Raw genomic sequence first — 115,343 nt, forward strand, 5'->3', positions numbered from 1 at the left:
CTACTGGGGTAATCCCCGTTGCCACGTGTCCCCCCGCTAAAACCTCACCTAATCGTTCAAATCCATTCTCATCATGCGAGATGCTTTCCAACTTCCCGTAAGGCTCGTTCCTCTTCGTAAAGGCTTGCATCACACTACATCCCTTTGCCACATCCACACCTACCACTGGCTCCATAACAACCTCCTACATATCAATTTCCGGCACTCCCACGATGGTTCCAAATCCATAGCTTCGCTTGTGATACGAGGTCGTTCCCTCAACCAGCTCAAACATGTTTATTTGGAGTAGTGGGAAAACAGTTTCTGGAACGGGGTAGAATCCCCCAAAGTCAGTTGCGTTTTCCCGGCTACCACCATCGTAAAACAACCATAAAGAAAGGCCAACCAGAAAACCCTGGTTAACCTAATAATACGAAAGTCAGTGAAAACTGACTACTGGCAGCCCCGTTTGTGTTGAATCCCAAAAACATGCACAAAAAAATCGTCTTTTCCTGTAAAATGAAAGTTACCACACCAACACCTACAGAAAGGACGATTTTTATGAGTAATCTTACGACTACTACTAAACATTATAACACGCAGCCAACACTTCCTCTAGGAGATATTGAAGAAAAGGCTACTTCTAAACGGAGCTTTGTTCCTACTTTCAAAACCTACGATAACCAGCAGATCCACATGATCTTTGATCTTCAAGAATTTATCCCCGTTGACCATGTCTCGCGTGTCATAGATGAAATGATCGAAGCGATTCCTGATGAGCAACTATTTGCGTATTATACGGGTGGTGGCCGTAGCTCTTATCATCCGAAAATGATGCTGAAAGTGATTCTTTATGGCTACTCACAAAAAGTGTATTCCTGCCGTGGTATCGAAAAACTACTCCAAGAAAACATCCCAGCGATGTGGTTAGCCGCAATGCAACAACCCGATTTCCGCACCATTAATGATTTCCGTGGCGTTCGAGAAGGCCTTCATGGATGAGCTTTTTGAAACGATGATTGTGAAACTCATCGAAGAAAACTACATTACGATGGAGAACTACTTTTTGGATGGTACCAAGATCGAAGCGAATGCCAATAAGTATTCATTTGTGTGGAAAAAATCGACGCTGCAATTTGAAGAAAAACTGAAAGACAAGATTCAAGAAACGCTTTGTCATATTCATAAGATGACAGAGCTTGAAGCAGGTGGGCATGGGGATAAAGCGTCAGAAGAACTGCCCGCTCAATTAGAAGAAGCTGCATCCGTACTCGATGAAAAGATCGAGTCCTTAACGGAACAAATAGCTGAGGAAAGTAACGTTGACAACCGAAAAGAAATGCGGATGCAGCGTAGTGCCTTGAAGAAGCCACTGAGGCTCATTCGTGAGGATTTTCTTCCACGGTTAGCCAAATATGACGCACAAAAAGCTTGTTTCGGAGATCGCAACAGCTACTCCAAAACCGATCCGGATGCTACGTTTATGCGGATGAAAGAAGACCACATGAAAAATGGTCAGCTTAAGCCTGGCTACAATGTGCAGATGGCCACCGAAAACCAATTTGTTTTATTTTATAGTCTTCATCAACGTCCGACGGATACGCGCTGTTTCATTCCACATCTGGAGAAGCTAGCAGCCTCTTCTTTACCTATGCCTAAAACCGTCACTGCCGATGCTGGGTATGGCAGTGAGGAAAATTATTTGTATGCGGTTGGCGAAGAAAAAGAGCCGAGGTTTGATTTTCTCATTCCGTACGGGAGCTACCTCAAGGAACAAAGCAAACGATACAAAAAGGACATCAAGCATGCGAAAAATTGGATCTACGAGGAACATGATGATCGATTCATTTGCCCCAATAGCAGATATGTCCCGTTCAAAAAGTACCAGACGAAAAAGAACCGATCTGGTCTGGAACAAAGTTTTAAAATCTATGAATGTGAAGATTGTAGCGACTGCCCCTTGAAGCAAGCATGCACCACAGCGAAAGGAAATCGCCAGGTTCACTGGAATACGATCTGGGAAGAATTAAAAGCAAAGGCCAAAACAGCCCTTGAATGTGAAGAGAAATCCGCGATCTATGCCCGGCGTAAAGTCGAGGTAGAGAGCGTATTTGGTCACATCAAGGGCAATCGATCGTTCCGCAGATTTTCTTTGCGGGGCTTGGACAAGGTTTATGTGGAATTTGGGATTGTAGCTTTAGCCCATAACCTCCTGAAAGTAGCAGGCATCCGTCTCGCTACTTTCCTCAAAAGTAGTGTCACAAAAAAAGTTGGAGCGGAAACATTAAGTTTTCCCTCCAACTTTTTTATTTTAGGGACTTATGGGACAGCTCCTATTTGTTTTTCTGCTAAAAAGTTCTCCTAATTACCACGCAGTCGGGTCGCACCGCCTTTTACCTCACGCCAGCCGCACCGGCAGCGTCGATTTTTTCTTGAGGAGCATGGAAACAGCGTTTGCACACTTTCAAAGCCTCCCCAGAGCGTACAGCAATTTGATGCGCGTGCTCCTGCATACCGAACAGGTACCGCGGCCACTGGAGGGAAGCGTCCACAACGCTTTTCCGTGTTTGGATTTGGACATCGCAAACTACCTTCATTTCAAATTAGAATGCCGCTAAAATACCTTCTTCTTCCCCCGGTCATCCTTTAAAATCTCTACCGCCTCGCGAAAGCGTAGCGAGTGGATAATCTCCCGCTCACGCAGGAACTTGAGGCTGTCCTGCAAGTCGCAGTCATCGGTCATATCGATGAGCCACTGGTATGTAGCCCGCGCCTTCTCTTCTGCCGCGATATCCTCATACAGATCAGCAATCGGATCGCCTTTGGCTTGAATATAGGCGGCCGTAAACGGTACCCCGGAAGCATTCTCATAAAACAGCGCACTGTCGTGCGCGACATAGTGAGGCGCCAATCCGGCAGCAGCAAGTTCCTCTACCGTCGCATCCTTGGTCAGCTTATACACCATGGTGGCAATCATTTCCAGATGGGCAAGTTCTTCCGTGCCAATATCATTCAACAGCCCTATGACTTTGTCTGGTATCGTATACCTCTGATTCAAATAACGCAGGGCAGCAGCAAGTTCGCCATCAGCTCCGCCATATTGTTCAAGCAACAGCTTTGCCATTCGTATATCACATTTCCCTACACGTACCGGATATTGGAGCTTCTTTTCATAGACCCACATTTTTTCGTATTCCCCTCCTTATTCATTTTCAGCAGAAGGCATAAAGGCAGGCATTATACCTGCCATGGCCACGGTACTTTTGACCATTCCCAAGGAAATTTAGAATAAGAATGCCCGAAATTCATCAGGGGACCATAGAGCTGCTGAAAATGGTTGGCAAGCTGAGTACGTTCTTGCACAAGCTGATTATATTGCTGTATGGAAGCTAAATCTTCGGGATGCGTATCAAGGAACAGGTTAAGTTCGACAAGGACGAAATCGAGGGCCTGCAGCTTTTCAAGCATTTCATAAAATTGTGGATCCAGGTTGTCTTTGTGTGACATTATCTCACCTTCCTTTTCCCCATCTGGACTCATAGGGGCTGTAAAGTGCAGGCCATAATGTTCCGTGTCTTAACGCATCTTCCGGGCAGAACTGGGGGAGATTCAGCGGTTGAAAGTTCATAAATAGTTGGGGGGGAGTACTATATGTCTTGCACAATATCGGCGGACAGGGGTCAAATGGGCCAATATAAGGGGCCCAGACTTGCTCTTGGGGATGACTCAACGAGTGACTCAACGATCGCTCCTCCTTCTGTCAATTTAAATGTTTCAAGCTTTCAAGGAGACACAGCTCCCTGATCCTCACCATTAACATATGACGTTCGCCTAGAATATGAACCTCCAACCGCAACAATTCTGCAAAAAAACAGCAAGAAAACAGAAAAACTCTTACCAAGGTGATTATCCTCACCCCGATAAGAGTTAACCTTAAACGCCAGGCTCGTACTCCTTCGATTCGTATTCTTGCACATTGTCATCCAATGATTCCCTGTCCGCCGACTCCATATTAGAGCCCCCGGCCTTCGCCTGTTCACTTGCCTTCTTAATGTTCACCCGCATGATGCGAAGCGGCTCAGCCTCGGCTACCTCAAAGATAACGTCCTCTATTCGTACCGCTCTCCCTACAGCCGGTGCGCCGTCCAGTTCTTTGAACAGCCATCCGCCAATAGAGTCTACTTTATCATGCTCAATGATGACACCCATCAGGTCGTTTACATCCTCGATCAGCATCCGACCATCCACGGAAAAGGTGCCGTCGCTCAGCTTCTCTACCTCTGCACGATCCTCATCGAATTCATCGTAAAGATCGCCGACAATCTCCTCCAATATTTTCTCGGCCGTAAGCAATCCTGCTGTCCCTCCATACTCATCTACGACAACAGTTAACTGGGAATGCTTCTTCTGCATGAGCCGAAGCACATGGCTGACCTCCATCGATTCGGGCACATTCAGGATCGGGCGCACTATACTTGCAAGATCATGGGAGCTTCCTCCGTCAGGAAGCAACAGATCGGCAAGATGCACAAATCCGATAATCTGATCTTTATCCTCTACGGCGACCGGATACCGGGAGTGCTTTGTTTCCTCCACGATCTTCATATTCTCTTCCCAAGGCAGATTGGTATATAAGCAATTCATGTCAGTTCTCGGCAGCATGACCTCCCTGGCCAGCAAGTCGGAAAAATCGAACAGATTATCCATCAGCTTCATCTCGTCTTGGTCGATGACGCCACTCTTCGCACTCTGATCCATCAGGATGCGAATTTCTTCCTCCGAATGGGCTGCTTCGCCTTCACCAGCCGGCTCTATGCCAATCAACCGCAATAACCCATTGGCCGCTGAATTCAGCAGCCAAATGACAGGAAGGAACAACCGATAGAAGAACAAGAGCGGAGCAGACAGCCATAAGGATACCGCCTCGGACTTCTGAATTGCCAGCGACTTCGGAGCAAGCTCTCCAATAACAATATGCAAAAACGTAATAATCGCAAATCCAACCGCTACAGAAACCGTAGATATGAGCGTAGCATCCGTTACGCCAAATTTATGCATCAACGGCTCGATTAACAGCTCCGAAATGGCAGGTTCACCTACCCACCCCAGCCCAAGCGAGGCCAACGTAATTCCTAATTGAGTGGCCGATAAATAGGCATCCAGTTTCTTATTTACTTTGAGCGCATATGCAGCACGCTTGTTGCCTTCGCTAACGAGCTGCGTCAACCTGGATTGACGTACCTTAACCAGCGAAAATTCAGCAGCCACAAAAAATCCATTCAAAAGTACTAAAATAATAACTAGAACCAAATTAAATACCAGCTTGCCAGCCTCAATTTCCGTATGTCCATCGGGCATAGGTGCAGCGCCTCTTTTCCTAAAGTGTGATTGCTTTGCGAGATTTAAAGTCGATATCCTTATAGTACATATCTGCAACGAGCAGGTTCGGACCGCAGCAGCTTGCCGCTTCGCAATAACAATTTACTTTCTGATTGAGCGGATGGTCGTTCAGCCATTTGGCAAAAATATCATCCAATCCCTCCTCATGCACGTTGCCAAAAGAAGGGATGTCTGCAAAATCCGTCACAAATACATCTCCCGTAAACATGTTCACGTTTACCCGGTTCCTGCCGTCAGGATCGTTGCGTACGGTGACCATCGGTTCCTGCCGGAGCCGCTTGAGCAGAGCGCGATCTGCTTCATTGTCGTTGCAGGAATAGAACGGCAGCGTCCCGAACAGCATCCATATCTCTTTATTACGCTCATCGAGCAGAGAATGAATCGCCTGACGCATCTCATTCAGAGATAATACCGGAAGTCCCTTGGCAAAATTGGACGCATACATCGGATGAACCTCATGCCGCTGACAGCCCATTTCCGTAATTAGCTTATGGATCATCGGCAGCTTGTCATGGGTGCGATAGTTGATCATCGACTCCGCTGAGATGTACATCCCAGCCTCGCTTAATTTTCGCGAATTCTCCATCATCGCATGATAGAGCTTAGAAGCGACTTCCTTCTTCACGGGATGTCCGCTATTCGCAAAGCCCACCTCATAAAAATCCTGCTCATTCGTATAGTTAAAAGAAATATGCATAACATCCAAGTATGGGAGCAGTTTCTCATACCGTTCATAATCGAGCGTCAAGTTGGAGTTGATTTGAGAACGGATTCCCCGCTCTTTCGCATACTTCAAAATAGGCACGATTTTCTCATCCACCATCTGCTTGCGGAAGGTTGGTTCGCCCCCCGTAATGCTAATCGTCCGCAGATGCTCCACTTCATCTAAACGCCGTAGGATCAAATCCAGCGGTATCTGCTCTGGCTCCTTCAGCACCAGGCTATCTCCCACGGCACAGTGCTCACAGCGCATATTACATAAATTTGTGACCGTCAACTCCACACTCGTCAGAACATGATGTCCGAACTCGCGCAAAGAGACAATCGGATCCCACGGATCATCCTTTGGACTCACCGGAGCTGCTGCAACAGATTTATGCTTAAGTATCTTCATTATTGGCCCACCTTATTTCTTTTATTAACCTAAAAAAGAAAAGAGTGCACTTCAGCGGCACTTCTTCTCTATTAAAACTATATACAGCCGAAGCATGTCCTTCATAATGTTAACCAATTTGGTTCGTTCCGTCCACTTCTGTAATAACGATAGATAATTGCTCCGACAAATCCAGATCATACGGCGCCTTTAATTCTACTCCGTTAGGATCGGTCAAAATCCGCACGACGGGACGCTGCGGAATAATGCCGTGGATTTTGGCAATAACGCCCTTCTCTCCCGTGCTAAGCTTGACAGTCATCCCCAATGGATAAATAGCCACCCGATCGCGAAACAGCTCCAGCTTGGATTTCTCATATAAATGGCCGCAGCCGGTATACAACACTTCAAGCGCTTGATGTGGCAGCATCGCCGAGCGGTACACCCGATGGGTCGTCATGGCATCATATGAGTCGGTGATCGCGATCCAGCGGGCAAATTCGCTGATTTCCTCTCCCTTGATTCCGCGGGGATAACCGCTGCCATTCAGCCGTTCATGATGCTGATAAGCACAGTGCGCTGAGACGAGTGGAATGCCAGGCTCATCCTTCAGTATTTTGAATCCGATCTCCGCATGCTGCTTGACTTGCTCATACTCCTCATCCGTAAGCTTGCCCGCTTTCGTCAGCAGCTCGATGGGAAGCTTTATTTTTCCGATATCATGCAATAATGCTCCAAGACCGAGCAGTGTCAGATCACTTTTGGAATAGCCATGAATTTGCCCAAGCAATATCGTATAAATACAAACATTGAGCGAGTGCCGATATAAATACTGATCCATACTGTTAATGTTCATCATCATGATCATGGCGTCCTCCCTAGCGCTAAGATCATCCATGATGTCCTCGACAAGACCAGAAAACATCTTGCCGAGGTAAGGATATACGAGACCTTTTACCGTCGGCTCGGTCATTTTTCGAAAATTTGTACGGATCTCCTTCAGTGCCCTGCGCCGCGTATCCTCTTCAATTAAATCGACAGGAACAACATCCTCTGTGCGGGGATCAGCTACATACACGAAATTCAAACCATGGCTGCGGAGCCGCCGGATAATGACATCCGTAAGCTCAGCATTTTCCGATAAAAGTACGATACCATCCTCGTTATATATTTTCTTACCCAGTTTCATTCCGGGCTGTAGTGAGTTGATAGGTATTAATCGCATAATAAATCCACTTCCGTCTCTATTGTTAAGTTATGATATGTAATTGCGAAAAGCGGCTTTATAATGTGATATGACTGGCTTGTTGCCCAATACTATCGCATGATGAAGATCCAAAATAAAGCAGCAAGAATGAAACGATAATAAGCAAAATGCCTGAGCTGGATTTTCTGAATTGATTTTAGGAAGGCCATAACCACGATATAAGCCACGATAAAAGACACAATGAAGCCAATAGCAAAGTATCCAATGGTCTCTAAAGTAAAATATCGGTATGAATCCAGCATTTCGTAACCGGAAACTGCACACATGATCGGAATCGCGATCAGAAAGGAAAAATCGGCCGAAGCCTTATAGCTTGCCCCGCTGAGCATTCCGCCTGCTATGGTCGAGCCGGAGCGGGAAAAGCCTGGCCACAACACGGAAATGCATTGATACAATCCGATCATGAGCGCCTGTTTATGGGTCAACTGATCGAGATCCTTGGCCGTAACCTGCGCCTTGTTCTTCGAGAACCATTCCGCCGCAATCATGAATATCCCGCCGACGAGCAGCGCCCACAGAACCGTAGAAGGACTGAACAAGCTTTTAATGAAATCCCGGAAGAAGAAGCCTACCGCAAGAGCAGGAGCAATGCCCAATACAACATGAAGCAGGTCAAGATGCTTGGGAGGAGTCTGGCTGCGGAATAAAGGAGCAACCTTCCTGTTCATGCCTAGCAAATGAATGATTCGTTCTCTATACACCCAGGAAATAGCTAGGATCGCACCTAACTGAATTACGATCATGAACGTCTTCATCTCAGGAGTCGAATCATCGTAGCCTAACAGCTTGGCCGTCAATATCATGTGGCCTGTTGAAGATACCGGAATAAATTCAGTGAGGCCCTCCACAATCCCCAGAATAACCGCAACAATAGAATTCATAGCATCCTCCTCTTAATGAAGCAGTTTCATATTAGCTATTCACAGTAGTTTTCCGTTTGGGATTTCCATCGGTGATAGAAACAGCTCTCAATCGCCCCTGCCGTCTGAAGCTCCATCCGCAGCAAATCCCGCAAAAATTCCGGAAGCAGAAATTCCTGCTCGCTGCCCTGCTTCAAACATTCGTAACCGATACCGAACGTAAACATGTCCAGAGTTCCCACAGAATAAATCCCATCTGGGACGATCGGAACGCCCTGATTGCTGGCCTGGATAATTTTATGGAATGGCAGGGCGGTCGGATCATAAATGATTTCCATGCCATCAACGCAAATGCCCCCTAGCTGTTTGCCGCGGAAGCCAAATCCAAAGATCGCCTTATCTGTAATGTCCGCCAACAGAGATTGCTCCAGGCTGTACAATATATGCTTGCCCAACAAATTCATGCGACAAGGATTAATCGGCGAGGGACAGCGTTCATGAAGCATGCCTTCGCTGATCTCTCCGGCAGGCAGTCCAGCGAGCAATTGCCCGCTGTTGACGATCGATAAATCGCTCCCCGTAAATCTTCTTACTGCTTGGGCCAGCAAATTGCCAAACGGCGATTCTACATCATAGCGAACCGGCAGCTCTTCCTCAATAACCGCTACCGTTCGCGCCATGCGCTCTCCCGCCCGAAGCCTATGAATATTCAGCGCTTCAGCCACGTTAACATCCTCCGGCCCGCTTTCAACGGGCAAGCAGATGCCTGACACAACCTTGGCTTTGCCAGTTATCATGTCTCTCTCAACCGTAATTTGCCCTAGATGCCTTCCGAATTTCCCTGCCGCTACAATCGCGGTTTGCCCTATCCACAGCGGCTCCTCCAGCAAATGATGCGTATGACCGCCAAGGATAAGATCAATTCCGGGTACCTGCTCTGCGAGCTCACGATCGAAGGGTAAGCCTACATGAGACATGACTACAATAAGATCCACCTTGCTGCGCAAATCGCTTACCGACGTCTCGATGCTTTTCAGCGGATCAAGCGCGGTTAAGCCTAATAGCTTGTAAAATTCAGCGTAAGCAGCCGTTGCTCCAATGATACCGATTTTGAAGCCTGCCTTATTTAGAATCGTATGCTTCTTCATCCATGCAGGCGGTTTGCCGGTCTCCATATCCAGCATATTCGCACAGACCACCTGGCAAACTAATCCTGTATAGGCTTGATCGAGCTGCTCAGGCGTAAAAGTCAGACCTTCATTGTTGCCTATCGTTATTGCATCGTACGCCGTCAAGTTCAGGACATCCACATTAGCTTGTCCCATTGTCCCTTCCGTCTCGGGTGCGGCGCGATCCATATGATCGCCAATATCCAGCAGCAGCACGGCTTCATGCTGCTCAGCACGAAGCTCATTCACCATAGAGGCGATGCGCACCATTGCACCGAAATGACTATGCAAATCGTTGGTATAGAGTATCGTTAATATATCCTGGTTCGTATTCGGCAGCATGATTTGTCCCCCCTTGGCATATGCCTACACAGCCGTCCTATTAAATGATTTAGATGTAGAATATTATATACCTCAAATTTGATCATTGTCTCCCTAAATATGATATATTATAGGGGCTTATTCCGTAGTACGAGGTGAAATAAATATGAAACTAACGATTTCTCTATTCGCGGGGCTGGCCGATCAAATCGGAGCTGCGCAAATTGATATAACATATCCCGAGGACACCGTGACTGCGGCTCGGTTAAAACAGGAAATTGCCGACCTTTATCCGGATGCGGCTGCGCTGGTCAACGTCTCTTTTCTAGCCGTCAATCAAGAATATGCGACAAATGCTCTCCTCATAACCGAGCAAGACGAGATCGCTCTGATTCCTCCTGTCTCTGGAGGCGAGCATGATTCAGCCCCGGACTCCTTCCATTCCGCTGATCAAATGTACGCAATTACTTCCGAGCCGCTATCGATCGATGCGGTGACCCAAAAGGTAAACACGGCCAATCATGGCGCAACGCTCGTCTTTGTCGGTACGACGCGAGAATTGACCGGAGAACAGAGAACGATCCATTTAGAGTATGAAGCTTACATCCCTATGGCTCTGTCCAAGATGGAGCAAATCGGCGAGGAGATCGCCGCGAACTGGCCTGGAACCAAATGCGCCATCAGCCATCGTATTGGGAAGGTCGATATCGCTGAGAGCAGTGTAATCATAGCCGTATCCACTCCTCATAGAGATAATTGCTATGCCGCTAGCCGTTATGCTATAGAAAGGTTAAAGCAGATCGTTCCCATTTGGAAGAAGGAGGTTTGGGAGGACGGCACGGAATGGGTAGGCCACGGACAGGGACCTTGGATTCCCACAGCGCCAGGACATATATCACATTAATAGCATCTAAAGACCCAAAATATCATTGCCAATCCAGTTATTCCCTGCTATCATTAAGTAAATACTGCGATTAATGGGGTGTCATTGTTCTTGAAATTACATGTGATCGAAATTAGCCCTGGCGACCGTCTTAAAAATGATATTTTCAATCAATTCGGTGTTTTAATCCTGCATAAAGGGACGGAATTGACCAGTGATGCAATTGTCAAGCTCATGCAGCACGGAATCGACTACATCGATATTGAACCTAGAACCATGGACATCGACCGCACTTCAAGCGTAAGTAGTAATCCGGTCAAGAAGGTAGCGCCGCTATTCGATGAAGCCGTCGACGGATTTGAAGACATCTTTCTGGAAGCGCTATCCAGTGGGACGTTCGATGAGTCCAGAGTCGATGATTTGCTGCAACCCCTAGTCAATGAATTAGTTGGCCAGAAGGATGTTGTCTCGCTTCTATTGCTGTTAGATAATGGTGATAATTATACATATAATCATTCCATGCAAGTCGGAATGCTCTCTTATTATATCGCAACTTGGCTAGGTTATCCTAAGGAAGAAGCCTATAGAATTGGTAAAGCCGGTTATCTTATTGATATTGGCAAGTGCATGATCTCTCAAGACATCCTTAGCAAACCCGGCAAGCTGACACCGGAAGAGTTCGAAGAGGTCAAACGCCATACCTCATATGGCTATGAAATCATATTCAACTCCACCGGGGACGAAATTTCCGCATTAGTGGCCCTGCAGCATCACGAACGGGAAGACGGAAGCGGCTATCCCAAGGGGCTGCGCAAGGAGGAAATTCATCCGTATGCTAAAATAGCCGCCGTAGCGGACGTGTATACGGCCATGACATCCAACCGCGTATATCAGTCTAAGCAAGAACTGTTAACTGTTCTACGGGAGCTGAACGCCCTTAGCTTCGGCAAGCTGAGCCCAGAACCGACACAGGCGCTGATCAGTCACCTGCTGCCGAACTTTATCGGCAAGAAAGTGCTGCTGAATTCCGGCGAGGTAGGCTCGATCATAATGACCAACCAGAGCGACTTCTTCCGTCCGCTCGTTCAAACGGATTCCAGATTCGTAGATTTATCCAAAGAACGCGAGATGGCGATTACCGAGGTTTATATATAAGCTAGGCTACTCTCTCTTAACCCTTCCGCATGATACGGAAGGGTTAAGAGATGTTAGAACTCATTCACCAGCTTAGTAATTATTATACAGACTATACGAAACTGCAAAAAAAGAATCGGCCTAGTTAGCTGCCCGTATAGAACATAAATAAAATGTACCTGAGTAGCTTGATTGCAGCTATTCAGGCACAAATGTAAAATTAAGGGTCAAGCCTGATGAACATATAATGTTTGGTAAAGCTTGGGGGAACTATTTATCAGCAAATGACGCACGCTTTTCAAGGTAGTTCTAGTACCTCATACGATTATGACAATGATTATCTCGGACAGTTATGCTAGGGACGGATCTGCAGCAAACCATGTATATATGTCCTCTGTATCAGCATCTTTCATTTCCAACCAGGCAATACCGAAAGTAAATTTAACTTTTTCAACTTCCATTATGTCTGGAAAACTAACCCTAATTCCGTGATCGAGATACTCTGGAGTGTTAATGATAATACAGTTATCAAAACGTTGCTCTTTAAAAAAAGACTTATACCTTCGCGGCATTTCCAATTCATAAGCTGCTCGGGTAAATAACATTTCCTGATCTTCGGTACCAATACTCAATTTCAAATTGCAACAATACCAACTTTTTATATCTATACATTCTCCGCTCTCAATAGAGCTTTCTGTTATTTTAATGACTGGTTCGAAATAACAATCTATATTTACTTCTTGATAAAAACTAGCGATTCCAGTTACGAAGGCATCCACCTTATACCTTCTATCAACCATAAAAAAGTTATGCATTTCTTTTTCGAGTTCTACAATCTCTATCTTCAAATTTATCTTTTCTGTTAGATCCTCATCTGAATATGTATGTAATTTTAAGATAATTTCACCAAAAGGGATAATAATCATATTTAGTCATTCCTTCTAAATAATTTGTTATCTATATGGCGCCAGTCTCCCCTCGTAATTAAGCTCTCTTTCAATCCCCAAATTTTAGATACACCTATCATTAGGTATCCCATTGAGATATATTGCTACTTTACAGGTATCATTACTACAAATAAACCTTGCATTCAGTAAATATGCAGTTGCTAAAGAGGTAATCTCACCAATACCGGCACTCCCTGCTTTTCCCCTTCGTGTGTCAACCACAATTAAAGTTGATTGAATTTTGGATTCCATTAATCTATAATCCTCATAAATATTTTGAAATGCCTGAACAGGTTTAAATAGTACCCACTTATTTGCGCGACATTTTTCATCTATTAATTGTTGTCCCGCACTACCTAGCTCTTTATAAACTTCCTCATGTATATAAACCAATTCATACACTTGCTCAATGATTGTATAAAAGTCATCTTTTTATTTCAATTTCTCAATATAGAAAATAAGATAGGCATCGATGAAGCAAATAGGGGGTAGCGGCAACTTTATATTTAGCAATGTTTACCCCTTCGTTACGCCTCGTCCAATTCTTCCCAAAGTTGATCGATATCTTTAATACCTGTAGATTTTTCAAAGTACTCTTCAGATAACTCTGGATTTAAACGCATGAGTTTTTTTGCTGCATCTAAGCTAGACAGTTCGCCTTCTGCTACCTTATCTTTAACAATTCGTTGATATTGTATGAACTTGATAGGTTTCGGAGGAGCATCCTGCGCCGACTCTCCCATAAGTTTGAGACGAAGTTCAGCTAATTCCTTCTCATTTAAGGATTCTAACGTCGAAGCTGGAGTTAGGTTGAGCTCTCTCAATCGCCTAACTACACTCACATAAGGGACTTTGAAAATGTCTGCAAGTTTAAATACTTTCTGTTCTAAGGATTGTTTACGGATAATCTCATAGTAGGTAACAAACGCCTCTTGATTCATCAGAATAGATGATGCAAAGTAATCACCAGCACGCTCCAACTCTTCACTCGATTGAATTTGAATCGCATATTTCTTCAAATCCTCAGATTCCAAAATGGCATGGAACCATTCATGTGCTAACGTAAAGTTCTGCGTACGATTAGTATCTAATTGATTAATTACGATTTTGGGCTGCACGGATTTGTCAACATGTTTAAAAAACATCCCATTTTAGAATGCGGTCTTCACCTTCTGTTTTGGGAATACTTATATAGATTACCTCAATTGCTTGTTGTGAAATAACATCTTCTAACACATCTGCTAACATAAGGGATGTTTTGTGTGACACATATTTTTTATAATAATCGTTTGCTAAACGTTCGACTTCTTGCATTAAAGCACTCATTTTGCAAAAACTCCTTACATCCTTTTATTATAAGCTTTCATACTCATTTAAAAGTAATGCAATCTGCTGAATTTGATGCTTATTTGCAATAGAAAGCCCCGAGCCACCTCTCGGAATGACGCAATATCCTGCAAATAACTCTTTATCTGATAATCCTAATAACGATGCACGTGCTGAAAGTGAATATTTTGTGCGGATTTTGTTTTCCATCCCAAAAAGATGCAAATGATCTAATCTCATTTGCATCTTTACTTTCACATTCAAAATTGGTTTGCTCGTTGATTATTATAGCTACTCAGCTTGCTCCCAGCGCCTTAAACACCGCATCAATCGGATCCGCATAAAATACGGGCTGCACCTTTACTAGCAAGTCAGGTGGAATGGTTTGCAAGTCCATGACCGATGATGCTGGAATCAACACCTTCTTTGCACCTGCATCCACACACACCTGCAGAACGTTTGCAAACTCTTCTACTTTAGCAATTGTACCACCAACGGTCATGTTACCAATGACTATGGTGCTTTCTTGTACAGGCTTGTCTAATGCTCCTGAACAAAGTCCAATCAACTCGGCGATAGCTAATTCATCTGTCAGCCCTATACCTTGTAAATCGCTAATATGCATGAGATAATCTTTCGTTTTTGTGCTAATGACATTGCTGATGGCTTTACTGTTGGCTGTGAAGTATCGAAATGCTGTATCTAAACTTTCTCTAGCTTCTCGAGAGGAACCAACCCCAGATTTGTCGAACTTTCCTGTACCGCTGACAACTTGATTTTCTAGCTTGTACACGCCGATCATGCCTGAATGTCCATGTCCTACAACATACACATGACCTGGTTTCCCCATCCCTTCTGGGATCAACTTCCCGCCCCCTTGTTCAGGTACAGAGACGTATTCCTCTTCCAAGGACTCCTTATCGATATAGGAAAACATGACATCGTAAAACTCCATGCCTCCAATTTTCTTGAGTTGTTCTTTTACACGGCGACGGCCTTCCAATGCATACTGCAATATCTCTTCAATGCCATCTTTCGTATATTCACCATTTGGATAAATAAGTTTTACCATGCCTGACACCGTTTTACGAACGGCAATCGTGTCCCGCTGGTTAAGGTTATTGCCAAGTTTAAAATAGCGATCTATTGAGTCCGAGAATGAACGTTTCCGCATCTCACGGAAAAATTCCGCCACATAGTCGACGATGAACCCATACTTATCGGTAAAGAAGTCGGGTCTCATCTTTGGAATTTCCCAGCCTGGCATATAGTAATGCATCCGATCGAAGAACGCTGTATCGTTCGCCATTTCTTCTGGGAATGGGGCGAACAAATGTGAAGTCTTCAACAACACATCAACACTTTGGTTGATATTCCCAACAAACACCATGGATGCAGATGCACTTTTCTCTTCTTTTCCCCTTGCAAACGATCCAGATGCCATATAATCTTTCATAATCTGTATGCCATCTTTATCTTTAAAGCGAATTCCGGCTACTTCATCAAAGGTAACGCAATCCCACATCCCAACCAAGCCAATTTTTCGGGTGGTCATATTATAAAACAGGTTCGCAACGGTAGATTGCCCCCCCGATACTAAGATTGAGTTTGGCGATATTTCCTTATACACATGGGATTTTCCTGTCCCCCGCGGACCTAATTCGCACATATTGTAATTATTTTCCACAAGCGGGACGAGACGCAAGAGAAGATGCCACTTGACACGCTCTTCCAATTGCGTTGGCTCCATACCCGTCGAACGAATAAGTGCATCAATCCATTCGTTCTTTGTAAATTGCTTACGTCCTTCGAACACCTCATTTATATCCATATTCGGCATTTGGATCGGCTGCAAGGAGTTCACGCTAAAGGGATTCACATGACGGTCATCTTCATCGTAATAATAATCAATTTTTACCATGCACCAGATACCGCCAACCAACAGCTTGTCAAACTCCTTGACGAAGTTGGAAGGAACAGGCACACCCTTTAACCCTAAATTGGAGAATTCTGCCTCATATTGATCCAGTTTTGGATTTAGGGCTACAGTCACTTTATCAATAATCGAATACTGACCTAACTCCCGAATTCTTGATTTAATCTTCTCCGATTCATCCGGCCGAACAAAGTTATCTGATAAAATTTTTTTAACACGCTCTACGCCTTGCTGAATGCTATCCTCATCATCCGTTGCTGCATACATGCCCAGCAAGTACTCAAGCACATAGACGGGCACATTCGCCCCTTCCTTGATGAGCTTGGTCAAATCTTTACGAACAACACGGCCGGCAAAGGTTTCATTCAATTTTTTATCGAGATCCAGCATTAATGTTTCTTCTAATTCTATTTTCTCCTCCACTTTGACACCCCCCTCATTTAAAAATCAAAATCACTCACAATCCCCAAATTGATAGAAAACGGCACTTTATCAATCACTACACCAGTTTCTGTATCTTTAATCACCAAGTAATAATGCTTATTACGATCATAATTCATGCTTCTTAGTACAAACTGCAGCTTGAATGTGCGATCCGCGGGATGATCGAATGAACGATCTCCAATCACCGTTTCCTCATTGGATAACACATTGCCGTTATCGTCCGCCATATAAATTACAACCGTGCGTGCTATCGTTTTATCAGCCACTTTTTCCGTTTGAAAGAAATCCAAATTGAATATGCTATTGGTCACTCTTCGTAATGTACTAGTTAGTCGAATGTCCACTTTTTGAATGGCTTGCGAACCTCTTTGTCCAGCACGTTTATTTTTGAAGGCTAGTAATGGAATGACAACTTCCTGCAAACTGGCCCCGCCATGCACAAAGTTCACGCCGGTCCCTTGCATCCGATTACGAATCGTACCATTCGGCACATAAGCCGTTAATTGTTGTTCATTTTTAATAACCGAGGATAAATCAATCGCCAATTGCCCCGCAATGTCATGCTTCTCTTTGGATAAAACATAGCGCCGTTTGACCTCAACCGTATCCCTAAGTTCATTGCTGATCTTATCGCTCTCTTCCAATGCATCACGCTGGTACAAAAATCCATGATCTGCCGTGATATATATATTCGTACCACTTAAATCATCGCGAATGATTTTCACCAAGTCGTACAATTGATTCAGCGCCGTTTCCACTGCATTGAATGTATAGATTTCTGTCGAAGCCTTATCCCCCATCGCATCGATCGTGTCATGATAAAGATAGACCAGCTTCTTACCTTTAAACGTTTCACGTCTACCTGTCTTATTCATGGCTAGCACATCTTGAAAATGTACAGCAATGCTCTCTTCTACCCGGGATTCAATCATTTTCTTACGGTTTTCAAGTCCTGCTGAATCCTTTCCATCAACGAACACCCGACCACTTTCATCAAAGTCAATACTCCGATGGGGAAGTAATGCGGCCATACCGAGTTTAGTAACAGATGGTACGACCCCCAGCATCGTCTGCACTTCACACACACCGATCGTTTCGCTATTTAATCGTTCGGCGAGTTCAACCGCAACTTCGTACCGCATCGCATCCGAAATGATAACAAAGACACGCTCACCTTCACGAATATGTGGGGTCACGATGGATGAATAAAATCGTTGTTGCTGCTGTACGCCAGGAAGAGACCAATCTGTGGTCATGCCCGATTTCACAGCTTGCGACCAATGTGAACTGAGCTCACCCATAAACCAATGCGTATACAGATGCTCAACGAGTTCTTTCAGTTTTTTCAATAATTCATGGTTGCTCTCTTGATCATAGGCAACATAAAACTTGCGGTAGTATGTGTCCATCGTATAATAGTGTTTACGATAAGCTTCATACACATCTATAGCTTGACCTTGCGGTATGCCCTCACGGTATTCTTTGTAAAACTCATGCATTTTCACCGTGTAATAAAGGGCTTCATAAACCGAAGCATAGTTGTTATAGAAATGCTTTGCTCGTCTTAACATAATCAGTTTCGTATAGTCCTCGTAATCCTCCAGCTTTTCCATTAGGCTATTTGAGATGTATATAATAATCGCGCGATCAATATATGGAAAGGTATCTGCTTGTTTGAATTCGTCCATTGGAACCGTCTGCAATAGACTTGAAAGCTGAATTTCCTGTTCCACCATTTCAGCGTAGTGATCAAATTTGGCGAAATCCGCTTTATGATGCATCCAGTGGTCAACAAACACCAACGCATTCGCTTTGCCCCGTTTTGCAATAAAGTCTTGAACAGATGTTAAATATGTCTCGCTCACTGAATGACTAAATGCCGTCACTGCCAAATGAATGAACAATGTCTTCAACGTCTTCGTTTCTCGCTCATAGCCGTAGTGATTGGCTACATACGACCAGAATACGGAAATATCGAAAAAACGCTCCATAAGCGACAAGTATTTGTTATCTGCGTCATCCAGCGTATCCATCAGCACTGCCCTTAATACCGCTTCAAAATCCAGTGTCCTCATGCCGCATAGCGCACTCATAATCGCTAGTTCAATCGTTTCCTCAGTATAGGATTCAATGGCGTAGGCTTGAAACTTGCGAAACCGTTCTTTATTATTGAAAAACCGCTCATGCTTTTTAACGGTTGCTCTTAACGATGGATCAATACGAAGCTCACTCAATATAAGCGACACCCGATCCGCATAAAATGTCTTTGAATATAACACCGTGTCCATCAACCAGTTATCTTCTGTGCCTAGCTCCAAATTTGTGTAAATCAAATAAGAAGAGACTAGATCTTCTTCTTCCAACAAGTGTTTCAAATAAAACTGATTGCGATCAGTTAATGTTTGAATTTTAACACCATCCATCGTCAACCGTTCAATTTCTTCGATAAACTCCTCATCCTTGTCCGCCCAAAAAACAATTTTCCGCTGCTCCCCGTCTTTCAGAGGTTCATTGAAAATGTCCTGCAAGGCAGTTTCGATTTGTGTCATGTTCATGCCAATCACCAACTTCCACTTCATCTATATAATTAAAGCTCATTAATAATACTGTATATTCATTCAGCTTTCCCATACAATCTAAGTAGTAGAACCCACCACGCCTCTTCACAATGCGGACCACGGTGGGTCGTTTCTTCAATGCATTTCCTAAATCGTTTCTATGTTTTCTTGCTGAAATGAATCAAATCTTCGCCACTAAGCCCTTGAATTTCTCGTAATTCACTACTACACCATCATCTAAGTCAATCTCAATCTGCATATCCGCCATATGATGTAGCAGCTCATCATACGCTTTTAATTCGTCAATTTTCTTATCAAGTGAATTCAATTCTTTTCTCGCATCGCTGATTTCCTTGGTCGAAGAATTCCCATTAATGATATTTAGCAGATCAGTCTTCTCTGCATCCAGACGCGTCTGGACTTCGTGTAAATAGTCTGTCCGAATCCGGGAAAGCGTCGATTTGTCATAACGGTGCATGTAAATAAGACAATTAAACGCCTTTTCTTTACCAGATGTAAAGAGCCAGTAAATAGGTCGCTTCTTATATACTTGCACATGATCCTTGTAAAAATCATTCAAGAAATAACGACGTAATGCCTCTCTTGCTGTTTCGTTCTTTTTCCGCCCAATCGCATCTGCTACGAAATTGAGATTTTCTTCAAGTGTTTCATTGCTGAATGTTGTGCTTACGAATTTCACGAATCTTGTGACGATGTCATCTTCGAAATATGCACCTGATAAGATTGGCAAGATGTTATCTTGATCCGCTGGGAATGTATTATAACGGGCGGGATCAAATTCACCGCCTGCATAGATCAGACCTTCTTCGTCGAGAGAATATCGTCCGAAAGAGCAGCCGATGGCGTAGGAGATAAAAAATTTAATATCTCGTGCTAGATCGGCTTTGCGGATTGTGATATCTTTATCTTCCACGTCGGGTGTTAGCTCGTCTTGCAAGCTATAGATTTGAATAAATAGACGATTTAGTTCTTCTTCGTTTGACTTAAGTTGGTTATATCGTGAATTAGATAACTCATTCCAATGTTCAAATGCGCTTTCAATGTCAGGAAATTCCTCCACAGAAGAGTTTATAGGACTCCTTTGGAAGTCCCAGGAGGTTTCATAGGCATCCCAATCTGCTTTTGAAATTGAAAGATTACTTTCAACTAAACTAGCAACTTGAGCATTATGTTGTTTTGAGTAAAGATAGGGTATCCTCTCCAAGTCTCCATTTGTAAAACTTAGGGTTGGATTTAACATTTTTAGAAACTTAACACTAACTTTCGAGCATAGTAAACCGATTAAGTAATACAAATCGCTTTCACGGTTAATAAATGCGGATCTGCTTGTATCATCAAATATAAAGCCTTCACGCTTTAATTTCACAGAAAAATTCGTTCCACTCAGTTTATTCCAGGTAATTCCCTTTTTAAAATAAAATTGGGTGTTCTGAGGTCTTCCAGCAAGTTTTCCATTCTCATTTTTGTATCTTTTTATTTCTTCACCATTATTCTTCCAATTTACGACATATTCATCATTTGTTGACCATTTTCTATATTCCCCTCCGCTATTACATGGAAACCATTTATGTAGGCCATTTTCTGTTTCAGTTACATCTTGATATTCAAAGCCTATGTCAATCAAGTTTACCTCATACCAATACCTTTGAAAGACATGATTGTTACCAGTAGCGAGTCCTGCCTTGGGTTTCGCAAAATCCTTTAGTAGTATTCCTTGACGAAAAACTAGGGTCTCCTTTTCAGTTATCCAATAAACAATTGGACATTCCGGTATATATTTATATCTCTCTTGATCAAAAAAATACCGATACTTAATTGAAGGGTTTTGAACTGCCTCTATCGTCCTTTCCCGTTTCCCACTCGCTGTTCCCTCATCAACCAATCTTAAATATACACCTTTCCCACCGGATATATTGGTATTTCGCAGAACAAACGCCGTCGATTGAACAACTTCCCCGCCAATCTCTTCAAATGCCCTAGAGCCCAAGTGCAACATGGTGTCAATGTATTTGATATTAATGACTTTTTCACGCAACTTTTCAAAGCTAGATAAAAACATCCACGAATGTTGATTAATCGCAGCATAAAAACTATATTGCTTTAAATAGTGATCCACTTCCATGAAAGACGCGAATAAGTCAGCCTTGGAATCCGGATAGTTTTTCCTTAGAAAATCGGATAGTTCTTTATTCATACTTCCTGAACCCATATAAGGAGGATTCATCACGACAACATCATACTGCCTACTCATAATCTTTGTTTGTTTAATGAGTTTTGGAAGTAAGGACAATGCCTGCTCTCTCTTTACAGTTAGGAAAATATCTGCGACTGGGGTTACTTTAATTTCTTGAAGACTTTTCTCTAAATAAGTTGTATCCGATTCCGTTACTTTAATTAATGATCCATATGTTTTGGCATTATTATACTGATCAAAAAAAGATTTTATTAAATCAAATCTATCACCTTTTTCTTCACCTGCGATGTACGAAATTTCCTCGTCCGCCCATCCGTTCGTTTCTTGTATGGCAGCCAAGTTCATCGTCAAACCATCACGTTCGATACTTCTTAGAAATCTCCGATTGTATTGTAAGGCTTTCATAATGACCGAAAAGCATGCCAACTGATAAGCACGATCATCGATGTCCAAGCCATACAAATTGTTTTCAATAATAAGACGCGGTATGTCCCGTTCCATATATCCACACTTCACATAAATTTCATAAAGAACATCAAATATATACACTAAGATATGGCCACTTCCCATTGCTGGATCAAAACAAGTAATCTCTTCGACGTTTAAATCTTTATTCACATAGGGGGCAATTTTATCTTGAAAACCTTCTTGTTCGTTTTCCAAGTAATATCCCCAACCTTTAGTCATCTCGTGATGCTCTGGATGAGCCTCGACCCAGTAACGACCAAGCGAGTTTTGCACCATATATTGGACAATCCAATCTGGTGTGAAAAGTTGGGTAGCAAAAGGGATTTCTTCCGCTTTATATTTCTTTTTCGCTTTGAATACCCGGTCTTTTTCATCAGCTATATAATACTGGTAAAGCCAGCCAACAATCTCGACTCGTCCCCAGTCTTCCTCTGATATTGCGTCCGTATCCGTCATCTGCCGCACGAATGAATCTTTCCCTAGCAGCCCCTCTGGGAAAAGAATCTCCATGTAGTCCTCAATGGTCTCGAACATGAATGGCATGTAACGATGCAAGTCGTTACAATGTGTTTTGATCAAGTATTTGAACAATTCGTCCGTATTATTGTTCATCTTCAGCTCATAGATATGCTCCTTGTCCAGTTGCAAATCCAGCGACAATGCTTCCTTCATCATGTCTGGTTCTGCACTACCTGAACTTGAGGAAAGCACACGCACCTTCGTAGGAAGATATTCATTCACTTCCATGAAGCGGAGGGCAATGAAACGGTTAAACCATGTGTAGGCTGTTTCCTCCATTACACGGTCAAAGCCAATTTCATGAATGCGTTCGATCAGCTTGTTTCGTTGTTTTCTTTCCGTATCTGAAAGCTGTTTACCATTGATAAAAATGGCGTTCGAGCTTTCGACATTCGCTTTTTGAATGGATTCGGCTGTAATGCCGAGTTTTCGCGCTTGCAGCTTTATCTTTTCGAGTAATTCAATCCGTGCTTCCATTGCTAATTTCTTTAATGCTGATTTATTCAAAGTTATTCCACTCCGTTCAATCGATCAATTCAATTTGTTTGTTCGATTTAATGATTTGTTTTAACTTATTAGATAATGTGTTGATGTATTGATCTACGTCCTCTTCCGTCGATAGTGTTGAAACAGCAACAAGATTAGCTACCTTAACACGCTGCTTTTGAATAGTAGGCTCTACGTATGGCGGCTCCATAATCTTATTACCCGCTTGCTGCTTCTGCTCTGCTGCTTTCTTATGCTGCCATGCAACAATTTCACGGTTGATTTCTGTCGTGGTTCTTTCCATATAGCTCGCACTTTGAGAAATTACTGCATCAACCTTGAAAATATCCGTGAACGCTTCGAGGTTACGATTCAACCCTGTGTAATAATCATCTACACGTTGTTTGGTATCGCTAGAAACACCATATTGCTTTGCTTGTAATGCCAATTCTTCATAATCCGCTTTAATTTTTGCTTTAGCATTATCTTTCTTCTCGGTTAGGACGAGATTGATTTGCTCCTCTAACGTATGCACCAATCCGGGGATATCTTTGATTTTTTGATAAGGGATCGGGTCTTGAATGATCGATCGGAGCTTGTTTACCACTTCAATAACTTCTTGACCCGATAAGTACGCATTGTTTTCCTCAACCTTTGCAAGTTCCGCTAATCCCCGATCAAAAATCTCTTTCTGGTTTGTACCAAAGAAGCTTTTCACGTAGACGACGACTTCTTCCCAATCTGCCAAATCATCTTCCAATTCTGTAAGCTTGGTGAAAAAAGAAGCGTTGTCGAGTTGGGTATCAAATTGCTCAAAGTATTCAAGCCCTTTGTCAAGCAAACTCATCCCAGGATACTTTCTACCTTCATAGCGGCTTTTATATGCCTTGATTTCAGCGACTTGTTTGTCGATCAGAATGCGAATATCTTTAACCAGTCCATCCTCATCATCCGCTAAGTCCGTCGTATTGAAAATTTCCCTACATACACGCTTTGCTGTACGGATTAATGCTTCGTCAACCATTACACGTTTAAGGATAATTCCTTTATCGGCTTCATTTGATTTTGTAAAGACGGTGATTAATGTATTTGTATCTTTTTCTGGATCTAAATATTCTGCTTGATAACGAATACGAATGCGCTGTTCCTTCAACAGCACAGCAATGAGACATGCTATATCTAGCTGTTTCCAGCCATACGGTTTATTTTGAAAACGGTCATAGATGATCTTCACTCGTACTTGCTTCTTGAGTTGCTCCTGCAAGTCAAGAAAATCAACGATCTCGCGTTTGGCTAATTCATTCGGGTTGGTGTTCAATGTATCATCGAATGAAATTTGTGTCATGTCTGCAGCTAAGATAGGAATTAATGCTCGCTCGTTCTCTAAATGTTCTTTTACATAGCCTAGTTTCGTATAGACGTTATCAACCAATTGCTTGAAGGCAAAGTTAATTCGCTCTTTGACAGAAGAACCCTTCGTGTCCACCTTGTCACCGTTGACGAAATAAGCAGCATCCTTGATCGCATCGTCTAACAATTCTCGTACTCTGCGTCTTCGTTCACGTACTTCCGCTTGTTTGTTGTTCAAGATGTTCTGGATGCTCTCTGGAAGCTGAGTGATGTTCTTTTTCTTGCGATATTCTTCGATACGTAATGCCTCTTCCATCTCCTCGACATAGGCTTCATTGCCACCTAGCTTAATGATCATTTCGCCATTGCCCGATGACATCATCATCATCTCTTGATCGGACTTGTGATAATGCTCGGATAGTGGGGACAAGATTTGCAATCCTATGCTTGATGTCTGGTTGCCGTAATTTTTATCATCCATTTTCTGGTTGAAGGAGAAAGAATACTCCCTTGAATAGTTGAATCGCTTGTCATCGTATAAGTCCTGGAAGATATAGTTTGCCAATTCCCGCTTCACAATATCTTCATCAATGTTCATCTGCTTGATTTCACGGTTAATATCTTGCTCATCATCCGTTAGGAATAGGTATACATCCCCATTCTTTTGGATTAATGTTTGCGCAATAAGTTTACGTAATGAAACATTAATCTTTTCTTTCAATTCCAGCTTGTCTTCATCGATCCGTGTCACCATTAGGGTGGCGATGTTATCAATATTGGCTGGGAGTTCCTTAACGTACTTGACCATGAACAATACTTTCAGCAGTTCCATGTTGAATGGATCTTCTTTTAATGCTGAGTTTCCATAAGCCCCTTCAATAACCCTTGAAATAGATGGGTTGAGAAACTCCTTAATCGTATCGTAGAATGCATGAAACGGAATGAGAGCCCCTTCTTGCGCATCTTTATAACGAAGCCCTGCCTCCTTAAATGCGGAAAGCATCGAACGCTCCCCTTCGGATAGGTGTTTACCTGATGAGCCATGCTTTCGAACTTGCTCGAACACATTTTGCAATAATTTAAATTGATAAGGAATGAAAGGGTACACTTCCGCAAATTCTAGTTCATGATCGTAGCCTCTGAAATCTGCTGTACTTTCACGAAAACTAATCAAGTTTTTTAAAATCGCGCTTTTTTCATGAAATAGAACTTTTAACCGATCATTGACATGGGAGTGCTTCTCCAAAATACGTTTCTTAATGACTTCATCTACCGAAATGGAAGATAAGGAGAGTCTAGTGTCGAATCGACCTTGAATACGAGAGAAGTCATCCCCTTTTACTTTTACAATCGAATCAATACTCTCTTGGGAGGTCACCATTATCCAGACTTTTCCTTGAGCATGGGTTCCCAAATCCTCTGCAAGCGTCTGCAAGTTGAGCATGAGGTTGCGACTATCTCCGATGTACTGACCAATTTCATCAACAAGAAAAACCAGGTGGAAATTAGGGCCTTTCTCATCGACGTATTCTTTTACGTCTTTGGCAAATTTCCCGATACTCGTTTCAAAGTTATTGACCCCGTGTTCAAACCAATGTCGTGCCGATTCTTCCGACATGTCTGTTACTTTCGTTAATGCTCCAATAACGAAGTCCGCATCGAAGTAGAAGCTATTGCGACGCGCTTCCCAAGACTCGCCTGCTAGTGCTTGAAATGCTGTTTTAAACGACTCATACACGCCTTGCTTGTCCAAATACTTTTCCATCTCAGCAACGCCTGGAATATCCCCGTAATAACCGAGGTGCTCATAGAACACTTTCATGAAGACGCGGAGAATCGCATCCTCTTTCGATTTATTATCTAGTGAACTTTTCGAATCAATATTAAATAGGATGACTTCTGTATCCACATCGGATGTTCTCTTCATATTGGCATAGACAAGAGGATCCTGCACTTTATCTTCGAAGAAATCAATTGGTTTCTTGCCTTGTACTGCTTTGTTCTCTAGTAAATAAGCTAGTATTTTCAAAAAATGAGACTTACCTGATCCAAAGAAGCCGCTGATCCATACACCCATCTTGTCCGTCTTGCCATCGATGCCTTTTTGGTAGTTTTCATAAAACTTTGAAAAATGCTTATGTAGCTCCTGCGTGACAACATACTCATCTAGCTCTTGGTAAATATCGGTTTCACTAGTTTGGGCAACTTTAATTACGCCACGAATATCACGTTCTATATCCTTCAGAAACATCTCTTTTAAATTCATTTGGATTCCCCTCTTCTTAATCGACTAAGCGAAATGCTCTATAATAGTTATCATCTTTAAACTTGCTAAACAATTGAAGTGACTGACCATCATATCGTCCTGGGAAAAACATAATGACTGGCGTTTTGTCCAATACTTCTTGTAGGTTATTTAAGATATTATGTGAGCGCACAAAAGGGTACACTTTGCCGATTCCTGTTAGGAACACAACGTTATGGTCATCTATCTGTTCCTTTATTTTCCGCAAAAAGACCTCTGGTTTCGCGAACGTTGTCAGTGCTTTAAATAAAGCATCTTGCCCTTGTTGTTCTTCCATGTTGAAAATACGATCAAATACTCGTTTTTCTTTCGTAATCTCGATGAGCATGTTATATAAATCGAATTCAATAATCCGTCTGTTCGATCCCACATAGTTGAACTCTTTCTTAATATGCTTTATATACTGCCTAACAATAAGTTCATCTTCTGGTTCGTAATCAAACACATAGAAGCTTATTTCGTTCCCTAATCCACGTCCATCGATGAACTTATCTTCCTTTATCTTTGGTATGATCCGATCGAGTCTTGCATTAATATTAGCCATGTGTTTACCTCTTACTCTCCCATCGCTCGTACATACTTGGCATCGCCAATATGGTTAAGGTGCTTTTTGATTTGCTCGTCAACAATGAGACGATTTAGTTCCTTGCTTTGCCTATTTTTAAGCATGCCACTCTCAAACAGTACTTGCATAAAAGCCCGCTTCAATTTCTCGATATTAATTTCGCTCCAGCTTGCAACCTTGTCGCTTTGTTCTGCTTTGGCCGTAAAGAAAAGATTGATGTCTTTTTTCTCAATTATATAATCATTATTTTGCAGCTTTTCACGAATTACTTCATCCATAAACTCATAAAAGAGCAAATCTGTTTTCATGATCGCATACAAATTAATAACTTTGCTCATTTCTACGGAGTCTTCCGTCATCAGGGATGCTAATGTCGAATCAATCGCTTGGGCCCTTCTCATGACTGACGGCAATGTCCGGGTGATTCTTCCTTTATTCTCAAATTGAAATATATTTTCATCAACAACTTTGCTTCGGATTTCTTTATTAGATAGACCCGACTGCTGCAATTTGACCACTTGCTTCAGCTCGAATAACAAGGTGGACGCTCCATTTAAACTCGAAGAATACTCTAACTCTATTGTCATTTAACCATACCTTCCACACAAGTCTTTCGACCTATTTCATTTCCAATATTCTTTCTACGACTGCTAATCGTCTTTTTCCACTCTGCTGCTGGACGACCTTTGTAAACTCATTACCCTTGATTAGCTTATCCCGATTGTTCTCATACATACTTTTAACGCCATCTATAAGTTCATCCTCTTTAATTTCCTCTTCCCAATACGCATCGACTAATTGGTTTAACGCTGTCGATAAATCACGCTGGGTACGATAAAATAATTTCACTTCCATGAATGTCACCTCGTTTATTCATTTCGACTTATTTCTTATTTTACTCTTACTTATCTTTTAACTCAATATAACTCACCCAAACTTTATGGTTACCCAAAACAAATTAACAAACAATACCAAACTCGCCCCTTGTTTGGGTCGAGCGAGTTTAATGCAAAAATAACTTCATATAATTTCCAGAAGTTTCCGCATCTCAGTCTGCTGCCGTAAAGCAAAGAAGCGGATTCATCCCACACCTAAGTTAGATGGCCCTTCTTAGTCCAATAACCAATTCCTGAGAGCGTATATCTGAGAGATGGCAAATGAATTCAAATGATTCCCAAGACAAAACAACCCCCTCACTACAGTTTAGTAGGAGCGGGTTATAGAGCATCATGATAATCATATTTAAAATGTTAAACTTAATCCGACCTAAGACGGTACAGCAATACGCATCGAGATACCAAGCGTTAGAAGGAACTTTACAATGAACGTACCAGTGTGGAACGATGCAACTCCAGAATGAAAATCCATCTTACCGCAGATAGCTTGCACGTCTGAGGAATTCAGAAAGTGACAACTCACCAGTATCTCAATGCTATTGTATTGCTGGTCTCTGCACTTTCCGTAACATGTCAGAAGAAAAAAACAGCAGCTTAAAAAATAGCGACGGCAAAAACTCTGCAGGCATGTCCATTTTGGTATTATACACCACTTAATCCGGATGGGATCCTAATGTCTTTACGTAAAAATTGAAATTAGGCATAATGCTCAAATTAGAAGATGACGTTCTTGAAGATTTAAAAACATTCAAGACTGTGCATGGCAAATTAACTGACGAAAATGAAACAGTCCATCCCAACGAAGATGGCATCATCTTTCAAAACTATTTAGGAAATTGCATGACACCTTCTACGGTTAGGGAGACCATCCGAGATTATTGCAAAAAGGCGGCAGTGGAATATAAGGCACACACGGTTTCAGGCATAAACATGCCGTATTACTTTAGAGTCAGCGCAAGTTTATTGTATGTGTCAAGACGATCAGGCCATGAAACAATCAAAACTACAGCAGATATCGCCAAAAAAATTGTAGGAGACGAACTTAAAAAGTTCGTCTCCTACACCAAACGAAAAATCTGAATCGGCACGAAATCGGCATGATCCAAAGCTTTCTATTTATAAGTAGCCTACAAACATTGTCCTACCAACGTTTTTGGCTAATTACCCTATACTGCCTTCCATCTCGAACTTGATGAGACGATTCATCTCTACCGCATATTCCATCGGCAGCTCTTTCGTGAACGGCTCGATAAAGCCCATAACGATCATTTGCGTCGCTTCATCCTCCGTCAAGCCGCGGCTCATCAGGTAGAACAGTTGATCCTCGGACACCTTCGATACAGTTGCCTCATGCTCCAGAACGATGTTGTCGTTCATGATTTCGTTATAAGGAATTGTATCGGAAGTAGACTCGTTATCCAGAATGAGCGTATCGCATTTCACGTTCGATTTAGCGCCTTCCGCTTGGCGGCCAAAGGAAGCCAGACCGCGGTAGGTTACTTTTCCGCCGTGCTTACTGATCGATTTGGAGACGATTGTAGACGTTGTGTCCGGAGCCAAATGAATCATCTTCGCCCCAGAGTCCTGATGCTGATTCTTCCCAGCTACAGCGATTGACAACACGCTGCCCTTTGCGCCGCGGCCTTTCAGCACAACAGCAGGGTATTTCATCGTCAGCTTGGAGCCGATGTTTCCGTCAACCCATTCCATCGTTGCATTCTCTTCAGCTACAGCCCGCTTCGTTACAAGGTTGTAGATGTTCGGAGCCCAGTTCTGAATCGTCGTGTAACGAACGCGCGCGTTCTTCTTACAAATGATTTCAACAACCGCGCTATGCAGGGAATTCGTGCTGTACACCGGAGCTGTACAGCCTTCTACATAGTGCACAAAGCTGTCTTCATCCGCAATGATCAGCGTTCTTTCGAACTGGCCCATATTTTCCGAGTTGATGCGGAAGTAGGCTTGCAGAGGAATTTCGCATTTTACGCCCTTCGGTACATAAATGAAGCTTCCTCCGGACCAAACCGCACTGTTCAAAGCTGCAAATTTGTTGTCTGTCGGCGGAACGATCGTACCGAAATATTCGCGGAAAATTTCTGGATGCTCCCGCAGCGCTGTATCCGTATCGCTAAAGATTACGCCTTGATCCTCCAAATCCTTCTGCATGCTGTGGTAAACAACCTCGGATTCATACTGAGCAGATACACCAGCAAGGAACTTCTGTTCTGCTTCTGGAATTCCGAGCTTATCAAATGTTTCTTTGATTTCTGCCGGAACCTCTTCCCAGGTCTTCCCTTGCTTCTCAGACGGTCTCACATAATACTGAATATCATCGAAGTCAAGCTCATCCAAATCCCCGCCCCAACGTGGAGTAGGCATCTTTTCGAATTGCTCGAGTGATTTCAAACGGAAGTCAAGCATCCACTGAGGTTCATTCTTGATTTTTGAGATTTCCTCGACGATTTCGCGCGTCAGGCCTTTGCCTGACTGGAAAATAGATTTATGCTCGTCGCGGAAACCATATTTGTATTCCCCAATATCGGGAGCCTTCTTAGCCATGGTGGATTACCTCCTTTTAATTTATGACTCTTGAATCCCTTTCTTTAATGCGTTCCAGGCTAATGTCGCGCATTTGATCCGGGCAGGAAATTTATTGACTCCGGATAGGGCCTCGATATCTTCCAGTTCATCAAATTGAACGTCCTCGCCTTTCATCAGCGAAGAGAACCGCTCAGCTAACTGGAGAGCATGCTCGAAGTTAAGACCTTTGACGGCCTCCGTCATCATCGATGCGGAGGACATGCTGATCGAGCAGCCTTCCCCAGTGAAGCGCGCGTCCTTTACGATTCCATCTTCGACGATAAGCTGAAGAGATATGCGATCCCCGCAGGTTGGATTATTCAAATCCACTGTCAAGACGTCATCATCAAACTGCCCCCGGTTGCGGGGATTTTTATAATGATCCATAATAACGCGTCGATACAAGTCGTCCAGTTGCATTACTTGAAATACTCCTTTGCTTGGATTAAAGCGTCGGCCAAACGGTCGATGTCTTCTTCCATATTGTACAAGTAGAAGCTAGCTCTCGCCGTCGCACTCGCTTCAAGCCAGCGCAAGAGCGGTTGGCAGCAATGATGTCCTGCCCGGATCGCGATACCCGATGCATCCAGCACCGTGGCAACATCATGCGGGTGAACATCTTCCAGATTGAACGTAATCAATCCGACCTCCCTTTCCCGGGGTCCGTAGATCGTTACTCCGTCGATTTCCGACAGACGCTCGACCGAATAGGCTGCCAGCTTCATCTCATGACGATGGATTTCATCCATACCGATCTCCTCCAGGAAATCGATAGCTGCCGCCAATCCAACGGCTCCGGCAATAATGGGAGTACCCCCCTCAAATTTGTAGGGAAGCTCTTTCCAGGTCGATTCGTACAATCCTACATCGTCGATCATTTCTCCGCCGTATTCGATCGGTTCCATGGCCTCAAGCAAACGCTTCTTACCATATAGTACCCCAATCCCGGTCGGAGCGCACATCTTATGACCGGAGAAGGCATAGAAATCGCAGCCTAGCTCCTGAACATCCACCTTCATATGCGGTGTACTTTGAGCTCCGTCGACGACCATGACGGCTCCATAACGGTGGGCAATTTCAGCAATCTGCTTCACGGGATTCACCACGCCAAGCACGTTCGATACATATGCCATCGCCACGATCTTCGTCTTAGAGGTCACGGTATTCTCCACATCAGCCAATTTGACGCTGCCGTCCGGCTGAAGCGGAATATATTTCAAGGCAGCTCCGGTCTTCAGGGCCAGTTGCTGCCAAGGTATTAGATTGCTGTGATGCTCCATCTGCGTTATGACGATTTCATCACCCTCGCCAAGCCCAGAGCTGCCATAGGAGGAAGCTACGATATTCAATGCCGTCGTCGTCCCCCGGGTAAAAATAATTTCCTCCGTATGCTCCGCACCGATAAAGCGGGCTACTCTCTCGCGGGCCGATTCGTAATCATCCGTAGCTCGGCTGCCTAACGTATGGACGCCGCGATGAACGTTGGCATTATCCCATTCGTAATAATGCTTCAACGCATCCAGCACCTTACGCGGCTTCTGGGAACTAGCGGCGCTATCCAGATAAACAAGCGGATGTCCGTTGATCTCCTGATCCAGAATAGGGAACTGTTCCTTAATCAGCGCCGGGTTCATTGTCCTAGCTTCCTTTCAACCAAAGCCTGCAATTGCTGCTGCAACTGCTCAAGCGGAATATCCGCCACGACAGGAGCAAGGAAGCCGTAAATAATCAGACGTTCCGCTTCCTCTTTGGTGATTCCGCGGGACATCAAGTAGTAAATTTGCTCTGGATTCACTTGACCCACAGACGCCGCATGGCCTGCCGTTACATCATCCTCATCAATAAGAAGGATAGGGTTAGCGTCTCCGCGCGCCTTCGGACTCAGCATAAGCACCTTCTCGGTTTGCTCACCGTTCGCCTTCGTAGCGCCATGCTCAATCTTGGTCACTCCATTGATGATCGCTGTGGCCTGCTCTCGCATGACCGCACGAGTGATCATTTGGCTATCCGAGTTCTTACCGAAATGAACAGCTCTCGTCGTATAATTCATCTTCTGGGAACCCGAGCCGATGGCAATTACCTTGGCATCGGATGTTGAACCATTGCCTTTCAGCACCGATGACGTATCGCTCATTGTGTCTCCTGCGTTCATTTCACCGATGATCCATTCGATGCGTCCGTCATTTTCGATCACGGAGCGGCGGTATGTCAAATCCGTCGCCTTCTCGCTTAGATCATGCACTGTCGCAAATTGAACCCTTGCTCCCGCTTGCACAATCACTTCAGCTACCCCGTTATGGACGATAGGCTCTGAAAGGTCGCCAGAAATATAATTGTCGACATAAGTAACGCGGCTGTTTGCTTCAGCCACAATCAATACGTGCGGAGCAAATACGTCGTTGCTGTCATCTACTAGGAAAATGCTTTGCAACGGAACCTCAACCTCTACATTCTTAGGAACATAGAGGAAGACTCCTCCACTCCACATTGCAGAATGAAGCGCAGTAAGCAGATTCTCTTCGCTCTTCACAACCGTATGCAAATATTTCTGTACAAGGTCGCCATGCTCACGGGCAGCCGTCTCCAGATCTGTAAAAATAACGCCTTTAGCAGCCAGATCAGCGGATAGTTTCGTAAATACAGCAGCCGAGTTGCGCTGAACGATCAAGTTGCTCTGCTCTTTCAAATCGACCAAGCCAGACACGAACTCAGGAATTTCCTGCGTCACATCCGCTTGCGCTTGGCGCGGCGTTCCGTAATTTTGCAAGTTCCAACGGTCAATTCTTGTCTTCTCCAGCTTCGGCAATTCCAACTCTGCCGCAAGTTTCAGCGCGTTCACGCGACTTTCTGTCAACCAAGCCGGTTCTCCGTTGCTCACGGAAGCGGTCTTCAATACATCCGGTTCTACCGGTAGAACGGTTTGTGTAGTCATCTTAGCTCCTCCTTCCTCCTTGCGTTAAACTTGCTCTCCCACTGTCTCGTCTACGATACCAAGCTCTTCCTTAATCCAATCGTATCCATCCTTCTCCAGACGCTCGGCCAGCTCTGGGCCGCCGGATTTTACGATGCGTCCTTGCATCATAACGTGGACAAAATCAGGCTTGACGTAGTTAAGAAGACGCTGGTAGTGAGTAATGATCAAGAATCCGCGATCCTCGGTGCGCATTGTGTTTACACCTTCGGCAACGATGCGCAAAGCGTCGATGTCGAGACCGGAGTCAACTTCGTCAAGAATGACGATCTTAGGATCAAGCAGCATCATTTGCAAAATTTCGTTCCGTTTCTTTTCACCGCCGGAGAAGCCTTCGTTCAAGTAACGATGAGCAAATTCAGGGTTCATTTCGAGCTCCTTCATTTTGCCCTCCATTTGACGGATAAATTTAATGAGGGACACCTCATTCCCTTCCCCGCGGCGAGCGTTAATGGCACTGCGAAGGAAATCGGAATTCGTCACACCGGCAATTTCGCTCGGATATTGCATAGCAAGGAACATCCCTGCGCGAGCACGCTCATCCACTTCCATCTCCAGCAAATCCTCTCCGTCAAGGAGCGCTTTGCCTTCGGTAACTTCATATTTAGGATGACCCATTAAAGCCGAGGCGAGTGTACTTTTACCCGTTCCGTTCGGCCCCATAATGGCGTGGACTTCTCCACCCTTTATTTCAATGTCGATTCCTTTAAGAATCTCCTTCTCCTCAATTGTCGCTTTAAGTCCTTCAATAACGAAATGTGTAGCCATATTTACTGCTCCCTCCATTAAGTCGTTAAATAATTAACGTATATTATTAAAGGGACGCCTCCCTTTGCTTCCTGCATTATAGCACAATAATTCTCACTTTAGAATTATTCTAAGTGATTCTCACTGATTCTCATTTTATTCTAACCTACTTCCGATGCTTAATCAATGTGACTTAGCTCGAAAAGAACTATATATAGTGCCGTTTCGGTGCGAAACCTCATAAAAAGGGCGGCTTCCCCCTTCTTTCATCGTAAACGCGAGGGAAGTGAGCGGTATAAGCAGATTCCTGTCGATACTGCTCAGAAAATCTGCGCTTCGGGAAAGAACGGCATATTCCACAAGCTCGAAAATCCGAAACTTCACCCTAGAGACGTCACACCTAATGAAACAAATAATAATATAAGATGCTGCCCTTGCTTTTGCCATTTGGATCTTTTCAGATCTTTTCCATTTATAAAATCGCATGCAAGAATACTTCTACAGGGGCTTCAAAAGCTTCAACATGAACAGGGCCTGGCCGCTATTGGCGGTCAAGCCCTATTAATCTGCTATTGCTTGCTTGGCTTATCCTAGGTATGTGCGAAGCATCCACATATGCTTCTCTAAATCGCCCTTGAAGCCGGTCAGCAAATCCGCTGTCGCTTCATCGCCTTCTTTGTCGGCAAGCTCGATGCCTTCCTGGAACGATTCTGATAATGTGGCGAAATCTTCGACCAACGCCTGTACCATGGCGCGCTCGTCTTCCTTCCCGGTAGCTTCCTGAATCGTAGCGATTTCCAGGTACTCTTTCATCGTGGCTGCGGGACTGCCTTTAATGGTGAGCAGGCGCTCCGCTACAGCATCCATTTTCTCTGTTACCTCATCATAAAGCTCTTCAAATTTGGCATGCAGCGTAAAGAAATTTTCACCTTTAACATACCAATGGTAATTGTGTATTTTAACATACAACACGTTGAGGTTAGCAACCTGCTCGTTAAGTACCTGCTCCAAACTTGCTTTGCTTGTCTTATTCGCAGACTTCGAATCAGCTTTAGCCATATTCCAATCCCTCATTTCTCTCGTTATTGTTATATGTTCACCCCATGGCACACAAATCATGCCTGAAATGAATACAAGTTATTTACCGGGCACCGGGCACCCATACTATTATGTTACCCTGGCCTAGTTTTTACGAAACAACATAAATCACTATCGGCGGCCCGGTTACACCCATTTAGGGGCAATTTCAAAAAAGTAATGCTAATAGCATACTTTTCCGATATACTAACTTTAAACTAATTTTAAATGAAGTTTTCTATATTTAAAATAGAAACAATATAAACAGACCATTTACTTGGAGGTGCCTTAAATATGTCCTTATATCGTGCCTTTGCTCTAGAAGATGCCATAGTCTTTGCCAAATCGATCCCCGGATTTTTCCCAGCTGATGCCGTGCTTACTTGCGAAGAGATCGGAGACGGCAATTTGAATCTGGTGTTCAGAGTTGTCAATCCGCAGCAGAACAAGAGCCTAATCATCAAACAAGCCTTGCCTTATGCCAAAGTCGTCGGCGAGTCATGGCCGCTTAGCCTCGATCGTGCCCGCATCGAACGAGAGGCGCTGGAAATCCAGTATCGCCTCTGCCCGCAACTCGTCCCTGCAATCTATGGAGGCGATAACGAATTGGCCATTACGGTCATGGAGGATTTGTCAGGCTACACGATTATGCGCCAAGGCCTAATCGATGGAAACATTTACGATAACTTTGCGGAGCATATCGGCCATTTTATCGCCACTACACTGTTCTATACCTCCGACCTGGGCATGAATCAGCAGGACAAAAAGCTGCAATCCGCGCGTTTCATCAATCCCGACTTATGTAAAATTACCGAGGATCTAATATTTGAGGATCCATACCGGGATGCCGAAAACAACAACTTTACGGAAGATATCCGCTCGGAAGCCGAGAAGCTGTGGCAGGATCAAGCGCTCCACCTGGAGGTGGCCTTGCTTCGAGAGAAATTTCTTACTCACGGAGAGGCGCTGCTGCATGGCGATCTGCATACCGGCAGCATCTTTGTCACCTCCGATTCGACCAAAGTGATCGATCCCGAATTTGCCTACTATGGACCGATGGGTTTTGATATCGGAGCTGTGATCGCGAATTTATTGTTGAATTATGCTGCACAGCCCGGCTGGAGCAGTAACCATGATATTTTACGGGAACGCCGGGCATGGCTTCTTTCGACAATTAGCAGCGTATGGAACCACTTTGAGCAAAATTTCCGAAATTTATGGAATACGTACGGCGTGGACAGCATGTCCAAGACGCCTGGATATCAGGATCTCTATATTGAGAAAATACTTAAGGACGCAATTGGATTTGCTGGCTGCAAAGTGATTCGTCGAATCGTGGGGTTGTCCCATGTCGCAGATATTGACACGATTGAAAATGAACTGCACCGCCGTCAGGCTAAAGTCACGGCATTGGAAATCGGCAAACGGCTTGTAAAGCAAGGCAGAACGGCAGCTTCTATAGCCCAAGTGATTGAATGGACCGAAGCGGCGGCTAAGGAAGGTGCTAGCGTATGACTACCGGACAAAACAGCGGTAACACCGATCCCTCTCTTACAAAGCAGCAGAGCAGCAGAAGCAGCCAGCCTCTCCTTAGTCTTCGCTGGGAGGAAGGCAAGCTGCTGATGCTCGATCAGCGCCTGCTTCCCGAGGAGATCGTATTTCTGGAATTAACGACCCCAGAAGAGGTGTGGGAAGGTATACATGCCATGAAGGTGCGGGGAGCCCCTGCTATCGGCATCGCTGCCGCCTACGGCGTGGTGCTGGGAGCAAACTCCTTCCAGGGAGATGATGCCGATTGGCTGAAGCATGTATTGGCTGCGGCACAGCATTTGGCAACGTCACGCCCGACGGCGGTCAACCTCTTTTGGGCACTTGACCGAATGAAGGAGCGGGCGGCTCAGCTCGCCAAGGATCAAAGCAGCCGCGCTTTGCGCAATAAGGGATTGCTGGCAGAAGCGATAGCGATTCATCGGGAGGATGAAGAGGTATGCCGGAAGATCGGAGAGCATGCGCTCCCCCTGTTTGCTTCCGGGATGGGAGTCCTTACTCACTGCAACGCCGGAGGGCTGGCTACCGCCAAATACGGAACGGCCTTAGCTCCGTTCTATCTCGCGCAAGAGCAAGGCATCGCCCTTAAAATATACGCCGACGAGACTAGGCCTGTTCTACAGGGAGCAAGACTGACTGCATTCGAGTTGCAGCAGGCAGGCATCGATGTAACCCTGCTCTGCGACAACATGGCTGGACTGGTCATGTCCAAAGGCTGGATTGATGCCGTCATTGTAGGAACAGACCGAATCGCGGCCAACGGGGATGTTGCAAACAAAATCGGGACATACAGCCTTGCCGTCTTGGCCAAAGCGCACAATATTCCCTTCTATGTGGCATCGCCGTTATCCACCATCGATCTCGATACAGAAAGCGGGGAGCTTATTCCCATTGAGGAACGTCCGGAACGCGAAGTAACCGAGGGCTTCGGCAAACGCACGGCACCGTCAGGCATTAAGGTGTTCAATCCTTCTTTTGACGTCACTCCGCATCATTTAGTCACAGCCATCATTACAGAGAAGGGTATCGTCAAACCTCCGTTTCGTGACAATTTGGCCGCTTTGTTCAAGGCCTAATGTAACAACCCTATACCGGAAAGATGTGATAAACCGTAATTTTTCATTGTTTTTCAGAAAATATACATCCTCTATTGAAAGAGCAAGAAAAAAGTTTCATTTTGCCCCTTTAGGGCTATGATTGTCCCGCAAGCGGTGCTATGATTAATGGGGAATTTAGAATAAGCCTGGCATCTATGTGCAACGATTCTTAACATGTTTTACTGGGGGATTTATGGACAATCATAATAACAATGATCATGAACAACTAGGTTATTTGTTTAATGTGGAAATTTTAGTGAAGAGCAATTCAAATGCTGTCGCACTCCAAACACTGCTTCAGTTGCTTAACAGCGGAGAGCAAATTATCGACTATCGAATCAATTCAGGGATTGAGCTTGGGGAAATTATCGAGTCCCTGCTAGCGGCTAAGAAACAATCAATTATCACCAGATCATACAAACGACTTACGACGAACACATCGACCAAACAGGAATCTACTGACAAAACCCATGACAAGACGGCTGACAAAAATAAGGCAGCTGACAAAACAAAGCTCGCGCCAAACGCTGAAAACAGCTTCGCCGCCGTTGCCATGAGTGGAAACTTTCAGGAATGGATTCAGAAATATATTTCGGAGAATCGCCTAGTTCGGATACTGATCAATCGCAACGGAGAACGCATTAACATCCCTTGTCGCATATTGAATTTCCAGTCGGAAGCCTACACCATCAACGTTTACCATGTCGACGAGAAACAGGTGTATACTTTTTTGCTTAGCGAAGTCATTGATTTCATCGATGCCTAAAGCGCCAATATCAAACTCCATATAATGCAAGACAGATAAAATGCTGCGCTATCCCGAGAGATAGCGCAGCATTTTATGTACCGATGTCTATTTATTTTTTCCAGTCCGACCCCACGCTGATCCTGCTAGCATTAGCCAGCCTGCAATGAAAGAGACGCCGCCAAGCGGAGTAATCGGCCCGAGCCATCTCCAGCCCGTCACCGACAGCAAGTAGAGGCTGCCCGAGAATAGTACGATTCCGATCAGAAACAACCACGCCGACCAGCGCAGCTTGCCGCTATCGCCCCATGTACTGGCTGCCAATGCGACAAGGATCATCCCTATGCCATGAATCATATGATATTGAACCCCTGTCTTGTACGTTTCAATCGAGTCTTGAATTATCGGCTCCAGCACGTGAGCTCCAAATGCGCCAAGAGCAACGGCCAACAGCATAATAATTGCACCCAACCCAGCTATTCTTCGATGCATAGATATCCCTCCTGAAAAATATCGCTGTTCAAAACTTCAAACCTACTTACCTATCATACCCCAGGCCGCGTCACCTTTACCAGAACTGGCACTATAATGAATTTTTTTCTTGATTTTTTACGCAATCTATGGAAGATTATACGTTAACATGACCAATTTTCTACAAAGGAGCTTGATTGTTAATGAATTATGAACCTGGGGCACAACCACCAACCCCCAACTATGATTATGCAGCACCTGCTCAGCCCTCGGCCCGTCTGAAGCACTCGGGGCTTGGCATAACCTCATTCGTTATGAGCATCATTGCATTTCTCGGTTATTTCGCCGCCATCTTCCTCATCATTGCCGCTATTGGCCAGGCTGTTCAAGACCCAGCTTACATCGAGGAAGCCCTCACGGAAGATCCTGCAGCCATCCTTGGCATTCTTACCATGTTCGGGGCCGCAATTATAAACTTGGTCGCTCTCATTCTAGGCATCATCGGACTAGTTATCAAAAACCGCAAAAAAATATTTGCTATTATCGGCACCGTATTGTCCTCGCTATCCGTGCTGTTTATCATCTTTCTTTATATTGTCGGCACATTGCAGCAGCTATAAGTCCAATAATACATCGACTTGCCTCCCGTTAGCCTAAACAAGTTATCGCGGAGGCAAGTTCTTGTTAGCGCGCCCGCAAATCCTTGGTTGCCATCGCAATTCTAGCGAACGAGCTGAAAAGATGTTAAACGCTCTCGCTTTTTGATAAAATAAAGCTGGACTATCTGAATTTAAGGAGATACTTATGGCACAAGTTAAAATTTTTGCGGACAGCACATCCGATCTGCCGGCGTCCTGGATTACAGAATACGGCATCGGCATCATTCCGTTATATGTCGTCTTTGATGAACAGACCTACCGGGACGGCATTGACATTACTCCGGTCGGCATTTACGAGAGAGTTGCTGCCGCTGGGAGCCTGCCGAAAACGACGGCCCCGTCTCCCAAAGACTTTATCGACGCCTTTGCTCCGCATATCGAGCAGGGTCATGATATTGTCTATATTAGCATTTCGTCCAGCCTATCATCCACCTACCAGAACGCGCTTATTGCGGCTGGAGAATTTCCGGAAGGACGGGTGCATGTCGTAGATTCGCTTAATTTGTGCAGCGGCATCGGCCTGCTTGTAATGAAAGCGGTCAAAGCATCACAGCAAGGACAAAGCGCCCAAGAGATCGCCGCCTTGCTCGAGCACTCCAGACAGTTAGTAAGCACCGAGTTTGTCATCGATACGCTAGAGTATTTATACAAAGGCGGCCGCTGCTCAGGCATGCAGAACTTCATCGGCAGCTTGCTCCAAATCCGGCCCGTGCTTAGAGTCGTCGACGGCACCATTATTCCGGCCTACAAGGTTCGCGGCAAGAAGGAAAAGGCCGTCCAGCAAATGCTTGACAACGCCCTTGCCAAAAAAGATCAAATGGACGATGATTTAATTATCGTAGCCCATACCCTTGCTGAAGAAGAGGCACGCCGGCTGGCAGCTATTCTCAGAGAACAGACCCCGGCGCACGAAGTAGCGATCGCTGAAGCAGGCTGCGTCATATCTAGTCACTGCGGCCCCCATACCGTAGCCATTATGTATATGAACAAGGGCTCCGAAGAACGAAGCGGATAATCCGAATTTCATTTGGAGGGATCACTTTGCGAACCATCAAAATATTTGCGGACAGCACCTGCGATCTGCCAGCAGCATGGATCAAGGATTACGGCATCGGCATTGTTCCGCTGTATGTTACGTTTGAGGACGAGATGTTCAAGGACGGAGTCGACCTTACAACGCCGCAGTTGTATAGCAAAGTAGCGAAAAGCGGGCGTTTGCCGAAAACAGCGGCACCGTCTCCTGCCGATTTTATCCAGGCCTTCACTCCTGCGATTGAACAAGGACAGCAAATTTTATACATAAGTTTGTCTTCCGAGTTATCTTCCACTTATCAGAACGCCCTCATCGCGGCTGAAGAATTTGAGGAGGGGCAGGTCACTGTGTTTGACTCGCTCAACCTGTCCACCGGGATCGGCTTACTCGTTATGAAAGCAGTCAGAGCAGCATCCGAAGGCCAAAGCACAGCTGAAATTGTAGCCTTGCTGGAGAAGACAAGGCCGGAGGTTGAAACAGAGTTCGTCATTGACTCCTTGGACTACTTATACAAAGGCGGCAGATGCTCTGGAATGCAGAACTTGGTCGGAAGCCTGCTCAAAATCCGGCCAGTGATCAAGGTTATCGACGGAAAGATGACTCCCGTCTCCAAAATCCGCGGCAGCCGCGAGAAAGTGCTCGAGCAACTGCTTAACAATGCGCTGGCCAAAATCGATGACATGGACAATGACATCATATTTATTACCCATTCATTGGCCGATGAAGACGCTGTTCACCTGCAGCGAATATTGCAATCCAAAACAAGGGCCAGAGAAGTCGCCATATCCGATGCGGGATGCGTCATTTCCAGTCATTGTGGAGCCAAAACGATCGGAATTTTATATACAAAATCAATTTAATGGAACAGTATGAAGAAGCCGACGATTCGTTTCCACGATTCCGTCGGCTTGTTCGTTTCTATCGTCAAATTTTAGGCATTTTCCTTACCGAGCCTCCGACCCCACTCTTTCAACAGCACGGCAACCTCATTCCCGCAAAGCGGCTTGCTTAGCAGCTCTGCCATCCCGCTGGCCAAACAGCGCTCCCGCTGCTGCTCGATGACTTCATCGCTGCTCATGCCAATGATAACCGGCATTCGGTTCACCGGCGCCCACTGTCTGATTAAACGCGAGGCCTTGATTCCGTCCATCACCGGCATTTCAATATCCATGAATATCAGATCATACACTTGCTCAGATACAGCCTCTACCGCTTCGACACCATTATGTGCTACATCCGGAGCATAACCAAGCTTCTCAAGCATCTGGACAAAAATTTGACAGTTTACCGGATGATCCTCGGCTACCAGCAGCGATAGCCGTTCCTCCCGCCTGGCGGAACCGCTTTGCTCTGCCGCCTCTGCTTCTTGCGCCGAGTCGGCCGTTTGGATTGCTGCTGCAGCGATTTCCTCCCCCGCCGTGCGTTCTCCAAACTCATATTCGTCTTCCCTCTCGCCGCTAATCAGGGTAAAGCGAAACGTCGAGCCCTGCCCTGCCTTGCTCTCAACCGAAATCGTTCCGCCCATCAACTCGACCATTTTCTTGCAAATCGCCAGACCAAGTCCAGTGCCGCCGTATTTGCGGTTAACGACGGGATGAACCTGGGAGAAGGATTGGAACAATTTATATTGCTGATCCTCCGGAATGCCAATTCCCGTATCGGTTACGCTGACCTCCAGCAGAACGGATGAGGGGGCTTGCACTTCTTTTCTAGCAATGATCACGGTAATTTCACCCTGCTCCGTAAACTTCAGAGCATTACCGATTAAATTGACGAGAATTTGCCGCAATCGCACAGGATCACTGACAATAAGCTCCGGCACGTCTGGGCCAATATGATAAGTTAGCACGATATTCTTCTTGTCTGCGCTAGGCAAAAACAGCTCTACGGCGCTTTGCACACAGGCATGGAGATCAAATAACTCGTATTCGAGCGCCATCTTTCCTGCCTCTATTTTGCTGAAATCCAGCACATCGTCCAAAATCGCTAATAGCGCCTGACTGCTGCTGGATACAATATCCGCATAATACCGCTGCTCCTCACTCAGCTCCGTCTCCAACAGCAAATCGGTCATGCCGATGATCCCATTCATCGGAGTCCGAATCTCATGGCTCATCGTAGCGAGAAACTCTGATTTTGCGAGCGCCGTTCGTTCCGCCGACTCTTTGGCACGCAAAATCTCCCGTTCCCCTGTTATATCGTGAAATACGACGACCGCGCCAACGATTTGTCCTCTCTCAACCATCGGATTCACCGTGTACTGCACAAGAAAGCTGGAGCCATCCCTTCTCCAAAACACATCCTCGTTCACCGCTCGCGACACTCCGTCTTTCATCGTCTGGATAATCGGGCACAGCTCCGCCGGATAATCCGTTCCCTCGCTAGTCGTATGGTGGATCAAGAAATGATTGGACTTTCCGATAAAATCCTGCTGGTCATAGCCAAGCATGTTCGCAGCGGCTTTGTTAATAAAAACCGTTCTTCCATTCTCATCTAAACCGTATATCCCTTCGGATACCGATCCCAGTATTAGCGAATGCAGGTAGCTGAGCTTCTCGATCTGCTCCACATAACGCTTTCTTTCCGTAATGTCGCTAGCTAAGCCATATACGCCGACAACCCGCTTATCCACCATAATCGGCACATTGGTTACGGCAATTTCTATTTTTGTTCCATCGTTATGGATGACTACTGTTTCATAGGTTTGCGGCTTTCCCTCCTTCGCCAGTTCAAAATGATGAATCGTCTTGACCAGATCTGCCGGATCGATAAGGTCGTGGAAGCTCATCGCTGTAAGCTCATCACGACCAAAACCCGTTAGCTGCTCAAAGTTGGAATTAAGCGTCAAATACCGGCCTAGCAAATCCATAGAGTACACGCTGGCAGGACTGTATTCAAACAAGGATTTGTAGCGCTGCTGGCTTTCCTGCAACCTTCGCTCGCTTTCTTTGCGCTCCGTCACATCCCGAGAAATGACGATCATCTCATCGATTTCCCCAGTCAATTGATCGTACCGGTACCTCCCTGTGCTTTCAAACCAAATATACTGCTCGTCCTTACATCGAATCCGATAGGTTACTGTATACACCTTGCGGGATTTCATCTGCGACTCTAAATATTCCTTAACCACCGGCACATCCTCAGGATGGAAAAATTCATAAACACTGCGGCCGACCATTTCCTCGGGCTCATAGCCGAGCAAGGTTACCGAGGACTGCGAAGCGAATAAGAACAAGGCCTCCTCATCGGCAGTATGCCGCGAAATCAAATCCATCGAATATTCGGAAATGAGCCGAAACTGGCGTTCGCTCTCCCGCAATGCAGCCTCAATCTTTTGACGATCCGTAATATCCTGCACCACCCCGATAATCCTTGCAGGAACTCCACTCGAATTGTATTCTATCGTTGCCTGAGAGCGAATCACCTGAAGCTCTTCCGATTCAAGCACGATGCGATAAACGATTTCAAATCGAATGCCTTGCAGAATATCCCTCATCGCTTTTTCAAAAATCGGAATATCCACGGGATGAATCCTCTTCCGAAGCGCTTCGCTCATTTCTGGCATAGTATGGAACTTCTGCCGGAAGATCCGGTCAAACTCAATCGAAGTTGAGAATCGGCCAGTCAGCATATCCAGGTCCCACGAACCGATGACAGCCAGCCTTTGAGCCTGCGCCAATGTCTCTTCGCTCTTGCGCAGCTTGATTTCCGCCTCTTGCCGCGCCGTGACGTCTCTCGCTATCGCAAGCGCTTTCTTTGGATTGCCTTGTTCGTCGTATATTTTACGTAATCTTGTTTCGATCCAGACTTGCCTGCCATCCTTGTGTTGAACCAAATGAATTAACACGGTACGGTCATTATCCCAATGCTCATGGTCTTCGTATTCTTCCGAGACACTCTCCGGCTGAGTGGTCAGATGCTGAAGGTTCTTGCCAATCAACTCCCACGGTTCATAGCCAAGCAAATTCCGAATCGTTGGAGAGATCGACAGGCAGTTCCCCTCCAAATCGGTAGTTGCAATGACATCCTCTGCATAAGTAGATACCAGCTCATAAAGCTGCTGTGACTGCTTCAAGCTCTCTTCTACAGCCCTGACCTCTGTAATATCTTTAGATATCGAATATACCCCGATCACTTCGTCCTCATGAATAATCGGTACATAAGTGATGCAGGCATCGCGAATTTGGCCGTCCTTACGCTTAAAGGAGGCTTGGAAATGTCCGGATTCTCCCCCGAGTGCCCGGCCAAAGCATTCCTCTTTCTTCTTTCTTCCTTGCTCGCAGAACAGTCGTTCCAACGGCAGCCGTACAAATTGTTCAGGCGGATAGCCCGTAATCTTCTCGCTTGCCGGATTAGCGTCCACATAATTCCCTTCTACATCAATGACACAAATGGCATCCGGGTGATGAACATACAATGACTGATATGTTCCCCCTTCTAAGAGTAATTGCCGAAGTAGTCCATTTTTATCGTTGATCACAGTGAGGGCTCCTTTTCTCGCATGTTATCGATGTAACAATTTTAACCGATTGTCCTTGAAAATGGCTAGGGACCCTGCACCTATGCCGAGATCATCGTATTTCCGACTGCCGATTCACCCGAAGTAAACTCTCCCCCTCACATATCGTCCCCTCTCCTGAATATACTTTAGTTACATCCACTCTCACTATTTCCAACCATTTAATTGGGAGGTGTCCATCATGTCATCTGCACCTGGCCCGTATTCGTTCATTGTTTCAAAGGAAGACTGGTCCCTTCATCGCAAAGGCTATCAGGATCAGCAGCGCCATCAGGAGAAAGTACGGGAAGTGATCAGGCAAAATCTCCCGGATCTTGTCACCGAGGAGAGCATAATTATGTCCGACGGTAAAGGGATCGTCAAAGTCCCCCTCCGCAACTTGGAGGAATACCGGTTTATCCATAACTATCAAAAGCATAAGCACGTTGGACAGGGCAATGGAGACAGCCAAGTAGGAGATATACTCGCCGAGGACAATCCGAAGGAAGGCGGCAAAGGGAGCAAAGCAGGCAATAAGGCCGGGCAGGATGTCGTCGAGGCCGAGATCAGCATCGAAGATTTGGAGGAGATGCTGTTCGACGAGCTGGAGCTGCCGTTCATGGAGGAGAAAGACAAGGAAGAACTCGAAACGGCCTCCGTCCGTTTTAACGATGTCCGCAAAAAAGGGCTCATGTCCAATATTGATAAAAAACGCACTATCCTTGAAAACCTGCGCCGCAATGCCACATCCGGCTCGCCCGGAATCCATGGCATTTCCCCGGACGATTTACGCTACAAAACGTGGGAAGATGTTGTCGTGCCGAGGTCAAGCGCCGTCATCATGGCCATGATGGATACTTCAGGATCGATGGGCACATTCGAGAAATATTGCGCCCGCAGCTTCTTCTTCTGGATGACCCGTTTTCTTAGGCGGCAATACGAAAAAGTAGAAATTGTCTTTCTTGCCCATCACACCGAGGCGAAAGAGGTTAGCGAGGAGGAATTTTTCACTAGAGGGGAAAGCGGAGGGACGATATGCTCGTCCGTATATCAAAAGGCTCTGGAAATCATAGATTCCCGTTATCCACCCTCAAGCCACAACATCTACCCCTTCCACTTTTCCGACGGCGACAACTTAACCTCGGACAATGATCGCTGCACTAAGCTGATCGGTGAATTGCTGAATCACTGCAATATGTTCGGTTATGGGGAAGTCAACCAATACAACCGGGGAAGCACCTTGATGTCGGCCTATCGCCATATTAAGGAAGAGAAGTTTATGCATTATGTTATCAAGGAAAAAGGGGAGGTTTACAACGCGTTGAAGCGATTTTTTCATCGTCGGGAAGGGGGCGGCGCAAGTTGAGCGAGGAGATGAAGCAATTGGAATATGCCATTGCTGAAATCATGGAGATTGCCGATGGGTTCGGGCTCGATTATTATCCGATGCGCTACGAAATTTGTCCGGCGGACATCATTTACACCTTCGGCGCTTACGGCATGCCGACGCGGTTCAGCCACTGGAGCTTCGGCAAAATTTTCAATAAAATGAAGATGCAATACGACTTCGGTCTCAGCAAAATATACGAGCTTGTCATCAACTCCAATCCCTGCTATGCCTTCCTCCTGGAGGGGAACTCCTTGATCCAGAACAAATTGATCGTAGCTCATGTGCTGGCTCATTGCGATTTCTTCAAAAATAATTTGCGTTTTTCAGCCACGAATCGGGATATGGTCGAGAGCATGTCCGCTACCGCACAGCGTATTAGCAAATATGTGCTTATCCATGGTGCCGAGACGGTGGAGTCGTTCATCGATGCCGCGCTTGCTATTCAGGAGCATGTCGATCCGCAGCTGATCCGGCCGTTTCGCTATGATAAACGCCAGCAGACGGAGGTATTGATGCGCAGGGCGAAGGAGGCCAGAGCACAGCCTGAGAGCAAAGCTCCGTATGATGATCTCTGGAGCCTAGGGAACCGCGACGATGCTGAGGGGCCGGGAAGCTGCCCGGTGAATTTCCCCCCAGAACCAGAGAAGGACGTCATGTGGTTCATCCAGGAATACTCCGAGACGCTGGAGGATTGGCAGCGGGATATCATGAGCATGCTTAGAGAAGAGATGCTGTACTTTTGGCCGCAAATGGAAACGAAAATTATGAATGAAGGCTGGGCCTCCTATTGGCATCAACGCATTTTGCGTGAAATGGATCTGACCAGCGGGGAAACAGTGGAATACGCCAAGCTCAATGCCTCGGTCGTTCAGCCATCGCGCCACAGCTTGAATCCCTACTATTTAGGCTTGAAAATATTCGAGGATATCGAGCGGCGCTGGGATCATCCGAGCGAGGAGGAGCAGCGGCGTTTGGGACGGCAACCTGGAAAAGGGCGCGAGAAAATTTTTGAGGTACGCGAGCTGGATTCCGATATTTCATTTCTCCGCAGTTATTTGACTAAGCAGCTCGTGCACGAACTTGATCTCTACGTTTTTGAGAAGCAAGGGCCAGAATGGAAGATTACCGACAAGAGCTGGGAGAATGTGCGGGATCAATTGGTAGAATCGCGGATTAACGGAGGAGCCCCCTATATTGTCATTCAAGACGGAAACTTCAATCGTGCGGGGGAGCTTATGCTGAAGCATCAGTACGAGGGCATTGAGCTGGATTTGAAATATTTGGAAAGAACACTTCCGCATGTGTATCGCCTCTGGGGACGCACAGTTCATTTGGAAAGTGTCGTCGAGGATAAGAAAGCCATATTCAGCTTTGATGGCGAAAAGCATTATCGAAAGCTGATTTAACACTGACAACCCGTCTTGACTTGGAGACGGGTTGTTTCATGTTAAACGGATGTCTGATTTGCGTTCTGTAGCTGGCTCAAATCCTCGGCCACCTTCTCGATCATCTGTACGAACATGGAAAGCTCCCCCGAATTCGCCGCTTGCTGCTTAGCGCTAGTCGCCATCTCTATGGATTCTTGCTGGATATGATCCAGCTTACTCTTGATCCCATCGACCAAGCCCTGAATTTGCATCAAAGTTTGCTTGGAGCTCTGGGCCAGCTTGCGGACTTCCCCTGCCACGACTTCAAAACCTCGGCCATTCTCTCCGGCATGGGCTGCTTCAATCGCGGCGTTAAGCCCCAATAGATGGGTTCGATCCGATATTTCCCGAATCGATGTGCTCATTTCATCGATTTGTCCGATCTCTTGGTGAAGCTGTTCCACCAATTCATGCGCGGTCTCTTGAGAAGCCGCCGTCGTGTGAGCCGCTGAGGCGATAATTCGTGAATTTTCGCTAAGCTCAGCAATCATTCCTGTAAGCTCTTGCGTAACCTCTGTCACCGCCTGCAGCAGGTTGTCTTTCTCCGATGCGATGACCGTCAGCTTATGTTTCTCCTGCTTCTCATAAGCCTCCAATACGAGTTGGGAATCCAAATTAAACATTTTGGACAAGGCATGCGTCACAGCAGGCCAGCGCTCCCCTGCAAGCGGCTTCAATAACTCGATTGCCAAGTCAAGATATACCATATAACTGCCTAAGTAATAGTCGGTGGACAACCCGATATGGGAATGAATTTGCCCAATACGAATTCGCTGTTCAATAAATGGCTCTGTCAATATTCCTTCAGCAAGGGACAGCCAATACTGACGCTGCGTCTGCTTCAACCGCTCGATCGTGCTATGACGATTAATCAGATCAAGCAATTCGGGCTCACGCTGTAAATGCTCATAGAAACGGGTCACTATTTCTTCAACTACCTTTTCAAAAATAGGCCTATAGACCCTTAACAACTCCAGATCATTTTGCGTAATACCAATGAATGAAATTTGTTTAACTCTTGCTGGAGACAGATCAATCATGTTAATATTACTCCTTCTAGATGAATTTAATAATGATGTTTATTGTGAGTTTTTTCATAGTGACTTTTTTACTAGTATAACCCTCCCCTACCTAAAAATGAAAGACCAGGATTAAATAAATCCATAAATCAATTTATAGTGCAAAATACCTATCGCTAAAAAGAGTAGATTTTCCAATTTTAGCATGGCATTCAAGGTTTTCGTACTAGCCGATGAAATGAAATAATCTAAGCTCATTAAATATGTAAAAAAACCGCAACACGAGGCGAGCCGCCGAGTTGCGGTTATATGAATTCAGAAGAATGTGAGATGCATTGCTTGCCAGTACGGGCTAACGGTTCAACAAACTGCCGACATACCTTAATAATTCATTTGCGCAGACAGGGCAATAACCATGCTCATCGATCAACCGTTTACTAACCTCATTGATTCGCTTAAGCTGATTTTCGTCCGGCGTTTTTGTTGATGTCGTAATTTTGACGATATCCTTCAGATCGGCGAACAATTTTTTCTCTATCGCCTCCCGCAGCCGGTCATGATGGTTATATTCGAATTTCCGCCCTTTGCGGGAGTAGGCAGAGATACGGATCAATATTTCCTCGCGAAACGCTTTTTTCGCATTTTCAGACACCCCGATCTGCTCCTCGATCGAACGCATCAGCCGCTCATCGGGATCGAGCTCCTCATCGGTCAGCGGATCTCGAATTTTGCTCCAGTTGCAGAATGCCTCGATATTATCGAGATAGTTCTCGAACAGCGTTTTTGCCGACTCCTCGAAAGAATACACGAACGCCTTCTGCACTTCCTTCTTGGCAAGCTCGTCATATTCCTTGCGGGCAATGCTGATGAAATTAAGGTAGCGCTCACGCTCCTCTTTGGTAATCGAAGCATGCTGATCCAATCCGTCCTTAATCGCCCGAAGAATATCGAGCGCCCCCATGCAGTGCAAATCCTGCTTGATCAGCGCGCTGGATATCCGGTTGATGACATACCGCGGATCAACGCCAGACATGCCTTCCTCCAAATACTCATTTTGCAGCTCCTTCAGATCGGCATCCTTATAGCCCTCGACTTCTTCCCCGTCGTAAAGGCGCATTTTTTTCACGAGATCAACGCCCTGCTTCTTCGTTTCCTTAAGCCGGGTCAGCACGGAAAAAATAGCCGCCGCCCGGAGCGCATGGGGAGCAATATGCACATGCCTCATATCGCTCTGCCCTATTAATTTCGCGTAAATTTTCTCCTCCTGCGAAACTTTGAGGTTATATGGGATCGGCATAACGATCATCCGGGATTGCAGCGCTTCATTCTTTTTGTTGGCGATAAACGCCTTGTACTCCGATTCGTTCGTATGCGCTATGATCATTTCGTCAGCAGAAATTAGCGCAAACCGCCCGGCCTTGAAGTTCCCTTCCTGCGTCAGCGACAGCAAATTCCACAGAAACTTCTCATCGCATTTCAGCATTTCCTGAAACTCCATCAAACCGCGATTCGCTTTATTAAGCTCCCCATCAAACCGATAAGCTCGAGGATCGGATTCGGAACCATATTCCGTAATGGTAGAAAAATCGATGCTGCCCGTCAAATCCGCGATATCCTGAGATTTCGGATCAGAGGGGCTGAAGGTACCGATACCAATCCGGTTATCTTCGGAAAGCAGCACTCTCTCCACGGTGACCCGCTCGATATCCCCGCCGTAATCCGTTTTCAGCTTCATCTGGCATACCGGGCACAAATTCCCTTCAATCCGGACGTTCAGCGCCTGTTCCACCTCTGGACGAAGCTCGTGCGGCACGAGGTGCAGCGGGTCTTCATGCATGGGGCAGCCAGAGATGGCATAAACCGCTCCCTTGTCCGTACGCGAGAATTTTTCCAGTCCTCTTTTTAAAAGAGTAACCAGCGTCGACTTCCCCCCGCTAACCGGCCCCATAAGCAGCAAAATCCGTTTGCGAACATCAAGTCGCCGGGCCGCCGAATGAAAATATTCCTCTACTAGTTTTTCGATCGCCTGATCAAGCCCGAAAATTTCCTGCTCAAAAAATTTGTACCGCTTCCGCCCATTCACTTCCTCTATCCCATAAGATTCAATCATCTCATATACCCGGGCATGGGCGGTCATGGCGGGCGAAGGATCTCTGGACAACAGCTCGATATAGTCTTTAAAAGTGCCACTCCACGCTAAAGAATCGCTTTCCGCACGGTAAGCTGCAATACGCTTGAAAATATCCATGTTCGGTACCTCCTGTACTTCCGCTTGGGGTAAAGCGCATCCCCGATCGGTGATCCTTGCTGAACTGAATGGAGCCTCCATGTGAAGAAAAAAAAGTCTATCGACGCGTTTACGCTGTAGACAAACCGCGTTTCAATGCTATTCCTGTGTAAAAACTTAGCTTGAACGTGAATCGTTGCATCTTATATTTTTAGAAAAGTGTATTACATAACTATGCGACTCGAAGGAAGAAGTTGACCAATTTCAGCGCTAAAAAATATTCCCATTGGAAAAATAGGAATTGTTAATAAAGCCCTTTATTTCCTTCCGGCGGAAATGCAGGATTATGATATAATTTTCAAAGGCAAGTCTTATTAAATGTTGGATGAATTGGATAATCAGCACCATTTGCAGAAAGGAAGATCGGATCATGGCCGTTCAGCATGAGACCGAATTGTACGCTCCGCTTAAAGCCTTTTTTGAGGCGCGGGGTTATGTCATCCGGGGTGAGGTTCGCCACTGCGATCTCGTGGGAATCCATCCGGAGCAAGATGATCCGCTAATCGTGGAGATGAAGAAGACGTTTAATCTTTCCCTGCTGCTTCAAGGCCTGGAAAGACAGAAGCTTAGCAGCGAGGTATATTTGGCGGTGGAGCGCAATCGCGCTAAAAAAGGGGCGCACAACCAGAGGTGGAGCGAGATTTCGCTCCTGTGCCGCAAGCTTGGGCTGGGTTTGATTACAGTTACCCATTACAAGACGAAGAGTCCGTTTGTAGAGGTTCTGTGCTCGCCAGGAGATAAAATCATTGTCCCCGCTCCTAAAGTCGTTAAGAAACGCGCAGCGCGCCTGCTGCATGAATTCCATGAACGGAGCGGGGATTATAATGTTGGTGGCAGCCATGGGACGAAGCTGGTCACGGCTTATCGCGAGCGGGCCCTGCGCGTTGCCAGCACGCTTCAGGCTGGCGATGTGATGGCGCCGCGCGAGGTGCGGGACATTAGCGGCGTCGGCACGGCTGCCGCTATTCTGCAGCGCAACTACTACGGCTGGTTCGATCGAGTAGCGCGCGGGCGCTACGCTCTGACACCAGCGGGCGCAAAAGCGCTGCAGCAGTATGCCAGCGTCATCGAGAGCTGGCAATTCGCGGCTGCCGCGGCGACGGGTGAGCCGCCGGCGAAGTAAGCCCAGGCATGATCGCCCCCAGGGCNGTGAATAACACGCTTGCTCCCGCGGATCCAAGCAACAGGCAGCGACGGAAACGCCGTGGCTTGAAAAGAACCAATTCCTATAACGTCAGCCCCGAAATAAAGCGAAGCTCCCTCCTGCTGCAGCTGATACAACGTATGAGGCTTCTCCGTTTGACGCTGCACCTGAGCTTCCTTCTCGGCCGCCTCCCCCTGATTTCTCCCTCTTCTGCCATAATTGCTAAACGGAATCGCTCCAGCAGAATCGTCTTCGACGATAAGCAATGAATACTGTGCTCCCAACCGAAGCAACTCCTTTTTTCTTTGCTCGCTCCACACCCGGCCGGAAGGATTGGAATAACTTGGCGTAACATAGACTAACGACGGTGGATCCATTTTAATTTGGCGCTCCAAGGAGTCTATAATCATTCCATCCTTGTCACACGGTACCTGAATCGCATGCCCCCCTTGCTGGCGGATCGATTCCAACACCTCTGGCGATGCCGGAGTTTCCAGTAATACGGTGCCGCCTGACCTAATTTTCCAGCGAAGGATGAGATCAATCGCCTCCACACTACCGACTGTTAATAACAACTGCGTCGGATCGGTTGAGCCTCCCTCCTCGCCCCTATAAGCTGCGGACAGCCAATCCCGCAAAGCCCCGCAGCCCTGCGGTTCGTATTCATTTACAGCCCCTCGAACCCCCAGTTTAGCTCGCGCCTGACGCAATGCCACATTCAAGCCCTCAATCCCTTCTCCGCCATCGCCTCCGCAAAGAGCCAATGAAATCATATCCGCCCCATCGCTCAACTTCTCGAATTGCTGCCCTAAGGGAAACCGCTGCTTCCTTTGCGCTAAATCCAACCAGCGTTCCAATGTATCCGCCTCCATGCAATTATCGTTTCAACTATTGTATAGGAGGACAAATTTCCCATTCAACAGGCAACAAATACATCAATCTATCGTTTTTTGCCATTAAAAAGTGCACGTGATAGAATGTAGTCTTGAACTAACAAGTTGAGGTGATGATTGTGTCTTATTCTACGGAGCCTATGACCACTTCCGAACCCCTCCGCAGCAGGAGAACGCGAAGGCCTTCCGTAAAAATCGTTCTGCTTATTTGGTTTTTGCTCATTGGCGCAGGTGTCACCACCGCGTATTGGTATAGCAATTATTTGAAGCAATCTATGCTGGAGCAGTTGGATGCCCGCATACAGAACCAGACGGAAATAATGAAAGCTGATTATTCGACCCAACTGGCGGCATTATCCGAGCAAGTGGAACAATTGAACAGCAGAGTTGAAGCATTCAACGAACTGTTGACCTTTACCAAAGACAATGCAAGTGATAAAACCGATAACAGCAATAAATTGTATTCCCAACTCAGCGATGTGAAGAACCAGCTAGCCAAGCTGCAGAAACAAATGGATTTATTGAAATAATGAACGTTATCAAAGGAATTAATCGGTTTTTTCTGCTTGCAACCGCTCCGCTATTCGGCCTTCTTATTGCGCTGGCCTTAAGCGGGCCAGAGATCGACTGGATAAACGAACCGGATCAGATTGCCTCAGATCCGCTCGCCATAGATCAGAACTTCGAAGCTATCTCTACCGGCTTGCAGCAAGCCGAGGAGACAGCCAAATATACCGTCTCCACTATTCGTCAAACAGCTGAACTGTATCACAAAACGACAAATACGATGACGAGCATCGTCCAAACGGCTAAAAATACGGCAGCTAAGCCCGAGAGCATATACAACAGACGGATTACAGCTAAATTGGGCACGCCCAAAGAGACGATAAAGAGCGACCGGATTATCCTTGAGCTGTATAAGGTGAACCCTGGCAATTACAAAGGCTATGCCTTGAAAGTGAAGCTGAAATCCCCGGATGCGATGAAAATGACGCTCGGGGGCGATAAGCTTGGCGGATCGGAGACGACCAAGCAAGCGGTATCCAGATACGGAGCTGCTGCGGGAATTAACGCCGGCGGCTTTGCCGATTCCAAGGGCAAACGCTATCCGTTAAGCACAACGATGATGAATGGGAAATATCTAAATGGATTTGAAGCTTCCTACAAAGATTTGTTCTTCGTTGGAATGAACAAGAACGGCAAGCTGATCGGGGGCAAATTCCATAACAAGGAAGAGCTGGACAAGCTGGAGCCCTCCTATGGCGCTTCTTTTGTACCCATTCTGCTCAAAAACGGACAAAAAACGACAATTCCGCTAAAATGGCAAACATCCCCTTTGCGAGCACCGCGAACCGTCATTGGCAACTATAAGGATGATCAATTGATTATTCTCGTCATTGACGGGTACGATGAGAATGGTAATTCCGGCGCAACGCTGCAGGAATTGCAGAGCAAGCTCTTTAATATGGGTGTCGTGAACGCATATAATTTGGACGGCGGCGGATCTTCTTCACTCGTATTCAACGGGAAAGTGATCAACACCCCTTCCGACGGTCAGCTTCGTCCCGTACCAACTCATTTTTTGTTTTTTAAATAATAAACCAAAGACATAAACATAAGATTAACTCGACGTCTGTGAAATATATCATATAAGCATTTATTTTTTTAACAGAGGCGGGTATAATAAGAGGCAGTTAAATGTGGAGGTGTTCACCTTTGTTTTCATTTTCATTGACGTTTTGGATCGTGACTTTGGTGTTTGCTCTATATCTTTGCGGGATTTTAACCTCGTCGTATAATAACGATAAAACAAAAGGTTTGTAAGAATGCTATTATTCTTGCAAAATCGGGTTGAGCGACTGCAGCTCTCATGATCTCCGTATCCCAATGAACAAGCTTCCCCTGCGGGAAGCTTGTTCATTGTTTTGAAGATCCAAAAATATAAAAATAAGCATCTACAGCTCGTAGACGCTTACCTTCATTTACTCTTATGCGGCTTATGTGAGGCGGTTCATTTCTACGAGGCACTGGTTGCAAATGCAGCGTTCCTTGAAATCACTTACGCTCTCCATTGAGCCGCAAAACACGCATTTTGGACGGTAACGCTCCAAAATGATGTGGTCACCCTGCACTAAAATTTCGACAGGATCTCCCTCGTTCATTTGATATCTTTTACGCAATGACTTGGGCAAGACGATTCTTCCCAGCTGATCCACTTTACGAACCACACCAGCAGGTTTCATATTTACTTACACCTCTCCTAAAAAATGGTATGTACACAACTTTAACGAAAATGATGCTTCCCTCTCTATATATTTCGCTCTTTTTCCTAGAATTCCTGCTTTTATTCGACATATTTTAATATTTTTGCAGGATTTCCTCCTACAACAGCACCATTTGGAACATCTTTAGTAACAACGGCCCCCGCTGCTATGACTACATTGTCACCGATTGTCACTCCGGGAACGATGACCGCCCTTCCCCCGATCCAGACATTGTTGCCAATGGTTACTGGCTTGCCATATTCTATACCCGAATTACGCTCCTTAGGATCAAGGGGGTGTGTGGCCGTATAGATATGGACGCCTGGCGCCAGGAAGCAGTAATCACCAAATCTAACTTCGCATATATCCAGTATAACGCAATCGAAATTCGCGTAGAAATGATCTCCTACATGGATGTTGTAGCCGTAATCACAGCGTAATGTAGGTTCGATATAAGTATTCTCCCCCATGGAGCCGAGCAGCTCGCCCAGCAATTCCTTTCTTCTCGGAAGCTCGTCCTCAAGCGTCTCATTAAACAAGCGGGTTAACCTTCTCGCTTCCAGTCTGTCCGCCACCAGCTGCCGATCCGAAGCATCGTACATTTCACCAGCCAGCATTTTATCGCGTTCTGTTCTTGGCATACTTGAAATCTCCTCTTCAGTTATTGCATTCCCGGAAAATCCAACTGCCGCAGCGCTTCAAACACGATGATTGCTGCTGAATTGGATAAATTCAAGGAGCGTACCTTATCTGTCATCGGCATACGGATCAGTTGATCCGGGTGCCCTTGCAAAATATCATCCGGAAGCCCCTTGGTTTCTTTGCCGAATACGAAGAAGTCCCCATCCTGATACTCGATGTCCGAATACCTTTTTTGCGCCTTGGTCGTAGCGAAGAAGAAGCGGCTGCCGCTGTATTTCTTCTCCACCTCTTGAAAGGAATCATGATATTCGATATGCACCGCATACCAGTAATCAAGTCCGGCCCGTTTCAATGTGGCATCATCCGTGCGGAAGCCAAGCGGACGCACCAAATGCAGGTGAATGCCCGTCGCTGCGCAGGTACGCGCAATGTTGCCTGTATTCGCTGGTATTTCCGGTTCAACAAGTACAATATGCAAAGTCATAACTACAGTTCCTCACTAATTTCAGTTTTGAATTTCTCACCATCAGTTTTACTTGTTCATTATAACAGCTAAATCACTTTCTCCAAAACAAAAACCTCCCGCCGTCCGTTAGGCGAGAGGCTTGCTTTGTATCAGTGAGGAAAGGCTGCTGTCGACGCTCGACTTCTTACCCGTTCGACCTCTGGAATTCTGCCATGAAATCAACTAATGCCTTGATGCTGTCATAAGGAACGGCATTGTAGATCGAGGCGCGAAGACCACCGACGCTGCGATGTCCTTTCAAGCCTACGAAGCCCTCTTTCTCGGATTCCTTCACGAACTGCTTCTCCAGTTCTTCCGAGCCTAAGCGGAAGGTCACGTTCATCAGGGAACGGCTGTCTTGGTCAGCACAACCACGGTAAAATCCACCGCTGTTATCAATCATGTTATAGAGGAGAGCCGCCTTCTCCTGATTCTTCTTCTCGATGCCTGCAAGCGATCCTTGTTCCTCGATCCATCTCAATACTTGGTTCACCATATAGATCGAGAAGGACGGCGGTGTATTGTAAAGTGAATTGTTGCCCGCATGCGTGTCATAGCGCAGCATTGTAGGCAGATGCTTCGGCGAATCCTGGAGCAGCTCCTCACGAGCGATCACGACAGTTACGCCGGAAGGCCCCAGATTTTTTTGCGCGCCGGCGTACACCATGCCGAATTGTTTCAAATCAAACGGACGGGACAGAATGTCGCTTGACATGTCCGCAATGAGCGGAACACTGCCCGTATCAGGGAAGCTCTTGAACTGTGTACCTTCAATGGTCTCATTGGAAGTAACATGCAGGTACGCTGCATTGTCCGGCAAATTCAGGCTGCTCAGATCAGGCAAGCTCATGAACTTGCTCTCTTTGGAAGATGCGGCCTCGAATACATCGCCAATCAGCTTCGCTTCTTTAACTGCCTTGCTTGCCCAGCTTCCTGTCATGACGTAACCGGCTGATTTGCCCTCCGCCAGGAAGTTCATCGGAATCATGGAAAACTGCGTAGAAGCGCCGCCTTGCAGGAACAATACCTTGTACCCTTCCGGATTACCAAGCAAATTCAACAAACGGCTGGCCGCTTCATTATGAGTCTCCTCATAAACGGCTCCACGGTGCGACATTTCCATGATCGACATTCCTGTACCACGGTAGTCGACGAATTCTACCTGAGCCCGCTCCAATACTTCTAATGGAAGTGCTGCAGGTCCTGCATTAAAGTTATAAGCTCTCTTACTCATTTCTCCCCCGTCCTCTCTTTTCACTAGTTACATAGGCTTTCGAAGTTTTGATAAGGTTTATCATAGCAACTATTCTTTTTTCCAGCAAGCTGATATTTCATTAGATTTGATAGTTTGCAGAATTGACACATTAACGCTTCATCTTAACAAAGATTTTATCACGATTGACGGAAAAATTCATACACTCTCGACCAATCCTGGCTCTCCCCTGGGGCCAGATCGATCTGAATAAATATTTCCGGGGATACGACATGGCCTGTGCCCCATACCGCAGCAGCAGAGACTGGGAACGCGCTGATTTCCCGAACGCCTACACCGCTAGGTAGGTGCTCCAATTCCCACAACCATGAGAACATACCATTTTGAAACCCATCGATGTGAAAATAAAAAGGGGTTTTTGGCTTGCCCGCCCACGTAACCTCTCCTTTTTCAATCACGACCCCGTCCAGCGTTTCCTGCTCATCGCTCCAGGGCTTAATCGAAAAAGGAAACCTTAAAGCATACTCAGGCCCGACCTGGTGACCGTCGATTCCGAAGAAATTATGGTTGTATTCCTCCGTCCGAAGGGCGCGTGTGCCCCTATTCGTTAATTGATAGTCTATCCGCAGTTGAGCCCCCTCAACAGTGATGGATTTCACCAGCCGTGCAGCATATCCATCGCAATTTTCTGGATGTACCGTGAACTTTATGGTCTGTGCATTCTCCTGCTCAGCTTCAATGCGATATGGTTTTAGTGGATAATTTCGATAGAATTGGTAAGGCTGGTGATCTATCCGAGTAAGAAGCCCTACTCCAAGCTTGGGGAAAAGTCCTCCGACAGGAGTATCCTCATAGCCAATGGCTTCTCTTAAAGAGAACTCGTTGCACAGCCCCATACCTCCTGTTCCTTCTCCTCCAGCAAGGCTCTCTGGGACGCAGAAGGAATGATTCCCATCGCGCATAGTTACGCCCGTTATAAAGCCGCTCCAGTCGAAGCGTGTTCCTTCATAATCGCCAATAGCAGCTATATCTATAATCAAGTGTTCGTTACTTAGTTGAAATCCCATATTTCTCCCCTCTACTATCCAATCATATATCGCCTTCAGCTCCCGGGACTTAGCCCCTCCAAGGCAGAAAACCCCGGCTCATAGCTTACGAGCAACAGGGTTTTCCTTACAGAAGAGAGCTAAAGGGCGCTGCCGCCCTCTAGCCTCCGCCTCACTTCTGTTCCAACACAATTTCAACGCGCTGCGTGCCCTCTTTAGGAAGCGACTCCAGCACAGAACGCTGAATGAGGCCACCGACGCCAGCAGTTTCAAATTGTACAGACTGACCGTTTACGCTTATCGAACCGATGCGATATTGGCCATAGTCGAGAAGTGCTTTATTGCGGTATACAATATGCAGCATCCGATCCGCGAACAACGTCTCCACCGAGGCCTCTCCTTGGCCATCAAACTGCTCTTTAACAAGCTTAGGTTCGAGATGCAACTGCCCATAGCTCCCCTTCACCCCATAGACTTCCGTCAGTTCTGTAAGCAGCAGCCAACTGGCCGAGCCCGTTAAGAACGTATACATCCCCCGTCCCTTTTCATTAATATATTCAGGTACGCCAGGATACATCCGGCTCAGTTCGAAATCCGTCGAGAGGCGATAAATGGAATCCAGCACCTCGTAACCTTCTTTGACGAAGCCGCGCTTATAGAGCGCATTGGCGTACATTACCGTCATATGGCTGAACATTGCACCGTTCTCTTTGTGACCAAAAGCAAAGCCAAAGGCACGACCTAGATTCTGCTGAATGCCCCCGAAGTTCGAATTCAGACGATATCCGATCTTCTCGTCCTTCAGATAGCGGTCTACGGCCTTCGATATTTTACCGACCTGCTCGTCTGTAGCGACGCCGCCCATAATGCTGAATACCTGCCCGGTGAGCGTCATACGCACTCCTTGCGGGAAGTCGCCCTCGACCCGCTGGGCATCGTCGTTGTAATAGCCGTTAAACCATTCATAGCCTTCTTTACTGGAAATCCATTCATTTTTGCGCAAGTGGGCGATGGCCCATTCTGCCTTGCTTCTTAAATCATTCGCCACTTTTAAGATATCCAGCTTCAATTTCTTACCGCTAACTGCCGGCGTAACAGCGTCATAATACCGATTCAACAGCGCCAGCTTCGCTTCAATACTATCGTAATCCACCGATGCTGTGAGAGAGTCGAGCAGAACCGCCATCTCCTCCGCCAGCTCAATCGTCTCAATGCCTGTGTTTTGCTTCAGATAGGTCAGGAGCTCAGCCAGTTCCAGTAAGTTGCTGGCATAAAATGCCGTAAACGCTACGCTCTCGCCGCGATTTGGAGCCAGGTCAAGCCCGTCGTTCCAATCAGCGCCCTCCAGCTTAATGTTGTTATGCTCGCCGACATGGAAGAATGGAACGATATTTTGCAGCAAAATATGCTCTAGAATGGTGCCTTCATAGACATCGCCATCCTTTGTCGTCAACTTATTTCCACGATCTGCAGTCCAGCTCAAATCACGTTCTCCGCAACGCTTCACGAAGATATCCCGGAAATATGTTTGCGGCTGCAGGAGAATGTCTAGATCACCGCTTTGATGCACATAAAGCAATGTTGTCAGTAGCGGCCAAGCACCGTGATCCATCCATACTCTCGGAATATTGTTCCGGTCGGCAATAAACTCGCCCGGCTTCGAACCGATAATCGTCGCATTACTGCCATCAATACGAACCCCTGCGTAATTGTTCACCAGCAAATTTCTCACTTCATTTGGTTCCATCACCATCAGCGCCAAGCAATCCTGCCACAAATCACGCCAGCCTCTGCCGCCCCGGCCGTAGTCATGATAAGGCAGGAAGGAGTTGCCATACAGACGACGCAATATCGGCTGAAGCGTAACCCATTTCATCCATAAATCCTGCTCCGAATCGCCGGACTTAAACTTGATCGTATCCAGCTTCTCACGCCAATACGCTTCATTCTCTTGCAGCAAGGCATCGAACTGTGTCTCGGATAAATAATCCGCCGCATATTTCGCTTGCTCGATCCGATCATCCGAAATAACCATCGCCACGATATAGCTTACCGATTGCCCGGGTAATAACTCCACAGAAGCGAACCGAAGCGCGCCGACCGCTTCATAGCCCTCAAGCTCAGCTCCTGACGCTGCTAGCGGTTCTCTGTTCCGGACGACAGCCTCCGGCCAATCCAGCGTGCCGCCTTCTCCGACGAATTCTTCATGGATCGGGAACATGCCGATAGGAGCCTTGCCGCTGCCCTCAGCGCCAAGAACGCTGTAAGTTACCTTGTTCACCCGGTGCCCCCGTTCGTCAAAGGACAATGCGGGTTGAAGCTCCATGCCATGTTCGGCCACATAAATCCGATGAAGCAAAGAAGTGACATGACGATGATCCCGAAGGTCGTCAGCCGAGCGGCCATACAGCGGAATCGACGCCGTTGGGGTCAATGCAAGCGGTGCAGTTCCAGTATTCGTTACTTCAACCTTCATGAGCTCGACTTTGTCATCCTTGACAGGGACAAAGCTTGTTGTTTCCGCCTTTACGCCAAGCTCCTCGTTCAGGCGGATAAGCTTATGCCATAAGAATCCGGCTTCCATTTCGGTTTGCTCTTCTTCAGCTACGAATTGAGTCGCGTTCTGCTTCGCCGAATTGCCGCTGACAGACCACGCTCCATAGCCTTCAATATAAAGCCAGAAATTTCGGGATGCTTTGGAATTATGTAAAGCATCGACAGATCCAGGCTCCATCAAAAATGTATTATGACCAGATGTAATACTGCCGTGAAGATTCGGAGTAATGGCCGACATCATTCCCGCTTCGTTGACTAAGGGAAAATACAAATAGCTGTTCTTCTCTGGATGTTTTAGTTTAAATGCGCCCTGTTCTCCTTGAAACTGCCAACCGGACTTTGTCATATCTTTTCTTCTCCCTCTCCTGTTTACAGATATTAATAATAAATCCCGCTCCTATACAGCAGGTGCGGGATTCACCAAGTTACGATTTGACGGCACCTGCGAGAGCTCCGTCGACAAGATATTTCTGGATAAACGTATAAAGTATAATCAGCGGAGCTGCCACGATCGTAATTCCGCAGGCCAGTAGCGGCCAATTATTGCCGTATTGTCCTTGGAACTCTTTCAATCCGAAGGTAATCGGGTAGTTCGCCTTGCTCGGCAAATACATAATCGGGCCTACAAAGTCATTCCAGATGCCAATCGCTGTCAAAATAACACCAGTAGCAATAACCGGCTTCATAAGCGGAGTCACCATTTGGAACAGATAACGGACATAGCCAGAACCATCCATTCCTGCGGCTTCATCCAGCTCACGGCTAATCGACTTGATATAACCGACGAACAACATGAATACGACGCCGGTTCCCGTTGTTTTTAGAGCGATATACCCCAGCTTCGTATCGTATCCGAAGATACCAAGAGATTCCTTGAAGCCAAGCATCAGCTTGTACTGCGCAACCATCGGGTTAGGAAGAAATTGCGACAACAGGAAGAACATATAGATGAATCCGCTCCACTTTACATATTTCCGCGCAACCGGGAACGCACCCATCACCGATACGATAATTGTCAATACTGTAGCGACGACGGTATAAATAAGACTGTTAATGAAGTAGTTGGCGAAATTCCCTTCCGTCCAAGCTGTAATATAGTTGCTCCATTGAATTTCTTTGACGAAACCAATTGGATTGATCAAATACTCAGGGTACGACTTCAATGAAACGTTAAGCACCAGAATTAGCGGCACTACATACAAAACGATTAATACAGCGACAACAGCGTAGGATAGAATAGTAAATGATTTGGAATTTTTCATAATTAATATTCCACCTCTCTCTTACGCGTTTGCCGAACAGCCACGACTACAAAGACTAGAATGATCAGGAACTGAATGACCGAAAGCGCAGAAGGAAGTCCCATTTCAAGGCTGCCGCGGAAAGTCTCCTTATAGACGTCATAGGCCATCGTTCTCGTATTAAAGCGACCATCCGTAGTTGCCAGAATAATATCGAAGGTCGACATTGCGCCGATGATCGATAACAGCATATTTACAGTAAAGGATGGAGCGATAAGCGGGAACGTAATATGGCGGAAGGACTGCCATTTGCTAGTTCCGTCAATATAGCCAGCTTCATACAAATCCTTGGGAACGGATTGCAGGCCAGCCAGAAAGATCAACATGGAGTAACCCATGTACATCCAAATTTGCACGAAAATAATATAGCCAAAAGCATGAGTAAAGCTGGCGAAGAACATATCCTTATAGCCAAAGAGCCAATCATACAGCATGTTAACCGGCCCGCTCATCGGGTCGAACATCATGCCCCAGATTAGGGCAACTACAGCGACACCGAGTACCACCGGCAGGAAGAATACAGCGCGATAGAAATAATCGCCTTTCAGCCGCTGATTCAGCAGAACCGCTACGAACAGGCCAACCCCGTTCTGAACAATCGTTACTACAAACATGAAAATAAGTGTATTCGTAATGGAGCGCCAGCGTTCTCCCGAGTTTCCGGAGTAAAATAAATCGTAGTAATTTTCAAGCCCGACAAACTTCATCGTACTGCCGGGAATATTTTTCACATCCGTAAAAGAATAAATAACCGTCATAACAGAAGGGCCAAAATAAAAAATCAAGTATAACGCCATTGGTATTAATAGAAGTAAAAGGGGTAGGTAGCGAGCCATGCCTTTTCCAAATGGATACATCTTTCTCACCTCGCGGATCCGAATCAATAAATGATCGGGGCCTGAACAATCAGACCCCGAGACAGTACAGTATGGTTATAACTCAACTTATTTAGGAGCCGCAGCTTCCCATTCTTTCTGTTGTACGTCAGCTAGTTCTTTCGCTGTTTTGTATACGCCGCCTGGAGCGAGATATTCCGTATGAACGCCTTCTGCTGCAAGATGCTCACCTACGTTTTCGCGGTTGATCATCGTAATTTCATAAGCAAGCTCGAAATCGCCAAGATAAGGTGTCAATTCGTTGTCGATGAATTCGCTATCTGTGGAAACTCCGTCCATTGTAGGAATGAAACCAGCAGCTTTAACGAATGTTGTGTAGTTCTCAGGCTCGGAGAAGAATTCCAGCCATTTCAGAGCGCCCTCTTTGTTCGGGCCTTTCTCAGCAGCATACCAAGTCACATCATATTTACCTACGAAGGATGCGTTTTTCTCTGCATCTTCGGTAGCAGGTACTGGGAAGTAACCGAATTTAAGGTCTGGATTCGCTGTGGCAATCGTTGGAGCATCCCAGGAACCGTCAGCCAGCATAGCTACTTTGCCCGTTGCAAAAATGGATGGAGCAGAAGCATAGTCAATTCCCATGAAGCCTTCGATCATATAGTTATCTTGCAGAGTCTTCATTTTCTCAAGAACTTCAACGGCCTCGGCATCGTTGAACGCCGTCTCGCCTTTCCATACGCCCTCGATCCATTTTTGCTGATCGCCGCCGCCTAGAATTTTCGCTTGAAGCGCGAACACAGGCAATTTCAACGGCCATACGTCTTTACCGGCTACGCCGATTGGCGTAATGCCTTTGGACTTCAATGTTTCGTTCAGCTCAATGAACTCGCTCCACGTCTTCGGTACCTCTAGGTTGTGCTCTTCAAAAATTTCTTTATTGTAGAACAATCCCGACATTGCTACTTTGCCAGTAGGAATGGCATATACTTTGCCATTATATGTACCGGCTTTTTCAATGTCATTCGCGTTCCAATTGCTGATGAAAGCTTGATCAGACAGATCAGCGATCAGGCCGGAGTTGATCCATTGCTCCCAGTCAGGAACTTTTGCTCCTGGTGTCCAATCCTGCGGAGACAATCTCATGCCGGACAAGTCGGCAAGAATATCGACATCGTTCGCTGTCAGTCTCGCTCTTTGCGCTTGCTTATATTCATCATCCGGACCTGTCGTCGTATACTCGATTTTATATTCCGGATACTTCTCTTCAAACTTCGCATTGATCTCTTCCATCGCTTTGTTAATGTTTTCTTGTTTCCAATGTAAAATCTTAATCACTTGCTTTTTCCCGGAAGAACTTTTAGCGCCTTCGGCGTCGTTTCCAGAAGCTGCATTGTTACCACCGCCGCCGCAAGCTGCCAGGCTAAGCGTTAATGCGCCTGCAAGAACGATGGCAGAAATTTTCTTGACCATGATATTTCCCCCTATTTGTAATCAATGATTTTCGAAACTCTTCAGCGGCCTAACCTTACTTAGAAACGCCTGAAACCGCGAAAATAGCCTTAAATGCTACGTTTCGTATTTTCGTAGTTCGAACGTTCTAATGCGATTTTACCGAAAGCGGTTTCGTCAAAATCATTATTACATCATTTTTTTTGTTTGTAAAGTCCTATTTTAAATTTTTCGTTTTTCTCGCCGCCTCCTGAAACAGCTATCCAAATAATCAATTAAAGCTATATGTTCCAATGCTTCTAATATGTCCTTCTGACTTTTACTGCATTGACCGAGCATAAAAAAAGAGGTAAGATATTTTACGAAAGTGTTTTCGTGATTTTACGAAATAGATGCTAAAGCGCTTTTACCGAAAATGTATTTTCGTAAAATATAGCATGCAACTGAACCGAAAATTTCAATGATCGCGCAAATGCTGCTTCTTGTCCCAGTGACTTGTGACTTACAGTCCATATGTTTGATTTGCTTTAATCAAGAAGGGGGTTATGTCTTGACCATCAACATCAGAACGATTGCGGAAATGGCCGGAGTTTCAGTTTCGACCGTATCCAAAATCATTAACAACTACAGCGATATTTCAGAAGAGACAAAAAATAAAGTACTTGAAATTATGAAACAAACCGGGTATGTCCCATCCAACTCTGCCAAAACATTAGCGACCAAAAAGTCGAATCTTATCGGTGTCATTTTTGCCGGAAAACTAAATATTGACTTTACCCATCCTTTTTTCGTCGAGGTGCTCAACTCCTTTAAAAAACAAGTCGGCTTTCTCGGCTATGATCTTTTATTCTTTTCCAATGAAAAGTTCTATGCCGTCGATGGCGAGTATCTTGCCAGATGTAAGCACTTCCAAGTGGATGGCTGCATCATTGTAACCGGTCAGCAGGTTGAGCCCTCTATCCGCGAGCTGGATATGAGCGACATCCCCTGTATTGGAGTGGATATCGAGCTTAAAGGCAAGAACTCCGGTTTTATTATGTCCGATAATTACAAAATGTCATACAAAGTCGTAGAGCATTTTTATTTGCAAGGCTTTCGGGAGCTTGGGTACATTGGAAGCACACAGGAATCGGAAATTTCCAATATGAGGGAAGCGGGCTATAAGAATGCGATAGACAGCTTTGGCCTGCCTTTGAATGAGGACTGGTTCGTGAATGGGGAGAACTTCTTTGAGACGAGCGGATATGAAGCGATGAACCGGATGATTGGATCGGGCTCATTACCCCGTGCGATCTTTGCAGCTTCTGACTTGATTGCGATCGGGGCCATGCGTGCATTGAAGGAGCATAAGCTGCGAGTGCCACAGGATGTGGCGATTATCGGCTGCGACGATATCGAGGCCTGTAAATACACCAGTCCGGCGCTTACTACAATCAGGCAGAATAAAGATAAAATCGGCAGGCTCGCCGGCTTGATGCTGTATGATCTCATGAACAGCCAGTCTGAAACGAGCAATGTCGTCGTAGAGCCGGAACTGGTTATCCGTGAGTCCTGTGGCAGTAGACCAGACAACTTTTAATGCATCGATCCGGAAGATTATTAATTTTCAATTGCTTCATAAGCAACTCTGCACAAAACAATACACCCCTCTGGCCTTCTTAGAAGAATGGCCAGAGGGGTGTGTCATTTTACACTTAAATAACTGCTTTCGGCGTATCAAAGCGTTTGCCAAGCAATGGAGCCAATTGTTCCAAATCGCGAAGCAATGCAGCGAACTGATCAGGGAACAATGACTGCACGCCGTCGCCTGTCATCGAATTGTCTGGATCGGTATGCATTTCAATAATCAAGCCGTCTGCACCGGCTGCCACGGATGCCTTTGTCATCGGCTCTACAAGCTCGCGGCGTCCCGTGCCATGACTCGGGTCAGAGATAACCGGCAGGTGGCTTAAGCTTTGCAGCACGGGAATAGCGGATAGATCCAGCGTGTTTCTCGTATAGGTTTCGAAAGTACGAATGCCGCGTTCGCACAGCATGACATTCGGATTTCCACCTGCAAGAATGTACTCCGCCGCGTTGAGGAACTCGTCGTATGTTGCACTGAAACCACGCTTCAGAAGTACAGGTCTGCCGCATGTTCCTAGCTTACGCAGCAAATCGAAGTTTTGCATGTTGCGCGTACCGACCTGCAAAATATCCGCGTACTCTGCGCATACATCGACATACTCTGGCGTCATTACCTCGGTAATCGTAAGCAGACCATGCTTCTTCCCGGCTTCAGCCATCATAACCAGGCCTTCCACCCCTACGCCCTGGAAGCTGTAAGGGCCCGTACGCGGCTTAAATGCTCCGCCCCGCAGCACCTGGCCGCCTGCCGCCTTCACCAAGCGGGCGATTTCATCGATCTGTTCTGCCGATTCCACAGCGCAAGGACCGCCCATAATGACAAGCTCTCCGCCGCCAATCTTCACATCGCCGATCTCTATGACCGTATTCTCCGGATGGAAATCACGGCTGGCCAGCTTATAGGATTTGGAAATTTTAATCACATTCTCCACGCCCTTCATCTGACGCAGATGCTCGGCAAGCTTCGGCTCAATCGATCCGATCAACCCGATCACCGTGCGGTCACTTCCGCGTGATACATGAGTTTGCAGACCTTCCTTCTCAATAACGGCAATAATTTCATTAATACGCTCTTCTGGCGTTTGATTAGAAGTAATTACGATCACGATCCATCATCCTTTCATCATTGCGGGCCCTGGGCCAAAAATATATATTTCCTTATCACCTAAAAAATCAAAGTCCATTTGTCGCTTAAACGCTTGTTCGCTTTCAAGCTTTTATCCACTAAAGTAACTATAACTGAATCTAGTTGCCGCGTCAAGCATAACATACGCCCAACCATAAAAGCTGCAAACCTCTAAAAAAAGGTTTGCAGCTAGAAGTACTACTTGGCTCTATTCCACTCTAGTCAGGCGAACGGCCATATACAATCTGCCTGGCAGCTCCACGCGGAATGTGCCTTCATGGATGCCGATGCTTTCATCGATTGTCATATTCCAAGTATCGATGATGTCGACCTTGTACTTGATCCCCGGCTTCATTTGAAATATTCTGAATTTCGGCTGATTAAACCCGAAATAATATACATAATATTCATCCTGAATGCCCGCACAAGGAAGATCCCAGTCGGAACGCAGCGGTTCCCAGCGCTGTCCGGGCGCTTCCTCTACGAGCCTGCGCAGAAACCCGATTCGACTCGGGCTGTCCCCGACCAGCTTGCCTCCCTTGGACCACCATAATACTTCCTCATCATTCAAGTAGGTCTCCCCATGGCCGACATACCCGCCGCGAATCGTTCCTTCCCAGAAGCGCCGTACCATTTCCTCGCCGGAAATGTTGCCCCAGCCTTGATCGATATCACCTTCATAGGCGCATTCGTCGATGACGATCGGCTTGTCCCAGCGTTCCCGCCACTCTAGCGCAGCTTCGGAGGTTTTGTAGACATCGATTCTTTGCAAACTGCAATGGGTCAGCCACGGTTTGCTATGATCATAGAACGCCAACCAATTATGATTGGACAACAAATGGCCATAAGGATCATTTTCCGTAATAATTTGAGCATAACGCTCCCAATCCTCGCTAGTTTTAGCCCACATCAGATCAAACTCATTCGCTAGCGACCACCAGACATGACGGAAAGCGGACAAACGGGCCACAATATAGCGTAAATACAGGTCATCCGCTTCCTTGTTCATTTCTGAGAAGCCCCATCGGTCATACGGATGGAACAAAATAAGATCCGCTTCGATGCCAAGCCGTCCCAAATCGGCGATTCGCTGCTCCAGATGTTCGAAGAAGGCCGGATTAAATACGCTATAATTCCATCCTTTTTCTACAGACCCTTCAAATGGATATAGCTTGGGCTCGTTGCGATTGTAGAGGTACGACTTAGGAAACACACACATCCGCATTTTATTAAACGGCGAGCTCGCCAGCGACTCCAGCGTTTGCTGCTCCACTTCCTCGTCTTGATGCGTCCAGACATAAGAGGTTGTGCCAAATGGCAAATAAGCTGTACCGTCCTCATAGGCGAAATGATACTTGTCGCGAACCCGAACCGGGCCATGATTTCCCGCTTCCGGAGGAGTACAAACAAATGAACCATCAAGGCCATCCAGCGCCTTCGATGTACTCTCTGTCCGGTAGCTCCAGCGTCCCTCCAGATCGGGCATCATGCGGATTTTATAAATCCCATTCCCATTATAAAATCCTAATACTTGTACGGTGCGGCCTTCTTTTTCATGAATAAATATTGCCTTCAGTTCGACATCTGTAAAAGGATTTCCTTGAGAGGGCCCTTGAAGCTCTATCTCAAATACATCCCATTTAGAAGCATGTCCAGGCGAGCTTATTCGTCCTGTTCCGGTTATATCCTGATCAAACTGTACTTCAGCACGCGGCTCCTTAACAGCATTGTCCTCAGAAACCGATGATACGTTAGCAGGCAACTGGGCCAGTTCTTGGAGAAATGACTCACGCTCCTCGTCCGTGAAGCCCAACTCCTGTCGAATATCGAGAAATTGCTCCAAGGTCATTATTTTGTAAGAAAAAGCAAGATGCTTCTCCTCTTCTAGAAACGGAAAATACTTGAATAAAATCTCACCTGCTGCTTCATTCGTCCAAATATGCCCAATTCTTGCCTTCTCATTAAACATATTGCGTCCTCCCTCTCTTTAGCCTTTAACAGCTCCGGCCATCCCCGATACGAAGTATTTCTGGAAAAATAAATAAACAGCCAAAATCGGTACGATCGATATGAGTACACCTGCACTCAGCAGCGTATAGTTCGTGGAATGCTGCCCCTGGAAGGTCAGCAGGCCCGCAGTAACCGGCTGCATCGAATCCTTCGTAATAAAAATTTGCGCCAGCAAAAACTCATTCCAAGTCGATAGAAAATCAAGAATGATTAATGTTGCAATAGCTGGCATGGCTATTGGCAATATAATGCGGAAAAACTTCCCCAGCTCCGCGCAGCCGTCAATATAAGCTGCTTCATCCAGCTCCTTCGGTATGGAGCGGAGAAAGCCTCGCAGCACCATAATGCCAAATGGAATACCAAAACCGATATAGACGATAAAGATGCCAGGATACGTATTTTCAAGCCCAAAGTAATTCAGCATCATATTGAGCGGAACGAGCGTAGCCTGGAACGGAATCATCATTCCGACCAAGAACACCATAAAAAGCGCATTTGCCCATTTGAATCCCATCCGGGTCAGCGCATAGGCTGCAAGCGCCTCGATCAGAATACCAATCGGAACCTTCACCACGGAAATAAACAAACTGTTGCGAATATAAAGCTTCATTTTATCCCATGCCTCGGCAAAGTTGCTCCACTGGAACACTTCCGGCAGCCGATATACCGGATTTCTCATCAAATCCGCATTGGATTTCAAGGCAGTCATGACAATAAACGCAATGGGGATCAAAAAGAGCAGGCATAGAACGATAAGTAATATATAGGTAGCCGCTTTAGAAGCCGCGGATTGTTGTATTTCTTCCATAGGGATCCACCCTCTTTCGCGTTAAAATCACAGATGCGATTTTTTGTTTGTATAGAAGACGTAAGGGATAATAACAGCCATTGCGACCAAGACAAGAATCCATGATATAGCCGACCCTACGCCAATGTTGTTGAATTTAAAGGTCTGATAGTACATCCATGAGGATAGCACCTGTGTACTCTGTGCCGGGCCGCCGGCAGTCATGCCGTAAATTATGTCGTATACCTTCATCGCATTAACCATCGTCGTCGCAAACACAATGACGAACGTTTCGCTGAGCAGCGGGATCGTGATGAAGCGAAAGGATTGCAGCGGCTTGGCGCCATCGATAATGGCCGCCTCATAACAGTCTTTCGGAATGCTTTGCAGACCGGCAAGGAACAGAACCATCGGCAGGCCAACGCCCTGCCAGACTGCGGCAACAAACACTGCGTACAAAGCGGTTTTAGGATCCGAAAGCCATGTATGAGCCAAGTTGCCAAGGCCGATCGCCTCCAGCACCGTATTAAAGAACCCTCTCGTCGGGTGATACAGCCAGGTCCACATTAGGGCGACGATAATGCCCGATAATACATAAGGAAAATAAAACACGCCGCGAAATAGCGATCTGCCCTTGATTTTGCGGTTAAGCAGCAATGCAAACATCAATCCCAGGCTGATAATAATGGTTAGAGAACCGACTAACCAGAGCACGTTGTTTTTCAAAGCCGTCTGAAATACAGTATCCTCTGTGAACAGATAAATGTAATTTTGCAGGCCAACAAACTGCTTATTCGGTGATATTCCATTCCAACGAAAAAAGCTAAGCTGCAGCGTGTATAAAGACGGCGCGACGATAACAATAAGATAAATCAGCAGCGCTGGCAGCAGGAATGTCCATGGCTTCCAAGCTTTAAGTTTCATACCTTGCCTCCTTCGTACAGCCTTTAGCTTAAGAGAACAGCCACAGGGCTGTTCTTCTCAAGCTATGCTGAACTTGTGCCTGTTCTAGTTGCTATTGCTCTTATGCGACTCGGCAGCCTTCTGTATTTCCTTTGCGGCTTGCTCTGGCGTCCACTCATTCAGAACGACAGCATCTTGCGCTTCGAACAGCTTCTGCACGACCGTCTGCGGCAGCGCCTGATCCGTAATAAGGAAATTGCCGTCCTTGATCATTTCCGCCATCTCAGATGTATGCGGAGATTGCTCCGAAGTGTTGAACTGCTTCAAAGCGGGAGAACCATACTGATCGATGTATTCATTGACAACTTCCTCGCCGGTGATATATTCCGCCAATTTAATAGCTGCTTCCTGCACCTGCGGCTCCGAGCTGCCGTTAATCTGGAACATTTCCGCAAAGCTCGACATCCGAACAGGCTGATGATCCGTAGGGAATTTAAAGATGCCAAAGTTCTTGGGCTCAGCTCCCGCCTCGGCGATGTTCAGATCTACCCATGCTCCCTCTATTGCAAACCCCTGCTGAGCATGATACATCGGTGTTTCTGCTTCTAACGGATCAAGGGTAATAAAGCCTTTTTCAAAGTAGCCTTTGTCCGACCAATCCTTCAGCTTCTGAAATGCTTGGACGACCGCCGGATCATCCCATGAAGCCTCGAGCGTATTCAACTGATCATGGAGCTCGGGCCCGCCATAGTGTTCAATCAGCTGCTCTACCCAGCGCATCAGCATCCAGCCGCCCTTGCCTCCTACTGCGAAAGGTGTAGTGCCTTGATCCTTCATCTGCTGCAGCTGCTCCTCAAATTCCGCAAATGTAGCTGGCGGATTCAAGTTCAGCTTGGCGTACAGCTCCTTAGGATAAAAAACCGAGAGCGAAGCAAGGTGGAATGGCACGCCATACACTTTATCGTTATACTTCACCAGATCCAGCGCAGCCGGGTTGTAAATATCACTCCAGCCATGATCCGCTGCAATTTGAGTCAAATCCATCGCTAAATCATTCTCCGGATAAAAGGAACCGAGAGAACCGCCCCAAGTAAACCACATGTCAGGCAAGGTTTTGGAGGAAGCTGCTACCTTTAACGACTCCTTTAATGGATCTGTACCATAGTAGGTCGGTTCAACTTTGATATCCGGGTTTTTGCTTTCAAATTCTTTAATGATCGGCTCCAAATAGGAAGTTTGATCATTCAGCACCCATAACGTTACACTCGTCTTAGAGCCGTCACCGTTGCCAGCGCCATCCTTCCCAGATGCCGCATTGCCCGAACCGCCGCAGGCTGACAGCATCATGACGATTACCATCACAGCCGCTAACATTGCTGATAAACGTTTTTTACTCATTGAATAACCCCCCGCTGATGTTGTTTGTCAGTAAATAAGCATTTGATAGGCACTGTATAATTAAGCCCTGTCTCATTGCTTGCTTCTAAGTCTACTATTCAAAAATTGAACTGGGTATGAGGGGAGCATGTCATTTTATACGCTATCATATCGTCTTTCGGCAGACTTAAAACAGTCCAGTTCTTCACCAAATAGACGATTGATGCTCTTTCCTACATTTCTATGCGCTAACGGTTGCGATACTCCAGTGGAGTCAGCCCTACCCGCTCCTTGAATAGCTTGCTGAAATAGTGCGGATTGGTATAGCTCAGTATTTCGCTAATCTCATACACCTTTTTATTCGTCTCCCGGAGCAGCTTTTGGGCATAAATCATTTTGTTCCGAATCACATATTCGCTAAAACTTTCGCCTACTTCCTTCAAAAAAATCCGGCTTAAATAGCTTGAGCTAATCGGAATGGATTCCGCCACCTTCACCAAGGTAATATCCTCTAGCAGATGATTGTCTACATATTCCTTGGCTAGTCTGACATGCAGGCTGTCGCTTTGCTGATTGACGGGAAACTTCAACTGGGCCTCCAAATAAGCTTCCGGGATTTGCCGCAGCTCCCTATAAATCGAACTGCAAGAATAAATGATCGAGGCGTTCAGTAGTTCAAATACTTTGCTTCGCAGTCGGTCAAGATACTGCTCCCTGCCCTGATGATCCTCATGTCCTTCCTTGGACTTGGCGGGTGCAAGCCATAAAATTTCGCGGTGATTCCGATGAAAGACAAGGCCTCCCCAATCCCGGCCTACGTACTCATCGATTAAATAACGGATCGACATGAATTTTAAATGATCTTTAGCATTGAGGGCAGCCATATGATCGGCAGCGTCATCCCGAAGCCGAATCGCAGTCATCCATAGTCCTTGATCAAACTGTCCCTCCGTGAGCTCCGGCAGCAGCATTTTCTGGGGATAAGTATAGGCATCGAGTAAAGAAACCAACCAATCATTCCTTTGCTCCTCCGACCATTTTCTCGCGGGAGTTTTGGCGTTACTCTGCTCCAAATGCTTAATCGCCTTCTGAATGACTGCCGCTACTTCCTCTTCGTCCATGGTTGGCTTGTGAAGATAATCCAGCGCTCCCAGACGTATCGCCTCCTTCACGTAAGGAAAATCATCATAGCTGCTCAAATAAATCACCTGAATGGATCCGCCGTGCTTCTCACGGATATATCTGCCCAGTTCCAGCCCGTCCACTCCCGGCATGCGAATATCGGTCAAAACGATATGAAGCTCCTCGTCTTCAAGCACCTTCATCGCCTCCTCGCCGTTGGAGGCTTCGGCTTTCCAGCATACGCCCAGCGCTTCCCAATCGACCATATACCTAAGGCCCATCCTTACAATGGCCTCGTCCTCTACCACCAGAAGATTCCACATGTCAAATCTCCTCTCTCACCGGTTTATAAGGTATCGTAATAATGACTGCCGTTCCCGGCTCCATTCGCTTGACCGTAAGGCCGTATTCTCTGCCAAACCATAGTCGTATGCGATCATTTACATTATTTATCCCAATATGGGCGCTATCGTCCTTCCGCTGGCCTTGAAGCAGGTCAGTAATTTGTTCCTCGGTTATCCCGACTCCGTTATCCATAATTTCAATGGATAGAGTACGGTCATCATCGAGCAGGCGCGCCTTTACTGTAATCAATAAGGTTCTTCTCAACCCGCGTGAAGCATGAAAAATAGCATTCTCCAGTACCGGCTGAAGCAGCATAGCCGGAATCCCCGCATCCTGAAGCTGTTCAGGGATATCCCATTCAACATCGAAAGTATTCGTATACCGTAAATCCATCAGCTTCTCATAATCCTGCAGTAAATCAATTTCTTTTGATAACGGCATTAGCTCATCATTCAGCTTTAAATAGGATTGCAGCAGTCGGTTTAACGAATGAATTAGCTTGGCGATTTGCGGAGACTGCTGCAAAATGGCCAGCATCCTTATAGAGTTCAATGTGTTATATAAGAAGTGAGGCTGTATTCGAACTCGAAGCGCGTAAAGCTCCGCCCTACGCTTCTGCCTTTCCTTTTCGGCGATCGACTGGATCAGCTCGTTTAGCCGCTTTACCATCCGTACATAGCTTAAATGAAGCTGGCCGATTTCATCATATCGGCTCGGCGCCTCCAGCACTTCGAATTTGCCGTTCTCCACATTGCGCATCGAACGGATCAAGCGCAGAATCGGCCGCGAAAGACTTTTGGCAAGCAGCCAGGATACGATTGCGGAGGCGAACATAAGCACGATGGCAATGACGACTGTATATTGGCGAATCGTACTCGTGCCTTGCAGAATATCCGCCTGATTTTTGCCCATGTAAATCGTCCAGCTTAAATATTTGTTCTGCCTGACAACACCGCTGTACTTCACATTTCGCTCATTCAGCTTACTGTCCGCGACCCATACCCCGTTCGCTCCTGCATCGAGGGAATGCTCCAACAAATGTACCGCTAGCTGCTCGTCCGAAGCATAAACAAGCTGGTGATCCGCATCTACTACCGTCACGACCGTGTCACGAAGCTGTGATGAGGTAATAATTTTCTCGATGAAATCGGGAGAAATATGGATCGCAATGACAGCAAGCGGCCGCATTTGCTCATCCAGCAGCATCCTGGATACCGTCACGGCTTGAAAAGCTTCTCCCTCGAATTGCTTTATTTCATGTACCCCCGAGACGACAAAGCCTCCTCTTCTCTCCAGAGCCTCCTGGTACCATTTCTCGTTCTTCACATCGAAATTTTTGTTCATGGATGAAGAGCCGCTAAGCCGATAGCCGCTAATTCTGCCATTCATCCCGTAGAGCACCATTCCTTTAATTGACGTATTGATCGAAGGATACGCGCTCATTAAGCGGATAAGCTGCTTCTGTGCATTGAGCTCAGCTGAGCCCCAGTTTTCCTCAGGTATGTAAGGCTGATTAAAAATTGTAAACGCTTCCGGCATATAGTAGGGTAAAATGCTAAAGCGATCAAAATCACTGATTTGTTTCTCGATCGCTGTGATCAATTGACCCGCAATAATCTGAAGATCCTGCTCCGTCTGTTGCATTAGCGTTTCCGAAGACTTTTTATAAGCGATCGTTCCTAATAAAAATACAGGCAAGCTGCTGACGATAATCAATACGATGAACAATTTACGATGATAAGATAGCCGCTTCCAAAGCATAGCCCCGAGCCCCCATGATGTCGTTGTCTTTTATTTAAGTCTAATCGGGTTTGAGCGCATATTCCATCTGCAAAATTTGTTTTTTTCACCCGTTTTATGTATTGGAGATGCCATCTCAAAATTGCAATAGATCAATAATGCTTTTTACAACACTTTTATTTCCTCTTGAGCGAATTTTCTAGACTCAGCCAAAATATCTTGCTTGCATTCCACTCTTTAGTTCAACTTCTTATAGAGATTAAAAAAAAGCCGTCTCAATAGCGGCAGCAAAGCGCTTCGCTATTGAGACGGCTTCTATGAATCGTACAAAATATTAAGATTTCTTTGCTCCGATCTTGACCGGAGGCAGCAGCTTCTGCATATTGACGGTACGAACGATTTCCCAGGTGCCCGGGTTCGCCGGATCATATTGCTCCAGATAAGCGATAACCTCTTTCGTAATCGGTGTCGGTGTGGAGGCGCCTGAGGTGACGGCGACTTTGCCGACTCCCTCCAGCCATTCGCGTTTCAACTCGGTTACGTCGGAAATCCGGTAAGCCGTGACCCCGGCAATTTCTTCTGATACCTGGGCCAGACGATTGGAGTTATTGCTGCGCGGATCGCCTACAACGATAACGAGATCCGCCTGTCCTGCCTGCTCGGCAACAGCCTCTTGCCTTACTTGCGTTGCCAAGCATATTTCATTATGAACCTCTGCGCCGGGGAACTTCTCCAGCAGCTTCTTCATAATATGCTTAATGTCCCATTGGCTCATCGTCGTCTGATTCGTAATGACGATCCGCTCCGCATCAATCTTCAGGGAATCGATTTCCTCCTCCATCTCGATCAAGTGAACACGATCAGGCGCAACCCCGATGGCTCCTTCCGGCTCAGGATGCCCCTTCTTCCCGATATAAATAATTTCGTAGCCATCTGCTACCTTCTCCTGTATGAGAACATGCGTCTTGGTTACGTCCGGGCATGTCGCGTCTACGGTAGTCAGGCCCTTGTCGCGAGCGATTTTGCGCACCTCTGGAGATACGCCATGCGCGGTAAATATGACCGTACCGCTCTCCACTTGACTTAATATATCCAGACGGTTAGGCCCGTCAAGTGTAATGATCCCTTCATCCTCGAAGGACTCGGTCACATGGCTGTTATGAACAATCATCCCCAATATATATATCGGCCGCGGCAAATCGAGATTTTTGGCGGCTTGCCTCGCAAGCACCATCGCATCGACAACGCCATAACAATAACCGCGCGGCGAAATTTTGATCACTTCCATGATTTGCACCCCCGCTTTCTTGTTCCCCAATATCCAAATCCATATCCTGTTTTGAAGGGTAACATTCTTTATTATAGCCTATTCTTGCTGCTCGTTAAAGGCAACGGGGAGCCAGATCACGAAAGTCGTCCCTTCTCCGCGCCGGGTAATCACTTCGACCGAGCCTTGATGCTCATCGATAATCCATTTAGCAATGGACAAGCCGAGGCCGGTTCCCTGAGTCACCCCCCGGGATGGATCCGCCCGGTAGAAGCGTTCGAAAATTTGCGGAATTTCGCTGCGATCCATGCCAATGCCGCTATCCTTGATCCGTATCCCCACTTGATCGCCTGACTTAATCGCATCGATGCTAACCTGACCTTCCGGGGTATACTTAAAGGCATTCTCAATAAAAATAAACAGCATTTGCTGCAAATAATCCTTGTTGCCAACGATGCAAGCATCCTGAATAACGGATAGATCTCCTTGTAGCCACAATGCTTTGCGCGGTAGGAAATTAGCTCGCCGTACAACTTCCTCTACAATCGGCCCTAGCAGCTGCGGCTCCTTAGCGATCGTCTGGCCGGCATCCGCGCGAGCGAGGGACAGCATATCATTGATCAGTCGGCTCATTCGCTCCGATTCATCCGCAATATCGCTGACGGCCTCCAGAGAGAACTTTCGCAGCTGCCCCTCATTCATGACTGCCGGCTCTGTACTCTCCCGAACCCAGATTTTCTTCAGCAGATCGACATTGCCGCGGATCGTTGTCAGCGGAGTCCTCAGCTCATGCGACGCATCCGATACGAAACGCCGCTGGTTCGCGTAGGCCTCATCCAGCTCCTTATAGAACCCCTCCGTTCGAGCCAGCATATTGTTTACGGTACCGATCAGCCTGCCGATCTCGTCGCTGGGACCGTCATATTCGATGCGAACGCTTAAATCCGTCCCCTTCTGAATCCCGTTGGCCGCCTCGATGACCTTGCCGATCGGCGCCATCGATTGCCGGGCCAGGAACAATCCGAACGTGCTCGCCACGGCGATCGTAATGAATGACCCGAACAGGAGCACCGTCTTGAGCTGGCCCATGATCCGATTCTCCGCATTGGTGTCCGCGGCAAGCTGGAGCAGACCGACGGTCGTATTTCCATAGACAAGCTGTCTCTCGTACAACATATAAGAATTTCCGTTGATCGTTATGTTCTGAAAGACGCCTTTTTTTCCAATCTGATCAATGTCCGGCACTGGAAACACCATCTCCCGGTTCAGCATGCCTTCGGAAATGCGTGTCGTATTTTTGACATAATTGTTCAGCTGCCAGAAGATGCGGGCATCCTCGAGACGCAGGATTTGGCTCCGATCCATTTGCAGATCCAGTCCCTGGGAGAGGCTCACGTTCTGGGCTTTTTCGATCTGAGCGGCGTGCTCTTCGACTCTTTTCTTCACTTCAAAAAAAATGTTGTACCGTACTATTCCATATATCGATGCGCCAAACATAATGAGAGTGATCGCCAATATCCCTGTATACCAAGCTGTTAGACGTAGCCGAATCGACATGCCTAGGAATCACCTCTCAGAATGTAACCGGCCCCGCGTATCGTCTGAATGAGACGCTTCCCTCCATGCTCCTCCGTCTTCTGCCTGAGCATGGCAATGTATACTTCAAGCACGTTCGACTCGCCGCTGTAATCGTACCCCCAAATTTTGTCCATAATAAGATCCCGGGTCAGCAGGCGTTTCGGATTTTGCATAAATAAATGCAGCAGCTCGAACTCCTTGGCGGTTAATTCCAACCGCTGGCCAGCCCGCAGCACTTCGCGGGAGTCCAAATCCATAATGATGTCTTCGAAGATAAGTCTGTTGCTGCCCTCTCCTCCCGAGGACTCCTTGCGGCGCAGCAAGGCGCGCACCCGAGCCAACAACTCCTCCAGCGCAAACGGCTTCACCAAATAATCGTCGGCCCCGGTATCCAGCCCCTTGACCCGATTCTCGACCTCGTCTTTAGCCGTCAACATAAGCACGGGAACCGTGCTGCCCCCTTCCCGGAGCCTGCGGCATACCTCGAATCCATCCAGCTTCGGCATCATCACGTCTAGGATGATCAAATCAGGATCAGCGGTCAGCATCATCGATAGACCTTCCATCCCGTCATTCGCCGTATATACGTCATATCCTTCAAATGCTAAGCCCCGGCGGAGCATGGATGTAATTTTCTCATCATCGTCGATTACCAAAATTCCCGATCTCACGGCCATCTCTCCTTTATTAAGCCGCCCTACTTCAGTTCGCAGCTTGTCCCCTTATTGTTACTTATATTGTACAACAGAAACCGCTTTGTTTCCGCTTAGGCCATAGCATTAAGAAACGGCAGGGCATAGCAGCCGTGCCGTCTCTCTTTACTTCTGATTTATTTGTGAAAAACGGAAGCTCCAGCGTTATTGTTGAATGTTGGGAAACTCATTCTTGTCGCCAATCGTTACTTTGAGATCGATGCTCTTTCCATCTCGTACGACATTGAAAGTAACGACTGTACCGACGCTTTGCTGCTGAATATAGGCGATAAGATCTTCTTTGGTCACAAATTTCTTGCCGTCTGCTCCAGTAATGATATCGTACGGGCGGAGATCCGCATTATATGCCGGAGATTTGAAGACGATATCCGAGACAACGGAGCCTTCGTTCACATCGGTCCCCATCTCTTTTGCCACTTCGTCTGTCATCGTCATCAGCGTTGCCCCGATAAACGGCACCGGCTTCTTAGGTATTTCCTCATTGTTTTTCAACTTATCCAGCACTTCCGTAACGGTAGATGTCGGAATCGCAAATCCGATCCCTTGGGCATCGGAGCTAACCGCTACGTTAATTCCCACAACTTCCCCGTTCAGGTTAAGCAGCGGGCCGCCGGAGTTCCCCGGGTTAATCGATGCATCGGTTTGCAGCAAATGCTCATATTCCCGATCTTTCTCGCCGTTCTCACCCGCGATCCGAATGCCGCCTCTTTCCTTGGCGCTAAGCACACCGGCCGTGACTGTATGGTCAAAGCCCTGCGGGTTGCCAATCGCTACAAGCCACTCGCCTACTTGCGTATTATCGGAGTTGCCCAGCGGAATGGAAGGGAAATTATCACTGCCCTCAATCTTTAGTACGGCAAGGTCAAGTTCATAGCTCGTGCCAAGCACCTTGGCTTCAAAGGGCTTCTCACTATCTTGAAGCGTAACTTGAACGATATCGGCATTATGCACCACATGCTCGTTCGTCAGGATGTAACCTGTTTTATCGAATATAAAACCGGATCCGATTCCAGTTGGTACCAGCTGATTCGAGTTGGAAGAGCTGCCGCCGTTGTTTCCGCTATTATTTCCGTAAAGATCGTCCCCAAAAAAGAATCGATAGAACGGATCATTGCTTTGACTGCGCTGGCTCTGTCTTCCGGCCTTGACCAGTGTCTCAATCTTTACGACGGCTGGACTAGCCTGCTGAACAACGCTCGTTACATCTCCGGGATTCGTCATCGGGAAGACCGCTGTAGATGTCTTCGTAGACGCCCCTCCGTCTCCTGCCGCCGTCTTAGAATCCGGCGTAGCAGCGGCTGGAACGTTGGCGACCGTGTCCGGCGTAAAAAGGTTGGTTCGATCCGCGAACACCATGGCTCCGGTTAAGATCAGCATTCCTGCCAACATTCCGGCAAGTACGGACTTGAAGGACGATCGTTTCGGCCGCTCATTGTACTGCCAATTGGCATTCCTGGAGGACGGCGATGCCGGTGCCCCCGTATTTCCTCCGCCAAATGCGCCCCGCGGGCTATCCGACGTAGAATACCCGGTAAAAGAGGATGTAGGAATCGGCTTCACTGGCTGAGGCTTCGTAATTTCAACTTCCTCGGGCTGACGGCGATCATAGGAATCGCTTTGACGAGACTCCTCGCCGCTTTTGCCATAGGATTGAAAAGGCCCATATGAATAGTAATATGAAGAAGACGAGCTCGACTCTGGAGTTTGCTGCGGCTTATCGTTCCCGTTCTCTCCAAAGCCTTGACCCGGTTTGTTTTTTTGATCATCCATGGTGAAATACCTCCTTCCCCCAGTCATGCAGGGGTTCTTGTTTACTTGTTCTTATTTTGTACTATAAACCTTAAACGTACCTTAAAAACAATTAAAAAGGAGATAAAAGCCAAACACAACCTATATCATACTGCAGTATCGCGATCAAGCCATGCTAAGATCCCGGTACCCAGCCTTGGCGATGCGCGTATATCGCTAGCTGCGTCCGGTCTTCCAGCTCGCATTTCATCAGCAAATTGCTGACATGGGTTTTGACCGTCTTTATGCTGATATGCAGCTCCTCAGCGATATCTTTGTTGTTCTTGCCCTCGGCAATCAGCAGCAGCACTTCCTTCTCCCGCTCGGTCATTCCGGAGTTATCCCCTTGTACGGTACGCTGGCGCAGGCCGCGCGTCAACGCCTGGGCCACATCCCCGGTCATAACGGGCATGCCGCGATAGGCTCCCTGCAGTGCATAAATCAGCTCCGCTGCCGAAACGGTCTTCAGCACGTAGCTGACCGCTCCTGATTCAATGGCCTGAACTACGAGGTCGTCCTCTAGGAAGCTGGTAAGTATGACGATTTTCAAGTCAGGGTACCGGCTCAGTACCTCCTTCGTTGCCTCCGCCCCATTCATAACGGGCATCATCAGATCCATCAGGACGATGTCCGGCAGCCCGCCTTCGATGCCTTGGTCGAGCAGCTTCACGACCTGATCTCCGTCACTGGCCTCGGCCACGACCTCAAAACCAGGGTCAAGCATTAAATATGTTTTGAGGCCCATACGCACCATATCGTGATCATCTACAATCATCACTCTGATTCTCTCACTCATTTGCGTTCTCCCTTCTATTCATCTTCGAACTTCGGAATATGAACGCGAATCGTCGTACCTGCCCCGGGCTTGCTAATGATTTCGACATTGCCGCCCAGCTTCTCCGCGCGTTCCTTCATCGTTGTTAATCCATAGGAGCCTTGCTTCTGCACTCCATTGCTGAAGCCCTGTCCATCATCGCTAATGCTCAGTACAACTTGCCGCGGTCCTTCCCTTAACGACAGACTGACCAGCTTCGCCCCGGAATGCTTGACGATATTCGCCATCGCCTCTTGTACGATTAAGAACAACTGATGCTCCTTGGCTTCAGATATATCGCCCTGAAGATCCATATCCTTCATTCCCCTAAGACCGTTCTGGCGGCAATAATCGGGGAACCACTGATCCAGCGCCTCGGCCAGCGTCTTGCCCACCAGTTCCATTGGCCGCAGCTGGGCAATGAGCGCGCGCATCTGCTTCTGAGCCATGTTGGACATTTGGATTAATTGCTCAAGTACAACCTGGGCCTTAGCTTCGTTCATTTCCAGTACTTTCGGCAAAGAAGAGGCGGCCATATGTATGGCAAATAACTGCTGGCTTACCGTATCATGCAAATCACGCGCAAGCCTTCTGCGTTCCTCAAGCACCGCCTTCTCTGCGGCCTGTTCCTTCTCGATCACTTCCTGCTCGCCAAACTGCTGCAGCAGCTTCATTTTCTTCTCAACAGCCTCTGTCATATTGTTAAATTCCTGATAAACCCCCGAAAATGTCTGATCTACCGTATCCGGCATGCGTACGGATAAATTCCCTTTCGCCACCTGGAGCATGTTTAAATGCAGCGAATCAAGACGTCGCTGAATCCGCTGCCCGGCAATATATCCGATGATAAGTGTAAACACGAGAATCCCCGCGATGATATAAATCCATACCCGAGGATCAATGACAATGACGGCTCCAAAGATCGAGCCGACGTACAGAGCCACTGCCGTCAGACTTCCCGTCAACAGGAAGAAGAGCAGCAGCTCCCATTTTGTATTTTTTAATATACGCTGCACGATCATAATCAGCCCACCATATTCACTTTTACGTCGCCGACAAACACGCTGACGACCAGTTTGATCCGCTTGCCAGCTTCGCCGTAATGCGGCGACTGTGCATTTACATTGCTCAAGAAGCCTCCACGCTTCTGCGACAACACCTTCAAATCGCCGATGAGCGCGCTTGAGGTTGCCGTGATGCCGATGTCCATATCCTCAGGTATAAACACCTTCACGTCGCCGATGAATGCGGAGACCGTAATCTTCGTCTCTCCGTAGGGAATTTGCGCTTTCGTCAAATCGATAATGGTGTCCCCGATAAAATGGGATATATTCATTGGCTGCAGCTGAAAATAATCTTGTCCGAGATGAACATCCCCGATGAACCCGGCCTTCGTAAGAACTTCCCGTTTCCCAGTGTTAGTGCCTTGTTGGAACTTGCCGTAGTTCATGTTATCTCCGTACTGTTTTTCCTCCTGATCCGCTCCCGTCTTGGTCGTCGTTCCAAAGATTTTATCGAGCGGCGACTCCATCTCAGGGTGGAAAGCTGGATCGATCGGAGCCTCGAACGGATTATCAACCGGTGGCGGCGGCGTCCTGGGCAGCTCCTCCTTATTTCGCGATCTGTCACGCGGCTTAAACAGAATTGACAGGCCAGCGATAATGAGCATAACCGGTATAAACATTTTAAAGAAATCCGAAGGGCTGATATGCAGATAGCCTAAATTTTTGCCTAGAAAGAACAGGCCTAATGCAATTAAGACTAGACTCCAAATGAAATTTGAATCTCCACGTTCTCTATTCACAAGAGTTAATATTCCGGCCAAAATCATAAATACGGGCCAATAGGTCGAAAATAAATATCCGATACTAATATCGGTGAAGCCGAGCTGATTCAATAAAAAAACGACACCGATCGCAATAAGCACGAATCCTCCAATAATTCTGCCTGACATTCCGTTCTTCATTTTCTAATCCCTCCATCATATGAAGCACGAGCTTTAATCTGATTTTAGTGTACAACATCCTGCAAGGAAGGAACAGCGACGAGAGGTTGAAAGTCAGCTCGGTCCCGAGACCGAGATGGTTCCTATTATTGGATGGTTTGAAATAAACTCCTGAATCATCCAAAACAAAAAGAGCGTCCTGTGGCAGGACGCTCTTTCCAACATTATTTTCCGCTTTGAGAGCTTGGATTAGAAGCTGCATTTCGGGAAGCTTTCGCTTTTTGAGCAATCGTTGCATTGTTCTCTTCAGCGAATTCAGCATTGTATTTTTCATTTGGTGTTTTGTAGCCTGGAGAAACTGCCTTTTTTTGATTTGCCATTTTATTTCACCTCCCTTAGCCCTGTCACATACATGGAAATGCAGTGACTGCATGGATGCATTTCGTATTATGCAACCTGGGGAGTGAAATTATACAAATCACAAATCATATTGCCCTATCCCAAAAATCCTCCGGAATTTCCTTATTGACCTCCAGCGCTTTGCCTAGCTCACGGAACATGTCCTCCGTCAGCTTTCCCGATCCTTTACGAATCACTTGAACCTCTACTTCCTTTTTGCCCCATTCTTTGAAGACCTGCTTAGTGGTTTTAAAGTACAGGTCGATTTTGTTTCCTTTAATGGCCGAGCCTTTATCAGCTACAACACCATAACCGTATCCGGGTATATACAAAATCGTCCCGAGTGGAAACACCTTTAAGTCGGCTGCAATGGTAGAAATGGTGTCTTTGTCTCTTCGCACCTTTACTCCGGAATAAGTAATCCCATATCCCGGATGGTTAGGGCGTTTACCTGTAGACTCATAACCGGCGGTATAACCGGTTGCGACTACTTTTACTGTCTCAAACTGGGCTTTAGTAGCCTTTTCTTCAGCATTGGCTCTTTTAGCTTGCTCGTGGTTTGTCGATGAGCTTGAAATATATATCGGCTTAGGAACTACTCCCTGCCGAGCTAATACAGCGGTCGTTTTGAACGTATTCATCGCCGCGACTTGTTTGAATTCATGTTGCCGTGCCGGATTGGCATATATCGTATTATCCTTACTCAACAAAACTACAAGCATGAATATTAGCGTAATACACATACCAAGTCGTTCCCAAAAAATAGTTTGGCGCATGTGACAATCTCCTCCCTTATTCCAGAGGATGTCCACATGCGCCAAAGTTTATACCTTCGCCATTGCTTCGGTTATTTCCTTAAATCTTATGATTTTGAATGTCGTTTTGCAGCAAGGAAACTACTTCTTCCAACGATTTCGCACCAAGATCGCCTTCGCCGCGCTTGCGCACGGAGACGGTTCCCTCTCTTTGCTCATTTTCGCCGACAACGAACATATATGGTATCTTCTCCAGCTGAGCTTCACGGATCTTATAGCCTAGCTTCTCGTTGCGAAGATCGCTTTCGGCGCGGATTCTGCCAGCGAGCAGCTTCTCTTCTACTTCACGCGCATAATCTTCAAAAGCCCCGGAAACAGGAATGACTTTCGCTTGAACAGGAGCCAGCCAGAGCGGCAGATTGCCAGCAAAATTCTCCAGCAGGAAGGCCGTAAAGCGTTCCATCGTGCCGAGGATTCCGCGATGAAGCACGACCGGACGATGCTTAGCGCCGTCATCCCCTACATATTCGAGCTCGAAGCGCTCTGGAAGCAGGAAGTCGATTTGCACAGTGGACAGCGTCTCTTCCTTGCCGAGCGCAGTTTTAATTTGCACGTCCAGCTTTGGTCCGTAGAATGCCGCTTCGCCTTCGGCTTCGAAGAATGGAAGACCTTCTTCCTCGACAACTTCACGCAGCATGCGCTGAGCTGTATTCCACATTTCATCATTTTGGAAGTACTTCTCTGTATCTTCCGGATCACGATAGGACAAGCGGAACCGGTAATCGTTAATTCCGAAATCTTTATACACTTGCGCGATTAAAGCGAGCACTCGCTTGAACTCGTCCTTAATCTGATCCAGACGGCAGAAGATATGAGCATCATTCAGCGTCATCGCACGAACGCGATGCAGACCAGTCAGCGCCCCGGACATTTCGTAACGATGCTGCAGGCCGAGCTCAGCGATCCGAATCGGCAGATCGCGATAGCTGTGCATCTCACTCTTATATACCATCATATGGTGCGGGCAGTTCATCGGCCGGAGTACAAGCTCCTCGTTATCCATCACCATGCTCGGGAACATATCCTCCTGATAATGCTCCCAGTGTCCGGAGGTTTTATATAATTCCACATTGCCTAGAGCAGGAGTGTAGACATGCTGATACCCAAGGCGTTCTTCAATATCTACAATGTATCTTTCCAGCGTACGGCGCAAGGTAGCGCCCTTTGGCAGCCAAATCGGCAGGCCCTGACCAACGAGATTCGAGAAAGTGAAGACGCTCAGCTCTTTGCCAAGCTTACGGTGATCGCGCTTCTTAGCTTCCTCTAGCAAATGCAAATGCTCATCCAGCTCGGCTTTTTTGAAGAAAGCCGTGCCGTAAATACGCTGCAGCATTTTATTGTCGCTGTTCCCGCGCCAGTAGGCACCCGCTACGCTCAGCAGCTTGAAAACCTTGATTTTGCCTGTAGAAGGCACGTGCGGACCGCGGCAGAGGTCGAAAAATTCACCCTGATCGTAAATGGACAGCACGCTGTCCTCAGGCAAGTCGCGAATCAGCTCTAATTTATACGGATCGCCCAGCTCAGTAAAGATCGCTACCGCTTCATCCCGGCTTACTTCTCGGCGGGTAATCGGCAGGTTCTCGCCGATAATCCGTTCCATTTCCTTCTCAATCTTCTGCAAATCCTCCGGATTGATCGGATGCTCCAAATCCATGTCATAGTAGAAGCCATCCTCGATGACCGGGCCGATGCCCAGCTTAACTTCCTTGTTGCCATACAAACGCTTGGCCGCCTGGGCCATGAGGTGAGCCGTACTATGCCGCATAATTTCAAGACCGTCCTTGGAGTCCGGCGTGATGATTTCAACAGCTGCTCCATCCGTAAGCTGCGTTCTCAAATCCACAGCTGCTCCGTTAATTTTCCCTGCAAGCGCATTTTTGCGCAAGCCGCTGCTAATCGATGCAGCTACATCCTCCAAAGTACTTCCGTCTGCATACTCCCGAACCGAGCCGTCCGGTAAAGAAATTGATACTGCCACTTCTTGTTCCTCCCTTATTATCGTCATTCATGGCCGGGAGCGGACAAACAAAAAACGCCCGTCCCGGAAAGGGACGAGCGTTATATACCCGTGGTTCCACCCTCATTCGACTGTTCAAGGCTGCAGGACACAGCCATGGAAAAGTCCTTGTTTAGGCATTATGTAACGGTAATGAACCGGCATTCCTTAATTTCTGAGCCGTAAATGCTAAGAGTTCGGGAACACAGCTACAAAGGGGTAAACCAAAACCGACTCTGAAGGGAATTCCAGCCTGCGTTCCCTCTCTCTGTATCGTTCGACTTTCTGGTTCATGTCTTTGTCAACGCTTTTCACTTGAATATTTGTAATTATAATGCTATCCACATATATCGTCAAGAACCCCACGCCCCGTAAACTATGTTACCAAGTCGCGCTGTCTCGTTCCTTGATGGAATTCCTTGCATTGCGGGCAACGCAAGCATAGCTGTACCCGCTCGCCGAAAATGCGCCGGATCGTCGTAATCGCCAAGGCTTCCGGATCCCGGGTATGAAGCAGTATCCGCTCCGGAGACAAGGAAATCAGCGTACTAACGATGACATCCTCCATCTGCAATTCCTGGTCAGCCATCCGCATGACCACATCGCCTGAGGAAGCTTCTATCTGTTTCAGCCTTTCGTTTAGGATGATAAATTCACTGCCACGCTTATGCATGACGTGAATAAACGGAGTTAGCGGCTCTTGAAAATACACGAAGTACTGCAGCAGTTCGATAAAATCCTCATACTGCTTATCCAGCAAGAATTCCTCCACCGCATAATCGACCATTTCCCGCAGCTTCATTCCGTAATTTTGCAGCCTAAACGTAATAAAGCCGTCAAGATCCAGAGTGCGCTGTTGTCCTTCAATCATTTCATGAAAAGCCGTTTCTATAAGCATCAGACGTGCTTTTCTGGCCTCGGCCTGTCCTTCCTCCATGCCCAGAAATTTGTGGCAAATCGCTTCAACGGCCTGTTTCTCGCTTTCATTGAGTTCATAATCCTTCGTTAAGATTTTGCGAATGATTCCCGGCTCTCTGACATCGACAACATACTCCGCGACAACGAGGGCGATATCATCCATGATCTTGCTGTTACGCTCCTCGGATTGAGCTCCCTTCTTGGGACGAAGGCTCATACTCCATTCTACTCTTGAATGTTTGGGCATATATACAAAATCGGATTTTACGCTCGCCTTATGTAAACTCTTGGTTAGCCGCTTCATATAATTGCCGAATTGATTGGCTAACACGGCGGATCCGACATTCGTGCCAATCGTAAAAAAATCCATGAACTCGCCCCTTTCCGCTTCCTTCTCAAAGTATATGGTGAGAAGGAAGCAGATATACGGGGCGGGTCATGGAAACATCCACAGCTATTCCTTAGTTTTGACAGTTTACCTTTTGATCACGAAGTATATTAGTTCTGCATGACGAAGTCTTTCTCGACCTGGCTGCCTTGATCAAACACGCGCAAAATTTCATATTTCGTATTCCGCTGAGCAGGGATTTTGCCGGCCTCGCGAATGATGGACAGTATGGATTCAATATTGACTTTGTACGTTGCGCCTGCGGAAGAGACGACGTTCTCTTCAATCATTGTACTGCCGAAATCGTTGCAGCCGTATTGAAGCGACAGCTTGCCGATTTCAGGCCCCATGGTCACCCAGGATGATTGAATGTTCTTAATGTTGTCCAGCACAATTCGGCTGATCGCCACGGTCTTCAAATATTCCCGTGGAGTCTGTCTTTCCCGCTTCAAATTTGTATTATCCGGCTGGAACGTCCACGGAATGAAGGCGAGGAAGCCCTCGGAATCATAGCCGTTCTGTAGGCATTCGTCCTGAGCATCCCGGACACGCATCAGATGCAGCGCGCGCTCCTCCATCGATTCGCCAAAACCGATAACCATTGTGGCGGTCGTGTTCATGCCGACACGATGGGCCGTCTGCATGACGTCCATCCAGTCTCTCCAGGATCCCTTCAGGCGGCTGATTTTGCGACGCGTTCGGTCATCGAGAATCTCTGCTCCCCCGCCCGGCAAGGAATCAAGACCAGCTTCGTGAATTTGCCGCACAACCTCTTCCAGAGACAAGCCGTCCGATACTTCCTTCATCTTCAAAATCTCTGCCGGTGAGAAAGAGTGCATCGTGATCTCCGGGAATCTTTGCTTGATCGCCTTAAGCAAATCCGTATAATAGCTGAACGACAAATTCGGATTCGTGCCGCCCTGCATTAATATTTCGGTACCGCCTACATCGATGGTCTCTTGAATTTTCTGAAAAATGACCTCGTCTGGCAGCACATAGCCTTCTTCTGAGCCCGGTCTACGGTAAAAGGCACAAAACCGGCAGTATACATCACACACGTTCGTATAGTTGACGTTCCGCCCGATGACGAAGGTCGAGATCGGCTCGGGATGCATCCGTTCCATCACGACGTTAGCCACGTGCCCCATTTTCTCTACTTCATCCGATTCAAATAAAGCGATCGTATCCTCCAGGTTAAGACGTTCTCCTCGGAGCGCTTTGTCTAGTATGTCGTCAATTGCAGTCATGGGCTGCCTCCCCTTTTCCCTAAAAATGATCTTTGAGCTCTATCTCACTTGCCCTGATTTAAATATCTAATATTTTGAAATTAAATAGCACGGTTTTATCGTAACATAATCCGGACGGAAAAACAGCACCCGAGCCAAGATCGGATGCTGTTCCTACATTCAAAGCCAATTTACTCTAAAAGCCGCAATACTTCTAACCTTCATCTACTATTTATTTTATCTCTAGATTCTAACCTCTGACTTCCTGCTTCTAGCTTTGCGTCAATGCTTGTTGCAAATCGGCGATAAGATCATCGATATCCTCAAGACCTACCGAGAAGCGGAGCAAGCCATCGGTAATGCCGCGCTCATGACGAACCTCCTGCGGCATGGATGCATGGGACATCATCGCCGGATAGGACAGAATGCTCTCAACAGCCCCAAGGCTGACAGCTACAAGCGGTATCGTAACACCGCTAAGCACCTGCTTGGCCCGTTCTCCGGAGCCGACATCAAAGGACACGACAGCCCCGTAACCCGTGGACTGCTTCTCATGAATTTCCCGTCCCGGATGGTTGGCCAGGCCAGGGTAGAATACCGCCTCAATATCGCTGCGCCCGCTTAGCCATTCAGCTAGCTTGCCGGCACTCTTCTCACTGTGCGCCATGCGTGCGCCAAGCGTTTTCATTCCGCGCATCAGCAGCCAGGAGTCCTGGACTCCCAGCACCGTGCCAAGGCCGTTCTGCATATATTTCAGCTTGCGGCCAAGCGATTCCGTTCTGGTCACGGCAAGACCTGCCAAAACATCACTATGCCCGCCTAAAAATTTAGTAGCGCTGTGCAGTACGATATCAACACCCTGTTCAATCGGCCGCTGATAGTAAGGCGTCATGAACGTATTATCGAGAATGCTGAGCAAGCTGTGGGCATGTGCCCATTCCGTCACTACAGCAATATCGGTAATTTTCAACGTTGGGTTGGACGGCGTTTCAAGATAAACGGCCTTAGTGTTCGGTTTAAGCGCGGCCTTCACTTCATCGATCTGCGTCATATCAACAAAGGTTGCTTCGATCCCCAAACGATTCAGAATGCCTGTCAGTAGACGATATGTACCTCCGTACACATCCTCCGTAACGATGATATGGTCGCCGGCCGAGAACAGCATAAAGGTTGTCGAGATCGCTGCCATGCCGCTGGAAAATGCAAAGCCTCGCTGACCGCCTTCAAGCACCGTAATATACTCCTCCAGCGCTTGCCTCGTTGGGTTGCCCGACCTGCTGTAATCATAAGAAGGGGGGGTATAAATATCATGATGATGGAAGGTGGACGCTTGATAGATCGGCACGCTCGATGCCCCTGTCGCGCTGTCAACTTCCCCGCCGAAATGAATCAGCTTCGTATCAAATTTCTTATCTTTTTTCCCTGCATCGGAAAAATCATTAGCGCTGCCTTGATCACTCATTCTTGCTGCCTCCTTCGACTTCTGCCCGCGCTGCCGCCAACGCCTGCTCCAGATCCTGGATAAGGTCATCCGCATGTTCGATCCCCACAGAGAAGCGCAGCAGGCGATCATCCACACCAACAGCATCGCGAACTTCAGCCGGTATATCGGCATGCGTCTGTACGGCTGGATACGTCATTAAAGATTCGACCCCGCCGAGACTTTCGGCGAAAGCGATCAGCTTCAAGTGACGAAGCACCGGGTCCACATAACGGGAATCGGAGACTCTAAAGGAGAAGATGCCCGTGTTGCCGCTCGACTGGGTATTTTGAATCTCATAGCCAGGATGATCCGGCAGCCCCGGATAAAATACTTCCGTTATCTGCGGGTGATTTTGCAAATACTTGGCGATCGCCAGGGCATTGCTCTGATGCCGTTCCATCCGCAGCGCCAACGTCTTCATTCCCCGCATAAGCTGATAGGAGTCAGTCGGGCCAAGCACCGCTCCGATTGAATTGTGAAGGAAGGCTATCTCCTCCGATAGTTCCTTTCCTTTGGAAACAATAAGGCCAGCCAATACATCATTGTGTCCTCCCAGATATTTCGTAGCGCTGTGAACAACAATATCGGCGCCAAGCTCGATCGGGCGCTGGAAGAAAGGGGTCAGCAGCGTATTGTCGACGATGGTCAGAAGACCATGGTCACGGGCCCATTGGCTAACCGCTCTAATATCCGTAATCATCATCAGCGGGTTCGTTGGCGTCTCGATGAATATCGCCTTGGTGTTAGGCTGCCTGGCATCTTCAAGCGCGCTTAAATCGTTCGTATCCACATAGGATGCGGTAACTCCATACTTGGACAGCACCCGCTCCAGCAAACGATAAGTCCCGCCATACAAATCCAGCGACACGATCAAGTGATCTCCGCTAGCGAACAAAGTGAACACGATCTGCAATGCCGCCATGCCGGAGCTGCAAGCAAAGCCCGCGTCCCCGGACTCCAGTGCAGCAGCTGCTTCTTCCAGCACCGCACGCGTTGGGCTCTTCGTACGCGAATAATCGAATCCAGTGCTTTGTCCCAGTCGTGGATGGCGGAAAGCTGTTGCCTGATATATCGGGTAGTTTACTGCTCCGGTAACCGGCTCTTCGATCGAACCGATCTGTGCAAGTACACTTTCAATACGGTACCTCTTCTCTGACATTTAACAATCCCTCCACAACCTATATATGATAAATGAGTCCACCCTGCTGATCGATGTCATAGGGCGTTTCTTGATACACATAGTAGTTCAACCAGTTGGAGAATAATAAGTTAGCATGAGATCTCCATGTAGACTTCGGCGTACGAGACGGATCATCATTGGGATAATAGTTAACAGGAAGGTCAACATCCAGCCCTTTTGCCACATCGCGGTCATATTCCCATTTCAATGAACAAGGATCATATTCCGAATGTCCCGTTACGAATATTTGCTTGCCGTCTTTCGTTGCGACGAGATAAATGCCCGCCTCTTCGGATTCAGCCAAAATATCGAGTTCTGGCACTTTCTCAATGTCACTGCGTTCAACGTCCGTATGCCGGGAATGAGGCACCTGAAACACCTCATCGAAGCCTCGGAGCAGTTTGACATTTGGAATGTTCACCGTATGCGAGAATACGCCAAAGCATTTTTCCACAAGTGGAATCTTTCTGACTCCATAATGGTAGTACAATCCGGCTTGGGAAGCCCAACAAATATGCAGGGTTGAAGTGACGTGCGTCTTGCTCCACTCAAAGATCCCTTTCAGCTCTTCCCAATAATTTACTTGTTCGAATTCCAACTGCTCGACCGGGGCGCCCGTAATGATCAATCCATCAAAACGGCGCGACTTGATTTCGTCGAATGTCTTATAGAACATTTCAAGATGCTCCGCCGGCGTATTCTTGGACGTGTGGGAACGGGGGTGAAGAAGGACGATTTCCACCTGCAGCGGCGTATTCCCGAGCAGACGCAAGATTTGCGATTCGGTCGTTTCCTTCGTGGGCATCAGGTTCAGGATGGCGATTCGCAGCGGACGTATGTCTTGCCGATAAGCCCGTGATTCATCCATCACGAATATGTTCTCGTTCTCCAGTATTTCTTTTGCCGGTAAATGATCAGGAACCTTAATTGGCATACTCTCTTCAACTCCTTCTTTGAACAAACATTGTTGTGTGCGCAGTCATCCTATAGTAGAAAGCGGACGCATTCATTATAAAGAAAAACCTTTCTCACTTAGAGAAAGGTCTTCATTATTATTATGAATGCGCCTCTCTCATCTCTCAGAGACCGCAAGCGCTGCCGCTTGGCGGTTCTGCAAGAATTAGCACCGTACGATTAAATCGCCGGTTGCCGGGTATCATCGGGCCTGTCCCTCCACCTGCTCTTGATAAGATTTCGCCATATTTAATTATTTATGGAACGCTTCAGGTCCCTGAGAACACTTTAATGTATAAAGAGACTTACGTCAAGAACCTAGCGTTGAATGTTCACCATCCGCCCTCTTTCGCCATAAGCTGAAAAATAGCCCCGCGTATGTGAGAATGGCTTGATCATGTCATATGTCAGGGTTATACTAGACAAGTGTAAAAAACCAATAAGGTAAAGAGGTGAAACCGACTATGGAAGGCGACCCGAGTCCGCAGAGAACTGCCCCACAACAACAATGGCATAGGAAATTGATCAGCAGAGCGCTCACGGATGATTTGGGGCTCTTTCGTTTTCGTTTCCCGGTGTTTTTATAAAAACGCCTGTTCAGGCGTTACCGGCTGCTGATCCTTTTCCTATGCTCTCGGTAGAGCATAATAATCCGACAGGATTGGGGAAAAGGAGAGTGACACCTTTGAAAATTCGTCATGTTAAAGACGGCGTATTTACAACGGTTGATAATGTGGAGCTAACAACTACAGCACCCGAGGAAGGCTTTTATTGGATCGATGCGGACGGTGAGGATCTCAAAATTTTGCAGCCGCTGTTCTTTCTGCATGATCTGGCTGTAGAGGACTGCTTAACGGAAGAAGAGCAGCGTCCGAAAATAGAAACATACGACAACCATTATTTCATTGTCGTAAACAGCATTCGCTTCGATGATGAAGAAATTTTTCTGAGGGCCTTGAATATCTTTCTCGGCCGTCATTACATTATTACGGTAACCAAACAGAAAATCAACGAACTCCGTGCGGTAAAACCGATCTTGTGGGAGCAGGAAGTAAGCGAACCTGACCGCTTCCTCTACTTGCTCATTGACCTCGTCGTGGACAATTACTTTACGGTCAGCGATCGGATCGAAGCGAAGATCGAGAAGCTTGAAGAGGATATTCTGATGCATACGAAGCGTTCCCATCTTAGCGAAATTATAGGTCTGCGAAGTGAGATTTTGTGGCTGAAGAAGATGCTGGGACCGCAAAAGGAAGTCATCAATATTTTAAACAAGAAGGATTTGCGTCTGATCGATGATCAGCTACAGAAATATTTCAGCGATATTTATGAGAATGCCGTAAAAATCTCGGAGAACTTCGAGACGTTCCGCGAACTGATGGGCAACCTGCGGGAAGCCTACCAGTCCTCGATCGCTAACCGAGCGAACGAGATTATGCGCGTGTTCACAGCGATCACGACGATATTCATTCCGCTGACCTTAATTACAGGTATATACGGAATGAACTTTGACAATATGCCTGAACTGCACTGGAAATATTCTTATTACGTGGTGCTTGGGATCATGATCGTTCTCGGTGCCGGGATGTATTATTTGTTCCGCAAGCGGGACTGGATTTGAAGGTTGAACAAGGACGAAAGCTTCCGAACAACGGAATGGGCTTTCGTCCTTTTACTTTTGTACAATTGAAAGCCTTAGCTGCTCCCGTTATCCTACGTCTCGAACACTGCTTCTGTCCCTGCGGAAACGGATTCGAATAAGGCGGAGCCGTTCATAGAGCAGTTCCCGCTCCTCGGCTTCTGCCGCCTCCTGGCCATACACCCGCTGCAGCACTGGCTTCAAAAAAGCATCTCCGAGTTCTTCATAAGCCTGCATGACCGCTGTCTGTTCTGGATCAGGCATCTCCTCCAGTTCGCTCTTGACCAGCTGCTCCGTGTTGTATCCATCCTTCTCCAGCTCCTCGAGCATTTCAATGATCTCCCTGCGGCCCAAAGCGACCCGCTCACGAATCTGTTCCACGTTGAGGCCTTCAGCGATTCCTTCAAGCAGCCTTCGGCGTACCCCATATTTCTCCATCTCGGCGCGGAACTTTACTTCTTTCTGCTTATACATCCAGGAACGCAGTGTCTCCTGATCCACAGCCTCCTCTACCCAATCTAATGGAAAAGTGGTCGTCCGGGCTTGGTTGCGAGTCATTGCAAGCAGTTCCTCTCCAAACTCAGCTGCTTTATTCTGTCCTACTCCAGGGAGCTGCAGCAGCTCTTCCAGCGTATGTGGTAAGAAGGCGCTAATCAGCCTGAGCAAGCGATTGCTCGCGATTAAGTACGGTGCCTTCCGATCCACGGCGGCCTTCTTCCTTCTCCAATTGCCCAGCTCGGCATAGAACGGTTCGTTCTCGTGATGTTCGCTATAGCAGATCAGCTTCTGGGCGATCATCGATTTGCCGCGAAGCTGTTCTTTTTCCTCCCAGATCCCCTCGATCGTAGGCTGGAAGCCTTCCCCCAGCTTAATGACCAAACGATGGCGATACACATGGAGCATCTCGGACCAGGATGAGCCCTCATACCATATATACTCCTGCTCCCCTTCGGCCGTAATTTCATTCCATCCCATGCGCCACATGCTGTCTTCCTCTCCCATCCATACTTGCGCGCTGCCGACGACAGCACCCGCCTCTCGCTTCTCCAAGCTGTTCAAAAATATGATCCGCACCATTCTTCCCCTCCTTTAAGTTCAGTATTGAACGGACATCCCGAGATCCTGTCTTTCGAAAATGCACGCAAAAAAGCACCCCCTCTGTAAAAATACAGAAGAGGTGCTTCCTCCATTCATATACTGTTATTTCCAATGATACCATTTTTCAATCAACTGTCAATGCCTGAGATGTTTTTCCCCATAAGCCCTCTTTATCCGCTATAATGTCTAGGAGCAATAGATTGACTTTGTTGAATACGCACAAATCGTACAAGGAGGCAAAATCAATGACTGACCAACACAAGGAGTTGGATTTCCTTTCCGACAGTACAGAAAGCACCTCTACGAGGTTCGTGACTTTTATTGGAGAGTCCCTTAAGCGCTTTGATCTGGCTGTTACTACAACGAACCGCTTCTACGGAAAAAAGCTCGTAACGGATTTACAAAACGGCAAGACTGCGATTCTAGGTACAGATGACCTGGAAGAAGAAGGATATCTGGAGCATGTCTACAATCTTGAGGAGGAGGAGGCCGAAGAACTGAAATCCTTCCTATACCAGGTTGTAGGCGATGCTTACTTCACCGACTAAAACGGCTACTCTTGCTGGCAAGTCGTGAGACCTGTCCGGACGCGAAGCCTTTAATCCAAGTATAACGGCATCTACCGCCAAGGCCTTGGCGGTAGACAAATATGCATGGAATTCTCCCCCGGAGAAACCCTCTTTTACATATACATCAGTTTTTTAAGCCTGATCCGAATACCAACGTGTTGCTAAGCTGCCGACCGGCATTGGTTAGCACTTTCCCTCCCCCGTACAGAGCGGAAGAGGCGCCCCCATCCAAGTTCATCGCTTGCTTCGCACCCAGCGCTTTCATAATATCCGCCCATTGCTTCATCGTCGCTCCAGGAACGGTAGCCAGCATAATGGATCCGTCCTGCAGAATGGCGATGCCGCTTCGGGCCGCCGAGCTCGTCAAAATTTTTGCATCGTTAAAGCCCTCGGCTGCCGCATTTAATGCCACCTTGCTATCCTTCACCAGACGCGGGCCAGCGCCAACGGCGGTAACTACCTCCTCCCAAGCAGGCAGCGATTCACCCTCTGCATTCTTATAACTAATGGTCAGGTTCACTTCGCTACCAACCGTAAAGCGATCCGCCGAGCTCTTCTCTGTCCCGGTAAAGATAAGTACATACCCGTTCTTCGGAATTGCAGCATTCGCATTGACCTCATTTCTGACAACCTTGCCCTCATCGATTGTAACTGCAATTCCGCCGGAGAATCCGACCTTACTGCCGCGAGCCGGCGTAAACATGATGCTCGTGCTGCTTCCCGCAAGCGGTGTCCGGTTCATAAACGTGGCATACCATCCCTTGGAGCTCCCTTCCGGGGAAAGAACCGTACCCGTGATGGAAATGCGAAGCTCATCCATGATGGCCGTCCCGTCCTTCTTAAAGCCGATCGTTGTGCCATTTCCACCTTTATGCATCGCTACGTTATTCGCGATAAGCGTCCCATATGGATCCGGCGGCCCGCCGTACGCTTCAAAGAAGGCGCCATTAATCGCTGCCTCCGCACCATACCTTCTAATGATCGCAGCAAAATCCTCCGTGCTGCCGACCTGTCCCTTCGCTAGGCCTACCGTAACGGGCGTGCCTTTCGGGATGCGTACGGTTTGCACCGTAAAGCTCTTATTCCCGACTTTTACCTTCTTCGTCTCTTGCTTAATGGTCGGCCGCTGAGCTGCCGCCGCATTTCCTGCACTGGGACTGATCACAGCTATTATAGTGAGAATAGCCATGAAGACCGAAGCCCAGCCCTTCCACTTCTGGTTACTCATTCGCCGCCGCTACCCCCATCCAATTGCAAATGCTTGCCATCTCCAGCTCTTCGAACTTGGCGGCAACCTGCGCATGATTCAGCTCAAAACGGCAGGCCTCCTGATCACATACCAATTCGACATCGCAGCGAATTTCCGCAAGCTGCCTGGATAAATGCAGCATGTCGAGATCAGCCTCAATCTTGGCGCGAATCGATTTGGACAGCTTGTCCAAATTGTTCAGTACACCCTCTACAGAGTCATATTCCAACACCAGCTTCAACGCAGTCTTCTCGCCGATCCCCCGCACGCCGGGATAATTGTCGCTTGTATCCCCCATCAATCCTTTAAGATCAACGATTTGCGCAGGAGTAATCTGCTTCTCCTCCATTAAGCTTTGAGGGGTATAAACACTATAATTGCCGTGGCCTTTTTTCATAATAATTACGCTTGTCGTTTCATTCACCAATTGAAGCATATCGTGATCGCCCGTCAAAATAAAAACGTCCATGTTGGACGTGCCAAAGCGTGCGGCAAGCGTTCCGATACAATCGTCAGCTTCATATCCGGGCGCGCTTATGTTCGGTATTCCGAGGCTGTCCATCACGTCCTGAATGACTGAAAATTGGGGAATCAGGTCACCCGGAGCTTCTGAGCGGTTCGCTTTGTAGGCCGCGAATTGCTCCGTCCGGAACGTCTTGCTGCCAAGATCCCAACAGCAGGCAATATGAGTCGGATTAAATTTCTGCACCGCATCCCAGAAATATCTCATGAAGCCATATACCGCATTCGTCGGCAATCCGGCCTTCGTTCTGCGAATATACCCCGTGGCTGCCGAAGCATAATAAGCCCTAAACATCAGCGCCATGCCATCCACAAGCAATATGCTCTCTTTTTCATTCTGTACAACTGTCAAATTACTCTCTCCCTGCTGTAATCAAGCTGGTTGCTATTTGCCCCATACCCGTTCGTATTCCTCCGCTTTAAAGCCAACCGTTACCTGCTTCCCGTCGCTTACAAGAGGACGCTTGATCAGCATGCCGTTAGAAGCCAGCAATGCGATCTGTTCCTCACGCGACAAGTTTGGCAGCTTGTCCTTTAATCCTTCCTGCCTATACACTTCTCCAGCCGTATTAAAAAACTTCTTCAACTCTAGTCCGCTCAGGTCAATCCATTCCGATAACTCCTGCTCGCTCGGAGGCGCGTCCTTAATATGACGCAGCTCTAAATCATGGCCTTGCGCCTCCAGCCACTTCACCGCATTTCGGCAGGTGCCGCATTTGGGATATTGATAAACGATTAGCTTACTCATCATGTAAAACCTCCTGATCCAATTCACATTGTCTATGTTAATAATGCGCACAGCAGCTGCACAAGCCTTCGCTATGCAGTTATACTGAACCGCTCAAGGCTTGCTCCAAGCGTACCATATCCGGCGGAAACGGAGCATGAAAGCTCATATATTCTCCAGTTAATGGATGGCGGAATGCCAGCTCCGAGGCGTGAAGCGCCTGACGCTCGATAAAGTCGTCCAATCCTTTATCTTGATCGGGATGATATAGAACCTTATTTGGTACAAGATCATTGCTTGCTCTCGCTCCCTGATACATCTTATCCCCAATAAGCGAGTGGCCGATCGAGGTCATATGCACACGAATTTGGTGCGTTCTGCCTGTTCCCAACTGGAGCTCAACCTTGGAAGCAGGCCCCAAAATCTGAACCGTTGTATAATAGGTCAGCGCCGGGTAGCCGGACGGAGTAACGATACGCCGATGCGGCTCCTCAGGATCACGATCGATCGGTCCGTCAATCGTCCCTTCAAGCGGGTCTGGTGTTCCATGCACGAACGCTATATATTTCTTCTCCACCTGATTTGCGATCATCTGCTCGGAAATATGCTGATGCACGTAAGCATTTTTGGCAATGGCCAGCACGCCGCTAGTCTCCTGATCCAGCCGGTGCACGGGCCGAAAACGGAACATCTCCCCTTTTTCCTGCCAATAATGAACGACTCCATTCGCTAAAGTATCCGTATAATGACCATGTGTTGGATGAACAATGATTCCGGACGCTTTATTCACGATTAGCAGAGCTTCGTCCTCATAAATACGGTCAAATGGGATGGGCTGCGGCAATATGTCCTCCGAAGTCTCCTTCTCTAGAGTAATTGCAGCGATATCCCCGCTCTTCACCGGCACGCTGATATACACTCTTTCACCATTCAGCGTGATCCCCTTCTCGGTCAGCTTCAACCGCGACAGCAGCTTTCTGGACACGCCAAGCCGCCGCTGCAGAACCTTCTTGAGCTGCCAGCCATCTTCTTCATCCGTTACTATATATATAATCGGGTCATAGTACAGCCTCATGATTTTCGACCAAACACCTTTGCACTGCGCACATATTCCGTATCTTCGACTTGCTTGCGGGCATTTGCCGTACGAGCTGCAGCGAAGAAATAATCCGACAACCGATTTAAATAAGTCAGGACAGCCGCATTCACCTCATGCTGCCTGCCCAAAGTAACCGCCCTGCGCTCGGCCCGGCGGCATACGGTTCTGCATACATGAAGCGCAGCTGCCAAGGTAGTCCCTCCCGGCAAGATGAATTTCTCCAGCCGTGGATTGCCGGCTTCATGGCGATCAATCCATGCTTCCAGCCGCGCAGCTGGCTCGGCTCCGACTTTATACCGATCCTCGCTCAATTTGACGTAAGCCAAATCAGAGCCGCAGTCGAACAGCTCGTGCTGGATTTGCAGCAGTTCCTCCTTAAGATCTCCGAATGCCTCGGAATCGGATTCGATTAAGCTTGCAGCCTGACCAACAAAGCTATTCAGTTCATCAATAGTTCCGTAAGCCTCGATCCGTGCATCGTCTTTATCTACTCTGCCGCCGATGATGGAGGTCTGTCCCATATCGCCGCTTCTAGTGTATAATTTCACCATTATCCCCCATTCACGCATTTTCCTGTTTCCTCAAAATCAATTAACTCCAATATACCATAAATCATCCCGCCGATAACCAGCCGAAGTGGCTGCATGCGAATCAAGTTGCGTGCGCAAAAGAGGCGACCCGCAAACGGATCACCTCTTTGTACAAAACATTATCGATAGAGGAGCCTTCATTATTTCACTTTCTGACTCTTCATGAATTCATTGATCTTTAAATCAAGCAAACTGCTTATTTCGATGACAATATCTGAGGTAAAAGACTTCTCCACTAGAAAAATTTCTTCCATTCGAGTGCGGAGCTGTTGAATTTCATCCTCCAGTGTCAATGCTTGTGGTGATGTCCTCCGGCCTTCTTCGTCCATCCATTGATTCGTTTCATTGCCTTCAGCAATATGACCGCCTGTCAGCTTATACGTATACGGCATGTTGTATTCACCACAAAACAAAAGATATCCCTCCCTGAGAAACTTCAAGCCTCTTCCAAAATCAAATTATAACATGATTATTGGAGCTAGATCAATTAATAAATGAAAGATTTGTTAAATACCCCCATTTAAATAGTTCCTCGGAAGCTTAGCCTTGTTTCAATTTATGAACGAATTGGCCCATCCGGTCAAGAGCCTCATTGATTTGATTGACCGAAGTCGCATATGAGCAGCGCAGGTAGCCTTCGCCGCCCGCACCAAAAGCAGTGCCGGGAACTGCTGCCACTTTAGCCTCCATAAGCAGACGCTGAGCAAATTCATCCGAGCTAAGTCCAGTAGTTTCTATACCAGGAAAAGCGTAAAAAGCCCCTTGCGGTTCATGACATGATAAACCGATATCCCGAAGCCCTTGGACAATCAGCCTTCTCCGCTGATTATAGGATTCGACCATCTGATCCTTCTCTTCCAATCCGTTCTTGAGCGCTTCTAAGGCAGCTACCTGTCCCATCACGGGTGCACACATGACAGTATACTGATGAATCTTGAGCATGGCGTAAATCAATTCAGGATGGCCGCAAGCATAGCCCATCCGCCAGCCGGTCATCGCAAATGCCTTGGAGAAGCCGTTGACGAGAATCGTACGCTCTTTCATTCCCGGAAGAGCTGCAAAGCTAACATGCTTTCCTCCATAAGTCAGCTCGGCATAAATTTCATCGGAAATAACGATCAGATCATGCTTTTCAACTAATTTTGCAATCGGAAGCCAGTCTTCATAGGTCATGATTCCACCGGTCGGATTGCTAGGATAGTTCAAGATAAGCACCTTGGACTTTGGAGTTATTTTGGCTTGCAGATGCTCTGCCTTGAGCTTAAAATTGTCCTTCGCGTAAGTCTCGATTTCAACGGGAATGCCTCCACTTATGAAAGAAATCGGCGAATAAGAGATGTAGCAGGGAGCGGGAACAAGTATTTCATCCCCTGGCTCAATCAGCGCGCGAAGCGCCAAATCAATCGCTTCACTCCCGCCCACCGTGACCAGTATTTCATCCTTAGGGTCATACTTCACCTCGAAGCCGTTGTACAAGTACTCTGCAATGGCTTCCCTCAGCTCCGGCGTACCAGCATTGGAAGTATAACTCGTGTAACCTCTTTCCAATGAATAGACGCAAGCTTCCCGGACATGCCAAGGTGTAATGAAATCAGGCTCGCCCACGCCTAAGGTGATGATATCTTTACTGCCGCTCGCAAGATCGAAGAACTTCCTTATACCGGAAGGCTGGATTTCTCTCACCCGGGGAGCTAAATAAGATAACATCGATTTGTCGGATTGTTGTTGCGATTGTACGGTCATAACATAACTTCCTTTACGGAGAAATCATGAGACGGCGATCTTCTTCGGGATCTTCGAAGATAATGCCGTCCTGTTTGTATTTCTTGAGTATAAAATGCGTCTTCGTCGAAAGCACGGAATCCAGCGTTGATAGCTTATCGGAGACAAAGCTCGCCACCTCTTTCAATGTGCGTCCCTCGACCTCAACAAGCAAATCGTAGGCTCCTGACATGAGATATACTGATTTGACTTGGGGGAATAAATAGACCCGTTCGGCAATAGCTTCGAACCCTCGCCCTCGCTCCGGTGTAATTTGCACCTCAATCAGCGCAGTCACCTTCTCATCGTCCAATTTGCCCGAGTTGATGACCGTCGCATATTTCACAATGACGTTGTCTTCCTCAAGCTCCGTGATCGCCGCGGTTACCTCATCCGCAGTTACACCAAGCAAGGTTGCCAATAGAGCCGGGCTTCTCCGGGCATCTTCTTTCAAAAGATCCAGCACTTTCAGCTTCAATTCACTAAGTGGTTTCATGCTTCATCCTCCAGCGCTGTTCCGATGAACGGAATGATTATCCTCATGCCCATCGGAATCTAAATTTAATTCTTATATTACATGAATTTAGGAATCCTGCAAAGAAAAACCGTCCGTTTCGGGAAGGCATTCCCTTAGACGGACGGTTCCTACACTGGCTGTGCTTGAAGGTTGCCAATAATGGGTTAATTAACTGTAATTGTGATTCCCCATGCCTGGCTGCGAATTAGGCGGGGAGGCCTGTATATTGCCATTAAACTGAGCCGTGCGCTGCTGGACGAACTGCTGAGCTTTCTGCTGGGTCTGCTGTGCCTCCTGCAGCTTCTTGTCTACCTCGGTGCGCATAGCCTTCGAAGGAGCGGTGTACATGTTGTGGCTGCTCATCATTTGGAACAATTGCCCTTGAAGCTGCAATGTGCTGTCCGTCAACTGAGTAAACATTTGACGAACAGAAGGGCATGCAGATTCTGTCGTCGCTGTCGTATATTCCCGTACGGTTCTTTTCAAATCAGCCAAAACGACATTCAGCAAATCTTCCTCTGGAAGCAGGTTTGCATTCTGAAATTGAGAAGTTGGTGTCACGGATATTCCTCCTGTTGGATATTGAATTAAATTTAATGGGCCTGTGTTGGAGCGAGCGGCTGATGCTGCGAAATTGCTTGAATGAGCTGGTTAATATGCTGCTCATGGGTGCGCATTTGGCTTGTAATCGCATTTTTAATGTCCGAATGCTGCGATACAGCGGAAGCCGCCGCCGTTAATTTAAGCAGCATTTCCTCATTGGAAATCGAATCGGAAATATACTCTAATTCTTTAGCCGATAACGACTGCATTTGTGAAGCATTCATGTAGGATTCCCTCCTGAAAGTTGGTTGCATTTACACTCAGGCATATTATGTCCAGGAGCCCCCTGGATATGTAAACGCAGTGAAATGTACAAACTTTATACATATGCCGTTCTTTTTTGCACATTCTTTTAAGTAGCAATAAGTAGCGTAACAGCTTAGCCTTCCGGCATTATGAATACTATGACAAAGGAGCAATGGCTGATTATGAAGCTGCATAGCGGTAAATTTTCGTGGCTGGACACCATGCCTTATCTTCCGGAATATCCAGCGCTCCAGCAAAACATATCATGTGATTGTCTGATTATAGGGGGGGGCGTCGGCGGGGCGTTATGCGCCTATCTTCTTGCTGAATCCGGCATTAATGCCGCGCTGATCGAAAAAGGAGCCGTGGCGACTGATAGCACTTTGGCGAATACCGGTTTAATGCAATTTTCGAACGACAAGACACTAGTATCGATGATCAACACCTTTGGCGAGGAGCCAGGGGTTCATTTTTATAAAATGTGCCGCGAAGCCGTGAGCAAGCTGGTGAAACTTAGCCGGAATTTACACAGTGAAGAAGCCCATTTCATTTCGAGGAACAGCCTTTATTTCGCTAGTTCAGAGGAAGATTTATACCCGCTTCGCGAAGAATATGAAGCACTGCGCAGATACAATTTCCCTGTCGAATGGTGGGAGAAGAATGAAATTTCAGCCCGCTTTTCTTTTCAGAAGCCGGGAGCGATTTATAATTATGGAGATGCAGAAGGAAACCCCTTCGCTTTCGCACATGGCCTTGTCGAGGCTGCTGCCTCCAAGGGCGTCTCTGTCTACGAGAACACGGAGGCGACCGGCTTTGAATTTCAAAAAAACGGTGTTCTATGCCGGGCCGGAAAGCACAAAATTAAAGCAAAGCATGTTATTTTTGCAGTGGGTTATGAGTCGAAGCAGTTTCATAAGGAAAGAGGCTCTTATTTGACATCCAGTTACGTAACCGTGACTGAACCCATCGATCATTTTGACGATTGGTTCGAACGCTGTCTCATATGGGAGACAGCCCGGCCTTATCTGTATATGAGAACAACGCCGGACAATCGTATTATGATCGGAGGGCTTGATGAATCGTTGCCTGGTGGAAAATTGGACGAGGCGCGTTACCTGCATCAAGGACAGATGTTGCTGCAGATGCTGCATCAATTTTTTCCGGGCAAACGCCAGTTGAAGGCGGAATATGCATGGGGAGCCGTATTCGGACAAAGTCGGGACGGTCTTCCATTCATCGGTACTCATCCGAGTTATCCTAACTGCTATTTTCTCGAGGGGGATGGAGGTAACGGGAGCGTATACAGTATGATTGCCTCCGAAATGCTAACCGATGTGCTCCAGGGCAAGGATCGCCCCGATATGGAGTGGTTCTCGCCAACAAGAACTTCAAGGCCTGCTCCAGCTCCAAACCGCAGGAGACCATAAAGTCGATATCGCCTTATGGGGCTAGGTTGCCAGCAGCCTCCGCATCGCTAACCAGCTTACGACTGGAGCTGCCCCGAGACCGGCCATCAGCCATAAGATCGTTGTCATATGGGGCGAGCGGGAATAGAACCAAATAAAAATAATTATTCCCGCTAATCTTCCCACCATCATGCTTATTTCCCGCAAGACAATCAACTCCACCCTATGCTCTGCATCTTTCGCATCACGCCCCATTAAATCGAATACCGAAGAGATCATCGGGATAATGTATAGAGGCATGAACAATGCTGTGCCAACGCCGAAAATAATCAGGGTAGTATAGCTTACCTTCCATAATATTGGCAGGACAACCAGTGTGATCATTAGCGCGCCAACTAGCATTTCTATGTAGCGATGCCGCACTGCAAGCCACTTCCCAGCAGCCCAATAACTGATTAAAGAGACTAAGGAAGTAATCAGCAAATATTGTCCGACCTTCAATTCCGAGGATGTGCTTATATAGACAAGCAAATTAATCAGGAATAAAAAGACACCTTCTCTGAGGCCATATGCGATAGAAGCAGGAACCGCGTGTCTCCAGGGACTGCCTGCTCTCAAGCGCCGCATAGGCTCTAGCCACAGGTAGCGGCCTCCCTTTGGCCGTTTTTTCAACCAGAAGCTTAGCAAGACGCCTATTCCATATACGATTAACGATATTGCAAAAATAAATCTGTAGCCCTTTTCGCCAGGCAAAGTTGATATGAGCCATCCAGACAGCCATGGGCCGCTGATTCCGATCGCTGATCCCATAATTCCTACCCAGCCATTAAACAAATCACGGTTAGTTCTATCGGTCACTTCGAAATAAACGACATTGAACGCCAGCCAGAATATCCCTGCCCCAATTCCAGATACGAGGCCAAGCGGCCAAATATACTGTACCATTCGGTTTCCCGTGAACAGCACCAGCATATAGAACATGCCAGAAATGATAATTCCCAGCCGTAGAATCATCATTTTATCCCGTTCCTTTACCCATTTGCCGGCAATCCAGAACGCAAGGCCGATGGCGATCTGCTGACTGAAGGCAAACCAGCCGATCATCATGAAATCCTGCTTAGCCTTCCACAAATATACATTCAAAAAAGTGCCCGACAGCGCTCCAGCGAGCACGAACAAACTATTGACGGCTAACAGCAAAATGCATTGTCGGTCTAGAGAGCTCTTCATTCCTTGCTCCTCCACAGGTTCTTATTTCCCCAGTAAGGATGCCCAAAAAAAGAAAAAAGCATGATAAAATCATGCTTTTTCACTCACAGTCCGAATCAATGAATTCCGATCCTCCTCAGCCAAAAAACGACTTACGCTGAAGCAGGCAGAACAAACGTACACGTTAAGCTTCATTGGGTTAAATAGCAAAGGGCTTGACATTCCCTTGGGCACGACAGGCTCAAACGAGCCGTCCGTGATCGATTGCTGCCCTACATGCAGCATATACTCCCGGCAATGCGGGCATTCCGGCACTTCATCCTGTCCATCCAGCACCTTTTCCACGCCCGATTCATAAGCCAGCAAATCGCCACCTCCAGCCACAAAGCTCTCAACGCGGCGAATCGCTTCAAGATGCGTACTATCGCTTTCTTCCCAATAGCCCGCATCTTGTGCCCCATCTTCGAGCTCAGCTTCATCCTCGAGCTCCTCCTCGTTTCCGAGTTGAATATTCAAGGTTCTATAGCCCTTAAGCTCATTATGACAATAAGGGCATTCTTCCTCCGCTCCGAGTTCCTCATCCCAGACTATTTCGGTTTGGCACCAGGGACAAATCGTTGTTTCCATACATAGCCGTCCTTTCTTAACCCATTATGACTTCCACAGAAAAACGATACCACCGATTAGAAACAATATGGCGGCCACAAAAATAACACTAGTCAAGTTTTTAATAAAATTTCTCATGACGCACCCCCTAACCTATGCAGGCTCCGATCAAAAAAGATACCGATACGGACACAAACATCGCTATAATCCCGACAGCGACATTTCCATTTGCGATTTCCTCGTCGATTCGAAACACCGGGGTCAGAAATTCAAATAAAATATAAGCTGCAAACAGCAGCACAGCCCCAACCGCAGACCAAATCATAAACTCATAGATCGGGGTATGAACTGCTGCATAGCGTATTACGTTGCTGATTCCGAATATTTTACCACCTGTGGCAATCGATGCGGCAATATTCCCTTGTTTGATTTCTTGCCAGCAGCGATACTTGGTTACCAATTCGAAGCAGGACAGAAACACGATCAACTCCATGACAGCGATAGATAAGTAACCGATCATTAGCCCAAACGGCTGCTCCAACAACGGTTCAATATTTCCTGCCAATTCGCCCTCGCTCCTCCCGCTTATTTCAGCTCGGCTACAGTGACTCCTGTGCCGCCTTCACCATAGTTGCCAAGCCGGTAGCTCTTAATATGTTTATGCTTGCGGAGATAGTCCGATATACCCGTCCGCAATATTCCCGTACCTTTGCCATGAATGATATAAATTTGCCCGAGATTGCCAAGGTATGCCTCATCAATGAAGCGATCGACCTCGATCAGCGCTTCCTCCAAATTCGCGCCCCGAAGATCCAATTCACTGCGTACGTTATCATCGCGCGTCCGTTTGACGTGCGTTACGATGCGCTGTGCCGTCTTGGCTGCCGACGGAGCGGCGATGAGCTCTAAATCGTCCAAACTGACTTTCATTTTCATAATGCCGAGCTGTACAAGCGCTTCTTTGCTGCCAGCGAGTTCTACTACATGCCCCTTCTGGTTCAAGCTGTAGACCCTGACCTCATCACCGGCTTGTATTTTGCGGGGCGCTTTAGCCGCCTGACGAGCAGCTGCAGTCTTCTTCCGCTTAGGTTCAGCTTCCTCCAGCTCCTTGCGGGCGGCTATCAGCTTATGCTCCTTCACGGATGCGCCCTCTTCCAGCGCCAGCTTGCGTAAATCGTCGATAATTCGCTCAGCTTCGCTCCGTGCTTTGGCCACGATCTCGATGGCTTCGTCCTCCGCCTTCTCGATCCGCTTATCGCGCTCCCGCGTCAGCTTATCCAGTTCAGCCTCATGCCGCTTCCTTAGTTCCTCTAGCTCCTTGCGAAGCCGCTCTGCCGTCTCGCGCTCCTGCTCGGCGCCAAGCCGATTCTCTTCCAGCGAGGCGATCATATGCTCAACCCGCAAATCCTCTTCCTTCACTTCACCACGGGCGAAATCTAGAATTTGCTCCGACAGGCCGAGCCGCTCGGCGATCGCAAAGGCATTGCTTCGTCCAGGTACGCCGACGAGCAGGCGATAAGTCGGGCTGAGCGTGTTCACATCAAACTCCATGCTGGCATTGATAACGCCTTTGCGCTCATAGGCGTAGGCCTTGAGTTCACTGTAGTGCGTACTCGCCACCATCCGGCAGCCAAGGGAATGAATATGCTCCAATATGGCGATGGCTAGCGCGGAGCCTTCCGCCGGATCCGTTCCTGCGCCGACTTCGTCCAGCAGCACCAAGCTCTTGGCCGTCATGCGCCGCAGAATAGAAATGATGTTCGTCATATGACTGGAAAATGTACTAAGACTCTGCTCGATGCTCTGCTCATCGCCGATATCGGCATAGATTGCATCGAACACGCAAAGCTGGCTTCCATCCTCCACAGGGACGAACAACCCAGACATCGCCATCAGGCTCAGCAGCCCGATCGTCTTCAAGGTTACCGTCTTGCCACCAGTATTCGGGCCGGTAACGATGATAGATGTGTAGTGATTGCCAAGCTCTACATCAATCGGAACCACCTGATCGGCAGGAATAAGCGGATGACGTCCTTTCTTCAGCTTCAGGAACCCGCGGTCATTCATGCGCGGCAGCGTCGACTTCATCTCTCGCGCCAGTCTGGCCTTAGCAAATATGAAGTCCAACTGGGCCAGCACGTCGCTGTCATAGCCGAGAAGCTCGGCCTGCTCTCCCACAAGCGCGGTCAGCTTTTGCAAGATCACTTCAATTTCCCGTTCTTCCTTTAGCCTTGTCTCGCGCAGCTTATTATTCATCGCCACGATCGATTCAGGTTCAATAAACAAGGTGGCACCCGAACCGGATTGATCATGAACGATCCCGCCGAAGTGCGCGCGGTACTCCGCCTTTACGGGAATAACAAAACGGTCTCCTCGGATCGTAATCAGTTGATCCTGAAGCATCTTGGCCACACTGGAGGAGCGAATCATTGCATCCAGCTTCTCCCTTATACGCACCTCTCCGCCGCGAAGCTCCCGGCGAACTTGAGCCAACTCCGGACTGGCGGAATCCAGCACCTCCGCACTCTCGTCAATGCAGCGTTTAATTTGATCCTCAAGCGGCTTCTGCTCGCTAAGCATATCGCAAAGCGTAGACAGCAGCTCAACAGGCTCATCCTCATGAATATTGGAAATGTACCGCTTTACGCGGCGCGAGCCCTCAAGCGTCGTCGCTATGCCAAGCAATTCGTGCGGATTCAATGTTCCGCCGATCCGCGCCCGCTTCACCGCCGGCATGATATCAACGATTCCGCCAAAGGACGGTGCTCCCTTCAGGCGATCCACCTTAAAGGCTTCATCTGTTCCCTGCAGCAGCCGCTTGACCTCCTCCAATTCAGATACGGGGCCAAGGCGTTCAGCAGCCATTTTGCCCAGCGATGTCTGGGCATATTTCACAAGCATATCTATAATTTTATGATATTCCATCGTTTTCAAAATTTTCTCATCCAAAAACGATCACAACTCCCCTCGGGACTATGTTCTTAAATTACTGCGTGATCAAAATGGAGCTTTTTGAACATCTTCTATTATAGCGAAATCACACATTTTACGCCATTTCACAAAGTTACGCACATAAGAAATGAATTTGCGGAACATTATATACACGTATACGAAACGTTAATTTGATAAAGGAGGCCTTGTGCCATGAATTTCCTGGGACATGTCGTTCGATTTATTGTCTCTGCTCTGGTTCTGCTTGTCGTAGGTTGGCTCGTCCCGCAATTCAGCGTAGGCGGATTCGGCAGTGCCCTTCTGCTCGCTCTTGTCATTGCACTTCTCGGATGGGCCATTGAGGGAATCTTCGGGAAGAAAGTCACTCCTTTTGGCCGCGGTATCGTTGGCTTTCTCGCCAGCGCTCTGGTGATCTGGCTTGCTCAGTTCATCATTTCTGGAGTATCGGTATCGATTCTCGGAGCGCTGCTCGCTGCTCTCGTCATCGGGATCATTGACCTGTTCATCCCGATCGCCTCGCCATTTGAAGCGGCGAAGGACAGATCAGACCGTTAAAGCGCCAGAGCCTGATATGATATCCGGCTCTATAACAGCTCTCCGCTTACTTCAGCGGGGAGCTGTTGTATTTTTCCCGAGAGTTCATGAATATTTCAAATTCTTGGCATTCATGTCCAGTTGATTTGCGCTATGATATAAATAAATTTGTCACAAAATACTTCTTATTAAGGAGAGTTTCCATGAAAAAAGCTATTGCATTCGCACTCAGTTCTATGTTAATAGTCATCCTTGCCGCTTGCGGCAGCAGTTCCAGCGGTAGCGCTGAAGAAAGTAACTTGACTCCGGAATCCGAAATCGTCATCGAAGCGACAAACTTTAAATTCGATCAAGAAGAATACCGCGTGAAGAAGGACTCCCCGGTAAAAATTACGTTCAAGAACGTGGAGGGCAATCATGGAATCATTATTCCAGGATTGAAGGTAGAGCTTAAAGGTAAAAGCCAATCCAAGGTTGTTGTTCCTAAAGAAGCAGGGGAATATGAAATCGCCTGCTCGATTATGTGCGGTGCAGGCCACTCCACGATGGTGTCAAAGCTGATTGTCGAGGAATAAGCCATAACGAAGAGCCTTCGGTCATCCGAGGGCTCTTCTCGTTGTCATTATTCATTTCCAGTTTGTTCAATCAGCTCGATCCACTCATTGAACTCCGTTTGGAGCTTCGTATAATCATCCTTTAGACGATCATATTCCTCTTGAGTCTTCTCTATTCCCTCGCGCTCCATCTCACGGGTTGTTTGCAACAGCCTGTACTCATGGGAAACGATCTCGTAGCTATCGGACATTTCTCTCAGCTGCTCTTCGAGCTTCGACTTCTCTTCTTCCAGTTCACGGAATTGCGAGGAGAGATCCATTACCTGCTCTCCGCCTGCCGCACACTGCTGCTGCCATTCCTGAAGCTGCCGCTGTAAATCCGCTTCCGTCTCACGCCAGGAGACCAACTCCTGTTCTGCAGATGCGAGCTGCTGTCTCCACTCCTGCTCTCTTCGCTCTGCCGCAAGTCGGGAATTCTCTTGTTCCTCTGCCAAGGTGACATAGCTCTGCATTTCCCGTTCCAGTTCGGTCAGCTTGTCGCGAAAACGTTGTATTTCCTCTCTTAGGCGAGAGTTTTCCTGTGCGGTTGTGCCTGCGGATTTGAGCGCATTTTCATGCTCCTGATTCACCCGATTCACTTCAGATTTAAGGAATTCCGTATCCTTCGCGAGTTTGGCCGCTTTTGCTTGTTCGGTTTCAAACTCCTCCCGCGCAGCTGCCGATTCCTTCATCGCCGAATTCAACTCAGCCTGCAGTTGCTCCCGCTGCTCGGAAGACTCTAACAGGCTGATTTCAAGCCGGCTGATTTCATCGTTTCGCTTCTCAGCGAGCTTCTGCCATGATTTCTCGTTCTGAGCTGCCTCGGCGGCTTCCTTGCGCAGTTTCTCTTCGCGAGCTTTGGATTCCTGCAGCAGTCCCTGCTGCCGTTTCTTCTCCGCTTCGGACGCCTCGAGCAATTGCTTAAGCTCTGCCGTTTGCTGCTCCAACCTGGATAAGCTCTCCTTCTGACGCTGCTCGTTAGCCTTTACGCTTTGTTCCCGCTGCAATGATCCCTTAAGCTGAACGGCGAGCTTCTCGCGTTCTTCCTTCTCCCGCTTGGCCTCCTGCTCCGCCCCCCGCAGCTTCGCTTGCAGTTGGGAAGAACTGCCACGCTGCTCGTTCAATTGGCGCTCCAATTCACTAATTCGCGCGTTAAGCTTGAGAGCTTCCGCCTCCTGCTCTTTAAGGGTCGTCTCGGCCTTAGCGAACTGATCGAAAACCGCTTTCTTATCGCTCTTAAGCTGATGGTGCTCCTCCTGCAGCAGCTGATGCGCCTTCTCCTGCTTGGAATGGAGCGCCTGCATGACGGAAATCTCCTGAGCAAGCCCCGCTTTCTCCTGCTCCATCTTCTTTAGTTCGTTCTTAAGCTGCTCCGCCTTCATGGCCTCCTCAGCCATACGAACAGCAGCAAGAACCGCCAGGCGCGGGGTGTCCAAATGAGAGTACATTTTAGATATAGCCTGCATATGGGTATCGACGCGGCGAGCAACCTCTTTCATATATTCAGCGCTGCTGCCCACGATTTTATAAGATGTACCGTAAATTTCAACATTTACACTAATACGGTCAGGGGTCGTCAAAATGTTGTGCCTCCTTCGGTCCTTACGTTTCATCTAAGCTGTCTGTCCTTGCACGAAAGTCACATCGAATCGTTACTTAGACTTGATTCGATGTGACTTTGTTCAATTCCTGCTATTTTCTTAATTCAGCTGCAAAAGTTTGCTCCAGCATCGACACAACTTGCCCATGCACCGAAGTAATTTCCTCATCCGTCAGCGTGCGTTCTTTATGGCGATACACCAAAGACAATGCTACGCTCTTCTTGTTGTCGCCAAGCTTGCTGCCAGTATACACATCAAATACATCCAGCTCTTCCAATAGCTCGCCCGCTGTATTTCGAATAGCAGCCAACAGCGCTCCTGCCTCCACATCCGCATTCACAGCAACAGCGATATCCCGCTGCATGGATGGGAAACGAGGCAGTTCGCGATATACAGCAGTATCCCCCGCATACTGGTATACCGGCTCAAGCAGCAGCTCCGCAACATAAGTATCCTCAAGATCATGTTCACGCTGCAGCTCTGGGTGAAGCTGACCTAGGAAACCTAGCTGTTGTTTGCCTGACGTCGTATTTAAATATACGGAAGCTGAGCGTCCTGGATGGAAGCCTTGCGGCGCATCCGCTTCATAGCTAATAAGCCCGCGAATTCCGAGATAATCAAAAATGCTCTCCAGCGCACCTTTTAAGTCGAAGAAATCAACTGGTTCGGGAGCTGCATTCCAGCGTTTCTCTTCGCGATCCCCCGTGAGAAGCAAGCCCAATACAGCTATTTCCCGAGGCTGTTTCGTCAGCTTTTCCTCGTCCGTCTGAAATACGCTTCCCATTTCAAACAACGCAAGATTATCCTGCTTCCGATTCCGGTTATAGGCTGCGATGTTGATCAGGCCCGGAATTAGACTCATTCGCAGCACGCTTCGATCCTCGCTCATCGGCATGGCCAGCTTCACTTCGCGCCCGCCTGCTCCCAGTTGAGGAAATAGCGTACTATAGCCTTCATGAATGAAGGAATAGCCCATCACTTCCTGCAAGCCCCCGTGCACGAGCAACCCTCTCAAAGTACGACGGAGAGCTTGCGGCTTCGAATATCCGCCTGCCGTTGTCGGGCCTTCGATCGCTGTTGTCGGGATATTGTCGTAGCCGTACAGCCGGGCTACCTCTTCGATCAGATCTACATCGCGCGTAATATCTCCGCGGCGAGTCGGTACCCGGACTTCCAGGGAATTCTCTGCTACGTCCCCACATTCGAAATGCAAGCGGGCGAAAATAGCTTTTGTCTCCAATGCCGAAATATCCGTTCCCAAATAAGCGTTCAATTTACTCAATGAAAGAGTAATCACTTTGTCCTCTGCCTCGGAAACAACAGCTTCTACGATGCCATGGAGCACTTTGCCGCCCGCATAAAGAGCCATCAACTCGGCCGCCCGATTCAGGGCAGGTATTACCGCAGCCGGATCAACCTCCTTCTCGAAACGAAGTGAAGCTTCCGAACGCAGACCCAATTGACGCGAAGTCTTCCGAACTGAACCGCCGTCAAATTTAGCAGATTCCAGAACAATATTTACGGTATTCCCAGTGACCTCGGAATGAAGTCCCCCCATAACGCCGGCCAGGCCGACAGGCTGATTCTCGCCATCCACGATCAATAGAGCGCCTGCCTCGAGCTCTCTTTCCTGACCATCCAGTGTGAGCAGCTTCTCGCCTCCTTGGGCTTCGCGAACTCCGATAATGCCCCCCTTAATCGTATCGGCATCAAAAGCATGCAGCGGCTGGCCATATTCCAGCATCACATAGTTGGTAATGTCCACAATGTTGTTAATTGGCCGAATTCCAGCCGCCATAAGAC

Annotated in this window: 102 protein-coding genes, 1 pseudogene and 1 riboswitch (2 of these 104 running past the window's edge); of the genes and pseudogenes, 23 read left to right on the forward strand and 80 right to left on the reverse strand. The window is 47.2% G+C overall.

What is annotated here, in order from left to right; all coding sequences use genetic code 11:
- Positions 1–175: the beginning of an IS110 family RNA-guided transposase gene (locus CZ379_RS21770; protein ID WP_110933537.1), read on the reverse strand. It extends 1,004 nt beyond the left edge of the window; only the first 175 of its 1,179 coding nucleotides appear in the window; it begins with the start codon at positions 173–175; its stop codon lies off the left edge, out of view.
- Between the two features lie 365 nt (positions 176–540).
- Between CZ379_RS21770 and CZ379_RS21775 the strand changes: the two genes are divergently transcribed.
- On the forward strand, positions 541–981 hold the full coding sequence (locus CZ379_RS21775; protein WP_234404977.1) for a transposase: 441 nt from the start codon (positions 541–543) through the stop codon (positions 979–981).
- The gene (locus CZ379_RS21780; protein ID WP_199925726.1) at positions 974–2,344 is read left to right on the forward strand and encodes an IS1182 family transposase; all 1,371 of its coding nucleotides are present in this window, start codon (positions 974–976) and stop codon (positions 2,342–2,344) included. Before CZ379_RS21775 ends, CZ379_RS21780 begins: the two co-directional genes overlap by 8 nt.
- A gap of 249 nt (positions 2,345–2,593) precedes the next feature.
- Here CZ379_RS21780 and CZ379_RS21790 read toward each other — a convergent pair whose 3' ends face one another.
- From CZ379_RS21790 to CZ379_RS21825, 8 genes are all read right to left on the reverse strand, one after another.
- Positions 2,594–3,163: a manganese catalase family protein gene (locus tag CZ379_RS21790; RefSeq protein ID WP_110933540.1), complete on the reverse strand. Its 570-nt coding sequence runs from the start codon at positions 3,161–3,163 to the stop codon at positions 2,594–2,596.
- Positions 3,164–3,216: 53 nt separating this feature from the next.
- Entirely contained in the window at positions 3,217–3,486 is a 270-nt protein-coding gene (locus tag CZ379_RS21795; RefSeq protein ID WP_110933541.1) for a spore coat protein CotJB, read from the reverse strand.
- Positions 3,487–3,490: 4 nt separating this feature from the next.
- On the reverse strand, positions 3,491–3,709 hold the full coding sequence (locus CZ379_RS21800) for a spore coat associated protein CotJA (protein WP_110934501.1): 219 nt from the start codon (positions 3,707–3,709) through the stop codon (positions 3,491–3,493).
- 203 nt (positions 3,710–3,912) lie between these two features.
- Positions 3,913–5,337, reverse strand: coding sequence for a hemolysin family protein (locus CZ379_RS21805; protein ID WP_110933542.1), 1,425 nt, complete (start codon positions 5,335–5,337; stop codon positions 3,913–3,915).
- A 19-nt stretch (positions 5,338–5,356) separates the two neighbouring features.
- A complete protein-coding gene (gene yfkAB / locus CZ379_RS21810) occupies positions 5,357–6,493 on the reverse strand; it encodes a radical SAM/CxCxxxxC motif protein YfkAB (protein WP_110933543.1) in 1,137 nt (378 codons plus the stop codon).
- Between the two features lie 109 nt (positions 6,494–6,602).
- Positions 6,603–7,697, reverse strand: coding sequence for an HD-GYP domain-containing protein (locus tag CZ379_RS21815; protein WP_110933544.1), 1,095 nt, complete (start codon positions 7,695–7,697; stop codon positions 6,603–6,605).
- A 92-nt stretch (positions 7,698–7,789) separates the two neighbouring features.
- A complete protein-coding gene (locus tag CZ379_RS21820; RefSeq protein ID WP_110933545.1) occupies positions 7,790–8,620 on the reverse strand; it encodes an undecaprenyl-diphosphate phosphatase in 831 nt (276 codons plus the stop codon).
- 35 nt (positions 8,621–8,655) lie between these two features.
- Positions 8,656–10,110, reverse strand: coding sequence for a bifunctional metallophosphatase/5'-nucleotidase (locus tag CZ379_RS21825; protein WP_110933546.1), 1,455 nt, complete (start codon positions 10,108–10,110; stop codon positions 8,656–8,658).
- Between the two features lie 145 nt (positions 10,111–10,255).
- On the opposite strand from CZ379_RS21825, the gene CZ379_RS27090 reads away from it, so the two are divergent.
- A complete protein-coding gene (locus CZ379_RS27090) occupies positions 10,256–10,993 on the forward strand; it encodes a molybdenum cofactor biosynthesis protein MoaE (RefSeq protein ID WP_110933547.1) in 738 nt (245 codons plus the stop codon).
- Positions 10,994–11,083: 90 nt separating this feature from the next.
- A complete protein-coding gene (locus CZ379_RS21835; RefSeq protein WP_110933548.1) occupies positions 11,084–12,127 on the forward strand; it encodes an HD-GYP domain-containing protein in 1,044 nt (347 codons plus the stop codon).
- Positions 12,128–12,456: 329 nt separating this feature from the next.
- Here CZ379_RS21835 and CZ379_RS21840 read toward each other — a convergent pair whose 3' ends face one another.
- The 12 genes from CZ379_RS21840 to CZ379_RS21890 all read right to left on the reverse strand — a co-directional run bounded on the left by CZ379_RS21840 (position 12,457) and on the right by CZ379_RS21890 (position 28,080).
- The gene (locus tag CZ379_RS21840; RefSeq protein WP_110933549.1) at positions 12,457–13,032 is read right to left on the reverse strand and encodes a hypothetical protein; all 576 of its coding nucleotides are present in this window, start codon (positions 13,030–13,032) and stop codon (positions 12,457–12,459) included.
- 84 nt (positions 13,033–13,116) lie between these two features.
- Entirely contained in the window at positions 13,117–13,446 is a 330-nt protein-coding gene (locus CZ379_RS21845; protein ID WP_110933550.1) for a hypothetical protein, read from the reverse strand.
- Between the two features lie 134 nt (positions 13,447–13,580).
- A complete protein-coding gene (locus CZ379_RS21850) occupies positions 13,581–14,198 on the reverse strand; it encodes an ImmA/IrrE family metallo-endopeptidase (RefSeq protein WP_110933551.1) in 618 nt (205 codons plus the stop codon).
- Positions 14,188–14,379 carry a hypothetical protein gene (locus tag CZ379_RS21855; protein WP_110933552.1) on the reverse strand — a complete coding sequence of 64 codons (192 nt, stop codon included), beginning with the start codon at positions 14,377–14,379 and terminating at the stop codon, positions 14,188–14,190. Before CZ379_RS21855 ends, CZ379_RS21850 begins: the two co-directional genes overlap by 11 nt.
- A gap of 27 nt (positions 14,380–14,406) precedes the next feature.
- Positions 14,407–14,643 (reverse strand): hypothetical protein, encoded by a 237-nt coding sequence (locus CZ379_RS26375; RefSeq protein WP_234404978.1) that lies wholly within the window; start codon positions 14,641–14,643, stop codon positions 14,407–14,409.
- Positions 14,644–14,674: 31 nt separating this feature from the next.
- Entirely contained in the window at positions 14,675–16,705 is a 2,031-nt protein-coding gene (gene brxL, locus CZ379_RS21860; protein WP_110934502.1) for a protease Lon-related BREX system protein BrxL, read from the reverse strand.
- Positions 16,706–16,755: 50 nt separating this feature from the next.
- Positions 16,756–19,314, reverse strand: a complete 2,559-nt coding sequence (gene pglZ / locus CZ379_RS21865) for a BREX-1 system phosphatase PglZ type A (RefSeq protein WP_110934503.1) — start codon at positions 19,312–19,314, stop codon at positions 16,756–16,758.
- A 184-nt stretch (positions 19,315–19,498) separates the two neighbouring features.
- Positions 19,499–23,026 carry a BREX-1 system adenine-specific DNA-methyltransferase PglX gene (gene pglX, locus CZ379_RS21870; RefSeq protein ID WP_110933553.1) on the reverse strand — a complete coding sequence of 1,176 codons (3,528 nt, stop codon included), beginning with the start codon at positions 23,024–23,026 and terminating at the stop codon, positions 19,499–19,501.
- A 16-nt stretch (positions 23,027–23,042) separates the two neighbouring features.
- Complete coding sequence (gene brxC / locus CZ379_RS21875; protein ID WP_110933554.1) at positions 23,043–26,621, reverse strand: BREX system P-loop protein BrxC; 3,579 nt, start codon at positions 26,619–26,621, stop codon at positions 23,043–23,045.
- A 16-nt stretch (positions 26,622–26,637) separates the two neighbouring features.
- A complete protein-coding gene (locus CZ379_RS21880; protein WP_110933555.1) occupies positions 26,638–27,204 on the reverse strand; it encodes a DUF1788 domain-containing protein in 567 nt (188 codons plus the stop codon).
- An 11-nt stretch (positions 27,205–27,215) separates the two neighbouring features.
- Positions 27,216–27,812: a DUF1819 family protein gene (locus CZ379_RS21885; RefSeq protein WP_110933556.1), complete on the reverse strand. Its 597-nt coding sequence runs from the start codon at positions 27,810–27,812 to the stop codon at positions 27,216–27,218.
- 31 nt (positions 27,813–27,843) lie between these two features.
- Entirely contained in the window at positions 27,844–28,080 is a 237-nt protein-coding gene (locus tag CZ379_RS21890) for a TIGR04540 family protein (RefSeq protein ID WP_199925730.1), read from the reverse strand.
- 408 nt (positions 28,081–28,488) lie between these two features.
- On the opposite strand from CZ379_RS21890, the pseudogene CZ379_RS26825 reads away from it, so the two are divergent.
- Positions 28,489–28,719, forward strand: a pseudogene (locus CZ379_RS26825) (transposase); the annotation flags it as partial.
- Positions 28,720–28,826: 107 nt separating this feature from the next.
- Positions 28,827–29,201: a site-specific integrase gene (locus CZ379_RS26380; protein ID WP_199925731.1), complete on the forward strand. Its 375-nt coding sequence runs from the start codon at positions 28,827–28,829 to the stop codon at positions 29,199–29,201.
- An 81-nt stretch (positions 29,202–29,282) separates the two neighbouring features.
- Here CZ379_RS26380 and sufB read toward each other — a convergent pair whose 3' ends face one another.
- From sufB to CZ379_RS21935, 6 genes are all read right to left on the reverse strand, one after another.
- A complete protein-coding gene (sufB, locus tag CZ379_RS21905; protein WP_110933558.1) occupies positions 29,283–30,680 on the reverse strand; it encodes a Fe-S cluster assembly protein SufB in 1,398 nt (465 codons plus the stop codon).
- Between the two features lie 21 nt (positions 30,681–30,701).
- On the reverse strand, positions 30,702–31,121 hold the full coding sequence (gene sufU / locus CZ379_RS21910) for a Fe-S cluster assembly sulfur transfer protein SufU (RefSeq protein ID WP_110933559.1): 420 nt from the start codon (positions 31,119–31,121) through the stop codon (positions 30,702–30,704).
- Complete coding sequence (locus CZ379_RS21915; protein WP_110933560.1) at positions 31,121–32,335, reverse strand: cysteine desulfurase; 1,215 nt, start codon at positions 32,333–32,335, stop codon at positions 31,121–31,123. The genes sufU and CZ379_RS21915 overlap by 1 nt, the downstream gene beginning before the upstream one ends.
- Positions 32,332–33,633, reverse strand: coding sequence for a Fe-S cluster assembly protein SufD (gene sufD, locus CZ379_RS21920; protein WP_110933561.1), 1,302 nt, complete (start codon positions 33,631–33,633; stop codon positions 32,332–32,334). The genes CZ379_RS21915 and sufD overlap by 4 nt, the downstream gene beginning before the upstream one ends.
- Positions 33,634–33,657: 24 nt before the next feature.
- Positions 33,658–34,440, reverse strand: coding sequence for a Fe-S cluster assembly ATPase SufC (sufC, locus tag CZ379_RS21925; RefSeq protein ID WP_110933562.1), 783 nt, complete (start codon positions 34,438–34,440; stop codon positions 33,658–33,660).
- 564 nt (positions 34,441–35,004) lie between these two features.
- The gene (locus CZ379_RS21935) at positions 35,005–35,478 is read right to left on the reverse strand and encodes a Dps family protein (protein WP_110933564.1); all 474 of its coding nucleotides are present in this window, start codon (positions 35,476–35,478) and stop codon (positions 35,005–35,007) included.
- A gap of 312 nt (positions 35,479–35,790) precedes the next feature.
- On the opposite strand from CZ379_RS21935, the gene mtnK reads away from it, so the two are divergent.
- The 3 genes from mtnK to CZ379_RS21950 all read left to right on the forward strand — a co-directional run bounded on the left by mtnK (position 35,791) and on the right by CZ379_RS21950 (position 38,907).
- Positions 35,791–37,011, forward strand: a complete 1,221-nt coding sequence (mtnK, locus tag CZ379_RS21940) for an S-methyl-5-thioribose kinase (RefSeq protein ID WP_110933565.1) — start codon at positions 35,791–35,793, stop codon at positions 37,009–37,011.
- Positions 37,008–38,120, forward strand: a complete 1,113-nt coding sequence (gene mtnA / locus CZ379_RS21945) for an S-methyl-5-thioribose-1-phosphate isomerase (RefSeq protein WP_110933566.1) — start codon at positions 37,008–37,010, stop codon at positions 38,118–38,120. The genes mtnK and mtnA overlap by 4 nt, the downstream gene beginning before the upstream one ends.
- 214 nt (positions 38,121–38,334) lie before the next feature.
- Positions 38,335–38,907 (forward strand): hypothetical protein, encoded by a 573-nt coding sequence (locus tag CZ379_RS21950; RefSeq protein WP_110933567.1) that lies wholly within the window; start codon positions 38,335–38,337, stop codon positions 38,905–38,907.
- 87 nt (positions 38,908–38,994) lie between these two features.
- Here CZ379_RS21950 and CZ379_RS21955 read toward each other — a convergent pair whose 3' ends face one another.
- The gene (locus tag CZ379_RS21955; protein WP_110933568.1) at positions 38,995–39,378 is read right to left on the reverse strand and encodes a DUF423 domain-containing protein; all 384 of its coding nucleotides are present in this window, start codon (positions 39,376–39,378) and stop codon (positions 38,995–38,997) included.
- A gap of 182 nt (positions 39,379–39,560) precedes the next feature.
- Between CZ379_RS21955 and CZ379_RS21960 the strand changes: the two genes are divergently transcribed.
- From CZ379_RS21960 to CZ379_RS21970, 3 genes are all read left to right on the forward strand, one after another.
- Positions 39,561–39,977 carry a hypothetical protein gene (locus tag CZ379_RS21960; RefSeq protein WP_110933569.1) on the forward strand — a complete coding sequence of 139 codons (417 nt, stop codon included), beginning with the start codon at positions 39,561–39,563 and terminating at the stop codon, positions 39,975–39,977.
- Between the two features lie 184 nt (positions 39,978–40,161).
- Positions 40,162–41,031 carry a DegV family protein gene (locus CZ379_RS21965; protein WP_110933570.1) on the forward strand — a complete coding sequence of 290 codons (870 nt, stop codon included), beginning with the start codon at positions 40,162–40,164 and terminating at the stop codon, positions 41,029–41,031.
- A gap of 26 nt (positions 41,032–41,057) precedes the next feature.
- Positions 41,058–41,909: a DegV family protein gene (locus CZ379_RS21970; RefSeq protein WP_110933571.1), complete on the forward strand. Its 852-nt coding sequence runs from the start codon at positions 41,058–41,060 to the stop codon at positions 41,907–41,909.
- A gap of 71 nt (positions 41,910–41,980) precedes the next feature.
- Here CZ379_RS21970 and CZ379_RS21975 read toward each other — a convergent pair whose 3' ends face one another.
- Complete coding sequence (locus CZ379_RS21975; RefSeq protein ID WP_110933572.1) at positions 41,981–45,529, reverse strand: PAS domain S-box protein; 3,549 nt, start codon at positions 45,527–45,529, stop codon at positions 41,981–41,983.
- 220 nt (positions 45,530–45,749) lie between these two features.
- Here CZ379_RS21975 and yhbH point away from each other — a divergent pair, with 220 nt between their 5' ends.
- Both yhbH and CZ379_RS21985 read left to right on the forward strand, forming a co-directional pair.
- Complete coding sequence (gene yhbH / locus CZ379_RS21980; RefSeq protein ID WP_110933573.1) at positions 45,750–46,913, forward strand: sporulation protein YhbH; 1,164 nt, start codon at positions 45,750–45,752, stop codon at positions 46,911–46,913.
- An 8-nt stretch (positions 46,914–46,921) separates the two neighbouring features.
- Positions 46,922–48,343 carry a SpoVR family protein gene (locus tag CZ379_RS21985; RefSeq protein WP_199925843.1) on the forward strand — a complete coding sequence of 474 codons (1,422 nt, stop codon included), beginning with the start codon at positions 46,922–46,924 and terminating at the stop codon, positions 48,341–48,343.
- Between the two features lie 41 nt (positions 48,344–48,384).
- On the opposite strand, the gene CZ379_RS21990 is transcribed toward CZ379_RS21985, so the two are convergent.
- On the reverse strand, positions 48,385–49,404 hold the full coding sequence (locus CZ379_RS21990; RefSeq protein ID WP_110933575.1) for a globin-coupled sensor protein: 1,020 nt from the start codon (positions 49,402–49,404) through the stop codon (positions 48,385–48,387).
- Positions 49,405–49,735: 331 nt separating this feature from the next.
- A complete protein-coding gene (locus tag CZ379_RS21995) occupies positions 49,736–51,631 on the reverse strand; it encodes a PrkA family serine protein kinase (RefSeq protein WP_110933576.1) in 1,896 nt (631 codons plus the stop codon).
- Between the two features lie 409 nt (positions 51,632–52,040).
- Here CZ379_RS21995 and CZ379_RS22000 point away from each other — a divergent pair, with 409 nt between their 5' ends.
- Positions 52,041–52,793, forward strand: coding sequence for a DUF2161 domain-containing phosphodiesterase (locus CZ379_RS22000; protein WP_110933577.1), 753 nt, complete (start codon positions 52,041–52,043; stop codon positions 52,791–52,793).
- Here the strand turns inward: CZ379_RS22000 and CZ379_RS22005 are convergent.
- Positions 52,685–53,686: an aminotransferase class I/II-fold pyridoxal phosphate-dependent enzyme gene (locus CZ379_RS22005; RefSeq protein ID WP_110933578.1), complete on the reverse strand. Its 1,002-nt coding sequence runs from the start codon at positions 53,684–53,686 to the stop codon at positions 52,685–52,687. The two genes, CZ379_RS22000 and CZ379_RS22005, sit on opposite strands and share 109 nt — an antisense overlap.
- A 134-nt stretch (positions 53,687–53,820) precedes the next feature.
- Between CZ379_RS22005 and CZ379_RS22010 the strand changes: the two genes are divergently transcribed.
- On the forward strand, positions 53,821–54,237 hold the full coding sequence (locus CZ379_RS22010; protein ID WP_324616502.1) for a hypothetical protein: 417 nt from the start codon (positions 53,821–53,823) through the stop codon (positions 54,235–54,237).
- Positions 54,237–55,304: a phosphodiester glycosidase family protein gene (locus tag CZ379_RS22015; protein ID WP_110933580.1), complete on the forward strand. Its 1,068-nt coding sequence runs from the start codon at positions 54,237–54,239 to the stop codon at positions 55,302–55,304. The genes CZ379_RS22010 and CZ379_RS22015 overlap by 1 nt, the downstream gene beginning before the upstream one ends.
- Before the next feature lie 400 nt (positions 55,305–55,704).
- Here CZ379_RS22015 and CZ379_RS22020 read toward each other — a convergent pair whose 3' ends face one another.
- The 9 genes from CZ379_RS22020 to CZ379_RS22060 all read right to left on the reverse strand — a co-directional run bounded on the left by CZ379_RS22020 (position 55,705) and on the right by CZ379_RS22060 (position 65,540).
- Positions 55,705–55,950, reverse strand: a complete 246-nt coding sequence (locus CZ379_RS22020) for an AbrB/MazE/SpoVT family DNA-binding domain-containing protein (RefSeq protein WP_055108985.1) — start codon at positions 55,948–55,950, stop codon at positions 55,705–55,707.
- Between the two features lie 101 nt (positions 55,951–56,051).
- Entirely contained in the window at positions 56,052–56,612 is a 561-nt protein-coding gene (locus tag CZ379_RS22025) for a sugar O-acetyltransferase (protein WP_110933581.1), read from the reverse strand.
- Positions 56,613–56,632: 20 nt separating this feature from the next.
- Positions 56,633–57,097 (reverse strand): tRNA (uridine(34)/cytosine(34)/5-carboxymethylaminomethyluridine(34)-2'-O)-methyltransferase TrmL, encoded by a 465-nt coding sequence (gene trmL / locus CZ379_RS22030; RefSeq protein WP_110933582.1) that lies wholly within the window; start codon positions 57,095–57,097, stop codon positions 56,633–56,635.
- A gap of 166 nt (positions 57,098–57,263) precedes the next feature.
- Positions 57,264–58,352 carry a 3-phosphoserine/phosphohydroxythreonine transaminase gene (gene serC, locus CZ379_RS22035; protein WP_110933583.1) on the reverse strand — a complete coding sequence of 363 codons (1,089 nt, stop codon included), beginning with the start codon at positions 58,350–58,352 and terminating at the stop codon, positions 57,264–57,266.
- A 158-nt stretch (positions 58,353–58,510) separates the two neighbouring features.
- Entirely contained in the window at positions 58,511–59,398 is an 888-nt protein-coding gene (locus CZ379_RS22040; protein ID WP_110933584.1) for a hypothetical protein, read from the reverse strand.
- Positions 59,399–59,549: 151 nt separating this feature from the next.
- Positions 59,550–62,279: a GH36-type glycosyl hydrolase domain-containing protein gene (locus tag CZ379_RS22045; protein ID WP_110933585.1), complete on the reverse strand. Its 2,730-nt coding sequence runs from the start codon at positions 62,277–62,279 to the stop codon at positions 59,550–59,552.
- A gap of 79 nt (positions 62,280–62,358) precedes the next feature.
- Positions 62,359–63,195: a carbohydrate ABC transporter permease gene (locus tag CZ379_RS22050; RefSeq protein ID WP_110933586.1), complete on the reverse strand. Its 837-nt coding sequence runs from the start codon at positions 63,193–63,195 to the stop codon at positions 62,359–62,361.
- 2 nt (positions 63,196–63,197) lie between these two features.
- Complete coding sequence (locus tag CZ379_RS22055) at positions 63,198–64,091, reverse strand: carbohydrate ABC transporter permease (protein WP_110933587.1); 894 nt, start codon at positions 64,089–64,091, stop codon at positions 63,198–63,200.
- 87 nt (positions 64,092–64,178) lie between these two features.
- On the reverse strand, positions 64,179–65,540 hold the full coding sequence (locus CZ379_RS22060) for an ABC transporter substrate-binding protein (RefSeq protein WP_110933588.1): 1,362 nt from the start codon (positions 65,538–65,540) through the stop codon (positions 64,179–64,181).
- Between the two features lie 535 nt (positions 65,541–66,075).
- On the opposite strand from CZ379_RS22060, the gene CZ379_RS22065 reads away from it, so the two are divergent.
- Positions 66,076–67,098 carry a LacI family DNA-binding transcriptional regulator gene (locus CZ379_RS22065; protein WP_110934504.1) on the forward strand — a complete coding sequence of 341 codons (1,023 nt, stop codon included), beginning with the start codon at positions 66,076–66,078 and terminating at the stop codon, positions 67,096–67,098.
- A 115-nt stretch (positions 67,099–67,213) separates the two neighbouring features.
- Here CZ379_RS22065 and aroF read toward each other — a convergent pair whose 3' ends face one another.
- The 22 genes from aroF to metA all read right to left on the reverse strand — a co-directional run bounded on the left by aroF (position 67,214) and on the right by metA (position 93,999).
- The gene (aroF, locus tag CZ379_RS22070; RefSeq protein WP_110933589.1) at positions 67,214–68,251 is read right to left on the reverse strand and encodes a 3-deoxy-7-phosphoheptulonate synthase; all 1,038 of its coding nucleotides are present in this window, start codon (positions 68,249–68,251) and stop codon (positions 67,214–67,216) included.
- 228 nt (positions 68,252–68,479) lie between these two features.
- Positions 68,480–70,240 (reverse strand): DUF5605 domain-containing protein, encoded by a 1,761-nt coding sequence (locus tag CZ379_RS22075; RefSeq protein ID WP_110933590.1) that lies wholly within the window; start codon positions 70,238–70,240, stop codon positions 68,480–68,482.
- Between the two features lie 18 nt (positions 70,241–70,258).
- The gene (locus CZ379_RS22080; RefSeq protein ID WP_110933591.1) at positions 70,259–71,089 is read right to left on the reverse strand and encodes a carbohydrate ABC transporter permease; all 831 of its coding nucleotides are present in this window, start codon (positions 71,087–71,089) and stop codon (positions 70,259–70,261) included.
- A gap of 27 nt (positions 71,090–71,116) precedes the next feature.
- Positions 71,117–71,992: a carbohydrate ABC transporter permease gene (locus CZ379_RS22085; RefSeq protein WP_110933592.1), complete on the reverse strand. Its 876-nt coding sequence runs from the start codon at positions 71,990–71,992 to the stop codon at positions 71,117–71,119.
- An 84-nt stretch (positions 71,993–72,076) separates the two neighbouring features.
- Positions 72,077–73,369, reverse strand: a complete 1,293-nt coding sequence (locus CZ379_RS22090) for an ABC transporter substrate-binding protein (protein WP_110933593.1) — start codon at positions 73,367–73,369, stop codon at positions 72,077–72,079.
- A gap of 227 nt (positions 73,370–73,596) precedes the next feature.
- Positions 73,597–74,793 (reverse strand): response regulator, encoded by a 1,197-nt coding sequence (locus CZ379_RS22095; RefSeq protein WP_110933594.1) that lies wholly within the window; start codon positions 74,791–74,793, stop codon positions 73,597–73,599.
- 1 nt (position 74,794) lies between these two features.
- Positions 74,795–76,576, reverse strand: coding sequence for a cache domain-containing sensor histidine kinase (locus CZ379_RS22100; protein WP_110933595.1), 1,782 nt, complete (start codon positions 76,574–76,576; stop codon positions 74,795–74,797).
- A gap of 313 nt (positions 76,577–76,889) precedes the next feature.
- Entirely contained in the window at positions 76,890–77,843 is a 954-nt protein-coding gene (locus tag CZ379_RS22105) for a 4-hydroxy-3-methylbut-2-enyl diphosphate reductase (protein WP_110933596.1), read from the reverse strand.
- Positions 77,844–77,921: 78 nt separating this feature from the next.
- Positions 77,922–79,379, reverse strand: a complete 1,458-nt coding sequence (locus CZ379_RS22110; RefSeq protein ID WP_110933597.1) for a sensor histidine kinase — start codon at positions 79,377–79,379, stop codon at positions 77,922–77,924.
- A 2-nt stretch (positions 79,380–79,381) separates the two neighbouring features.
- The gene (locus tag CZ379_RS22115) at positions 79,382–80,071 is read right to left on the reverse strand and encodes a response regulator transcription factor (protein ID WP_110933598.1); all 690 of its coding nucleotides are present in this window, start codon (positions 80,069–80,071) and stop codon (positions 79,382–79,384) included.
- A gap of 186 nt (positions 80,072–80,257) precedes the next feature.
- The gene (locus CZ379_RS22120) at positions 80,258–81,883 is read right to left on the reverse strand and encodes a S1C family serine protease (protein WP_110933599.1); all 1,626 of its coding nucleotides are present in this window, start codon (positions 81,881–81,883) and stop codon (positions 80,258–80,260) included.
- A 154-nt stretch (positions 81,884–82,037) separates the two neighbouring features.
- The gene (locus CZ379_RS22125; RefSeq protein WP_110933600.1) at positions 82,038–82,697 is read right to left on the reverse strand and encodes a response regulator; all 660 of its coding nucleotides are present in this window, start codon (positions 82,695–82,697) and stop codon (positions 82,038–82,040) included.
- Positions 82,698–82,711: 14 nt separating this feature from the next.
- A complete protein-coding gene (locus CZ379_RS22130; protein ID WP_110933601.1) occupies positions 82,712–83,737 on the reverse strand; it encodes a sensor histidine kinase in 1,026 nt (341 codons plus the stop codon).
- A gap of 2 nt (positions 83,738–83,739) precedes the next feature.
- On the reverse strand, positions 83,740–84,681 hold the full coding sequence (gene liaF, locus CZ379_RS22135) for a cell wall-active antibiotics response protein LiaF (RefSeq protein WP_110933602.1): 942 nt from the start codon (positions 84,679–84,681) through the stop codon (positions 83,740–83,742).
- Between the two features lie 203 nt (positions 84,682–84,884).
- Positions 84,885–85,040 (reverse strand): hypothetical protein, encoded by a 156-nt coding sequence (locus CZ379_RS26385; RefSeq protein WP_199925734.1) that lies wholly within the window; start codon positions 85,038–85,040, stop codon positions 84,885–84,887.
- A 105-nt stretch (positions 85,041–85,145) separates the two neighbouring features.
- Positions 85,146–85,835, reverse strand: a complete 690-nt coding sequence (locus tag CZ379_RS22140) for a 3D domain-containing protein (protein ID WP_234404979.1) — start codon at positions 85,833–85,835, stop codon at positions 85,146–85,148.
- 79 nt (positions 85,836–85,914) lie between these two features.
- The gene (gene thrS, locus CZ379_RS22145; protein ID WP_110933603.1) at positions 85,915–87,852 is read right to left on the reverse strand and encodes a threonine--tRNA ligase; all 1,938 of its coding nucleotides are present in this window, start codon (positions 87,850–87,852) and stop codon (positions 85,915–85,917) included.
- 394 nt (positions 87,853–88,246) lie between these two features.
- The gene (locus CZ379_RS22150) at positions 88,247–89,158 is read right to left on the reverse strand and encodes a putative sporulation protein YtxC (protein WP_110933604.1); all 912 of its coding nucleotides are present in this window, start codon (positions 89,156–89,158) and stop codon (positions 88,247–88,249) included.
- Positions 89,159–89,286: 128 nt separating this feature from the next.
- Complete coding sequence (gene mqnC, locus CZ379_RS22155) at positions 89,287–90,423, reverse strand: cyclic dehypoxanthinyl futalosine synthase (RefSeq protein WP_110933605.1); 1,137 nt, start codon at positions 90,421–90,423, stop codon at positions 89,287–89,289.
- Between the two features lie 250 nt (positions 90,424–90,673).
- On the reverse strand, positions 90,674–91,864 hold the full coding sequence (locus CZ379_RS22160) for a trans-sulfuration enzyme family protein (RefSeq protein ID WP_110933606.1): 1,191 nt from the start codon (positions 91,862–91,864) through the stop codon (positions 90,674–90,676).
- Positions 91,857–93,044, reverse strand: a complete 1,188-nt coding sequence (locus tag CZ379_RS22165) for an aminotransferase class I/II-fold pyridoxal phosphate-dependent enzyme (RefSeq protein WP_110933607.1) — start codon at positions 93,042–93,044, stop codon at positions 91,857–91,859. The genes CZ379_RS22160 and CZ379_RS22165 overlap by 8 nt, the downstream gene beginning before the upstream one ends.
- A 19-nt stretch (positions 93,045–93,063) precedes the next feature.
- Positions 93,064–93,999: a homoserine O-acetyltransferase MetA gene (metA, locus tag CZ379_RS22170; protein WP_110933608.1), complete on the reverse strand. Its 936-nt coding sequence runs from the start codon at positions 93,997–93,999 to the stop codon at positions 93,064–93,066.
- 135 nt (positions 94,000–94,134) lie between these two features.
- Positions 94,135–94,258: riboswitch (SAM riboswitch) on the reverse strand.
- 446 nt (positions 94,259–94,704) lie between these two features.
- On the opposite strand from metA, the gene corA reads away from it, so the two are divergent.
- The gene (corA, locus tag CZ379_RS22175; protein ID WP_110933609.1) at positions 94,705–95,640 is read left to right on the forward strand and encodes a magnesium/cobalt transporter CorA; all 936 of its coding nucleotides are present in this window, start codon (positions 94,705–94,707) and stop codon (positions 95,638–95,640) included.
- Positions 95,641–95,727: 87 nt separating this feature from the next.
- Here the strand turns inward: corA and CZ379_RS22180 are convergent, their stop codons facing one another.
- Positions 95,728–96,735, reverse strand: a complete 1,008-nt coding sequence (locus CZ379_RS22180) for an HRDC domain-containing protein (protein ID WP_407668690.1) — start codon at positions 96,733–96,735, stop codon at positions 95,728–95,730.
- 266 nt (positions 96,736–97,001) lie between these two features.
- On the opposite strand from CZ379_RS22180, the gene CZ379_RS22185 reads away from it, so the two are divergent.
- On the forward strand, positions 97,002–97,304 hold the full coding sequence (locus CZ379_RS22185; RefSeq protein ID WP_110933610.1) for a DUF3055 domain-containing protein: 303 nt from the start codon (positions 97,002–97,004) through the stop codon (positions 97,302–97,304).
- Between the two features lie 145 nt (positions 97,305–97,449).
- On the opposite strand, the gene CZ379_RS22190 is transcribed toward CZ379_RS22185, so the two are convergent.
- The 10 genes from CZ379_RS22190 to CZ379_RS22235 all read right to left on the reverse strand — a co-directional run bounded on the left by CZ379_RS22190 (position 97,450) and on the right by CZ379_RS22235 (position 104,617).
- Positions 97,450–98,553 (reverse strand): phosphodiester glycosidase family protein, encoded by a 1,104-nt coding sequence (locus CZ379_RS22190; RefSeq protein ID WP_110933611.1) that lies wholly within the window; start codon positions 98,551–98,553, stop codon positions 97,450–97,452.
- Entirely contained in the window at positions 98,546–99,448 is a 903-nt protein-coding gene (locus CZ379_RS22195; protein ID WP_110933612.1) for a 5'-3' exonuclease, read from the reverse strand. Before CZ379_RS22195 ends, CZ379_RS22190 begins: the two co-directional genes overlap by 8 nt.
- A gap of 33 nt (positions 99,449–99,481) precedes the next feature.
- Positions 99,482–99,844 (reverse strand): arsenate reductase family protein, encoded by a 363-nt coding sequence (locus CZ379_RS22200; RefSeq protein ID WP_110934507.1) that lies wholly within the window; start codon positions 99,842–99,844, stop codon positions 99,482–99,484.
- 79 nt (positions 99,845–99,923) lie between these two features.
- The gene (locus CZ379_RS22205) at positions 99,924–100,898 is read right to left on the reverse strand and encodes an RluA family pseudouridine synthase (protein WP_110933613.1); all 975 of its coding nucleotides are present in this window, start codon (positions 100,896–100,898) and stop codon (positions 99,924–99,926) included.
- Entirely contained in the window at positions 100,895–101,470 is a 576-nt protein-coding gene (locus CZ379_RS22210; protein ID WP_110934508.1) for a cob(I)yrinic acid a,c-diamide adenosyltransferase, read from the reverse strand. The genes CZ379_RS22205 and CZ379_RS22210 overlap by 4 nt, the downstream gene beginning before the upstream one ends.
- Before the next feature lie 182 nt (positions 101,471–101,652).
- On the reverse strand, positions 101,653–101,925 hold the full coding sequence (locus CZ379_RS22215) for an aspartyl-phosphate phosphatase Spo0E family protein (RefSeq protein ID WP_234404980.1): 273 nt from the start codon (positions 101,923–101,925) through the stop codon (positions 101,653–101,655).
- Between the two features lie 127 nt (positions 101,926–102,052).
- Entirely contained in the window at positions 102,053–103,255 is a 1,203-nt protein-coding gene (locus tag CZ379_RS22220) for an aminotransferase class I/II-fold pyridoxal phosphate-dependent enzyme (protein WP_110933614.1), read from the reverse strand.
- Positions 103,256–103,268: 13 nt separating this feature from the next.
- Positions 103,269–103,769, reverse strand: coding sequence for an Lrp/AsnC family transcriptional regulator (locus CZ379_RS22225; protein WP_110933615.1), 501 nt, complete (start codon positions 103,767–103,769; stop codon positions 103,269–103,271).
- Positions 103,770–103,958: 189 nt separating this feature from the next.
- Positions 103,959–104,351: a spore coat protein gene (locus CZ379_RS22230; RefSeq protein WP_110933616.1), complete on the reverse strand. Its 393-nt coding sequence runs from the start codon at positions 104,349–104,351 to the stop codon at positions 103,959–103,961.
- 32 nt (positions 104,352–104,383) lie between these two features.
- The gene (locus tag CZ379_RS22235) at positions 104,384–104,617 is read right to left on the reverse strand and encodes a hypothetical protein (RefSeq protein ID WP_110933617.1); all 234 of its coding nucleotides are present in this window, start codon (positions 104,615–104,617) and stop codon (positions 104,384–104,386) included.
- A 204-nt stretch (positions 104,618–104,821) separates the two neighbouring features.
- Here CZ379_RS22235 and CZ379_RS22240 point away from each other — a divergent pair, with 204 nt between their 5' ends.
- Entirely contained in the window at positions 104,822–106,066 is a 1,245-nt protein-coding gene (locus tag CZ379_RS22240; protein ID WP_110933618.1) for an NAD(P)/FAD-dependent oxidoreductase, read from the forward strand.
- A 21-nt stretch (positions 106,067–106,087) separates the two neighbouring features.
- On the opposite strand, the gene CZ379_RS22245 is transcribed toward CZ379_RS22240, so the two are convergent.
- From CZ379_RS22245 to CZ379_RS22260, 4 genes are all read right to left on the reverse strand, one after another.
- Positions 106,088–107,275, reverse strand: coding sequence for an MFS transporter (locus tag CZ379_RS22245; RefSeq protein WP_110933619.1), 1,188 nt, complete (start codon positions 107,273–107,275; stop codon positions 106,088–106,090).
- Positions 107,276–107,344: 69 nt separating this feature from the next.
- The gene (locus tag CZ379_RS22250; protein WP_110933620.1) at positions 107,345–107,881 is read right to left on the reverse strand and encodes a hypothetical protein; all 537 of its coding nucleotides are present in this window, start codon (positions 107,879–107,881) and stop codon (positions 107,345–107,347) included.
- Between the two features lie 127 nt (positions 107,882–108,008).
- The gene (locus tag CZ379_RS22255; protein WP_110934510.1) at positions 108,009–108,380 is read right to left on the reverse strand and encodes a DUF350 domain-containing protein; all 372 of its coding nucleotides are present in this window, start codon (positions 108,378–108,380) and stop codon (positions 108,009–108,011) included.
- A gap of 65 nt (positions 108,381–108,445) precedes the next feature.
- Positions 108,446–110,809, reverse strand: coding sequence for an endonuclease MutS2 (locus tag CZ379_RS22260; RefSeq protein WP_110933621.1), 2,364 nt, complete (start codon positions 110,807–110,809; stop codon positions 108,446–108,448).
- A gap of 195 nt (positions 110,810–111,004) precedes the next feature.
- Between CZ379_RS22260 and CZ379_RS22265 the strand changes: the two genes are divergently transcribed.
- Both CZ379_RS22265 and CZ379_RS22270 read left to right on the forward strand, forming a co-directional pair.
- The gene (locus CZ379_RS22265) at positions 111,005–111,367 is read left to right on the forward strand and encodes a phage holin family protein (RefSeq protein ID WP_110933622.1); all 363 of its coding nucleotides are present in this window, start codon (positions 111,005–111,007) and stop codon (positions 111,365–111,367) included.
- 182 nt (positions 111,368–111,549) lie between these two features.
- Complete coding sequence (locus CZ379_RS22270) at positions 111,550–111,921, forward strand: cupredoxin domain-containing protein (RefSeq protein WP_110933623.1); 372 nt, start codon at positions 111,550–111,552, stop codon at positions 111,919–111,921.
- A gap of 47 nt (positions 111,922–111,968) precedes the next feature.
- On the opposite strand, the gene CZ379_RS22275 is transcribed toward CZ379_RS22270, so the two are convergent.
- Entirely contained in the window at positions 111,969–113,519 is a 1,551-nt protein-coding gene (locus CZ379_RS22275; RefSeq protein ID WP_110933624.1) for a hypothetical protein, read from the reverse strand.
- Between the two features lie 112 nt (positions 113,520–113,631).
- Positions 113,632–115,343: the 3' portion of a phenylalanine--tRNA ligase subunit beta gene (gene pheT, locus CZ379_RS22280; protein ID WP_110933625.1), read on the reverse strand. It continues 739 nt past the right edge of the window; only the last 1,712 of its 2,451 coding nucleotides appear in the window; its start codon lies beyond the right edge, outside the window; the stop codon is at positions 113,632–113,634.

It is taken from the genome of Paenibacillus bouchesdurhonensis (assembly GCF_900155685.1).
In the GTDB taxonomy this organism is placed as follows: Bacteria; Bacillota; Bacilli; order Paenibacillales; family Paenibacillaceae; genus Fontibacillus; species Fontibacillus bouchesdurhonensis.

Bases quoted from the DNA above. Each gene is read 5' to 3' on its own strand.
- CZ379_RS21775 (WP_234404977.1), top strand. From the start codon at position 541: ATGAGTAATCTTACGACTACTACTAAACATTATAACACGCAGCCAACA.
- CZ379_RS21780 (WP_199925726.1), top strand. From the start codon at position 974: ATGGATGAGCTTTTTGAAACGATGATTGTGAAACTCATCGAAGAAAAC.
- CZ379_RS21790 (WP_110933540.1), bottom strand. From the start codon at position 3,163: ATGTGGGTCTATGAAAAGAAGCTCCAATATCCGGTACGTGTAGGGAAA.
- CZ379_RS21795 (WP_110933541.1), bottom strand. From the start codon at position 3,486: ATGTCACACAAAGACAACCTGGATCCACAATTTTATGAAATGCTTGAA.
- CZ379_RS21805 (WP_110933542.1), bottom strand. From the start codon at position 5,337: ATGCCCGATGGACATACGGAAATTGAGGCTGGCAAGCTGGTATTTAAT.
- yfkAB (WP_110933543.1), bottom strand. From the start codon at position 6,493: ATGAAGATACTTAAGCATAAATCTGTTGCAGCAGCTCCGGTGAGTCCA.
- CZ379_RS21815 (WP_110933544.1), bottom strand. From the start codon at position 7,697: ATGCGATTAATACCTATCAACTCACTACAGCCCGGAATGAAACTGGGT.
- CZ379_RS21820 (WP_110933545.1), bottom strand. From the start codon at position 8,620: ATGAATTCTATTGTTGCGGTTATTCTGGGGATTGTGGAGGGCCTCACT.
- CZ379_RS21825 (WP_110933546.1), bottom strand. From the start codon at position 10,110: ATGCTGCCGAATACGAACCAGGATATATTAACGATACTCTATACCAAC.
- CZ379_RS27090 (WP_110933547.1), top strand. From the start codon at position 10,256: ATGAAACTAACGATTTCTCTATTCGCGGGGCTGGCCGATCAAATCGGA.
- CZ379_RS21840 (WP_110933549.1), bottom strand. From the start codon at position 13,032: ATGATTATTATCCCTTTTGGTGAAATTATCTTAAAATTACATACATAT.
- CZ379_RS21850 (WP_110933551.1), bottom strand. From the start codon at position 14,198: ATGTTTTTTAAACATGTTGACAAATCCGTGCAGCCCAAAATCGTAATT.
- CZ379_RS21855 (WP_110933552.1), bottom strand. From the start codon at position 14,379: ATGAGTGCTTTAATGCAAGAAGTCGAACGTTTAGCAAACGATTATTAT.
- brxL (WP_110934502.1), bottom strand. From the start codon at position 16,705: ATGCTGGATCTCGATAAAAAATTGAATGAAACCTTTGCCGGCCGTGTT.
- pglZ (WP_110934503.1), bottom strand. From the start codon at position 19,314: ATGAACATGACACAAATCGAAACTGCCTTGCAGGACATTTTCAATGAA.
- brxC (WP_110933554.1), bottom strand. From the start codon at position 26,621: ATGAATTTAAAAGAGATGTTTCTGAAGGATATAGAACGTGATATTCGT.
- CZ379_RS21880 (WP_110933555.1), bottom strand. From the start codon at position 27,204: ATGGCTAATATTAATGCAAGACTCGATCGGATCATACCAAAGATAAAG.
- CZ379_RS21885 (WP_110933556.1), bottom strand. From the start codon at position 27,812: ATGACAATAGAGTTAGAGTATTCTTCGAGTTTAAATGGAGCGTCCACC.
- CZ379_RS21890 (WP_199925730.1), bottom strand. From the start codon at position 28,080: ATGGAAGTGAAATTATTTTATCGTACCCAGCGTGATTTATCGACAGCG.
- CZ379_RS26380 (WP_199925731.1), top strand. From the start codon at position 28,827: ATGCTCAAATTAGAAGATGACGTTCTTGAAGATTTAAAAACATTCAAG.
- sufB (WP_110933558.1), bottom strand. From the start codon at position 30,680: ATGGCTAAGAAGGCTCCCGATATTGGGGAATACAAATATGGTTTCCGC.
- sufU (WP_110933559.1), bottom strand. From the start codon at position 31,121: ATGCAACTGGACGACTTGTATCGACGCGTTATTATGGATCATTATAAA.
- CZ379_RS21915 (WP_110933560.1), bottom strand. From the start codon at position 32,335: ATGAACCCGGCGCTGATTAAGGAACAGTTCCCTATTCTGGATCAGGAG.
- sufD (WP_110933561.1), bottom strand. From the start codon at position 33,633: ATGACTACACAAACCGTTCTACCGGTAGAACCGGATGTATTGAAGACC.
- sufC (WP_110933562.1), bottom strand. From the start codon at position 34,440: ATGGCTACACATTTCGTTATTGAAGGACTTAAAGCGACAATTGAGGAG.
- CZ379_RS21935 (WP_110933564.1), bottom strand. From the start codon at position 35,478: ATGGCTAAAGCTGATTCGAAGTCTGCGAATAAGACAAGCAAAGCAAGT.
- mtnK (WP_110933565.1), top strand. From the start codon at position 35,791: ATGTCCTTATATCGTGCCTTTGCTCTAGAAGATGCCATAGTCTTTGCC.
- mtnA (WP_110933566.1), top strand. From the start codon at position 37,008: ATGACTACCGGACAAAACAGCGGTAACACCGATCCCTCTCTTACAAAG.
- CZ379_RS21950 (WP_110933567.1), top strand. From the start codon at position 38,335: ATGGACAATCATAATAACAATGATCATGAACAACTAGGTTATTTGTTT.
- CZ379_RS21955 (WP_110933568.1), bottom strand. From the start codon at position 39,378: ATGCATCGAAGAATAGCTGGGTTGGGTGCAATTATTATGCTGTTGGCC.
- CZ379_RS21960 (WP_110933569.1), top strand. From the start codon at position 39,561: ATGAATTATGAACCTGGGGCACAACCACCAACCCCCAACTATGATTAT.
- CZ379_RS21965 (WP_110933570.1), top strand. From the start codon at position 40,162: ATGGCACAAGTTAAAATTTTTGCGGACAGCACATCCGATCTGCCGGCG.
- yhbH (WP_110933573.1), top strand. From the start codon at position 45,750: ATGTCATCTGCACCTGGCCCGTATTCGTTCATTGTTTCAAAGGAAGAC.
- CZ379_RS21985 (WP_199925843.1), top strand. From the start codon at position 46,922: ATGAAGCAATTGGAATATGCCATTGCTGAAATCATGGAGATTGCCGAT.
- CZ379_RS21990 (WP_110933575.1), bottom strand. From the start codon at position 49,404: ATGATTGATCTGTCTCCAGCAAGAGTTAAACAAATTTCATTCATTGGT.
- CZ379_RS21995 (WP_110933576.1), bottom strand. From the start codon at position 51,631: ATGGATATTTTCAAGCGTATTGCAGCTTACCGTGCGGAAAGCGATTCT.
- CZ379_RS22000 (WP_110933577.1), top strand. From the start codon at position 52,041: ATGGCCGTTCAGCATGAGACCGAATTGTACGCTCCGCTTAAAGCCTTT.
- CZ379_RS22010 (WP_324616502.1), top strand. From the start codon at position 53,821: ATGATTGTGTCTTATTCTACGGAGCCTATGACCACTTCCGAACCCCTC.
- CZ379_RS22015 (WP_110933580.1), top strand. From the start codon at position 54,237: ATGAACGTTATCAAAGGAATTAATCGGTTTTTTCTGCTTGCAACCGCT.
- CZ379_RS22020 (WP_055108985.1), bottom strand. From the start codon at position 55,950: ATGAAACCTGCTGGTGTGGTTCGTAAAGTGGATCAGCTGGGAAGAATC.
- CZ379_RS22025 (WP_110933581.1), bottom strand. From the start codon at position 56,612: ATGCCAAGAACAGAACGCGATAAAATGCTGGCTGGTGAAATGTACGAT.
- trmL (WP_110933582.1), bottom strand. From the start codon at position 57,097: ATGACTTTGCATATTGTACTTGTTGAACCGGAAATACCAGCGAATACA.
- serC (WP_110933583.1), bottom strand. From the start codon at position 58,352: ATGAGTAAGAGAGCTTATAACTTTAATGCAGGACCTGCAGCACTTCCA.
- CZ379_RS22040 (WP_110933584.1), bottom strand. From the start codon at position 59,398: ATGGGATTTCAACTAAGTAACGAACACTTGATTATAGATATAGCTGCT.
- CZ379_RS22045 (WP_110933585.1), bottom strand. From the start codon at position 62,279: ATGACAAAGTCCGGTTGGCAGTTTCAAGGAGAACAGGGCGCATTTAAA.
- CZ379_RS22050 (WP_110933586.1), bottom strand. From the start codon at position 63,195: ATGAAAAATTCCAAATCATTTACTATTCTATCCTACGCTGTTGTCGCT.
- CZ379_RS22055 (WP_110933587.1), bottom strand. From the start codon at position 64,091: ATGTATCCATTTGGAAAAGGCATGGCTCGCTACCTACCCCTTTTACTT.
- CZ379_RS22060 (WP_110933588.1), bottom strand. From the start codon at position 65,540: ATGGTCAAGAAAATTTCTGCCATCGTTCTTGCAGGCGCATTAACGCTT.
- CZ379_RS22075 (WP_110933590.1), bottom strand. From the start codon at position 70,240: ATGTTTAATGAGAAGGCAAGAATTGGGCATATTTGGACGAATGAAGCA.
- CZ379_RS22080 (WP_110933591.1), bottom strand. From the start codon at position 71,089: ATGGAAGAAATACAACAATCCGCGGCTTCTAAAGCGGCTACCTATATA.
- CZ379_RS22085 (WP_110933592.1), bottom strand. From the start codon at position 71,992: ATGAAACTTAAAGCTTGGAAGCCATGGACATTCCTGCTGCCAGCGCTG.
- CZ379_RS22090 (WP_110933593.1), bottom strand. From the start codon at position 73,369: ATGAGTAAAAAACGTTTATCAGCAATGTTAGCGGCTGTGATGGTAATC.
- CZ379_RS22095 (WP_110933594.1), bottom strand. From the start codon at position 74,793: ATGTGGAATCTTCTGGTGGTAGAGGACGAGGCCATTGTAAGGATGGGC.
- CZ379_RS22100 (WP_110933595.1), bottom strand. From the start codon at position 76,576: ATGCTTTGGAAGCGGCTATCTTATCATCGTAAATTGTTCATCGTATTG.
- CZ379_RS22105 (WP_110933596.1), bottom strand. From the start codon at position 77,843: ATGGAAGTGATCAAAATTTCGCCGCGCGGTTATTGTTATGGCGTTGTC.
- CZ379_RS22110 (WP_110933597.1), bottom strand. From the start codon at position 79,379: ATGTCGATTCGGCTACGTCTAACAGCTTGGTATACAGGGATATTGGCG.
- CZ379_RS22120 (WP_110933599.1), bottom strand. From the start codon at position 81,883: ATGGATGATCAAAAAAACAAACCGGGTCAAGGCTTTGGAGAGAACGGG.
- CZ379_RS22125 (WP_110933600.1), bottom strand. From the start codon at position 82,697: ATGAGTGAGAGAATCAGAGTGATGATTGTAGATGATCACGATATGGTG.
- CZ379_RS22130 (WP_110933601.1), bottom strand. From the start codon at position 83,737: ATGATCGTGCAGCGTATATTAAAAAATACAAAATGGGAGCTGCTGCTC.
- liaF (WP_110933602.1), bottom strand. From the start codon at position 84,681: ATGAAGAACGGAATGTCAGGCAGAATTATTGGAGGATTCGTGCTTATT.
- CZ379_RS26385 (WP_199925734.1), bottom strand. From the start codon at position 85,040: ATGGCAAATCAAAAAAAGGCAGTTTCTCCAGGCTACAAAACACCAAAT.
- CZ379_RS22140 (WP_234404979.1), bottom strand. From the start codon at position 85,835: ATGCGCCAAACTATTTTTTGGGAACGACTTGGTATGTGTATTACGCTA.
- CZ379_RS22150 (WP_110933604.1), bottom strand. From the start codon at position 89,158: ATGGATTTTTTTACGATTGGCACGAATGTCGGATCCGCCGTGTTAGCC.
- mqnC (WP_110933605.1), bottom strand. From the start codon at position 90,423: ATGACTGCAATTGACGACATACTAGACAAAGCGCTCCGAGGAGAACGT.
- CZ379_RS22160 (WP_110933606.1), bottom strand. From the start codon at position 91,864: ATGAGTGATCAAGGCAGCGCTAATGATTTTTCCGATGCAGGGAAAAAA.
- CZ379_RS22165 (WP_110933607.1), bottom strand. From the start codon at position 93,044: ATGTCAGAGAAGAGGTACCGTATTGAAAGTGTACTTGCACAGATCGGT.
- metA (WP_110933608.1), bottom strand. From the start codon at position 93,999: ATGCCAATTAAGGTTCCTGATCATTTACCGGCAAAAGAAATACTGGAG.
- CZ379_RS22180 (WP_407668690.1), bottom strand. From the start codon at position 96,735: ATGGTGCGGATCATATTTTTGAACAGCTTGGAGAAGCGAGAGGCGGGT.
- CZ379_RS22185 (WP_110933610.1), top strand. From the start codon at position 97,002: ATGACTGACCAACACAAGGAGTTGGATTTCCTTTCCGACAGTACAGAA.
- CZ379_RS22190 (WP_110933611.1), bottom strand. From the start codon at position 98,553: ATGAGTAACCAGAAGTGGAAGGGCTGGGCTTCGGTCTTCATGGCTATT.
- CZ379_RS22200 (WP_110934507.1), bottom strand. From the start codon at position 99,844: ATGAGTAAGCTAATCGTTTATCAATATCCCAAATGCGGCACCTGCCGA.
- CZ379_RS22205 (WP_110933613.1), bottom strand. From the start codon at position 100,898: ATGAGGCTGTACTATGACCCGATTATATATATAGTAACGGATGAAGAA.
- CZ379_RS22220 (WP_110933614.1), bottom strand. From the start codon at position 103,255: ATGACCGTACAATCGCAACAACAATCCGACAAATCGATGTTATCTTAT.
- CZ379_RS22225 (WP_110933615.1), bottom strand. From the start codon at position 103,769: ATGAAACCACTTAGTGAATTGAAGCTGAAAGTGCTGGATCTTTTGAAA.
- CZ379_RS22235 (WP_110933617.1), bottom strand. From the start codon at position 104,617: ATGAATGCTTCACAAATGCAGTCGTTATCGGCTAAAGAATTAGAGTAT.
- CZ379_RS22240 (WP_110933618.1), top strand. From the start codon at position 104,822: ATGAAGCTGCATAGCGGTAAATTTTCGTGGCTGGACACCATGCCTTAT.
- CZ379_RS22245 (WP_110933619.1), bottom strand. From the start codon at position 107,275: ATGAAGAGCTCTCTAGACCGACAATGCATTTTGCTGTTAGCCGTCAAT.
- CZ379_RS22250 (WP_110933620.1), bottom strand. From the start codon at position 107,881: ATGGAAACAACGATTTGTCCCTGGTGCCAAACCGAAATAGTCTGGGAT.
- CZ379_RS22255 (WP_110934510.1), bottom strand. From the start codon at position 108,380: ATGATCGGTTACTTATCTATCGCTGTCATGGAGTTGATCGTGTTTCTG.
- CZ379_RS22265 (WP_110933622.1), top strand. From the start codon at position 111,005: ATGAATTTCCTGGGACATGTCGTTCGATTTATTGTCTCTGCTCTGGTT.
- CZ379_RS22270 (WP_110933623.1), top strand. From the start codon at position 111,550: ATGAAAAAAGCTATTGCATTCGCACTCAGTTCTATGTTAATAGTCATC.